Source organism: Roseibium sp. JB4-4 (genome assembly GCF_055693425.1).
In genome coordinates, this window is record NZ_CM146333.1 from 4,945,146 (window position 1) to 5,059,268 (window position 114,123).

Sequence of the window (114,123 nt, forward strand, 5' to 3'; positions counted from 1 at the left end):
GGGATTTGTCAGCCGGTGGTAGCGATAGAACGAAAGCTGGAGTTTGTCACGAAGACCAGCGTGCAGCGTCGTCCTCATCTCCCGATTTTGCTTCGACCCAGGAACCGCTGTCTCCGTCCACCAGGTGTTCCTTTTTCCAGAAAGGCGCGCGGGTCTTCAGATAATCCATCAGGAAGTCGGCAGCCTCGAACGCGGCGCGTCGATGTGCCGAAGCCGAGACGACCAGAACAATGTTTTCACCTGGCGGTATCTTGCCAAAGCGGTGAACCACAGTCAGTCCCGTCAGCGGCCAGCGTTGCACTGCCTGCTCAGCGATCCGCGTGAGCTCCGCTTCGGCCATCCCGGGATAATGTTCCAGTTCAAGAGCGCTCAGGGTGCCTGCTTCATCGCGGCACAAACCGGTAAACGTCACCAGCGCTCCAACATCCTTGCGGCCCTCGGCAAGAGTACGGGACTCCAATTGAACATCGAAATCTTCTGATTGAACGCGAACAACCGGCGTGACCTTCATTGTTCAGCCGCCTGTCATCGGCGGAAAAAATGCGGCTTCCCGTGCGTTGCCGAGTTCTGCATCGACCTCCACATGAAGCTGATCGAGGGCGACCCGGATCGCGTCCTCTTCTTCAAACGCCGCAGCATGATTTTCGTCCAGCGATTTCAGGTGCCCGATCAGGTCTGCCACTGTCTTGACGGAGGCTGGCACTTCGATGGTTTCTTCTTCAAGGCCGACCCGTTCGCGAACCCATGCGAAATAGCGGATGTTCATTAGTTCCTCGATAAAGTGGCTGTTTTCAAAATTCCGGACCTGACCTGCCAGTCACTCCGTAATGAGATGGCCGATGCCGGCCCGAAAATAGTCATAGCCGGTATATAGGGTCAGTGTGGCAGCCAGCCAAAGTGCAATCAAGCCGACAAACGTAGTTCCCGGCAATACAGAATCGCCTGCCGGTCCGGCCAACAAGAATGCAATTGCGACCAATTGGACCGTGGTTTTCCATTTAGCTAGCTGCGTGACGGGAACGCTGACTTGCAGTTCGGCAAGAAACTCCCGCAACCCGGAAACCAGAATTTCGCGGCACAAAATAATGATGGCCGCAACCAGTGACCAGCCACCGATTGTACCGTCCGCCGCAAGCATCAGCAGGCAAACGGACACGAGCAATTTGTCGGCGATCGGGTCGAGCATGCGGCCGAGCGCGGATTGCTGTTGCCAGGCCCTTGCTAGATAGCCGTCAAAAAAATCGGTAATTGCCGCAACCACAAAAAGAGCCAAGGCGATCCAGCGGGACGTGTTGCCTTCAAAATAGAAACAGGCCACGACTGCCGGAACCGCCAGAATGCGACCATAGGTCAATAGATTGGGCAGGCTCAGAACAACGTTTCGTTTCATATCGGCTTTCAGATGCGGGCGCTTGAAGCCAGGATCGGAAGACGCGTGTCGTCTTTCTTCTCCGGACATTCAGCTCAGCGCCCCAATAATTACTCTAACGCGAGTGCCTCGGGGAACCTTCTACCGGTTTCAATCGAATATGCTATCGCCTTGTTGGTCAATCATCATTTTGGCTTTGCGCACCATCTCTCTGGCAGCGCCTTCCTCGTCGGGCATCGTGTCTGCCCGGATAAAGGTATGCACTTTGGTGGTCTCGCCGAAGTCTTTTTCAATTCGGCCGGACACCTGCCATTGACCGTTGTTCGATTGCGGCGTAGCGACGATCCGAAAGGCATCGTGCTGCACAGTGGTGGCTTTCGAACTGCTTTTCGCCTTACCTTCGCCGGACGACGAGAACAGCGATTTGAACATCTTGCCAAGCATCTTGGGCCCACTCCTGACTTGCTTTCTTCCCTTTTACGAGGGGCTGGAATGGGGTGCAAGGGCTCTATTGGTTGTTGGGCCCGGTTCGATGACTGCGTAGCTTCATGAGGCTTAATCTAAACTAGCCAAGTGCCCTTTGCGTCCAGTGGTGCCGGCAAAGGGAGACATAGGTTTCGTTTCCGCCAATGACGACCTGATCACCTTCTTCGAGAATTTTGCCGTTTTCATCAAGCCGCGCGACCATCGTCGCCTTGCGGCCGCACCAGCAGATTGTCTTGATTTCCTTCAGATTGTCCGCGAGCGCCAAAAGCGCTGCGCTTCCTGGAAAGAGTTTGCCCTGAAAATCCGTGCGCAGACCGAAACACATGACCGGAACGCGGAGCTGATCTGCGACCCTGGCCAGTTGCCAGACCTGTTCTTCGGTCAGAAACTGGGCTTCATCTACCAGAACCGCATCCAGCTTGCCTGCCTCACGCGCCTTGGAAATATGGAGGAAAACATCGTCAGCCGAAGAGAAAACGTCAGCCTCTGCCGCAAGTCCGATACGCGAGGCAATCTTGCCCTTGCCGCCACGATCGTCGAAGGCAGCTATCAGTAGGAGAGTGTTCATGCCGCGTTCCTCGTAATTGTAGGCAGCCTGCAGCAGCACTGTCGACTTGCCAGCATTCATCGAGGAATAGTTGAAATAGAGTTTTGCCATGAGCCAAAGATCGGGAATCGGGTTGATTGTCGTTCGCAGTGTTCCCAATCGGAGGCAAAGCCTCAAATACTTTCAGGATTAGGTCACAGCTTATCGCTCAATCAGGGCCTGGTTCGACAAGGCCGAGTTCGACAATCAGCGGAAGGTGGTCGGATCCGATGTCAGGCCCAAGCGTTACGTCGACGACCTGGAGATCAGAAGATGCGCCAAACTGATCAACCGGGGCTCCCAGGATCTTGTGAAGGCGATAGTCGAAAAAGAAACGCGTATTTCGTGGCCAACCGCCTGGATAGGCTGTCGCCAATTTGTTGGCGATGAGCGTTTCCTGGAAACGGCCCGACCAGGGCGAACTGTTCCAGTCTCCGATTGCCAGGATGTGTCCGGAGTTTTCATTGCGTAGGCGTTCTATGACCTCGTCCAACTCATCGAGATAGTCCCGCTTGTTCTGCCACCGGGGTTCGGTCCGCGGGCTATCAGGATGAATGACCACCAGCTGCAGGGGGGTGTCGCCTGTATCCAGCGTCAATGAAAGCAATTCACGATCCGCGTCGTAGTAGACGTTTGCGCCTGCCGGCAGTTTTCCTTGTATGACTTTCGTTTCGGCCTTCAGGATCGGGAAACGCGAGTAGACTGCCAATCCGCCAAGCTCTCCGATTTGCAAGTGTTCCGGAAATCCGTTTTGGCCTGTGCTGCCTACCGGAAGACCGAGCCGCTCCCATCTGCGCTCCTGCAGCCACCAGAGAACTTCCTGCATGACGACGATGTCGGCTTTTTCCCTTTCGAGAAATGAAGTGAGAACCTCATCGCCCAAAAAGAGATGCTCGATGTTGATGGAGATTATCTTGAGCGGCTGTCTGCCATCTGCCAATGGCGTTGGTGAGACCGTGTTTGCCTGAGTGCGAGAGGAGGTCAGTGCTACAAGTGCTGCGAAAGCGGCCAATGATAAGAGCCAGAAAAACCGATAGAGCAGCTTGAAGCGATGGCTGACAAACAATCCAAGCAGCCCGCCGATCACGCCGGCGAGACCTGCCATGAGGTATTGCGTGAGGAAAAAGCTCATGTTGTCGGCAAACCAGAAATCAGGCGCGACGAATGTGGACAGTCCCATGAAGCAGACGGTCAAGGCTCCAAGCAGGCCGCACCAACCGATCAGCGATATGGCCGCTCGAGTCAGCGATCTGCGCGTTTCTGGTTCTTGTTGCTGCATCAGGGTAAATGTCCGGCGTTCATCCGGCGATACTAGAGACCGCACGGCATCTGTCTATGGATTGCTGATTGTCACCCTTCAAGCTGAAAAACGCTCAAGCGCTTTCAACAATGGCTGAATTTGAGACTTATAGTCTTCCCATTTGCCTGGCGTCGGCAGCTTGTTCTCGCTGGTTTTCACGGACCCCTCACGACCGTCTTTGCCAAAAGGTGCGAGGCAGTCGGCATGCCATGTCAGGCCCAGGTGACCGATAAGGGCCTGGCCTTCGGATTTTGGATCGGCCAAAAGAGCCTCAAAAGACTGTTCAAGAAGCTTAACTGGCAGCACGTTCTGCCAATGATCCATCAAGTCATGTTGTTGACCGTGGTAGTGCCCGAGTGACGTCTGATCGGTATTGTAGGTGTGCTCTGCAGGTAGGGGCGTTCTATACAGATCAAGGCAGGTGTCGGCTGCCGATCTTGTTGTGTGAACGAAGGAAGCATTGGGAAAGAGCAGGGCAAGCAGCCAAAGATACTCAAAGCTGAGCGGTGTGGCATCGACCATCAGACGGGACCTTCTGTCGAGCTTGCCCAGGCTAGCTAGATACTTTCGGCCAATGCGCTGCACGGTTCGCTTGTCGAGTGCGAGAGCATGATCGAACAGGGCAGGTCCGTGAGGTTGTCCCTTGGTAAATTCTCCAATGGCTTGCAGAAATACGGGAACCTCGCCGGCAGCTGCTGCATCAGGATGGCTGGAAACCATCTTCTCTATCAAAGGCGCGCCGGATTGCGGCATGCCGACGACAAAGACAGGTAGCGCACTGGAAAGAGCAAAGTCTTCGCGGCTTTTGAAGAAATCGCCGGTGAAAACCGTTTTGCAGGTTTGGACGAACCATTCGTAGCGTTCCGGCTGATAGCCTCGGTAAAGACCCGCACGGTATTTGTCGAAATAGTGAAATGCTTTTTCGAGGTCCTGGCGGTCGTCCAAGATTTTGCCGACAGCGAATGAGAGTTTTGCTATCTCGGGATGAGCGGCACCTTCCGGCACAGTGCTCAAGATGCGTTCGATCCCTGTCAGGGCATTTTCTCTAAGGGTTTCGTCAGACGAATTGGCTGCAGACACAAGCACAAGCGGGTCGTCTGGGGACAGACCGAAAGCAGCATGGAGACAGTCTTCGGCCGTTTCCGAGTGGCCGAGGCTTTTTTCAACTTCGTAGAGGCCGAGTTGTGATCTGGCGGATTTTGGTTCCGCGCTCAAAGCCCGCTCAAATGCCTGCTTGGCCATGACCGGCTTGCGCAGGTCAGCGTAGACCTGTCCAAGGACCCGTTGCGTGTATTCAGACTTGCCGTCGAGCGCGACACCCTTGCGGGCTGGAGCCAGCGCTTCCTCACTTTGCGCATTCAGGTTCAGCGCACTGGCTAGGGTCGTATGAACGGCAGCTTCTTTTTTGGCGGCCTTGGCAGCGGACGCAAGGTGTGGCACGGCGCGTCCTGGTTGCCCGAAGAACAGGTAAGCCAGGCCAAGGCCATAATTGACCCTGGCATTTGTTGGATCCTGATCATGAAGATCGATCAACAAGGGCATCGCTTCGGCAAATTTTTGGCTGTCTATCAGCTTGAAAGCGCGGTCGATCGTATATTGAGACATCTTCGTTTCTGGGCTTGGCGCGTATAGCTGCGCAGTTACGGGAATGTTGGGGGCCGGATTTCCCGGGTTTGGAAGTCAGCCGCTTCTAGCAGCTGAGTTTACGGAATAAAATGCCCGAAACGCGCCGGGCGAAGAAGGCGGCAAGACGAGAGCGGTGGCTTAAGACACCGCTATTCGTGAAAATGGTCATAGACCAAACGGGCCATAGCTTCGGAAATTCCTGGAACGGCTGACAGATCATCAAGTCCGGCTTTGGAGACGGCCTTTGCGGTTCCAAAGTGGGTCAGAAGGGCCTTCTTTCGGGTTGGGCCGATACCGGCGATCTCATCAAGCGGGTTCTTCACGATATCTTTCTTGCGCCGTGCCCGGTGACTGCCGATCGCAAAGCGGTGCGCTTCGTCACGCAAACGCTGAACGAAATAAAGCACCGGATCCCTTTCTGGCAGCATGAAGGACTGCCTGCCGGGGATGAAAAACTTCTCGCGTCCCGCGTCCCGGTCGGGACCCTTTGCGATGCCAACAAGCGGAACGTCGCTAATACCGAGTTCTTCCAGCGTTTCCCTGGCGGCCGTCAGTTGACCCTGACCACCATCAATCAACACCAGGTCAGGCCAGGCGGGCATTTCGGAAGCGGCGGGAGCATCGATGTCGTCGTCGTTGGTATCGCCATTCTGCACCGTGTCGTGCACGTCTTTGGCACTTTCGCGGGCATGTTCCTTGAGAAGACGCGAGAAGCGGCGCATCAGAACCTCACGCATCATGCCGTAGTCATCGCCTGGAACCAGGTCTTCGGACTTGATGTTGAATTTGCGGTATTGGCCTTTTGTGAAACCTTCAAGACCGGCAACGATCATGCCACCAACCGCGTTTGTGCCCATGATGTGAGAATTGTCATAGACTTCGATGCGACGTGGTGGTGCTTTCAGGTCGAACGCTTCCGCCACGCCCTTCAAAAGCCGCGCCTGGCTTGAGGTTTCCGCGAGGCGACGCCCGAGCGCTTCGCGTGCATTGGTCAACGCATGATCCACAAGTTCCCTTTTTTCGCCGCGCTGGGGCGTTGCGACATCAACCTTGCGACCGGTGCGCTCCGACAGAGCTTCAGACAGGAGTTCCTGTTCCGTCAGCCTGTGTGACAGCAGGATCTGTTTCGGTGCCGGCTTGTCGTCGTAAAACTGGGCAAGAAAGCTCTCCAGGATGTCGGCTTCTTCTAGAGACTTGTCTGCTTTTGGGAAATAGGCCCTGTTGCCCCAGTTCTGTCCGGTGCGAAAGAAGAAAACCTGAACGCAGTTCTGGCCGCCTTCCTGGTGGATGGCGAAGACATCAGCTTCCTCCACGGATTGCGGATTGATGCCCTGATGCGCCTGGATATGGGACAGCGCCGACAGGCGGTCCCGATAGATGGCAGCTCTTTCGAATTCCAGTTCCGCCGACGCGGTTTCCATCTGTTCCGCGAGCTGTTTCTTGATCAGCTGGCTGCGTCCGGACAGGAAGGCCTTGGCTTCAGAAACCAGACCCGCATAGTCTTCCCGATCGATTTCGCCAGTGCAGGGTCCAGCGCAGCGCTTGATCTGATACTGCAGGCAGGGCCTGGTCCGGTTCTCATAGTAACTGTCGGAACAGGTCCGGATTAGAAAGGCCTTCTGCAGCGCATTGATGGTTCGGTCGACGGCACCGGCGGAGGCGAACGGACCGAAATAGTCGCCCTTGCGTTTGCGTGCACCGCGGTGCTTGACGATTGCCGCGGATTCGTGATCACCGGTCACAAGGATATAGGGAAAGGACTTGTCGTCGCGCAGCAGCACGTTGAAGCGCGGCCGAAGCCGCTTGATGAGATTGGCTTCCAGCAGAAGGGCTTCTGGCTCTGTCTCCGTGACGACAAATTCCATCGACGCGGTCGACAAGATCATGCGCATGATCCGGTTGGATTGACCTTGTAGGCGTGTGTAGCTGGTGACACGCTTCTTCAGGCTGCGTGCCTTGCCGACATAAAGAACCTCACCATCTTCATCCAGCATGCGGTAAACACCTGGGCCATTGGGCAGGCGCTTTACCTCATCTGCGATGACGTCGACCCCCTTCTTCACGGGTTCGGCTTTCTCATCCGGCAATTGAGAATCAGGTTTTTGCTGCATGTCAGATATTTATGCGTCTTGCCGCCCCGGGGAAAGGGGCGCAGCGCTGTGCTCGGTTGGAAAACTTGCCGTGCAAAGATCAGGCGGTGTGGCCCAGCATATAGACGGTCGCAATGTAGAAGACATAGGCAGCCGTCATGGCGAGGCCGGAGATTCTCCCGAGGCAAATCCGAAATCCGGCAAGAGCGGTCAGGAGAAGCGCACAGGCCAGCATGACCCAGATATCGAGCTTGAGCACTTCAGGTGGAACGTCAATCGGCACGACAACGGCTGTGATGCCTATGATGGCCAGTAGATTGAAGATGTTCGAGCCGATGACATTGCCGATGGCGACTGCGCCGTGCTGCCGGATCGCGGCCATGACGGTTGTTGCCAGTTCCGGCAGTGAGGTCCCAAGTGCGATGATCGTAAGACCGATCACGGCTTCGCTGACGCCCCAGGCGCTTGCAATACTGGTGGCACCGCCGATGGTGAAATGCGCTCCCAAGGGCAATCCAACCAGGCCAAGGACAATGTAGATAACGGCGATCCAGACCGAGTCCGGCACATCGTCGACATCGTCCAGAGCATCGTCTTCTTCGTCGGGTTGACCCGTTGCAACGGCAGCGCCGGCCGCGGCGGCGGCAATGGCTTTCTGCTCTTTGCGATGTCGCTGGGCGACCATCGTCGAGGCAGCCAGAAAGGCACCCAGCAAGATGAGGAGAATGAAACCTTCTGGCAAACCGATCGGTGTGAAGAAGCAAAATGTGATGAACACGATGGTCACAGCGACCATGAAGAGCGCGTTTCTCGTTGCTCCTGCCTCGCCGCATGGGGTTGCCGCAATCAGGGCAGGCATGCCGAGCACCAGCAGCACGTTGGCGATGTTTGACCCGACGACGTTACCAATGGAAATACCGCCGGCTCCTTCGAGTGCCGCCTTGAGCGAAATTACCAATTCAGGAGCAGAGGTGCCGAACGCCACAATCGTCAAGCCGATGACCAGATTTGGGATGCCAAGCCGCTGGGCAATACCTACGGACCCCCTGACCAGGACATCGCCGGCGATAATCAGCACAACAAGTCCGCCTGCAAGGCTTATGTAGTCAAACAGCATCTAAAGGTTCCGGTTCGGGTCGGTCGTGCCATCGGAGAGCGGCAAATGGGAAGGAGCGCTCAATTACAGTTGAGCGCCTTATACGCAATAGATTGGGGCGGGGAAAGCCGTGGACAAGGATCTTTGAACAGACTGATAGGTCATTTTTACCGGCACCCTCTTGCAATTTGCGAGTCGGTTAACCGCACTTTCATTGTGCCAGATTGTTGCCTCCATTTGTCATCAAAACTCCCAATTCTCAATCCTGATCCGCCACAAACGCTCTCCATATCTCACCGCAGGGGGCGAGTATGGACGCGGTAATACCTCGTTCTGTTCCGTGTGGTCGACTGTTTTTGACCACCAAATATGAATATGTGGATCTGGAGTACCATCAATGAAACGTCTTGCAATTGCAGGCTTGGCCCTGACTGCCGCAACGGCTGGAACCGCCCCGGTCTGGGCTGCGGATCTGCCGCAATCGCCGGCACCAGCCTACGAGGCGGTTCCTGCCCCACAGCAGAGCATCGACTGGACCGGGCTTTACGTCGGTGGCAATCTCGGCTGGGCTTTCGGAAACTTCGACAACAACACCAGCGGTAGCGCCAGCCTGGACACCAGTGCGAATGGCATCAGCGGTGGTCTTTACACCGGTTACAACTATCAGATCACGCCAAATGTGGTCGTCGGTGCAGAAGCTGACTTCAGTCTCACAAGTCTTGAAGATTCACGCACGAATGGCGGCCTGACCCTGGAATCCAAGTCCAGCTGGAATTCCAACATCCGCGGTCGTGTCGGTTATGCCTTCGACCGTTATCTGGTTTACGGCGCCGGTGGTCTGGCAATTGCCGATCTGGAACTCTCCGGAAATGGTGACAGCGATAACAAGACGGCTCTCGGCTGGACCTTGGGCGCGGGTGGTGAAGCAGCCATTACCAACAATGTTAGCGCACGCCTTGACTATTCCTATCAGGATTTCGGCAGCCAGGATTTCAACCTGAACGGCACCGGCGTGAGCTCGGATTTCAGCAATTCACAGGTTCGCCTCGGACTGGGCTACAAGTTCTAAGCCCCGTTTCAGAATTGACAGCATTCAACCCGGTGCCGGAAGGTGCCGGGTTCTTTGTTACAAGCGGTTACAAGTGGTTACAAGCTTTTCAGAATTTAGCCCCACAACCATGGTATTAGACTGATATTGTACTAAATGCTGCGGCAATGTCCGTGCCTGCAATCATGGCAGGGGCGATGTTTTTGGTGGAGAGGTGAATGCGGTTTTTGATGCGCGGACTATTGGGTCTGGCATTGATGGCGATCATGGTCGGGTTTGCCGGATACGGCGCCTATCAGTTTTATGATGCCCTGACGGCAGAAGAAACCACGCGTCAGAGACCTGCTCGAGAGCGCACCTACTCCGTCAATGTAAGTGAGCTTGCACCACAAACCGTCACGCCGTTGACAACTGCATTTGGCCAGGTTGAAAGCTGGCGCAGTCTGCAACTCAGGGCAAGTTCTGAAGGCCGTCTGGTAAACGTTGCGAGCAAGTTCCGGGATGGCGCTGCTGTCGCCGAAGGTGAGTTGCTTCTCAAGATTGATCCGGCAAATGCCGAATTTCTATTCCTGGACGCAGAGGCCGCGCTGGCTGACGCAGAGGCGCAGAAGGCCGAGGCCGAGGAAGCAATTGTCGGTGCTGAACAGGAGCTGGAAGCAGCTCGCCGCCAGCTCGCACTGCGCAGACAGGCACTGGAGCGTCAACAGCAACTCAAGGACAAGGGCTATTCGACGGCCGTTCAAGTTGAGACAGAAGAGCTGGGTGTTGCCTCTCTTGAACAGTCTCTGAGCAACCGTCTGCAGTCCGTTATTACCGCGCGCAAACGTATCGAACGCATGGACTTGACTGTGAAGCGGGCTCAGATCGCGCTCAATGATGCGCAGCGTGTTCTGGATGAAACGACGCTCACAGCGCCCTTCTATGGCTATTTGTCGGAAGTCGACGCGACCCTGGGGCGCCGAGTCAGCCAGTCGGAAACCCTTGCTGTTTTGATCGATCCAACTGCTTTGGAAGTGAAATTTTCCCTTTCCACCAGCGAATTTGCCAGACTTCTGGATGATCGCGGCAAGCTGATCAAAGCGCCTGTCTCCGTGACGTTGCAACTCGGCGGGCGCTCAATCGTCGTTCCGGGCAATATCGACCGCGCGGCGGCAGTCGTCGCGGAAGGGGAAGCCGGACGGACGTTGTTTGCAACGCTTGAAATTGAACCAGGCGCCGTGCTGCGTCCGGGCGATTTTGTGAAAGTCGAGATCCAGGAACCAGAACTGAACCTTGTCGCAGTAGTGCCGGCTGGTGCGGTGACCGAAGACGGTAGACTGTTGATTATCGGTGAGGGCGACAGGATTGAAGAAATCCAGGCCAAGGTCCTTCGTCGCATGCGCGAGGATGTTGTGCTGGCAAATGTTCCATTTGGCGAAAAGTACGTAACGGAGCGGCTTCCGCAATTGGGGACCGGATTGAAGGTCTCGCCGAGGGACACGGATGGCAGCACAGACCAGCCTGAAGGCCCTGCTGTTGCCAATGCGTCGCCGGCAAATGATGAGCGAAACTCGGGAGATCTGGTTGCCCTGGATCCGGAGCGGCGCGCAGCGCTGATTGCTCAGCTGAACGACTCCAACATGCCGGAGAACCGCAAGGCCCGTCTGTTGGCGCTTTTGAATAAACCGATGGTGCCAAAAGATCTTGTCGACCGGTTGGAGCAAAGGCGTGGGCGCAGCGGATAGAGGCGTGGCTTCGGAGCTGATGACTTGAGTGGAGTGATCTGAAATGCGTTCACCCGGTGGACCTAGATTTGCGTCGTTTCTGGATTACATGGTGCGCCACCGGACGGCAGCAAACCTGTTGCTGCTCCTCATGCTTTTGGCCGGAATAGCAGCCAGTACGCAGATCAGAACCCAGTTCTTTCCCGATTTTGTACGCGAAGAAGTCGACGTGGAGATCAACTGGCCTGGTGCCGGGCCGGAAGATCTCGATCAATCCGTCGTGGAAATACTCGGCCCTCAGCTTCTCGCCATCAATGGCGTGGATGAGGCAACGTCCGTTGCCCGTGAAGGTACTGTCAGCATCGAGTTGGAATTCGAAGACGACTGGAACATGGGGCAGGCGACCGACGATGTTAAGGCCGCCGTCGACCAGGCCCGTTCCAGCTTGCCTGAGGGTATCGAGGAGCCGGTGGTCACACGTGGCGTTTATCGCGACAGGGTGACAGACGTCGTGATTTTCGGGCCGGTGGATATCGACCAGCTGGCCCGGTTCGCGGAAGACTTGCAGACCACCCTTTTCCGCCAGGGCGTAACGCGGGTGTCCATTCAGGGACTGGCCAATCCGATTATCAGGGTGAATGTCGGCGAGGACATGCTGGTCCGCCACGATATGACCCTGCGCGAGATCGCCGATGTCGTTGAAGCGGAAATGGAAACCACGCCTGCAGGTGACGTGAGCGGAGGCGGTGCGCGGCTCCGGACGGGCCAGACGCGGCGAAGCGAGCAGGACCTTGGCGAAATTGTCCTCAAGGCACCTTCTCAGGGTGAAAAGCTGCAACTGCGTTCCGTTGCGGAAATCGTGACGGAAGGCGTGGAAAGCGGCCGTGCCTACTATCACAAAGGCATGCCGGCAGCTGTGCTGCGGGTCGACAGAAGCGCTCAGGGCGACACCATCTCCATTCAGCGGGATGTTGAACGGATCACCGCAGAATTTCAGGAAACCCTGCCGGAAGGCGTCAAGGTTCAACTGACCCGGACCCGTTCGCAAAACATTATCGACAGGATGAATATCCTGATCGAGAACGGTGCTTTCGGCTTGTCGCTGGTGCTTGCGTTTCTGTTTCTTTTCCTGTCTTCGCGAACGGCGTTCTGGGTCGCTGCTGGCATACCGGTTGCCATGGCAGCAACCATCGGGTTGATGTATGCGTTTGGCCTGACGCTCAATATGGTTTCTGTCTTTGCGCTGATCATCTGTCTCGGCATTGTCGTGGATGATGCGATCGTGGTTGGTGAACACGCAGATTCCCTGCACAGGCGCGGGTACCCGCCCGCAGAAGCTGCCAGTCTTGCAGCGCGCCGGATGACTGCTCCGGTCTTCAGTGCGTCAATCACCACCCTGATTGCTTTTGTCGGACTGATCGCGATCGGCGGCAGGTTCGGGACGCTGATTGCGGACATCCCGTTTACCGTCGCAGTTGTACTGGTTGCCAGTCTCGTCGAGAGCTTCCTGATCCTGCCTGCTCATATGAACCACGCCTTGTCAGCGAGCAAAAAGACTCATTGGTACGATCTGCCGAACCGGTTGTTCAACCGCGGCTTTGTCTGGTTTCGCGAGAACCTGTTCCGACGGTTTGTCGATTGGTTGATTACGGTTCGCTACCCCGTCATCGGTTTTGCAGTGATGGTTCTGTTGCTGTCGCTGACGCTGTTTGTCGATGGCAGTGTCAGGTGGCGCTTCTTCAACGCGCCGGAAAGGGCAGTTGTGTCTGCAAGCATCGCCATGATGCCTGGGTCGGAACGCGAAGACACCAAAGCGATGATTGCTGAATTGGAGCGAGCACTTGATGTCGTGAATACGCGGTATCAAGAGGAGTATGGTACGGAGCCGGTTAGCTTCGCACTTTCGACGGTGGGAGGAACTGCGGGGCGCGGTTTGAGCGGTGCCGATTCCAAGGACGTCGACCAGCTCGGTGGCATTTCCATCGAACTTCTGGATCCGGACCTGCGGCCATACTCCGCGTTTCAGTTCATTGGAGACTGGCGTGAAGAAATCCGGCGGCCGCCGCTTCTTGAAACCCTGGCCCTGCGAGGGGAGCGGTCCGGACCCGGCGGGGACGCCATTGACGTCAAGCTTTATGGATCTTCCACTGAAAACCTCAAAGCGGCGGCTGAGTTCCTGAAACAGGCGCTTGCCCCGATGGAAGGGGTGAGTGCACTTGAAGATACGCTCGCCTATGACAAGCCCGAACTTAGCCTGACGCTGACGCCACGTGGGGAAGCACTGGGTTTCACCACCGATGACGTTGCTCAGATGCTTCGCAACAGGCTGGAAGGTATTGAAGTTGCGGAATTCCCCGTCGGTCGCCGGACTGCCAAGGTCAAGGTCCTGATGCCCGATGACGAAACCGACGCATCGTTTCTTTCCAGCACTCGCATTCGCACCAATTCGGGCACTTATGTCTCACTCAGTGAAATCGTCAATGTGGAGAGCAGTTACGGATTTGCGTCTGTCCGGCGCAGCGATGGTCTTCGTACTTTGAGGGTGACCGGCGATGTTTCGGAAGACGATCCGGAGGCAGCGGCGCGGGTCACAAGCATTCTGGAAAGCGAATTGTTGCCGCAACTCTCATCGGATTTCGATGTGGAAAGCGAGATGAGCGGTCTGGCGGAACAGGAACGGTCCTTCCTGTCGGATGCCATGCTGGGATTTGCGCTCTGCCTGGCAGGAATTTATCTGACGCTTTGCTGGATTTTTGAAAGCTGGACACGTCCGCTGATGATCATGATCATCATCCCGTTCGGTGCGATCGGTATGCTCTGGGGTCACTACCTGCACGGACTGCCGCTGTCGATGTTCTCCGTGGTTGGCTTCATCGGCATGTCCGGTATCATCATCAACGACAGTATCGTGCTTGTCACGACAATCGACGAGTACGCCAAAAACCATCCGTTCCGTCAGGCTTTGGTGCAAGGGGTCTGTGATCGTTTGCGGGCAGTCGTGTTGACGACGGCAACGACCGTTTTCGGACTTGCGCCGCTGCTGTTTGAAACGAGTCGTCAGGCGCTCTTCCTGAAGCCGACCGTTATTACCCTGGCTTATGGGCTTGGGGTCGGCCTTTTCCTCGTGATCCTGCTGGTGCCCACACTTCTGGCGTTGCAAAGCGATTTCGGACAATCTGTTTCAAGCGGACGCCGGCTTTTGAAAATCCGGGGCCGGCGCCCTTTGTCCGGCAGAGGAACATAGTTCCGTCGGTGCGTTGGTGGGCAGCGTTCGATCTACCCGCCGACCTCCGGTCCGTTGTGCCGATTTGCATCAGGCACCGAACCTGGTTTGCTTCCAGTCTGACAGCCTTTTATTGCAGAAGGGCCGGAGCGTTGTCGGGAACCGGCGAAGCGGGTTGCTTCGTATCAGCGAATGCGGGGACAGCGTTTTCAAAGGCGCTTAGCCAGGCAACCAGGTTCGGATAATTTGACCGCCAATCGCCATTAAAGCGCATGTCGAGATATCCAAGCGCGCAGGCGAGCGTCAAGGACGCAACAGTGACATCGTTTGCAGCAGATGGGGCAGGGGGCGTTTTGGCTTCAAAATGCGCCAGGCCACGCTCGACCTTTGCCCCCTGATAGGCGTCCCAGGCAGGATCCCGGTACTTTGGATCCTTGAAGCGCTTTTCATAAACCCTGAGCAGGGCTGCATCCATAATGCCGTCAGCCAGTGTCTGGTCGCGAAGAACGGTGAAACGGGTATCGCCCTGGGGCAGCAGTTTACCGCCACCAGCCAGATGGTCCAGATACTCCACGATAACGGCGCTGTCATAGAGAACATCGCCATTGTCCAGGATCAGTGCCGGGATCTTGCCGAGCGGGTTTTGGCTGCGAAGACTGTCGGATGGGTCTGCGGTGTTCGCGTCTTCCATCTCGATCCTGTCCTTCAATCCTAGGATTGCCGCAGCCAGTTTCACCTTCCGGCCAAACGGTGAAGGCGGTGAAGAACGCAATTTCATGACGATGTTTCCTTAGAATTGGACAGGTGGCGCGTTTTCGGGTGCGGTTAGCGCGGCGCCGGAACAGAGAGGTTACCGGAGCGACAACCTCTGCGGTCGACAGCGGCGCAGGACCTGAATGCGAGATCTTTGGTCAGGCATATGCGGATTTCTTCAAACTCGCCCCTTGAGCAGGTGACGGCCATGCCGTCTTCCTTGAGGCCCGGGTTGGCAAGTCTGAAAGCCTTCTCAACCGTTGCCGGTGCTGCCTTGCCGCGCTTGTTCAGCTTCTCAAATGCGCCCGGAATAGTGATTTTTTCATAGGCTTCACGGGTCAGGCCGAAATAGTCCTCTGGCTCCAGACCCGAGCATGTGCCGTGCTTGCGCCACTGGTGGAAAACAAGCCCATGGCTGGGCATGATATCTTCCATTTCAACAGCGATTTGCCGATCTATCCTTTGGCGTACGCCCGGGCAGGAGGACGGATAACCGTTTTCGTATTGAGGCCATAGGCCATGCACGACGAAACGGAAGGGGTTGCGGACATCACATTGATGAGGGTTCGCGTCTTCACCTTCCTGTTTGCAGTAGGTGGGCGACCAGGACAGCGCAAGGACATAGAAGTCGAAGTCGCCCGGCTGATCGGCGAGCGAAGAGACCGACTGTAGGCTCGCTGCCATCAGACATGCACAAAAGCTCAATGCGCGGCTGATCAGCGCCATGGATTGTCCTTTGCCGCGGGATTTTGCGTCAGTGTGGACGCGCGGTGCTGCAATATGCTCCGTAGACGCGCCATTTGTCCAATGGTGCGAGGCAAGCTTCCACGTTCCAGCTTACGCCGACGAAGCCGGCATGCTCTTCGACCATGTAATGGACGGACTGATAGCTGCCGTCAGATAGGCTTGCCTTGCCGCGGCAGAAACGGCGTGCAAGAGGGCTGACATCGTTGGCCCGGTAGGCCACTTCCGTGATTTCCTCGATGCTGAGAATGGTGCGGCCGCCATAATAGTCTTTCCGTGCCTTTGCAACGGAACCGGCAACTGCGCTTTGAACGGAACCAGCCGTGCAATCCGGCAGGCGAGGTTCACCGCCAAAGGAAAAGTAGGCGCGGTGTTCGTCGGCAATCACAGGCGTGGCCAGGCTTGCACAGGCGGTCAGGACGGACAGGATCAAACGGGCGGAACGGGCAATACGCACGGCAATAACTCCGAAGGCAAACTGAGTGGAGACGATGGGCGAGCAGACGTTCAACGTCAAGCGTCGATCGGAGCAAAAGTGCCCTGCGGTGCAATTATTCGGCGATCAACTGATTGACCTGCCAACTTGTGCCGGGCCCCTGATGCAGAATGTCACACAGCCACGGCAGCACAGTGCGCATTTCATCCGCAAGAGTGAATGGCGGGTTGATCAAAGTCATTCCGGATCCGAGCATCCGGGTATCAGGGCCACTTTTCCCGACATTCAGTTCAATTGCGAGCACATCCCTGATACCGGACAATTCAAAAGCTTCGTGCATTCGGTTGATCGCCTTTGCATCCTTCATTGGATACCAGAGCGCATAGGTCCCACTGGCCCATTTCCGATAGGCCTTGCTAACCGCTTGGGTCATACGATCGAATTCATCGGTCTCTTCATATGCCGGGTCGACCAGCACAAAGCCCCGTTTTTCTTTTGGCGGAAGAAAACTGCCCATGGCCATCCAGCCGTCCAGGTGAATGGTCTTGACCTGATAGTCCCCTTCAAAGTGCGCAGAAAGTGTTTTGAAATCGGCCGGATGCAGCTCGGTCAGGCTTAGCCGGTCAGTCTTTCGCAACATTTGCCGCGTGAGGCTGGGTGACCCGGGATAGACCGTCAGGTCGCCACTTGGGTTGAGGTGGCGGATTGCGTCGAGCCAGGGAGCGATAAGGGGTGCGACCGAAGCAGGAGCATCGGCCGCGAGAACTTTCCCGATCCCTTGCTGCCACTCGCCTGTTTTGAGAGTTTCTGTAGATTTCAGGTCGTATTGGCCAATGCCGGCATGCGTGTCCAGAACCCGGAAAGGTTTGTCCTTGCGCTGGAAATAGACGATCAACCTGGTCAAAACGATGTGTTTGAGCACATCTCCGATGTTGCCGGCGTGATAGGCGTGACGGTAGTTCATTGAGCACCTTCCCCGGGAGAAGGCTCCGGATCTCGTTTCATGTAGATAACAGCAGTGCCTCCGTGATCTGCCTTCCCGACTTCCTGAAAACCGAGGCGTCCGTGAAACCTCAGGGAACCGGGGTTCGGTGGGCGTTCATTGACTTCGCACAGGAACGAACGGCCCGTCCCGGCGAAGTGGCGGAGAAGCTCCGCGTAAAGCGCGTCTCCGATTCTTCGGCCTCGCAGCGTCTCGTCAACAAAGATGCGGTCTACATAAGCAAAATTGGAATAGCGTTCGCTTACCCAGATATAGTTTGGGCTGCCGTAGTCAGCACCATCCCCCAGGCATAAAAGCAGGCCGACTGGCACGTTGTCGATTTCCGCGACGATATTGATCAATGCGTTGTTGATCAGGTCCAGCATCGCTTCTGCGCTCAGCGCGCTGACACCCGGCGCCGCAGCATTGTTCAGTGGCAGCAGAGTTGCCAGATCTCCGGGCAGAAATGGACGAACCCGGACCGTATTGTTCTCATTGTTCATTATTGGTTCTTGTCACATGAGTTGCCAGGGGTGCGCTTTCGAGGAGTGGCACCTGCAATCATTGAAGACGCGCATCTTGATGCAGGAAAACGATAAGGGCGCAGCAAGGCTGCGCCCTAGAAACCGTTCTCACCAGTGCAGTCACACCGTGATTGGAGGCTTACTCCTCGACAGGTGTGCTGTCTTCTTCCGAGGGACCGCCGTCTTCTTCCACGACCTGCAAGTCCACCGCTTTCGGTCCCTTGCCGCGCCGGTCGGGCTCGGTTTCAAAGGAAATCCGTTGCCCGCTGTCCAGCGAGGCCATACCGGAACGCTCCACAGCTGAAATATGGACGAACACATCCGCGTCGCCTTCATCAGGTGTGATGAAACCGAAACCCTTGTCCGTCTTGAAGAACTTCACCGTACCGGATTGGCGTGGACCGCGTTCAACAGGGGCGTCGTCCCTGCGAGGACGCTGTTGACGGAAGCCGTCGCCGTCACCACCTTCGCGATTGCCGTATCCGCCGCGACCACCGCCATAGCCGCCGTCCCGGCCGCCGCCGTAACCGCCGCCTTCACGACCACCACCGCCGTAACCGCCGCCTTCGCGACCGCCACCGCCACCGCCATAACCACCACGGCCGCCGCCGCCATATCCGCCGCGGCCACCGCCAGCGCCGCCGCCGTAGCCACCACGACCACCGCCGCCGTCACGGTCGCCAAAACCGCCACGTCCGCCGCCGTAACCGCCGCCTTCGCGTTCTCCGCCACCGCCGCCGTAGCCACCTCGGCCTCCGCCGCCATAACCACCGTCCCGGTCGCCGCCGCCGTATCCGCCGCGGCCGCCGCCATATCCGCCATCCCTGTTGTCGCGGCCGTAGCCGCCACCTGAATCATTGTCGCGTCCGCCCCGGTAACCTCCACTGCGGCCACCGCCATAGTCGCCACCGAAGTCGCTTCCGCCAAAATCACTGCCGAAGTCTTGCGGACCGCCAAACTCGCGCTTGCCGCCGCGTCGACCACGCGACCGCCGGTCCGAATCGCCATCGTGCATTACTAAATCACCTTAATCTCTGTGCCGCACTGACACATCACACCCAATCTCACCCGCCTTCACAGTCGAGTCACTTCGCCAAGACGCACCCGGTACGTCTGTTCAACATTCTGGGATAGGGCTGAAACACACCTGCCACATCCCTCTCCAGCCGCTGCGTCATCATAATAAGGGCGAGAGAGGCAAAATCGCAAGAAATTCCTTGGTCCACGGCCTAATTTGGGGCGTTTTTGGCCGGCCAGGTGTTTGACCAATTGGACAAGTCCGGGGGTTCCGTCGCAGGTTTTTCGTGTCGCTTCTTCCAGCAGCACCAGCCCTGTTCCATTCCAGCTCCACCGATTCCAGAGCCCGCATTCGCCGACACCGGAGCCTTTAAAGTAGCTCACAAGTTGCTGATCTGCCGGGATCCACCTGGCATTGTAAATCAGATCCGACGCAATAGGCCCCTTTTCAGACATGCGGGCAACATGTACCTGGCGCGCGGCTCCGTCCTTGCCGGAAAGGACGGCAACATAGGGACTGTTGATGGCGGTGGGTGCGCCGCAGGGAATGATGTAAAGCGATGCCGTGTCTTCAAGAGGCACACGAACGGCGTTTAGGCTGGCGAAGATTGTCGGGTCAATTTCAGAGCAGAGCCTGTTGGCAGACCAAACGGCGGCGACTTCCGGCGGCAATTGATCCGCGCTGACGACAGGGACAGCATGCGGTGCGTCCTTGGCGGGTTCATCGCCCTTTGAGATGATTGCGGCAACGGTACCGGTACGGTCCTGCCGATTGTCGAGCCAGAGCAAGCTTGCCTTCAGGCCTTGCAGGGGAACTGGAACGGCAACCGGCTCTGCATCTCCCACGGGGGGTAACTGAATTTTCAATTCGCGGCCGGAACGCATGGCCTCCAGCAAGGTCACCGTGGCAGGGCCTGTCGGATACCAGAAGCCTTCACCGCCTAGCGGGCGGAAGCCCGCAGGTGGGGTCACCGCGGTTTGCATCTCGCGCAGTTGCTCGATCGGCAGAGCCTCGATAACGCCGCCATCAACTTCAAACTGCAATGTTCCGTCCTGAGGAAGCTCGGTATTGGTTGTCAGACGCACCAATGGCTGTGCCTCGGCCTGCCAATCGCGAACGATCCGAACATCCACCCAGACGGACTGAGACCTGGTAAAGGAAGACGCAAAACACACACCGGTATTGCCGCAGTCAACGGTCCAGCCTTCAAAGCTGGGGGCGTTCTGCCGGGCTGCGCCATTCCCGCCGAGGCGGGGACAAGGGCTGCCGCCGTTGTTATCAGCAGTGTTAATAGTCTTCGCTTCATATGGTTCGGATACCCGATTGTGGCTGCCGTCTTCTCAGCGGTCTTGTCTTCTTGTACGAAATGCTTGCGGCAAGGTGAAGCCGCTTGTGATCATATTCCTAATAACGGCCTGTGTTGTCCCGTATTAGTTATAATGCCGGAGCTTGGGTTTCACGAGAGGAGGCGGTTTTGTCGCAAGAAGAAAATGGACCCGACGGCCAGGACGGTGATGAGATGCCGCCGATCCAGGTCATGGTAATCGTCGTTACACAGTTTCAGCAGAACTGCTCGCTGATCTGGGATCCGGCGACAATGAAGGGTGCTGTGGTGGACCCTGGTGGCGATGTCGAGCGCATTCAGGCTGCAATTGAAAAGCAGGGTGTCAGCGTCGAAAAAATTGTGCTCACGCACGGCCACATCGATCATGTGGGTGGCGCAGCCGATCTTGCTGCTGCGTTGAAAGTGCCCGTTGAAGGCCCTCACAAAGCTGACCAGCCACTGATCGACAGGATCTCCGATCAGGCCGTGCAATTCGGTGTGGATGGCGTCAAACCGGTTATGCCGGATCGATGGATGGTCGAAGGGGATCAGATCGACATTGCCGGGCGAACATTCGATGTACTGCATTGTCCGGGTCATTCGCCCGGTCACTTGGTTTTCTTTGACAAGGAACTGCGGTTTGCCATCTCCGGTGACGTGCTGTTTGCAGGATCGATCGGCAGAACCGATCTGCCTGGAGGCGATCACGCGACTTTGATCAAATCCATTCAGGAAAAACTGCTGCCGCTTGGTGACGATGTCTCGTTCTTGCCCGGTCACGGCCAAGCCTCGACACTGGGACAGGAACGGGAAACAAATCCGTTTCTGACCTAATGGGCTGCGCTGCCCAAAACCGGGTTGTCAGAGCAAAGCCCGAAGGTCATCGATGCGATCGTTGACCAGCCAGCCATAATAGTTCTCGCGGGGCCAGGATCTACCGGTTCTGCGGAACTTGGCAGCTCGACTCCAGGGGTCGCCGAGATTGTAGAGAGTTGCCGTCAGACCCGGATTGTTTGAGATGTCGACTTTGCCTACGGACTTATAAGCTGCAATCGCGTCCTGAATGATCGCCGCCATGTAGTGGAGCGAGATATTCGGATCCATGGTTGCCTTATAGACTTCTTTCGGCTTGGAAGCCTCGAGCTTGCGATAATTGCTTTGACGGGCAACTCGGTCGGTCATCTTGAGAACGGTGAGCGGGCTCAATTGACCCAGTCCGAAACTCTGACCTGAGAACAGCGGCTGAAAAAATGCTTCATTGAAGTTCTTCTTCGGATACCGAACGCCATCAACCCTGCGGCCACGAAACTTGCTGTTCCAGACATTCTCATAGCAGGACCAGCGCCGGTCGCTGCTCTTTTGAATGTGGTCTTTGTTGCAGCGCTCAAACTGTGGCCGTTCAACGAAAGTGTCGACATGCTCGCCATTCAATTCGAACTCGAACCTGATGCCGGCATAGGCAAGCGCCTTGACGTAGTACGACTGAGCGCTGTCGAGTGTGTCGTAATTGTAGGTGTGTTCGCCGACAATCGCGCCGATGAGGTGGATCGGGTCGATACCGTAGCGCTTGGACACCCGCTTTATGGAGCCTAGCAGCCGGCGGTCACGCTTGAGAACCGACAAAACCTTGTTGAACTTGGCATCGTAGCTGGATTTGGACGCATTGGTGCGGCGGGAGGAAGCAAATGGGATCTTGGGTTGGGACTTGTATCTGTTGCCTTCAGGGACCGCGCGCACGGACTGCGCCTGCGCTTCGGCAATTGGCATCAGGTGTGTCGACACCGGGTTGATTAGCAACGCCAATGCAAGGCATCCTGTCGCCAGTCTGGATGAGAACCTAAGCGGGCCGGTCTTCCTGCACATTGTGATCGCTCTGCGATTGACGTTGTTGTTAATGTTTCGCCGAACAGAACCCGGCAGCGCCTCGAACCATAACGGTTTCACATAGTTCGCTGAGCGCGACTGTAAATAACTCATTTTTCAGATTGCCCCCAGAAAAAAGCACCGCCACATACAAGATGCAAGCGGTACGCTTTTCTAAGTCGGGGACATCAACAAAGAAGTGATGACTATCACAGGGTTTCGGAATCCTGTGATCAACCATATTAGTGTACCTCGCCGGAGAGGTGGCATCACAGGTGAGTTACGAACACGCTTCTTTGAAGAATTGACGTACTCGTGCCAAAATCTGTTCTTGGTCGAGGCCATTGCTGGATCGGCCGATGAATTCTCTTTCTTTCGGTTCGTCACGAGGGATGATCTGAATTCATGCCCACATAGGCTGTCGCCACCTCGATGGATCATCTGCATTCGTTGACATTTCAGTCGAAAATATAGCCGACACCTCGAACGGTTCGAATGATTTCCGGCTTATCCGGATTAGGTTCGACTTTTCGCCGGATGCGGGAAATGCGTAGGTCGATGGATCTGTCAAAGGGCTCCCAAGCCTTGTCATGCGCCTGTTCAAGCAGTTGGTCCCGATTGAGTATCCGTCCGCGGTTGGCCGCAAATACGCGTAGTAGACGGAACTCCATGGCTGTAATGGTAACTTCATTGCCATCAGGCCCAAAGAGCCGACCGCTATCAACGTCAAGTCGACTGGGTCCGAATTGCACCGCACCTTCCGGTGCTTTGGCCCTGTCCCTCGTTCCCTGGCCAATTTCATTTCGCCGGATCGTCGCCTTGATCCGCGCTTGAAGCTCTCGAAGATCGACCGGCTTTACAAGATAGTCATCTGCGCCAAATTCCAAGCCGAGAATCTTGTCGACCAATTCACCCGCTGCCGTCAGCATGAGAACGGGCACAACAGACGTTTTTCTCAATTCCCGCAGAGCTGTCAGGCCGTCTTTTCCTGGCATTCTGACATCGAGCAACACGAGATCCGGTTCCCGCTCATTCATCAAAACAAACAAGGACGTAGCGTCTTCAGCTTCCCGGATCAGATAGCCACACTCACTCAGATGATCACTCAACATTCTTCTCAGTGGCGCTTCGTCATCACAGATTATGATTTCGTGACAGTCCTCGCTCATGCAGTTTTCTCACTTTGTTCAACAATCTGTTTTAACAGCAGAAGAAGCTCATCTTTTGCGATGGGCTTTTCGATATGTGGACATCCGGTCGAGCTGAAAAAGCGTTGAATTTTGTCACTCAAAGTGTCTCCTGTGACAAAACCCACCCGTTGGGCTGCTTCCGGTGCGATGACTTCCAGCGCGTAGAAGAATTCTGCGCCATTGATGCCAGGCATTTTGTAATCGCACAGGATGGCATCGTAAGATTGAGCTTCTACCTTTCGTAGCGCCTCTCTTGGGGAGACGCCCTTCGTTGCGTTGTATCCTGCTTCATTCAGAATATCGTAGAGAAGCTGAGCAACGCCAACATCGTCATCAACAATGAGAACCGAGATATTTCCAGGAGCAACTTCCTCATTGACGCGCGTCTTGATGATTTCCGCTTTGTCCGCCGCAGCGGGCAATTTGACGGAAAAACGGGTTCCTTTTCCCGGAGCTGATTTCAATACAAGTTTTCCGTCATGGTTGGCGACGATGCGATGACTGAATGCAAGGCCGACGCCCGTGCCCTTGCCGACATCCTTGGTCGTGAAGAAGGGCTCGAAAATTCGTTTTTGCAGATGCAATGGAATACCCGGCCCATTGTCCTCCACGTCAACAACCACCCGCCGAGACCCACCCTCGAATCGTGTCCGAACGGAAAGCTTGCCCGCTTGTCCAAGAGGTTGAACGGCTTGCTTTGCGTTCGTGATGAGATTGCTGAAAACCTGCGTCAGTTGATCGAAGTCGCCAGAAACCAGCGGCACGCTTTTGTCGAGTGTGCTGGTAAGGATAGTGCCGCTGGACGTTAGTCCGTAGTTAGAGACTTCGAGGACGGTCGCCAGCACGTCGTTGACGGAACAGAGCTCCACCCTCGCTGGTCTGCGACGCGCCATGGACAAGAACGTTCGAACGATTTTTGTTGCCCGTTCTGAGGACTGGCAGATCAAGTCGACGCGTCCCGCCTGAACCGGGTCGGAGATTTTGCCCTGAAGCATCTGGGCGTAGCCAGAAATTACAGAAAGCGGATTGTTGAGTTCATGTGCGACACCTGCAAGAAGTTCACCGAGTGCGGAGAGTTTTTCGTTTTGGTGGACTAGCTCGCGTTGACGCTCCAGCTCTGCCTGCATGGCAAGTTGATCGGAAATATCCCGGGTGGAGGAGACGATGACATCTTCGCCCTTGTAGTCGGTGACCCTGGCTGCTGTCAGACCTTCCATGATAGAACCGTCGGCTCTGCGGAATTGCACGCGATAGTCGTCAAGCTGACCTGTCGGCAAAAGCGCCTCCAGGTATGCCTCGCGATCTTCCGGCTTCATAAAGAAACTGAGTGTCGTCTCGATACTGCCGAAGCGTTCCCTGGATGCAGGTGGACAATAGATAATTTTCCCGTCGTCGACCCGTGAGACCAGAAAATTCGCCGGACAGGCTTCCACAATCTTTCGCAGCAGCATGTCGGCTTCGCGTTGCTCTTCCTCCGCACGAAGCTGCTCGGTGACATCCATAAAGGAGACCAGATAGCCGTTCAGTTCGGTCTTGTGCGCCGAGGCAAGCAGTGTTGCTCCGTTTGCGAGTTTCAGGGTTATCTTTTTCTCATAGGTGCGGATGGTGTTTTCGAGCTCTTCCACATAAGCAGCCTCTTCGAGGCCTTCTGGAATACACATCACATCGGCATTGAAAAGCCGCCGTATTATTGAGACGACATTCTCGCCAATTTCGGGTGCGGGAATGTTGCTGAAAAACATGCGGTGCCATTCGCGGTTTGCCATCGAGAAGTTGAGGTTTGCGTCGTAGAGCACCAAGCCCTCATCCAGAGACTGGATGGCATCATTTAGAACAGAGAGACTGAGCTCCTCCGCTTCAATCAAGGCAGTCGTGTCGGTAACCACGATCACTCTGCCGTCGTCCTGAGTGACGGCCCGTTCTACAAAAAAGTGGCGGCCGTCTTTAAAACTGACTTCCATGGACGCGAGCGTTTGACGCTGTTCCTGAGCGGCCCTGCTGAAGTCGGCAGCAGCATCGTTTCCAACTGGCTGTCCCTTCACGGTGGCGATGTGGCGGGCGAGGATTTCGATCCGTTGCTCATCCGACAGCGCGAGAATTTCGTCGACACTTAGTTGGAAAGGGGCCGCGAAGGCCTCATTGCAATGTGTGAAACGACCGTCTGCGCTTTCAATGGCAACCCCCACCGGCAGGCGAGCGACCACGTCCGTAAACAGACGTTCGGCTTTGAAGCGCTCAGTGATGTCGAGCACGGTTGCGACGACTCCTCCGCCCTTGAGGCGGGTAAGCGTGATAACTCTGTACGTGCCGTCAGCTACCTTAATGTCGATTTTGAGGGTGCCGAGTTCGTCGAGGGTCCGGAAAATTTCCTTTGGTCCGCCGGCTGGCCCTCGAATGATGGTGACGTGGCCGTCGCTCATAGCGCGCTGGATGACTTCTGTCATCGGAGTGCCCGGCTTCAAGACATCCTTATGTGGTCCAAGCATATTCGCATACTGGTTGTTTGCGTATACCAAGCGCCGGTCCCTATCATAAAGCACAAAGCCTTCACCGAAAGCCTCAATTGCTTCGAGCAAAACATGTTCGCCTATCTTGTCCTGCGAGTGAGGTCGGGCAACTTCCCGCAATTCGGTCAGGAAATTGCCCTGCTTGGTTTTACTGGAGGTTGCCCGCAAAACGCGGCCGTCTCGGTGATGCAGGTAGGCATTTCCATGGCTTGCCATTTTTTCTTGCAGATCATTGGCAAACTGACCTGGATCAGCGTCGGCTAGGATGTCGAAGCAATTATGATCGACCAGGTCTGCGAAAATCTCTTGGAAACCTCTGTGGACCGAAAACAGTCTTGTGTCGTTTTCAAAGACGAGTTCGCGAAAAACTGCGTTGGAGGAAATCAGACGCCAGGTGTGGTCCCAGAGCGCGGCACCTTCTGAAAGGGCCTCGAAACCGTCCAAAAGAATGCTGGACGAGGGCTGGTCGCTGCCCGTCTCCTCAATGGAAGGTGTGTGTGACCCCAGATCCGAAACAGGCTCACTTTCAACGATATCGCTTGAACTGTCTGCAACCATGTGCGGCACCTCGTTTGATTTCGTCTGGCATTTGATGCAGCCGTCATGGTGCTGCTCGAAGCTTCGGATCACTCTAGGACATTGTTTTTGTTTGCATAGGTTTAACCCCGATAAAGCAAGAAAGGCGGCGGATTTTCCCGCCGCCTGATATCTCGCAGTACCGAAAGTTAAATGATGAACACGTCCGACTGGGCATCGAGATCAAGATGCCCAAGCAAGATGACGGAGACATCTGCGTTTTGACCGGCATTGTCACGAATGTGAACCACCGTTGCATCTCCGATACCGTCAACGTCGAAAAACGTGTGCTCGAAATAGGCTTCAGCACCCAGGCCGTTTGAGAAGCTCGACTGTTCTCCGAGAAAGTTCGCACCGCCAAAACCCTCGAAAAAGAGCATGTCACCGCCATCACCGAAATCGAAGATGATGTCCATCGGATTGCCGCCAGCACCACCGCTGTCACCTGACTGGAAATGGAATGTGTCCCAGCCCGCGCCTCCGAAAAGGCCATCGCCAAAGTTGAACCCCTGGCTGTTGGTTCCACCACTGATGAAGTCGTTGCCTTCACCGCCATTTATGAGGTCAATCCCGGCTCCACCGTAAAGACTGTCAGCTCCATCCTCGCCATAAACCAGGTCGTTGCCGTCGCCGCCATATTGCGTATCGTTGCCGATCCCGCCATACAATTTGTCCCGGTCTTCACCGCCGAACATCTGATCGGCTCCTGACCCGCCATTTATTGTATCTTCTCCTTGTTGCCCATACAGGAAGTCGTTGCCGCCGTCGCCATTGACTTCGTCGTCGCCTTCGCCACCGTAGAGGGAGTCATTGCCCCAGCCGCCGTTCAGGACGTCGGCGCCATTCTGACCCCACAGGATGTCGTTGCCGTTGGCGCCCGACATCACGTCATCGCCATTCCCGCCCTGCATGGCATCAGCGCCAATTCCGCCATACATGGTGTCGGCGCCGTCGCCGCCCCACATCAGATCATTGCCGGAACCACCGTTCAGATTGTCATCGCCGTCTTCACCATAAAGCCGGTCGATGCCGCTGCCGCCGAAAAGGGTGTCGTTTCCTTCTTCGCCGAAAAGGGTATCGTTTCCGGATTCGCCATAGAGGGTGTCGTCGTCCCGGCCACCGTGGATGGTGTCGTTGTCACTACCACCGTAGAGAATGTCGTCTCCAAAGTCGCCATAGATCAGATCTTCGCCGTTGCCGCCGTAAAGCCTGTCGTCACCCGTGCCACCGCTGATTAAGTCATCGCCGTCCTGACCATAGACGCGGTCATTGTGCCGGTTTCCATAGAGGCGATCGTTCCCATGACCGCCATAAAGGAGATCATCTTCGTTTCCGCCATAGAGATAATCGTCACCGTGGCCACCGCTCAGAAGGTCGTTTCCGCCGTCGCCTTCCAGAGTGTCGTTGCCGGTTCCGCCGAGAAGTTCATCATCGCCGCGCCAACCTGACAGGTAGTCATCACCGGTGCCGCCATTGAGGATGTCGTTGCCATCATGGCCGTAGAGTTTGTCGTCGCCGCTATCGCCGTTAAGTCGGTCTGCGCCGTTTCCGCCATAGATGTAGTCGTTGTCGCTGCCACCATAGGCAACATCATTGCCGCCGTTGAGCCAGAGATTGTCGACGCCACCGAGACCATAGGCAATGTCGATGCCATTGCCACCGGCATAAAAATCGTCATCATACCAGTCGATCCAAATGGTTTGATCCAACGGTTGGAAATTTCCGGCTTCAAAACTGGGGTTCGATGGAAAAGGCTCAAACCGGTTGGCAGCGCCCAATTTTTTAAGATTTGAACTTAGATTTGACTGGAGGCGAGACACTGCGCTGGCAAAATCCGATTCTAGTTCGGCAATGACGTTCCAGTTTGCAGACGCCTGGTCATCAGCTTCAGCATTGGCCAACCCAATCTGTTTGAGATTGTTGAGCGAACGGCCACGCATTGCGATTGGTTCTAGACCACCTTCGCTCTCGAACTCGATGCCGAGGCTTGGGCCTTCACGCTCTGCGCGTATGCCATTGTAATCACTGAAAATAATCTCGCGTCCTTGTGTTCCTGAGATGATTTCCTCAGTGTCGCCCTTTCTGAGGGGCTCGGAAGGTCGCAGTTGTTCAAATTTACCGGTGTTGGCAGGAGAAGTGTTTGTTCGGCCAGTTAGCCTGGTAGACATTTCAATATTCCTTCAAGTGTATGCAGCCCTGTCGCTACTTTGGGTTCAAACTGTCCTGCCCAGTTCCGCGTTGAATTCGATAGCGGAGCAGCTATCTTCAGCGCCGGATGTATCTGCTGGATGTTTGGATGAAGGAAGAAACGTCTTAATTGTAAGCCACGTATCAGCAGCTGTTTTACATTTGATACAAATGATACTTTTCGACAGGCGCGAATTTGGGAGGAAATCACTGGCTCAAATCGACGGCCAAATTGTATCCAGATGACGCTAGCGTGTTGGCAGCTATATAAAGCAGGTCTAGTTTATCACTCTGCTTTCAATGCTCTGACGCTGCTGGCCGGCCCCATGTGTAGCCGCACCGCCTTAGGAACGCCGAGAAAATCATAGAAAGCGCGGTGCTGCCGAAGGCCACAGAGTTCTCTTTGAATGGTGACGTGCCAGAGCGCTTCGCTTGCGTCGGCAAGTCTTGCGTGCCTTTCTTCTGGCGAACGATCCAGATCTGCATCAGCCTTCTTCAACCTATCGAGAGCCGACTCCAGCTTCTTGTTCAGGCGGGAGAGTGTTGATGCCTTTTCGTTTAGGATCTCCTGCTCAAGTGCAGCTGCCAATGGGTCCTTGTCGGACATTGATATCTGTCTCGGCGGTCGAACACTCATCTTGCTTGTTCCATCTGCAAGTCTTCTTTCGCGAAGGTCACACGGGGGATTTGTTCAGGGCAAGATCTTTTTCGAACCAGAGAAGTCCGATGAGGGCAAGAAGTTTCAAAACGCAAGGAATGCCGGCATAGGTGATGCTGAGCAGAAAGCCGAGTTCAGGTGTCATCGTACCGCCCGGCTGGTATCCCGCCAGGCCCAGCAGGGGCAGCGCCAGACCGGTCGCGACCGCAAGCGCGCCCTTTGATTGAAAGGCCATGACAGAGAACAGCCTGGAGGCATCAGCCTGCCGGTGGTCTTCATCGATGTGGTCTGCAAGAATTGCTGGTGGAAGAGCCAGATCAGCGCCGAGCGCCAGTCCCGACAACGCGCATACCAGTGCGTAGGCCGTAATGTCCCCTGGCTGCAAAAGTGCGGCCCAGCAGAAGGTCAGGATTGCAGCCCCGAGTGAACATTGCCAGGCGCGCATTTTCCCTAGGCGGGCTGCAAACCATGTCCAAATTGGCATGGAAAGCGCACCGGCAAGAAAGTAAATAAGCAGAAACAAACCGGTCAATGATTCCGCTTCCAGACGATCCCGGATGAAAAACAGCACCAGAACAGCCGGAATAGCACTGGCGAACGTGTTCAGGAAGACCATGCCAAAGAATAGCGCCCGCCAGCGATCACCGATCAACTTCAACCATCCGGTTCCACGAACATTTGCCGGTGGCTCGTTGACGGGGGTCTGCCGCATCCAACGCAACAGTAACCAAAGGGCTATTGCCAGGAACGGCAGGTAAACCAGCGACAGCCAGTGAAAGGCAGCTTCCTTGCCACTAAGACCGGCCAAAAGCGGAGGAGCTACGGACGCGGCCAGCAAGCCGAGCAGACCGACCGCTTCACGGCTCGCGGTTATTCGTGTGCGGTCCCGGCTATGGGTTCGCCATAGGCCGCCAAGCGTCTGGAAATTTATCGACACGACGGAGAAGCCGGTGGTGCAAAGCAATACTGAAATGGCAAACCACAGCAAAGGAATCTGTTCCATCGGATGAAACAGCATCCAGAAACCCGCACCCAGAAGGACGGCGCCCGCTCCAAGGATCATTCCGCGCCGATGATGAAACCTGTCGCTGAGGCTGCCGATCAAAGGGTCCTGGACGGCATCGAACAAACGCAGACCGAGCAGGACAGCCCCTAGAGCTGCCAGAGGTTGCCCGAGCGTTACAGCATAAAAATCAGGAGCATGAAGGTAGATTGGCAGCCCGGCGAAGGCCAGGGGAAAGGCCATTGCGCTATAGGCAGCCAGTCCTGAGATTGAAACAGGGACAGTTCTGGATTGAAAGGAAGATGTTGGTGTGCCTCGCGCCCCTTTGGGCTGAGGGGCGGGTTCAGGCGAAATTGCAGATTTCATCGGCGAAGTGTGTGGGTCGTCGGTGTCTGATGTCACGAACCGCCGCCGACAAGCTTGGCGCGCAATTGTGGATTGCGTGTGCTGTTACCGAGCCAAATCGAGAAGAACTTGTTTGTGAAGGCTGCGTCGTTGATCGAGCCCAGTTTGCGATTGCCGAGGTAAAAGATGGTGCTTCCCTTCGCAGTGCGGACACCAATGATCGATTGGCCGGAGGAGACATTCGGGAAAATGGACTGCATCTGCTTGGTCCAGCTGTCCAATTGCTGTTGGGACACACCGCCCTGACGTTTGATTTCCTTCACGGAGCTTGATGTGATGTCTTTGCCCTTGAAATTCCGGAGATATGTGAGTTTCAGGGCGAAGGGGGTAGAAGGGCGATAACTGCCGCCGGGGGCGTAAAGTTCTGCATCAAAGACCTTGAAACCCAGATATGTCATTCGACCCTTGCCCACCAGCTCGGCGGATGGAACGGATCTTGCGGCCGCTCCGAGGTCGGCCCGAGCAGTATCTGGCATGACCAGGGCAAACGTGAGCAGCAGGCTGAACAGCGCCGTTGCGGGCCAGCGGGGAACTTTTGTGATGAGGCGCTGGATCATGTTCTTTCCTCCGAACGGCAGTTCTGTCTTGAACGACTGCTCTGCCTACGAGCGAGAACGGCTGCTAGATTTTCAAAAAATGAACCGCGGACTTCACGCGTTCGTGAAATCGGTGCTCAACGGCCGGTTTTGGCGTTCCGCATTCTGCGGATTTGGTACAAATATTCGCCTGTCATGTTTTCTTCGATTTCGCGATGCACTATACTGTCTTTTAGAGACAGTCTGCTTCCTTTAGGGAAGCTGCGGTGAATGCTGGGGTTGTCGGCAAGGAAATATTAGCAAGTCGACGATACGCCGACATGAATATTTCGGCGGTACTTCCAAAGAGACAGTCAAAACAATGCGTCCGGAGATGACGGCGGCAGCTTAGGCCAGTGCGATGAGTGAGATTGACCTAAAACCGAAACAAAAGACCAAAGTTCAGCGGCCAAAGCTTTATAAGGTCGTGCTGGTGAATGACGACTACACACCGCGTGAATTTGTGGTTCTGATTTTGAAGGCCGAATTTCGGCTGGACATGGCGCAGGCTGAGGTGGTCATGATCACGGCCCATCAAAAAGGGGCCTGTGTTGTTTCGGTCTATCCGAAAGATGTGGCTGAGACGAAGGCGACGCGCGCGATTGATGCAGCAGGGCAACTTGGCTATCCGCTGCAGTTCACGGTCGAACCCGAATAATTTTTAGCTTTCTCAGCCTCTGGTCTCTCATGACCCAAAACGCGATTTCTGCCGAACCGACTGGAATGCGAGTGAGATCGCCGGAGACAGGTCTGGTCGTCAATCGCCCGACGCCGGCGGATCAAGCATGTCCTCAAAGAACCAGGCTGTGAGTTCGTTTCGGCTGGAAACACCCGCCTTCCGGTAAACAGATGAGGCCTGTTGGCGAACGGTCTTTTCTCGCGCCTGACGAAGTCCTGCTATTTCCCGGAAGGGCAATCCCTTCAACATGCCGATGACAACATCCTGTTCGCTGCCGGTCAGGTTCCAGGCGTCAAACTGTTTCTGCATTACGGCGCGGTATTGCCCTGCAAGTTCAGGGGGTCTGGAATCAATCTGGGCAAGTTGACCGCCAAGATCCTTCAGAGCGTTTTGCTGAGCGCGGCGTTCAAAAACAAATTCCGCCAGCACCAGTGCGCTCAGGGCCAGCCTTGCAACATCGTCGGCCATTGAGTGCAAGGTTTCTCCACTCATGAATTCTGAGCGATTTCAACAAGGCTGGTGCCAAAAACAATGACCACGAATACAGCAAACAGTGTTTGCCGGTGGCGAAATGGCCCTGACGGGGCGACGATGTATCGTTGCTTTTTCGTTTCCCGAAAAGCCATTCACCAGTCGGTCGAAGCGTCAAATTGACCATATGCCGGATGTTTCAAACTGAAAATCGGGCATTTGTCCGATGGATCTTGGCTCGCTTGTCAATCAGAGATCTGAAAAGCTGCTTCCGGGATTGCGAACATCTGAAATGTCGACTGGGCGGCAATCAACGAAGTCCTATGTGATTTGAGGACAAGCATGCCATTTTCCCTGTCTCGGCGACTTTTTCTTGCCGGAAGCTTTTACGCATTCAGCGTCGGTTTTACTTGCACCGCTTGGTCGAACATGCTGCCGAAGCGATTGCCGATACCTGAACTTGCTGACGGCACCAACGGCGAACCTGTCGATCTACAAATTCGCACTGGCAAGCAAGCTTTTGTGCCGGGGGTGGAGACCTCAACGCTCGGGATCAACCAGGACTATCTGGGTCCGACAATTCGAACACGCCGGAACAGTGAACTCAATTTGAGTTACACCAATTCCTTGAGCGAAGGCGTCGCCATTCATGGCCACGGATTGCATGTGCCGGGGAATGTCGATGGAGGCCACAGCTTGAAATCGCGCCGGGAGATCAGTGGCAGCCTCGGTTGTCGATCTTGCAGCCGGCAGCGACCTGCTGGTACCACTCCCATACGCACGGCAAGTCCGGAGAGCCGGTTTATCGTGGCCTGGACGGCATGATTATCATCGATGACGAAGACAGCGATGCAATCGATTTGCCCTCTCATTGTGGCGTCGATGATTTGCCCGCCATTATCCAGGATCGAACCTTCTTCAAGATCAGCAGCGACGGTGGTCTGTTGGTGGAACCGGTCTCCATGACAATGATGGAAATGTCGCCGGGCGAGCGCTGCGAGATTGTTGTCGATCTGTCGGACGGGGCTTCGGATGAGTTGCTTGTCATTTTCGAAGACGAGATTGACGCCGAAGAAGAAGGGCTGATCAGCGGTTTGCAAAGCATTTTCAATGAAACCAATGTGCCTGCAACAAAATGGTCTTTGAAGCTGAATGCCGATGAGGATGGGTGCGAAACAGCTTTCGGCCAAACGGTGAGCGGACAGGCCTGGTTTCTGGCATGAAATCTGCTGTTCCAAGCGAATAGACAAGGCTAGGAACAGGATCCGTCCCACTATGAAACGCGATGCGAAACCGTTTGCACCGGAACAGAACACTTCCTTTCGCAAAGTTGTTGTCACAGGGGGATTAGGCTTTGTCGGAGCCCGGGTAGCTTCCCGGTTGGCATCGATGGAAAATGTTGAAGAACTCGTGATTTTCGACCGTGTTACCTATGCAGCGGACTTCCGACGGCTCGGATATCCGTTTTCGGGGAAAAGTCTGCCGATTCTGCGTGGTGATATACGCTCGGTGTCGGACGTTTCAAGAGCACTTGAGGGAAGTGATGCAGTCATTCATCTGGCAGCGGAAACGCATGTGCCACGATCGATTGTCAATCCCGAACTCTTTTTCGACGTCAACGTGGTCGGAACGGAGACCCTTTTGAATGCCGCCTGCGATCTCGGCGTCAAGAAATTCATCCATGTCAGCACACATCAGGTTTATGGTTCGGGTAGGGGCGCGCTCAAGGAAACCGCACCATTGCGGCCTGAAACGCCCTATGCAACGTCGAAGGCAATGGCCGAAGAAGCCGTAATACAGGCAGCACAGACCGGGCTGAATGCAACGATCCTGCGTCCGGTGACAACGGTTGGGGCAGGTCAGCATGCGGAAAAGAGGATCCCGCGACTGGTCATCGAGGCACTCAGACGGCAACGACTTTCGCTTGAAGCAGATGGCCGGACCGAACGTTCCTACCTGCCTGTCGGTGATCTGTCGGCTGCCATCTGCCAATTGCTTTGTCTGCCGTCCTCCGAAAATCTTTCGGTCTATAACCTTGGCGGTGAAGAGCGCTTATCCGATCTGCGGGTGGCAAAGAGGATTTATGACCTGGCGGGAGCTCGAACCGGCTTGCGTTTTGTGAAGGAACAGGGCGGCGGTGAACCGGCCGCTTGTCTGAATGACAAAGCCATCCGAGCGCTTGGATATCGGCAAAACGGTTTTTTCGATGAAGAACTCAGGGCTCTTTACGGCGCTTACCTATCACGGGCAGATCGATTGTTGCAGGTAAGTTGATGCCCGCCCGCCCGTCCTCTCGCGAGTGCTCGAGCCAAGGGGACGAGGGGCGCCCAACCGGGTCAAACGAAAGCGGCCTTGAATGAAATTCAAGACCGCTTAGATTTTCATGTATTCACGTTCTTCCAGCCGATGGCCTAGTCGCGGAGCTTAACGATCTTGTCGTTGCCACCACCTGGCCTGTCGTCATCGGGGTTGGTCAGATCGTCGGCGGCGTCACTCGTCGTATCCAAATCCATTGGTTTCAAATCGCCTGAGGCGGGCTCGGTGATGCCGAGTTCGGCTGCAGGATCAAAACCCTCTGTGATGCCGAGTTCTTCTGCCGGGCCTTTGCCCTCCATCGCCATCTGATAGTTGGTGATCACGGACTTGAGCTGAACAATCTGTTCGTTGGCCGTATCCACCTGGATCTTGTAGCGCTGCAGGCGTTTGTTTTCTTCGACGAGGTCTTCCAGATTGTCTGCGAATTTCTGGTTCTGATTCCGCTGGTGGTTCAGGTCTGTCAGCGCAGAATTATAACGCAGATTGAGTTCACGCAGCTTGGCGGTGGTTGCCATCAGCTCGTTGCGGTCCTTCTCGTGATTCTTCTGCGCACTGTCGAGGAGGTGTTCGATTTCCTGCATGCGTTTCAGGAGATCACGGCTGCGGTCTTTCAACTGAGTGTTCTCGCGCGCCATTTCCTGCAGGGACTGGGCGCCGATCCGACGTTGAGAGGACAGGTTCTCGATTTCTGCGTTGAGCGCGTAAACCTCGTTGTCGTGCTTGCGCTGTTCTTCCTCTAGCCGGGACTTGGCATAGACCAGTTCCTGATTGGCAACATCGAGATGCGACTTCAGGTCGATGTTGTTGTTGCGGAACTCCACAAGCTCGCGCTTGGCGGATTCCAGTTCACTCGAGGCCTGATTGTTCTTGCGGATCTCGTCTTCAAGCAGCTTCGCGCTTTCCGACAGGTTCTGCTGAAGTTCCTTTTCACGCAGTTTGAACGCCTCAAGGTCGCTTCCAAGGCTCTCGGAATGCTTTTCAAGCGTGTCATGCTTGGCGTGTAGATCGTTCAGCTGACCGGACAGGTCTGCGACTTGCGCGTTGGCATCCACCAGCTTTGCGCTTTGCTGGCGGTAGTTTTCATTGACCTTTTTGTTGTTGTCGCGAATGGAGACGATGTCATTGCGCGCGGTTTCCAGGGCCGTGCGGGTTTCAGTTGAACGCTTCCTGAGAGAGTGCACTTCTGCCTGAGCGTCTTCCAATTGCGTTGTCAGGGTCTTGATTTTGTGCTCGGCGTCCAGGAGATCGGTCGAAATCTTGGCGTTTTCGGATTTCAAACGAACTTCAGTTTCGACGCTTGTGCGCGAGGCTTCCAGATAATCCGCCATCATGCGGATGGATGTCTGGCTTTCCGCCGCGAAGGCGGCCATCTGATCGAAAGTCTGGTTAAGGCCGCCAACCCGTGTTTTCAGGCCATCAAGCAGGTTCATTTTCTCCTGCATCTTGAGCGCAAAAGGTGAGAGCTGCTCAACGTTGCCGCTTTGACCCGGAGCCGGTGTTGCCTCTTCTACCTGCTGGCTCGTGCTTGATGTCTCGACCCGCTGCTCCTGGTCACTACCAGGGCGCGTGGTTTTCGAGAAAATGCCCATTCCTGTCTCCTGACTTCCGCGCCGGCGCCGCACCGGCGAGATACGCATACCTTAACTCTTTATTAACTCATTTGTCGTGGGCGTTTCAACGACTCACGAGGTCTGAACGCCACAATACATTGCAAAGTGTTACCCCTAAAAGACAGATATCCCCGGCATTTTAACGGAGTTTACCTTTTGGTTAACAAACAGATTGCTGGCTGCACTGTCGAACCTGTCATGTTTACCAGTCGTCGATCCTCACCGGCTTGCCGCCGCCGAAGGCAATATTGTTGACGCGGCGCTGTGTGCGTGGCGTCCTGTGAGGGATGTTTTTTTGGGGGGACACCGAATGATACGATTGCTGAACCGGGTTTTCCTTGCTGTTGCTTTTGTGAGTGTAGTGGCGTTGCCGCTCGTGCCCGCTGCTGCATATCAGCAACTTCTCACATACCGTATCGCGGGGCAGGACATTCTGGCGATTACGGAAGGCGACCATGTCGATGAAGATCCTTGGGCACTCACGCTGACTGTCGTTCCTTCCGGAGGCATGGGCAATGAAATCCTCATCAGAATCCGATGGCGGCCTCGACGAATGCAAGCAGCAGCTTGAGTATGTGAAAGGGTCAACGAGCGATTACATCGAGATTGTCATCGACATGAACGCTCCGACCATGAACGGGGTTCTTGTGATCCAGTGCGCGACCTTTCAGGGTCTTTTCACTTCAGCGCAATGAGGCCGCAGTCCGAATGCGGCCCCTGGAAGGTTCCTGAAACCTGATGTTCAGGCCTCTTTTCAGCCCCCCATTTCGTCGATCGTCCAGCTCAGTGGCCAGCCTTCCGGCGGTCCCGAGACACCGTCGCAGTTGGATTTTTCCTGATATTCCATCAGCGTGTAGTTGCCCGACTCGGCTTCTATCTCATGGCGCTCGAAGGCACCGCAGTCATAGTTCGGAGAGTAATATGTGGTGCCTGTCACCTGACCGGTGCCGGGGTCGAAGAACAGGTTGTTGACGAGCGCATGGTTGGGCTGGTTGAAGTCCGGCGGTGTCTCGAATTCTTTCAGCTCGTCAAGTGACGGGTTAAAGGGAATATGAACCATCATGTAAAAAGGCACATTGGCATCGGCCATCGTGCAGGGGACAACCCAGGTTTCTACGTCGCCCTCGGCGTAATACTGCGCGCCGAAGGCGGGAACGGTTTCTTCAAGAGCGCAGTCAAGCACTCGATAACCGGTCATCTGAACCGAATCCGGCACTTCATTCAGGTTATAGACCTGGCCGACGGGTCCGCTGAGGCCCGCAGTCTGATCTTGCGAGGGCATCACGGGAGGCGGCAGATCCTCGGCAGGGGCAGCGGATGCCGCGTTCGATGCTGCCGAGGCCGTGTCTGTTGCTGCGGCAGCATTGTCACGGGCAGCAGATTGGCTCGTGGTTGAAGGCGCTGCAGCGATGCCCGTCGCTTTGTCCGACGGCAGGCCGCCCCAGGCGACAATGGCGTCCAGTCGGCCGACACGGCCCTGCACCTCGTCCATTTTCAGGAGGGAATGGGTGATGCCGTTCATCGACACCCAGTAGGTGAGTGTTCCGGTGGAGCCTCCGAATTCGATCTGGATGGCGGCATCTTCACCCAAGCGCAGCTTCTCGATGAGGTCACGATCAGATGCGCCGCCAAAGGTCATTTCATTGCCCTTGTAGACTTTGTCGACCTTGCCGAAATAGCCGTAATTGTCTTCTTCAAGGCTTTCGATCTCGATGCGGGCCGGCAGGCCAACCTGCAGCTCCGTTGTCGGATCGAAGGTGACATAGACTTGGCTGGCAGGTTTGGCGCCGCGCTCAACCTTCATGCGGAAAGCTTCGCCATTCGAACCTTCACCGCTGGTCACAGCAATACAGTAGTTGTTTTCATCGCAGGATACCGACCATTTGCCGTAGCCGGTTTTGGCCAACTCCGCGAAGGCACCGCCCGTGCCCAAGAGCAATACGCTCAGAGAAAGAAAAAATCTAAACGCCATGTCAGCCCCCTCTGACCAGATCATGCTTTGAAGATGACGAGGTTGCGTGCGTTGTCAATCGATCATTCGGGCAGCAACGTGTGGGAAACAAGCTCGACAACCGGCACGGACGCTGGATCACAACGACTTGCTGTCATCGCCCGTCGGGTTCTTGTCGACGGCAATGCACCTGGATCAGAAGCCTTACAATTTCAGTGTGCGGTCCTATGTCTTCGCCGATGGAGCGCGCAAAATGAGCCAAACCCCTGCCGGTAGTTTGCCAGACACTTCCCGTCTTTTGCGGGCCGAGCAGCGTGGTCTGAGGCTTGCCATCATCTGCCGGACGCTTGTGGTCGGCGCAGCGTTCCTGTGGGTCGGCTCCTCATGGGTTGCCTTCGGCTTTTATCCCAATCCGCTGGTCTTCGGTGTGCTTGGTGCATTCACCGCCGTCGGCATCGCGCATGCCGCAGTGATTGGAACGCGCTTCGACCGCTGGTGGATGAAATACGCGATCTATACGGTCGACATTTCGGGCATCTGTGCGCTCTTTGCATTTCTGCCGCTTGTCCAGGGTGAAACGGTGCCGCAGATCCTCGCATTCAGGGCCTATGGCATCTACTACCTGTTTCCGCTGATTGCCATGGCGGCGCTGTCCTTGTCACCGAAACTGGTGCTCTGGGCCGGCGGTGTCGCTGTGGCGGGTTGGTTCGCAGCTTTTTTTATCGCGATCTCAGACCTGGAGACCACGCTTTCCTGGTCGGACCTGACGCCCGGAGCCACCAGGGCAGACTATGAGGCGCTGTTTCTGTCGGCCAATTTCATCGGGCGGGGCAACCGGATCGAAGAGACCGGTTTTTTGATGATAGCAACACTCATCCTGGCGCTTGCCGTGCTGCGTGCCCGCCGGGTTTTCATGGCTCAGGTCGCTGCCCAGGCGGAGCGCGAGCAGATTGCGGCGACACTCGGCCGTTATGTACCTGAAGCCATTGCCCGGCGCTTGATCGACGATCCGTCCGCTCTTGTCCCGCAAGAACGTCATGCGGCAATCCTTGTCATGGATATAGCCGGTTTCACGGCTTACTCGGCCGGTCGGCCTCCAACAGAAGTGATTGAAAACCTGAACGACTTCCTGTCCGGATGTGCCGAAGAGGTCAGCCGGCACGACGGGGTCGTCATTCAGTTCACCGGCGACGGTCTGATGGCCTCTTTCGGCGCGCCGATTGACAGCGATCATCCTGAGCAGGATGCGGTTGCCGCAGGCCGCGATTTGCTGCTGTGCGCTAAACAGGCCGGTTTCTCGATCCGTATCGGACTTGCGGCTGGACCGGTTGCGGCGGGCAGCATCGGTTCATCAGATCGGCAGGCCTTCACCGTTTATGGTGACACGGTCAACCGCGCGGCCCGACTGGAAGCGCATGCCAAGGTTCTCGGGCAGTCCGTTCTGATGGATGCCGGCGTTTCCGGGAAACTTGCGGGGGAAACACCCCAGCTGCTTGGACTGCAGCAGCTGCGTGGACTTGCCGATCCTGTCCCGGTTTTCACGCTGCCCTTGAAGGTTTGAGATTGAATTCCGCTGCGTCAATATGTGCAGCGAACCGGCCAAGGCTGGTATAGTCTGCAAGTGTGGGTGCGTTCGGAGATTGATGAGCCAGCGGGCAACATGCGGTTCAGTCCATACCGAGGGGGAAGTCGATGATCAGAAAAGCCGCCGCGGCGATTGCCGGAACTGTCCTGTGCTTGGTGCCACTTACTGCTGCGGCAGAGGGCAAACTGGCTCTGATCATCGGCAACGCCGCCTATGACAATGTCTTGCCGCTGGACAACCCGCCGCGTGATGCGGATCTTGCATCCAGAACCTTCACCGCGCTCGGGTTCGAGACCCGGCTGGTGCTGAATGCGGATGCTTCGGAGATGCGCACTGCGCTTGCCGCATTCCGGCAAGATGCCGTTGATGCCGAGGTGGCGGCGATCTTCTTTGCCGGTCACGGCGTCCAGGCTGACAACGTCAATTACCTGCTTGCGACCGATACGGGCGCTGCCACGCGGGCTGTCTTTGAAGAAACCGCGGTCCGGATGGAAGAATTCCTGGAGGCACTTGCGGCATCTTCCGGTGTCAAGCTGCTGATCGTGGACGCCTGTCGGGACAATCCCTTTGCCACAACACGGTCCCTGGAAAAACTCTTCAATCCGGACGCTGCCGGTCTTTCCCGGGTCAATCATCAGCTCTCCGATCTGATGGTGATCTATTCCGCCCAGCCCAATCATCTGGCCTATGACGGCGATGGGCAGAACAGCCCGTTCATGGAAGCCTTTTCTTCTGTTCTGACTGCTCAGGAAGAAGTGAAACTGACCGAAGCCCTGATCGACATCACCAATTTTGTGCGCACCCGGACGGGTGACAAGCAGCTGCCCTATACCGAAGGCACACTGTCGGTTCATCTCCGCTTGACACTCGAGCATCCACTTCAGGCAGCGACGCATTTGGACGAAGGCACCTGCCCCGCAGGCGGCGAGACCATCTCGCTTGAGGCGCCGGAGCGCTACCTGGAAACTGACGATGATCTGCAAAGCCTGGTGCTGACCGACCGAGGCAACACGTTTCTGGAGGTCTGTGTTCTGAACGGAGCGCTTCTGGTATCCGGAGGCTTCGGCCAGACATACTCTCCCGCAGACCTTCGAAATCCCGATGACGGTGGTGCCGGTTATTATTTCAAGACCGGAGACGGCCACGACGCACATCTTTGGTTCTACGCCGATCCGGCAAACGCCGATGCGACGGTCGAGATCGGTCTCTACGTTGACGGCAAGGAACGGTCATGGATTACGACCGGGTGGGTGCTGTAAGAGGTTTGTAGAATAACTGTGTCTCATGACTGACCGCGCCTGGTCACGAGAGGTGACTTGGATCCCCGATCAAGTCGGGGATGACGCTGAAGGCAGGGCGAACTTATGCGTCAGACAATGGGTGTCGCCTAAGGCGCGATCCTTGGTTCAATCATTTCCAGAACAGTTGGTAGAGGCAACGTGTTGCCGAACTATTGCCGTCTAGCTGACGATCAAGTTCTCGCAAGATTTAAAGCGTGTACCGGTTCAGCAACGTGCCACCGCTAAATCATAAGCTCGTTAGTCCCTCAGACAAAATCAGGTCATCCCCGACTTGATCGGGGATCCAATCCACTTATCAGCCAGCCCGGTTCCTAACGGTTTAGCTCCTCATAGAGGTCTCGCCAGTCTGGATTGAATTCCTCGATTGCCTGGATTTTCCATTCACGTGGCCAGCGCTTGAGACGTTTCTCCCGCGTGATCGCCGTGTTCGGATCTTCAAAGACTTCGTAATAAACCAGCCGCGTCACACCATATCGCCGTGTGAACTTGCTTCCGGTCTTCTGCAGGTGCTCATGGACCCGCCTCCCAAGGTCGTTTGTAATGCCAGTGTAAAGTGTTCCGCGCTGTCGGCTTGCCAGAACATAGACGAAGAAGGCCATGTTGTTTTGTTGCGTGGATCGGATCCCCGATCAAGTCGGGGATGACATTTGAGGGAGGGCAAGGCATTGCATCGAATAAAGTGTCACCCCGAACATTATCCATGGTCCAACTAAATCCCAAGCGTTGGCCGAGACTTACTGCCCCGGCCGCCCGCTCTTCTTCGGTCGCCCGCGCCTTTTCTTTTCCTCCACCGGGTCTTCGTAAGACCCGGCGCCGATCTTGCCGCGTACCACAGGTTTCGGGTCATCGGAGCCGAGCGGCACTTCGGTGCGGCCGACCGTCATTTCGTCGAGATCGATCACCGGCTCGGCCTGCGGCATTGGTCTTTTGAGCCGCAGCACAAAAACTGAGAAAGGGGTCATCTATACGATGGCCGCCTGAGGGTCCACCTAACAGGCGACACTCTCCGCAACACCGCAGGTATTCATGTTTCAGTTCTCGCTCGCGCTCAGGATCGGACAGGTCCAAAAACGCCCTAAGACAGCCAACCGCAGCGATGAAGCTGGAGCCATGAAAACAATCTGTATTTGTTTCCAAACAACAATGAAAAATTCATTCGAATATCGAATATTTCAAGAATTTTACTTACAATTCGACAGCAAGATTATTTTTGGCGTAACTCAATACCGCGACAAAAATACTCTTGATCGAATTGCTTTGCGATAATACATCTTATGGTGGTAGCTATATGTGAATTGATGGAGCTTCTACATTTCATGGCGAAATCCTCCAACCACTCCCCCTTGCAATTGGCGCAGCGCTCGCTGGATTTCTTTGCGGTTTTATTGTGTTCGTCTTTCTGTTTGCTGGGTATTTTTCTTACGGAGATGCAAATGAATTCAGTTTTGAATTCAACTCTGCGACTACTATCACGATAGTACTTGCTGCGCTTTCTGTAATGCTGACGGCGTTAGGCATTATTATTGCTGTTGTTGGTGCTCTCGGCTTTAGTATTTTAAAAACGGAAGCATTCAAGGCTGCTGAGGAGCACGCTAGTGAACAACTAGGGGAGGACGGTGACTTAAGAAAAATCATAGAGCGGAGAGTAAATGAAATTGTTGCCGGTACGCAGTCCGGTAGGTCTTCTAAGAAAAAGTTTCCGAACCCAGAGTCGGAGTATGGAGAATGAAAAGAGTTTCTAAAGAGTGGAATTCATTGACTCCTGAAATCAAGAGGAAAATACAAGATTTTCAAGAAGAAATTCCTGTCAAAGTAGGGCGTATAGCTAAAGCTCTTGGATTGACCGTAAAAGTAGCCACCTTAGACGTGGGAGTTTCAGGCATGATCGTGCCGAATTCTACTGGCGGGTTCAAGATAGTAATAAATAAGCATGAGCCCTCGTATAGGCAGAGATTTACATTAGCTCATGAAGTTGCGCATTTCTTGTTGCATGAAGAATACATCGGGGATGGGATCACCGATAACATACTATATAGATCAAGCTTAAGCGATTCGATTGAAGCGGAGGCAAATAGGCTCGCTTCAGATATTTTGATGCCTGTAGAAAAAATCAAAACGTGGAAGTCAGAGCGTCGTGAGCAAAAGGACGCCGACATTGTATCCCCACTCGCTACTTTGTTTGATGTATCCGAAGATGCAATGCGCATAAAACTTGGTATGAAATGATGCCGTTGACGACAAATTACACACCAATTCTTTCAATTCGACCTGCAGAGGTCACGGCATTGTCAGAGTTGCCGGATGTAGCGAAAGACAAATTAACTCCGCTTATTCTAATTAAACCTTGGCTTGGAAGAGGCCCCCTATCTCGAGCTGTCGATAAGATTTCGCACGGTTTTTCACCGCGGCGATGGTATGCGGAACTCGACCCCGAATTTGTTCCAAGCAATTCCTCAGACGTGTTCGATGAAATTGCTGATCTAAGAGATCCGACCAATGGTTTTGTCAATTGGATTAAGTTTGTTGAAAGTTATGAGAACGCAATTCCAGTCTTGCAACTAAGTCAGCTTTCCCAAGAGATTCTCACTCAGCAGCTAAGTCACGCCAAAAACCTTGATCGAGGCATTGGCATCAGGTTGCCAAGGCACTACACGTTCAATATCGAACCAATACTTGACAGGCTGGTCGATTTTTCTGGCGACGGTTGTACAATAATATTGGACTATGGTCAGCAAGACTATCGCCTCTTGGTCAATGTCCTTTCAGCTATTTCAGATGTGAAACTTGTTTTAAACAAAGTTCCGAAAGCAAATGTGGCCATTTCTGCTACGACATTTCCATCCAGTTTTACTGATATCAGAGATCAAGACATCTACGAACGAGAGTTTTTTAATTTGATCGTCAATGAAGTTGGTTTTGACGGAATTGTTTTTAGTGATCGCGGGAGCACCAGAGCTGAAGACCAAGGAGGAGGGGGCGGTTTCCCAAGACCTCGCATTGACTTGCCTGGCAACGAGAATTGGTGGTTCTTTCGTAGTGATTGTGTTCGCGACGAATTTGAAAGCGATGATGAGTTTCGGGCAAGGAGGATAGAAGCCTACCAAGACATGGCCGAAAAGGCAGTTCGAAGCTCGCATTGGGATCCGAACTTAAATATTTGGGGAACTCAACTAATAAAAATAACTCAACTAGGAAGTGAGTTCGGAATAACTTCTCCAGCTAAGGCTACCTCGTGTAGAATCAATATTCACTTGACCAGACAGGCTCTCTACGGAGCCGAGTTTTCAAGTGACGAATTTGAAGAAGACTGGGTAGATTGAAGTGTTTTTACGCTTTGTCTTAATTCATCTCGGTACATCGCTTTGAATTGCATCTTTTCTGCTCTTTGCAGGTGATTAGGATTTAAGTTCTTGACTGTTTCTGGAGATAATCTCTCGGGCGAGTTTTTGATTTCTTCAAGTATAAATCGTGATTTTGAGTATTTTTTTATTAGATAAGCTCGGTAATTTTCTTCGGTAGGTGAGAAGCTGGAATGCTTTCTTTCATTGATAGGGAAAAGACGTCGCAAGAGGTATGTTTCATCAAGGCGACGCTGGCGGCCTTTCAAAATCCTCTTGAACCCATCGGGAGTTTCAACCAATAAGCCTACCCCAAATTCCTTTGCAATCTTACGAGATTGATTTGCGTGATTTGGTGACACGACTACTTCAACTTTATTGTAAATCTTCTTCAGGTGTTTAACTTGATTTTCCAAACGGGCAAGCTTGTCATTTTGACTTTTAAACTCCAACGCGACGATTTTATCGTCAATTACCGCAGCCAAGTCTGCGCGAGAGTTTGAATTATTCGCGGTAAACTCGTTTATTATCAAACTAATTTTTTCTTTGGGGATGCTTTTCAAAAGCCATTGTATAAATGCAGTTTTGATCTTCATTTCATGGTGATTTTTCATAACTTGATAATTTTCGCAAAATGATTTCGATTTGCTTACTGCCCTGGTCGTCCGCTCTTTTTCGGTCGCCCGCGTCTTTTCTTCTCCTCCACCGGGTCTTCGTAAGACCCGGCGCCGATTTTGCCGCGTACCACAGGTTTCGGGTCATCGGAGCCGAGCGGCACTTCGGTGCGGCCGACCGTCATTTCGTCGAGTGTGTTTTTGCGGACTTTGGAGCTTGGGGAGGGCAGGGCGTTCTTTGCTTTCGCAGCTCTTGCCTTGTCGCGGGCCGTTTCCTTTTTCTTGCCGCTGGCACCTTCCTTGGTTCCACCGGCACCGAATTTCTTGTTGCCCTTGTAACCGCCGGTCTTGTCATTGACGTCGGACTGGCGGGCCATGGCGTCGTCGGCGACAGCGAGTTCGGTTTCCTGTAGCCGTTTGATCTCGTCGCGCAGGCGGGCGGCCGTTTCGAAGTCGAGATCGGCGGCGGCGTCGCGCATCTGTTTTTCCAGATCCTCGATATGGGCCGCCAGATTGTGGCCGACGAGAGAGCCTTCCTCGGCGAAGCCAGCGTCGACCGTGACGTGGTCCTGCTCATAAACGCTGTCGAGAATGTCGGCGATGTTGCGCTTGACGCTCTCCGGCGTGATGTTGTGTTCTTCGTTATAGGCGAGCTGCTTTTCCCGGCGGCGATTGGTTTCGGCAATGGCCCGGTCCATGGAGCCGGTCATGTGATCGGCATAAAGAATGACCTTGCCGTCGACGTTACGGGCCGCGCGTCCAATGGTCTGGATCAGGGAGGTTTCAGAGCGCAGGAAGCCTTCCTTGTCGGCGTCTAGAATGGCAACCAAGGCACATTCCGGAATGTCGAGGCCTTCGCGCAGAAGGTTGATGCCCACCAGAACATCGAACGCGCCGAGGCGCAGGTCGCGCAGGATCTCAATGCGCTCCAACGTGTCGATGTCAGAATGCATGTAGCGCACGCGCACGCCGTTCTCGTGCAGATATTCCGTCAGGTCCTCTGCCATGCGCTTGGTCAGCGTCGTCACCAGCGTGCGGTAACCCTTTTGAGCGACCTCGCGCACCTCGCCAAGGAGGTCATCGACCTGGCTGGTGGCCGGGCGGATCTCCACCGGCGGATCAATCAGGCCGGTTGGCCGGATCACCTGTTCGGCGAAGACACCGCCGGCCTGTTCCATCTCCCAGGACCCGGGCGTCGCGGATACTGCGATGGATTGGGGTCGCATGGCATCCCATTCCTCAAACCGCAAGGGGCGGTTGTCCATGCAGGAGGGCAGGCGGAAGCCATATTCGGCAAGGGTAGCCTTGCGGCGGAAGTCGCCCCGGTACATGGCGCCGATCTGCGGAATGGTGACGTGGCTTTCGTCGGTGAAGACGATGGCATCGTCCGGCAGATATTCGAATAGGGTCGGAGGCGGTTCACCGGGCTTGCGGCCGGTCAGGTAGCGCGAATAGTTTTCGATGCCCTGGCATGAGCCGGTTGCTTCCAGCATTTCCAGGTCGAACATGGTGCGCTGTTCCAGACGCTGCGCTTCCAGAAGCCGGCCATGGGCATTCAGCTCCTCCAGCCGGTGCTTCAGTTCCGCCTTGATCGACTTTACCGCCTGGTTCAGCGTCGGCTTGGGCGTAACATAGTGCGAGTTGGCGTAGATCTTGACGCTTTTCAATTCGCCCGACTTCTTGCCCGTGAGGGGGTCGAACTCAACGATCGATTCAATCTCGTCTCCGAAGAGCGAAATCCGCCAGGCCCGATCTTCATAGTGAGCCGGGAACAGCTCGATCGTGTCGCCGCGTACACGGAAGGTGCCGCGCTGGAAGGCGGCATCGTTGCGCTTGTATTGCAGGGCCACCAGGTCGGCGATCAGCTGGCGCTGATCAAGACGTTCGCCGACCTCGATGGCGAAGGTCATGGCCGTATAGGTTTCTACCGAACCGATACCGTAAATGCAGGAGACCGAGGCGACGATGATAACGTCGTCGCGCTCCAGCAAGGCGCGCGTTGCGGAGTGGCGCATCCGGTCGATCTGCTCGTTGATCGAGCTTTCCTTCTCGATATATGTATCGGTGCGCGGCACATAGGCTTCGGGCTGATAATAATCATAGTAGGAAACGAAATACTCGACGGCATTGTCGGGAAAGAAAGACTTGAACTCGCCGTAAAGCTGAGCGGCAAGCGTCTTGTTCGGTGCCAGGATCAGGGCGGGACGCTGGGTGCGGGAAATCACCTGGGCCATCGTATAAGTCTTGCCCGATCCGGTGACGCCCAGCAGAACCTGGGTCTGGTCGCCGCCATCCATGCCGCCGACCAATTCTGCAATCGCGGTTGGCTGGTCGCCTTTCGGCTCATAGTCCGACTTCAGGACAATGGGAACACCGCCTTCAGATTTCGCCGGGCGGTCGGGCCGGTGCGGCACCCACATTTCGCCATTCTTGTGCAGCGGATTCCCGCTTTCGATCAGTGCGGACAGAGCCTCCACAGTTGCGGTGGCGCCCTGGTTGCCGGTCAGTTCCCCGAACTTGCTTTCTTTCTTTTTCTTCTTGTTGTCTTTCTGATGGTCCTTGAGCTTTTGCTCAAGCTTTTCGGCCTCTTCCAGCGTCATGTCGAGGCCGGCCACCGGGTTCAGGCCACCAGCCGCGCGTTCTCTGACACTGTCGGCCTTGCCGATGGACGTGCCGCGTGCCGACTTGGTCGGTTTTTCGATCTTTCCCTTGGCCTTGGCGCCTTTCGGGGACAGCTTTGCTTTGCGTCCTTCCGCAACATTGCTTGCAACAGCACCGTCACCGCCGGCTCTTTCCCGCTCCCGCGAAGAGGTCCGCGCCGTGCGGCTGATGGTGCCTGGAGCGCCGGGTGCGAGATCCTCAAGATCAGATGGCTTCTTTATCTTCGACTTTGCGCTCGGAGCTGGCTTTGCGGCCTCCGCGGCGACTTCCGCCGCCCAGCTTTCGATTGAGCCGCTGAGGGGTGCACCGCTCAATGGCTTCTGCGGCGCTTCGCCGAAGCCTTCCGGTGTCGCATTTTCGTCTGAGGCGGATTTGGTGGGGCGCTTGCTCATACCGGCCAATATGGTCCGGTTGCGCGTGCGAGGGAAGAGGGCCGTTGCGGTTTTGTTCCGCAAATTCAAACTTCCTGCCACTCTCCTGACAGAATGGTGTCAGGAGGCTTTCAAAGTTGCCCTTGGAGCATCTGTCGTTTTTGCGGCAAGCGCAGATCCAAGAAGGTTTGCTGGCTCCACAACCTCGTTACTACAGGTGGTTGCATAGTTCCAACACTTCTTAAGGTTGCTAACTTTATCTGCCTGTAGTTTACTTTTCTTGCGGATAGGTGCCGTAGGTGCAATCCGGTTTGGGGGAGTTTTTGGTCATTTTCAGTGAAGTGAAACCACTGCTTCAGGTAAAGCAGTCCTTGCAAGGGCTTTGGGCAACACTTTTTCTTTTGCTGACAGGATGTGCAGGAATACCTGTCGAGACTCTGACAACCTACGCGGACGCCTTCGCGCAGGCGAGAGATGCAGGAGATCTGCTTCTGGACGAGATTTCGCCTATCGTCTCGGCCAAAACGTCGACAGCAGGCGATGCCAGATGTGGAACATCCCGTCTCGGATACCCTTTGTGTTTCGATCCGGACACCGCCCGCAGTCAGGACAATGCACGCATCAACGAGGATCCGTCCATCGTTGCCCGCCGTGATGCCCTGGAGGCAATCACACTCTATAACAACATGCTCGTTGATATCGCCGAGGGCAAACGCTCCGAAGAATTCGGCAACCGGATCGACGAGTTGGTGCGGCTGGCAAATTCGGTCGCGGCGATCGGCGTGGTGCCAAGCGGCGGCATGTCGGCCTTGATCCCGCCTTCTGCTTCTTACGCCAAGGATCTTGCCAACCGGCTTGGACAGGCACGCGCGAATGCGACCGTCCGGCAATCGATCCTCAGAAGCAAAGATGACATTCAGGAGCTGATCCAGGCGCTCGCGGACGACACAACGCCGATCTACAACATTTTTCGCAAGGCACGAGAGATCGATCTTTTCAATATACGGGCGGACCGAAGGATCGCGGAACTGTCCGGCGATACAAAAGCTGTCGCCGCGGCCAACAAACGCTTCAGTGCCATCTCGCTCAGTATCAAACGCTTTCATGAAAGCCTGACAGCTTACGTGAACCTGCTTGACCAGACTTCGGAGGCACTGGACGTCCTGGTCGTGGCCGCTGAAACACCCCAGGTAACCGTCGCCAACCTCACCGAGGTCGCGGTTGAGGCCGAGGAAATCCGGCGCCGGTCAAACGCATTCTGGGTGTCTATCCGAAAAGTCCGTCTCGCAGCTGCCGGGAGCCAATAAGGCGTCTGGCTTCAAGGAGGGTGTTGTGGATTCGTCTGAAGAAGTACTCGCTAAACTCAACGACGATCTGTCTTTGGCCAATCTGTTCGACCTGCTCGACAAGGCGCAAACGATTGAAGAAGTGAATGCGATCCGCGCCTTCGGCAATGAGCTGCTTGAGCGTCGTCTTCTGGAAAGCGTGGAAGGCTTTCGGTCCGGCACACGGCGCTTTTTGAATGTCACCGAGAAAATGCTGGAAGCCATGACCGATCTGGACCGGACGTTTGTTGCAATTTCTCCGGTTCGCAATCCTATTCAGGCTCCGGCACTGTCATCGATTATCGGGCGTCTGGGTGAAGCGCTTCGCCTTTTTCATGATGACGAAGGCATGCGCAAGACACACAATTCCGACCAGGAGGTCGAGGATCTGAACAACGACGAGGACATGATCGCACCGGTCCTTGATCCCGTGAAGATACCCGATGATATCGCCAACTCCGGAATTCTGACCGGACCCAAGACATCGACAAGCCGCAAGTATGAGGAAATTGCGGACGAATATATCCGTTTCTTTGTTTCTTCCGGTTTCAAGAACGACCGTGAAGCGCTGGTCAAAAAATACGCTCTCAAGGCAGTGGCCGAGAAATCGCGCTATGATGCTGTCGGGAACCCGCTTGGGATCCCCTGGTGGTTCGTCGCAGCGATCCACCTGCTGGAATCGTCCTATAATTTTTCAACACATCTTCACAATGGCGACCCCTTGTCGAACCGTACCTTTCGTGTGCCGTCCGGACGTCCTGCCGCCTGGCTGCCGCCAAACTCCTGGGAGGAGAGCGCAAGGGACGCACTTACGCACCAGAAGCTTGCGGGTCTCTCCGACTGGTCATTGCCAAGAGCACTGTGGCGATGGGAGCGGTACAATGGCTGGGGCTATCGCAAGAAGAGGCTGCCGTCGCCCTATCTCTGGAGCTTTTCGTCCATCTATACGAAAGGCAAATATGTCGGAGACGGGGTCTTCAACAAATCGGCGGTTTCCAAACAATGCGGTTGTGCGACTTTCCTGAAATTTCTCCATGACCACGGGCATGTGGACCTGAAGCTGGATGTGGTCGGAGAAAACGAGCAAGGACAACCGGATTCCGATGCCAATGCAGATGCTGTCGTTGCAGACAACAAGCCCAACATCGATGGTGTCGTGCCACCGGCACACCCCTTTCAGGCATTTTTTGAAGAACGTTTGCCCGAGGTCCGTCATTTCAAATGGCATGAATTTCTGATCAAAGGCGGCTTCCACGGCGCCAACGGCCTCAACACCGACCCACCCCGTGAACTCTGGGAAAATGTTCTGCCTCTTGCCAGAGCTTTAGACGCGTTTCGCGAACAGGTTGGCGTTCCGGTGGTACTGACCAGCGTCTACCGAAGCCCGAAATACAATTCCAGCATTGGCGGGGCCACACGCAGCCAGCACATGGCCTTTACCGCGGCAGACTTTAAGGTTGTCGGCGGCGGTGCCGGCGTCACCGGCGACTGGGCCAGCCGCATGAAATCACTTCGCTCAAATGGGCTGTTTGAAGGTGGGGTTGGAATTTACCGAAGCTTTGTGCACATCGATGTGCGCGGGACGCGCGCCAATTGGGACCAGCGCTGATCCAGCCATCCGATAGACGAAGCATCGAAAGCAGACTTTCTTGAGAATTTGTAATGGAGCTGGATCTGGCCAAAACTCTTTCTGTACGTATTCTGAGGACAAGTGTGTGGCCTGGCAAAATGGATCAGGCAGTCAAAAGAGTGTTTCAAGGTAGACCCGGCGAGAGCGATTGAGCGAAATGACGAAAAGCAAGACCAAGCAGATTTCCCGTAGAACCGTTCTGGAGCTGTCGCTTGCCGGAGCTGCCGGCCTGACGGCAGGAACCGGATTGGCGTTCGGTGCCACGGAAGCGGCTGTCTCGCTTGAAACGGAGTTTCGGTCACATTTCGGCCAGTTGGGCTACAAAACGAAAGAACCACTCGGACTGCTGACAGGCGATCGCTTCAATGGCGGTCTGCGATATGATGAAACTTTGGAAATTCCTGTTTCCGGCAACAGCCTGGTCGTCCAGCCAGCTGCCAGAATTGACGATGCTGCGCGTCACCAAGAAGCCGGAGTTCTGGCCCTTTTCACGATTTGCGGTCTCCGGCAATCCGAGCCGATTGAGCAGCGCAGCCTCTTTGCCAACATGCTGAACTTCCTGGTTGAAAAGGCCAAGCTTGATCCGGCGCGCCTGGTGTTCGTGTCCACTGAGGCTTTCTCTCCATATGCGGAGACAAATGACATGGTTCGGGCTGGTCGTACCCTTTTGCGACCGATGAACGAGGCGAAAGCAGCCGGAGACGGTTCCGGTTTTTTCGCGCCTAAGGATCATCCGGCGGGACCCGGATATCACTCCGTGAGCATTCACTATCCCCTGGCTGCGAGCACAAGCGATGAACTTGCCTATCCTCTCGCAGGGCATCTTGAAATCGCAGATATCGGGATCACGCCGCCCGAGCCGCCGGAAAGCGCACTGGAACTCGGCGGCATCGGTCTGGAACGTCTGGCTTTTGCTGCAACCAGTGTCATGCCCAGTTTTGAGGACAGCCGGCAGAGCCTGCTCGACCGCCTGAAAGCGGAAGCCGAACGCGACGGTAAGCCATTACCCAAAGGCTATGAGATTTTTGCTAAGATATGAAAGGCGTGACGAGTTTGACCTCACCTTTTTGAGAGAATTTTGAAAAACCTTCCTAGGGATGCTTATCGTCTAACGCTTGAAACACTCATTACGATGCCATGCTAGGTATCGCGGATGAGGGCGCTTAGACGGGTCGTCGGGAACCGTTGCCTTCATATTCCGGTTGAGTAGATGCGAAACGTCGTAGTTGAGTTGACGCGATGTAAGAATGTCGTAATTGTCAGAAATGCTAAGTAAGCCTCGGTCAAACATCCAATGAACCGTACCAGACAAGGCAATCCCATTTTGTATTGAATCATTCCCACCGCGCTCAACCGGAATAATATGGGCCGCTTCTACTTCAGGTCGCCCTTTTCCATTGATGAGCCTTAACCCTGTGAATGCACAAGTTCGATCGTAAATTCGGCGGATATGCTGTCGAAACTTCGCCTCTCTGAAAGGGCGGTTGACAATCTGGCTTACTATTGTTTTTTCGCTGAACAGTCCTTCGAAGGGAGCTTGGTCTTCTTCGAAACCAATCCCGTGTTCCAAGCTGTCTGTCTCGCCGTTTCGAGCTGGCCATTCTTCCTTTTCTGAAAGGCCAGCCTCAATTATGGCTTTAAATTCATCAATTTCAAGAATTCTGACAGCTTGTTGAGTGTACCCACCGTTCGGAAGCCCGTCAGTTTTGAAGAGTTTTCGTTCGAAGCCACCGTTTTCTTTGTAGGGAAGTGGCCGATCAAAATCGATATAGTCTTCTAAGTAGACATAGAAGAGTTCGGAATTGCTTGTATCTTGCTCAATTCGATGCGCGCGCGCAGTCGCAGTGTAATACCGACCCTTCTTGTTCAATAGTGGGCCATAGTAAACGATCCAATCACCCAGAGTTTGCTGCACTCTTGAAAGGTATGACTTTGGGAAATGATACTTTTGTGCTGGATGGTCATCATAGATACTGTCGGGTTTATGATAGAAAATCGCATTCGACATGAAGCAAGCTAATTTGAGAATGACTAAGGAGAAGCACCAACTCTACCCAGTTTTGGTCTAATTGCAATTTGTGGTTTTGCAGTATCCATCACTCGCCGCGCGGATATCTCTGGGTGTCTTCAACGTCGTTGAGATCCATGTGGTTGCGCATGTAGCGCTCTGAGGCTTTTTGAAGGGGCTGGTAGTCCCAAGGGAAATAGGCGCCGTTCCGCAGAGCTTCGTAGACGATCCAGCGTCTGGCCTGGGATTGGCGAATTTCAGCATCGAAGGTTGCCATGTTCCAACCCGTTCTGATGGATTGAGCGAAGCGGGCACTGATATCCGCATGGTCCGGATCCGCGGCGAGATTTTCGAGTTCGTGCGGATCGTTCGACAGGTTGAAAAGCAGCGGCGGATCGAGTTCGCAATGGATGTATTTCCAGTCGCCTTCACGAATGCCGACAAGCGGCGCATAGGAGGCTTCCGCCGCGTATTCCATCAACACCGGTGATGTGCGCTCTGTGCCGCTTGTCAGTGGTACCAGGCTCTCGCCGTCGGTCCAGGGCATGATTTCGGCCATGTCGATGCCGCCGAGGTCACAGACTGTTGGCAGCACGTCAAGTGTGCTGACGGGTGTCTTGATATAGGCGGCAGCAAGGTCCTTGTCGGCGATCATCAGCGGAACGCGTGATGACCCTTCAAAGAAGGACATCTTGAACCAGAGGCCCCGCTCGCCAAGCATGTCGCCGTGGTCGGAGACGAAAAGGATGGTAGTGTCTTGTGCAAGATCCATCGCTTCCAGTGCATGCAGGATTTCGCCGATCTTGTCGTCCAGATAGGAAATATTTGCGAAATAAGCGCGCCGCGATCTACGGATATCGTCTTCGGTGATGGTGAAGCTGCGCCAGTCATTGGCGTCGAAAATGCGTTTGGAATGCGGGTCGTGATCCTCGTAGTTCATCGCAGGAACCGGTGGCAGGAGATGCTCACAGTCTTCGTAAAGGTCCCAGTATTTTTTGCGGGCGACATAAGGATCGTGTGGATGGGTGAAGCTGGCCGTCAGGCAGAAGGGCCGGTCATATTTTCCCCGGCCATAGTCGTAGATCTTGCGAACTGCCTGAAACGCGACGTCATCGTCGTATTCCATCTGGTTCGAGATTTCCGCGATCCCTGCACCGGTGACCGAGCCCATATTGTGGTACCACCAGTCGATGCGTTCTCCCGGTTTGCGATAGTCCGGCGTCCAGCCGAAATCCGCCGGATAGATGTCGGTGGTCAGACGTTCTTCAAAACCATGCATCTGATCCGGACCGACAAAGTGCATTTTACCCGAAAGGCAGGTGGTGTATCCGGCCCTGCGCAGGTGATGGGCGTAAGTTGGAATGTCGGATGCGAATTCGGCTGCATTGTCATAAACCCTGGTTCGGCGCGGCAACTGACCGGACATGAAACTTGCGCGTCCCGGCGCGCATAGCGGCGAAGCAGTATAAGCGTTTTCGAACCGGACGGATCTTTCTGCCAGCTTTTTAAGATTTGGAGCATGAAGGAAATCGGCAGGCCCGTCCGGGAAAAGCGTCCCATTCAGTTGGTCAACCATCAGGATCAGGATGTTCTTGCCGCTCATGCCCATTTTCTCTTCTTTCGCCGCTGCCAGGGAGTGTTTCGAACAAATTGATGATGCGCTTTTTTTGATTGATCGATCAATTAAAATCGACACAAAACCTCATGGGGCCGACGCTGCAATGCTGGACGAAAGAACAAGAGTTCAAAAACAGCTTGACCTGGAGTGCACTCCAACCGGTAGGTGAAGGAAATCGTTCTGTTCGGAGATAGATATGCGGATTGGTGACTTGGCAGAAAAGTCGGGACTTTCGACTGATACTCTGCGCTATTACGAAAAGATCGGTTTACTACCGCGCGCTCTCAGGGATGCCGGAGGCCGGAGGGTGTATGACGAAACCATCCTCAGATGGATCGACTTTCTGGATCGGCTGAAAGCGACGGGCATGGGGATCAGGGACCGATTGCGTTATGCGGAGTTGCGCACGAAAGGCGGAGCTTCGTTGACCGAGCGCCGTGAAATGCTGGAAGCACATCGCCGCAAAGTGGCCGGCGATATCGCCAAGTTGACCGACATGCTGGATGTTCTGGACGATAAAGTTGAACTCTACCGAAAGATGGAAGCGGGTGAGACCGTCGATCCGGCTTTCGAAAGCTGTGCCCGGACCGAACACGGCTCGCAGCCAGTAGTGAAGGACCAGTCATTTGACCACAGCACTTCAACGCGGGCGCCAGCTGACGCAAAATCTCAACCCTGATCTGGAAGAGGTTCTGCGCGATCGGTATGACGACCTCTTGCCCGACTTTGCAGAAAGTCTGATCGAGTGGGCTTATGGACGTCACTATGCGCGCCCCGGACTTGACCTGAAAACCCGCCAGCTATGTACAATAGCTGCGTTGACAGCTCTCGGTGGACAGACAGGGCCACAGTTGAAAGTCAATATCGAACACACTTTGGCCGCCGGCGCGGAGCGTCGTGAAATCGTGGAAGCGATTTGGCAGATGGCTGTCTATGGCGGTCTGCCGGCTGCAATCAACGGTCTGAATGCCGCCCGTGAGGTGTTCGACGCGCAAGACAGGATCAGCGCCCCTCAGCCTTAGTAACCTCCTGAAACACTCCTGCCACTTGAACGCCATTGGACCCCCGGGTCGTGGTTTTCGGCAACTTCCTGGCAGAGGCGGCTCCATCTGGAGCCGTCAATCGACCGAAGCGATGATGATTGTCGACAGCTCTGCTGATTGCAATTTGAAGCGAAAGGACCAAGTTGAGCGACTAATTCTCTCTAGGTGTGGTTGCTGAAACCGCTTAATGCCCAAGAATTGTCGCCGGATATCACATTGTAGCATTGCAAGCGGCCAGTATCTGTCTATGTAGAATGAGAAATCATAAGAAGCAGGTATATGTTCGAAAAACCCGATGCTGCTGGCGCTGAGCCGGAAATGCGAGCGCCAAAGGATTGGGTGACCATTCTTGCGCGTTACCGTGAACCCAGCACGTTGCGCAGTTCCTTTGAAATTGCCGTCACGTTTGGTGCCTTTGTGCTCCTGTGGGGGGTGGCCTGGTGGGCCATGGGGGTCAGTTACTGGCTCACTGTGGCGATCGCCCTTGTCAACGCGGCTTTTCTTGTGCGCCTCTTCGCGATCCAGCACGACTGTGGGCACGGATCGTTCTTCAAAAGCCGTTTCATCAGCGATTGGCTTGGCAGGGTCCTTGGTGTCTTGACGCTGACGCCTTACGACGTCTGGCGGCGGGCACACGCCATTCACCATAGTGCATCAGGCAATCTCGGCCGGCGCGGTATGGGTGATATTCACACGCTGACCGTGGCCGAATACAAAGCAATGACGCCGGGCAATCAGCTGAAATACAAGATCTATCGGTCGCCCCTGGTGTTGTTCGGCCTCGGGCCCGCCTATACGTTTTACCTGGAAAACCGGTTGCCCTTCGGCTTCATGACGAATACCAAGTTCTGGCTTAGTGCAATGGCGACAAATGCCGCCATTTTGGCAAGTCTTGCGATTGTTTTTGCGATTGGCGGTTGGGCGCCGCTCCTTTTGATCTTTCTTCCAACCACTTTGCTTGCCGCAACTGTTGGTGTCTGGTTGTTCTATGTTCAGCACCAGTTTGAAACAACTCATTGGGACACCGAGACAGACTGGCAGCTGCACGAGGCCGCGCTTTACGGCAGTTCTTATTATGTGCTGCCGTCCGTTCTGCAATGGGCGGTCGCCAATCTGGGCATTCATCATGTCCATCACCTCAACAGCCGGATCCCCTTTTACCGGTTGCCGGAAGTGCTTCGAGATCACGACTATTTTGCTGAGGGAAATCGCATGACTATCCGGCAAAGCCTCAGCAGCTTGCGGCTTCGTCTTTGGGACGAGGACTCCAGGCGCCTTTTGTCATTTTCTCAGGCACGTGCTCTGCCGTGAAAGGCTTGAAATAGGCCCTTTTCCGCTCCGGTGAGTCTACGATCCTCTTTGTTTGAGGTCTGGCCATCGGAAGCCTTGGTCGTATTTCCAACTCTTTGATTGCGGAGCGACCGGCGACGCGTATTGCGCAAGGTTTGCCAATTGGGAAACGGTGCCTTTAAACGTCCTTGGATTTCTGTGCACTGACCAGCTTGACCAAGAGCGCGCGCAGTGTTTCGAGGTCTTCTGTCCCCATGACTTCTTCAAGTTCGATTTCCATCTGCTTCAACAATCCCACCACTTTTACACGAGCTTCCTGACCGAGTTCGGTCGGTACAGGCAGCTTGTCGCGCTTGCTGCCCGGGACGGGCTCCAGTCTGAGCGCACCCAGGTCCACCAGTCTGGATACTGCTGAATGGACGGCCTGGCGGCTGATGCCTTTGTCCCGCGCCAATTCAGAGATTGTCCGAGGGTTGCGGCAGATCATCATGAACAGATTTGCATCCGCGGGACGGGCGGCATCCAATCCTGTTCCCTGACGCAACTCAATCATGCGTTTGTCCAGCTGTTCGGCCAGGTCGAAGACCAGGCCGCGGATGCTGGCAAACGGAGGTTGAGTCGGCTTTTTGTCATTCATGCTTGACAGCTTCTGCAGCCGTCCCCACATTGTCAATTGTCAACCAAGATTGACAATAAGGAGGCGATGATGCGTTTTGGCTATGAAATTTGTGGTGCGCTCTTTTGTGCGGCGGTGTTTTTGGGCAGTGGTCAGGTTGGGGCACAGGAGATTGACGGCACACGATTTCGAGCGCCCGAGGAAGGCAGCTGGTATCATCCGGTTGAGCCAGACAGCTGGGTGCACATCGGCGGAGACAGAGCGGAAATCGAAACAGTACTGAGCCGCATCGCGGCAGCCGGTGCCGACCGGGAGCTTCCGGATGATCCGGCCTATCAGGGTGAAGGAAGCTGGCTTGCAGAGTGGCGCTCGGCCGGTGAGCAGGCAATGCGCGAGGGCGAGGTTTTTGCGAAAAATGGCAAATCAGCCGATGCGGTCGCAAGGTACAGAGCTGCTGTTACCTATTTCTTGAGAGCCTCTTCACCTCATACAGATGATCCACTGCAGCGTGCAGCGTTAGATCTTGCGCATGAAAGCTACGGAGCGCTTGCAGAAAACCACGAGCTTCGCATTCGGGAAATCGACGTTCCATTCGAAGAAAGCTCCTTCAAAGCCTGGTTGCACTTGCCTGCGACCAATGAGCCGGCGCCCGCAGTGGTGGTCTCCATGGGATCGGATGTCGCCAAGGAAGAGTTGCTACCATATTTTGAAAAACAGCTTTCCATTCGTGGCATCGCCATGCTGTCCCTGGACTTGCCGGGCATGGGGGAATCTGCGGCATGGCGGTTCAGCCCGGACCTCGACAAATTGCATGTCGCTGCCGTCGAGCATTTGAAGACCATGCCGGAAATCGACGCCAGGAACCTCTTCGTTCAGGGAGCGTCTTTTGGCGGTCATCCGGTCGCACGTGCGTGGATCGCCCGTCCCGAACTGGATCTGGCCGGCGTCGTCTATATGTGCGGTCCGATACACAGCTCTCTCATGGCGCCGCCTCAGGCCTATGCGCATTTTCCGGAATACAACATGGATGGAGTGCGCGCCCGCTTCGGACTGGAACCAGAGGCAGGATTTGAAGACATTTCAGCAATTGCGAGAACGCTGTCCTTGAAGCAGCAAGGGCTCTACGACGTGACAAAAGTGGAGACGCCAATCTTTGCGATTTTGACAAACGATGATCCGGTCGCACCGCTCTCCGATGTAGATGAACTTCTGTCACGCGGGACGCAGGTCAAACGAGTTGTCTATGATACGCCCGGCCATTGCCCTGAGCGAGATTCCGGGAAGCGATGGCAGCAAGCTGGATCCAGGACAATTTGCGCTGAGCCAGCATATCAAGCAGGTGCCTGGCATGGGACTATCTATGCCGGGCATGACCGGTCTGCCACCGATCAATCTGTTCTTGTCTGTTTATCGGAATGACCAAGATCTCTTTCGGGCCAGAGTTGGTCACGTAATCGCTGTTTCAGGATCTTGGCCTCCGGAAATCCGCCATCAGACGCTCGATCCCAAATGGTTTGTTCCTCACAGGTTATCGTAAAGGTTCCCCCGGTGCCCGGTACCAGCGAGACCGTTCCCGTTTCTTCGGAGAATGTTGTCAGAATTTCCTGCGCCATCCAGGCTGAGCGCAACAGCCAATTGCATTGGCGGCAATAGGTGATGATGATATGGGGCGAAGGGACGTTGGCCATAGCGTCCTGATACCTTTCTCTCAGGATGATCTTTTTAGAGCTTGTGCCACAGTCCTCCGTTCAAACACCAGACACCATTGCATCCGACCTCCTTCTGCTTTCGGCCCGGGATGCGGAACTGCGTGCAGTGCTGGGCGAGATCATCTCATCTGTGCCTGCAGCAGGGCTGACCAACAGGGTTTTTCGGACAGAGACTTCAAAGGGGCGGTTCTTTGTAAGAGTGCCTGGGCCGTCATTGGCCGGAACCTTGGACCGGATCGCAGAAGCTCACAACATGGGGCTTGCGGCAAAGATCAACCTCGCCTTGCCTGCCATTTATTGCAATCCTGAAAACGGCGTGCTTGTCACTCGCGCACAGGAACAAGAAAGTCTCGCCCCGTCAGCGTTTGCAAAAGAGCTGGGAACGCAACTTGCCGCACTGCACGGCTCGAAGCTCGCCTTTCAGGGCCATCTGGACCCCGATCGAGTTCTTGCTGCGCAAATCAAGGGCCTTGGAAGCATCGGTGATATTGTGGCGAAAGTTCCCGATCTTTCTGAAGTGCTCAGGTTTGTGGAAAACACAATGGGTCCAGTGAACACTGACACTTTGGTACCCAGTCATGGAGATGTCTCACCGGGAAACTGTCTCACGAACTCCGAGACCCTCCTTTTTATTGATTGGGAGTTTTCTGCAATGGCGCATCCGCTTTGGGATGTTGCCTATGCCGCATTGGAAATGAGTTTCACGCGGTCCCAGGAGCAGATCTTTCTGACGTCATATCGGGACGCCACATCTCAGCCAGCATCTTGGACACAGCAAGACCTTCTCTTCATGAAAGTCCGCTGCGACGCCATTTCGGCACTTTGGGCGCTCGAAAGCGCGCGAGACCTTTATACTTACGCAAGCGAACGATGTTCACGTGCCGTGCGGCACATAGGTCAGTTAAGCCGACCGTTTGCCTGACACCGGTGGATTGCCCAGCACAGAGATGATGTTACCATTCCGGTGCCACAGACTTGCCGGGGGCCGGAGGAAAATGGTCGATGCAAATCCTAGATCTGCCCAAACAGATGACAGATACGCACACCGACGTCGTCATTGTTGGGTCCGGCCCGATAGGCGTCTCTTGTGCTATCCGTTTCGCAAGAAAAGGGCTGACCGTCGCCGTGCTTGAGCAGGGGGAAGCGATTACGGATCCCTCCGGTTCTCATCTTCGCAATCAACCCGGGTTCCAACACGATCCTGATGCCTTTTTTGGGGCCGTAGAACCCTTTTTGCAGCCGGTCATGGCGTCGGGTCAAGATGCTGTCCTGCCTGGAATTGCCGACACGGCGGCAATCGGCGGCCAAGGTGTCTTGTGGACCAATAATTGTCCACGAGCATCGGTGTTTGAGCGCTTTGATGCCCTTGGAGACGCTCAATGGAACGACTATTACGGTGAAGCGGAAACAGCCCTTCAGGTTACGACCAATGCTGCTACTGGATCCAGGGTTGGCGCAAACATCAAGGAACGGCTTTTGCCCGGACTTCGAGGGGAGGGGCGCACACTGCAAAGCCTGCCGTTCTCGGGCAGCAGAGCAAAAGGGGACGGGTTGCATTTCGCTGGAACTGCAGATCTGCTGACCGCAGTCGATCGCGACGTTCGCGAACGGATCAGGATTTATGCTCCGGCTCTTGCGCACAAGATACTGTACAAAAACGGCAAGGTAACCGGTGTGGCAGCAGTCCAGAGCGGCGACACCAACGATCAGGTCTTGAGCGCAGGTATCTTCCTCATTGCAGGTGGTGCACTTGGAACTCCGCGCTTGCTCCACAAGTCAGGCATCAGACCCGAAGCCCTTGGGCGCGGATTTTCTTTCCACGCGCTCTATTTCGCGCAACTTGTCTTGTCTCCCGAGCTGGCATCCACACCCGCCCGCGATGATGTCCCGCCCAGATATTGGATTGCCCCGACGCAGAACGTGCCCTGGCACATTCAGGTTTTGCGGGATACGTGTCCGCTTCCCGTGGTGGAAGCGGTCGACAATCCGAACCGCTTGTTGGAATTCCAAGCCTTTTTGCCTGTCGAGTTCAATCAAGCGAATTCCCTTTCTTTCAATGATGACGGCAAAATCTCGGTGACGTATTCCTTTTCGGAGAGAGATCGCGAAGGGATGCAGCGTTTGGAAGACGATATTCGCCATCTTGGTGAAAAGCTTGGTCCGTGGCGGAGGGGAGGAGAACCCGTCTGGGTGCCTGCCGGCACATCGCATCTGGTCGGGACGTGTCGAATGGACTGCGAAGGAACGTCAGGGGTCTCCGATTGCAACGCGAAGGTCCACGGTTTCGACAATCTCTATCTGGCGGGCGCCGGCGTCATTCCGGCACCTGTTGCGGTGAACCCAACATTGACCGCTCTCGCGCTTGCCTTTAAGTCGTGCGATCACGCGCTTCAGTCGGCCTGAGGCGCAAGCTCTGCGTCTGCAAGGCATTGGGCGTAGCTGGTGTTCATCCGGCTGCGCAAAGACTGGTTCTGCGGCTCCTCCTGGAGAGCCTCCCAGGTGTTGTCCGCTTTCAGTTGCTCAAGAGTACAGGTGCATGCGGACCGGCAGATGCCGGGCGTTCCAAGACTGTCCTCGCAGGCCAGCGAGCAATTGCGGACGAACGCTTTGCCAGAGCGATCCAAATCGGGCCCGACTGCAGCTGCTGTCCATACGAGCCCGTAAAGCACCGGTTGGTGCAGCAGGTAAATTGCCATTGAATGGCGTCCCATGGCACGAATGAAACTTGCAGAAGCACTGCGCAGGCGAAACTCCGACAATCTGGTCCAGAGTTTCAAGTTGCGAAAGGTTCGTGAAACGGCGAGGCCTGCGAGTGTGACCCCAGCCCACGGTGCCATGGGAACGTAATCCACGCTCGGATAACCAACGGTTCCGAGTCCGGTCCACAGCCAGAGCGGACCATCCAAAATCTGCGATTTTGCCCAAAATGGAAGTGTCAGAAACACTATGGATGCGGCAGCGCTGAGGGCGAGAGGCGCTCTGGCGAAAGGCAAGGCGATGAGGCTGGCCAGTGCGATCGAATGCAAGATCCCGAAACGCACAAAACTATCGCCAAATGTGAAATAGGTAACAAGTGACACAGCTGCGGCGGCTGCCGCGATCATCGCAAACCGCCGCCAGAATGGCCGCCAGCGAATGCCGTCATTATGCGCGAGATCGAGACTGACGCCCGCAAGGAACAGAAAGCTGCCAGCAATGGAAGCTGCGAACACTCGCCAGCCGGTTCCCTGAGACACAGGCCAGTCGACGAACGCGAACCAGGATAGATCCCAGGAAAAATGATAGATCGCCATGGCGACCACTGCGAGGCCACGGGCGAGATCAAGCACGGCCAATCGCTTCGTGGTCATATGTACTTTCCGGACAGAAACCTGATCAACCGGTTCGCAAAACCGGGAACGCCTGACAATTCAGTTCGGATTTCGTGGGGTCGTTTAGCTGCTGAAAGCGATGACCAGTGTCGTGATCAAAGCGGTCGCTGCCATCATGCCTCCGACATACGGCCACGGAGACGGTCGATGAACTGTCAAAGCATCACGGTTCGTCGGGTCTTGTAGCATTTCACTCAGCTCCCTGCTCCCATCACCATCAATGAGACTGCGACAATCGAACGCTCGGGGAAAGACAAGAAACACTCCTCAAACCGGTTTTCCCAAGGAAACCGTTTAATTGTGGAGTAGAGGGCGAAATCACAGCTCCGCTATTGACCTTAGGGAAGTATTTCGGGGTCGATGAAAAATTCAAAAATCAAGTGCGTCCAAGCCTGCTTCCAGATAGTCAGCAAGAAGTGGCATGCCTAGGAGATACGTCGCTGTGGATCCGACTGCCCTGTCTTTGGCTTCAGTGACGGCCTGGTCAAAATCCTCGGCTTCAAAGTCACCGCGGCCAATCCATGTGATGGCCACAAGGTTCGCTGCCTCGTCGACGTTGAGATCTTCTATCAGTTCACGGAGTTCCTCGTCCGAAAGGTCTTCGCTTTCTTCCTCGGCAAGGCCATCGTGGCTATGGCTTTCTTCCAGCGTGTCAGCGTCGAATTCTACATCGCCTTCATGCCCGTCTTCAAACGTATCCTGTATTGAGGAAGCGACTGCGCGCGCTTTCTGGGCGAACAGGCGGACCGTATCCGCGGAAATGGTGAGGTCGATATCCATGGTTGCCTCCGACAAACCCGATGTTTCTTTATCGATCCACTTTTCATCGTTGGCAATGGTCATGTTTCGAATTCCTGTTTTGCCGTCACCCGGTCTGAAATGGATTTTTCCGGGGTTATCCCCGGCAACCAGATCCTCTGAACGGGACTTGAGTTGATTTTTGTTTCCTCCACGCCAGCAAACCCAATCCGTCTTGCAGACACTTTGGCCTATTGGTTTACTTGCACGACAAACAAAATCCTGTCCTTGACCGGGATCAACGCCAAAGCGGTGAGGTGCGTTTCCTGCTTGGAATTGGCGCCAAGCTTGTTAAGCTGGACAGATTGTTTTTCCGGGGGCGGACCGGGCGCTCGGGGTCCGGCATTCATGCTGAGGGGTGCATGCGTGTCGGACCCCAGCTTTTCTGACAGAAGAAACATTTCAGCCGGGGCTGAGGCAGCCTGACAAGCTGCGTGCTTGCTCACGGGAGTGTGAAGTGGGTTGTATAGGTTTTGTCAGGATTCGCCGGTAACCTCCTGTCATGTTTCGGATTCTGCTCATTGTCGGCCTTCTTTTGGCAGGCGCGCAACAAAGCCTTGCGCGCGGCAATGTAGATCTTTATCAGGCAGCGCCTGAAGCAATCTCGGTTTATGTCGTCGGTGAAGCTGCTCAGCTTGAAGACGAATGCTGCGAAGACAAGGCTGTCGCGGACACCAAACCGACCTATTGCAAGTCTTCGGACTGCAAGGCGGTCATGGGCTCAGGCCTTTTGGAGACCTTTGAAACGCGTGAGCGGCTCGATACGACGCGGCCGCTCAGACGCAGTTCCGTTTCTGGCCGTCTCGAGCCCCGTCCGCCCAATACCTGAAAGTTTGATTTGATCACCTGACCGGTTTTCCGGTCGGCATTTTCAGATTTTCAGGAGACTTCAGATGTTCAACCGAAGAGAGCTGCTGCTCGGCGGTGCTGCAGCACTGGTCGTTGCAAACGCAGATATGGCCAGTGCCCATCATACGGCCAAATTCAAAAAAACATTCAAACTCAATCCGGAATATGCGCCCCAAAGGGTTTTTATTCCCTGAACTACACACCTGGCACCATTGTCGTGGATCCGCGAAACCATTTTCTATACCTGATGGAACGCTGGGGCCGGGCACGCCGTTACGGCGTCGGCGTTGGCAAGGCCGGCCTGGCCTTCCAGGGATCGGCAATCATCCAGCGCAAAGCTGAATGGCCGAGCTGGACGCCGACCCGGAACATGATCCGCCGTGAGCCGCAAAAATATGCGCGTTACGCCAATGGTGTACCCGGCGGTGTCAACAATCCGCTCGGTGCCCGAGCGCTGTATCTTTACAAGAACGGCCGGGATACCTACTACCGGATCCACGGAACCACCCAGCCGTCCTCAATCGGCAGGTCCGTCTCGAACGGCTGTATTCGCATGATCAATGATCATGTGGTCGACCTCTACAACCGGGTCCCTGTGGGAACTCGTGTTGTGGTTCTTTAAGAGGCGTTCGGACCAAAATACATGAATAAATATGTGACACGGCGTCAGGTGTTATCGGGCGGGCTGGGTCTCGCCGGACTGTCGTTGGCAGCTTGCGCACCGACGGCCAAGGCTCCCTTGCCAGCGCCCGTTCAACCGCGCGTCGATCCTGAATTCGTCTTGAATTACGGATCGCGTCCCAATGAGGAATTTCCGCTCCCTGCTGTGGATCCGAAGGTCTTGAAGCCTCAGTACAGGCGACAAAGAGTGCCTTACCAGACACAGGAAAAGCCCGGCACGGTGGTGGTCGATACCAGCCGCTTCTACCTTTATCTTGTCGAGCCGGAAGGGACTGCCATGCGGTACGGCGTCGGACTTGGCCGGCAAGGCTTTGAATGGTCGGGCCGGGCAAGGATCGCGTGGAAACGGCCGTGGCCGACCTGGACACCGCCGGACGAGATGATCGCACGCCAGCCAGAACTTGCAAAATATAGTGCCAGGAACGGTGGAATGGCGCCAAGTCTGGAAAATCCGCTGGGGGCCAGAGCGCTCTACATTTTCCAGGGCAATGTCGACACGCTTTATCGATTGCACGGCACGAATGAAACGGCCTCGATTGGCCGTGCTGTGTCATCGGGCTGCGTGAGGCTGGTCAATCAGGATGTGATCGATCTTTACGATCGCGTGCGCTCAGGTGCCGGGATCCTCGTGACCTGAGACAGAAGACATTTTCAAACAGGTGACCGATGAAGAAACAACGGAAAAACACCAATCACAAGGCCAAACGCACGTCAGCTATGGTCTCCCATCAACCAGCTTCAGAAACCGGCGTGGACAGACGCGGTATGCTTCGGCTGGTCCGAAACGTTGCCATAGGCGCGGCGGTCCTGGGTGGTACGGGCTACGTTTTCGCCCAGAACGTGATGACAACCATGCATGAGCATGATCTTGACCGTGTCGGCAACGGGGTCTCGACCATCGTGCAGATACATGATCCGCAGTGTTCCATGTGTCTTGCGCTTCAGCGCGAGACACGCAAAGCGCTCGACATGCTTGAGGGGCGGCAAATTGACTATGTGGTCGCCAATATCAGAACCCAGAAGGGCCGGGAATTTGCCAATCGATACGGAGCGCAGCATGTCACTCTTCTGCTCTTTAACGAGGCCGGTGAACTGCAGGACATCGTTCAGGGCCAGCAAGGTTCCTATCAGCTGAAAGACGCCTTTGAGAGGCTACTGGCGGGCTAGGCGGGGCGTTGTAGCCACAAATCATTCTGTTCAACGTTTGCTTTGCAGTCGGGGGATGTGCCGGGCTATTCTGGTCGTTCAAATTTGTTTCATCTGAATCGGTTTCTACCAGTCCATGCCCGGCCCGTCTTCCAGCAAGAATGTCACCTTAAAGATGATTGCCGAACGGCTGGGTGTGTCCGTGACGACCGTTGCGCGTGCTGTGAATGGGTCGCCTAAAACCAGCGTTGAAATGACCGAGAAGGTTAACCGCGTCGCGGAAGAGCTCGGTTATGTCCGCAACATGGAAGGTGTGAAGCTTCGTACCGGCCGAACCTTCGTGCTGACCGCGCTGCTCAACTTTCCAACCGATACGGAAATCGGCGATCCAACGCTCCTCGGAATATTGCAGGGCATTCATCAGCGATGCGCAAACTCGGACTATTCCGTGCAAACCATCATCGCGCCGAATGGCGGTGAGGATATCCGGGAACTGGAAAAACTCGTCAGAGGCCGCGCCACTGACGGGGTCATCATGGATCATACGACGCCGCAGGACATACGCGCCAAATATCTTTTGGAAATGGAGTTGCCTTTCGTCACCTTCGGGCGAACCGAGCTCTTCTCGCAGCATGCCTATTTCGACGTCGACAATGAGTTTGCTGCCTGGCAGGGAACGAAGGAACTGGTCCGGCTCGGTCACAAGAACATTGCGCTGCTCGACGGTCCGTCCGAATTCACATACGTTCTGCAGCGCATGGCTGGCTACAAGAAAGCTCTTGCCGAAGAGGGACTTTCCTATCGGGAGGCACTTGTGCGCAATCTTGACCCACAGGCGAATGTTGCCCGGGAGGCAGCTGCCGAACTGGTCAGGACAACCGATACGGACAGTTTTGTCTGCGTCAACGATATTGTGCTGATGGGCGCACGCAGAGGCGTTCGCGACGCTGCGGCAGACCGAATTCAGGATTTCAACTTTTCCGTACGCAGTGGCACCAATCTCGGAGACTATCTCGCCAAGCGGCCAATCACCTCGTATTTTTCAAGGCTCGACGCCGGCTGGAACCTGGCGGATATGTTGATCCGCCAGATTGAGGGTGAGGCTCCGAACGTCTTGCAGCAACTCGTGAAAACGGAGTTGCTTTAGGACGCCAGCAATGTGTTGGCGGTTCGGATTACACCTGGAGGTGTGAGATCCTCAAGCGAAAGGTCTGTCGCGTTCTCCAATTCAAGGGTCAGCGTTTCACCCGGCAAAAGCGTGTCGAGCATCCGATCGACAGTAACGTCCGGACCAATGCGATCGGCAAAGAGGCAAAGATCCTTCAGGAACGTTTCCGCTGTCACGATGACCCTGGTGATGGATGCGCCAGCCTCGATGTCGAGCCTGAGACGCGGTTCCGGCAGCTTGAGGTTGATGTCTTCCTGGAAATAATGATGTGTCTTGCAGCCATCCGCGGTGACGACAATCAGTTCGTTTGATTTGTCGTTTGGCGTTATGATGCTCTCCGGCAGCTGCACGCTGATTGGTTTGTTTCTTTCCACACAAACGCGCCAGATTGTGTGCTCGGCAAGTTCCCTTCCATCGAGGCTGACGCGCTTGATTGAAACCGGGGTGCGCCATTCCAGGTTTGCGTCGTTGACGATGTGGAGTGCAAGACCGCCTTCGGATGGCTGGACCGTGAGGAAATGCGGTTCATAGGCTTTCTTGAGTGCGTACCACAGCGGCTTCTTTCGGCCATACCCATCGATGGCAGCCCAGGAAGTGACCGGCCAGCAGTCGTTCAACTGCCAGACAATCGACCCCATGCAGTGCGGCTGAAGTGCGCGGAAATGGGAGATGCCGAAATGTATCGCGCGTGCCTGATTAAGCTGTGTCGTGAAGTGCCAGTCTTCGAAATTGCCCGGTTCCGGCAAATGGCCCTTCAAGCCGCGCAGAAGCTTTTCGTTTCCCTCGCTCGCCTTCTGGTGATGCATGACCCCGGGTGATGTCGGTGTCAGTGGGTCATCGGAGATCGATTGCGTGAGCGTTGCCATGGTCGGAGGGGCCTGCCAGCCGAACTCGGAAACGAAGCGCGGCGCATAATTGGCGTAAACTTCATAGCCGACCTCGTTCCAGACATCCCAGATGTGACGGCACCCATGTTCGTCCGCGTTCGCGAAGCGTTCCATTGAACCGGAATAGGGACTGCCCGGATAGTAGGTGCCGCTTGGATGCAATTCCCCGACAAGACGCGGAAGCAGATCCAGATAGTAGCCTTCGCCCCAGGTTCTTCCGGCCAGAGGTTTCTGCCAGCCCCAGGCCTGAAAGCCCCATATGTTTTCGTTGTTGCCGTTCCAGATCGCCAGCGAGGCATGCGACATCAAGCGTGAAATGTTATCTTTGGCCTCAGCTTCAACTTCTGCCGGAAGCGTGCCTTCTTCCGGATAAGCGGCACAGGCAAACAGAAAATCCTGCCAGACCATGATGCCTGCTTCGTCACACAGGTCGTAAAAATCGTCGCTTTCGTAGATGCCGCCACCCCAGATGCGCAACATGTTCATGTTGGCGTCTTTTGCCTGCGCGATCCGTTCGGCCAGTCTTTCGCGTGTGATGCGCGCGGGGAAACAGTCATCGGGTATCCAGTTCGCACCGAAGACAAAGACAGGCTTGCCGTTGACGATAAATGTAAACGAAGATTGGTCGTCGTCGCCGGACAGGTCCAGCTTGATAGTCCGGAACCCAATGCGTCTGGTTTGCCGCTCCAGCAATTCGCCGTCTTTTTTCAACGAAATTTCGAGATCGTAGAGAGGTTGACCACCCATTCCATGCGGCCACCAGAGGTGTGGAGCAGGGTAGTTGAGTTCAAGGTAGCCATCACTGTCCGACAGGAAGGTCGATGCGGACTGGTCACCGATGCGGGCCTCCAGTTCGAGGCTTTCGGACACCCCGTCGATACCGGCATGAATGCAGACCCGGCCATCGGCTCCGGTCATCGACACATCTGTTCGAAGACTGTCGATTTTGGCCGTCGACCAACTGACCAGGTCCACATTCCGCCAGATCCCGGCCGTGACGAGTGTGGGACCCCAGTCCCAGCCGAAATTGCAGGCCATTTTGCGCATCAGATTGCCCGGCCCAGGATAACAATTGGGGCGCGGTTCCAATTCTTCTCGCAGTTTCTTTTCGTGCTGATAGGGCGACAGGAAACCCACCTTCAGTGAGTTGCCTTCAGCTTTCAGCTTGTCCGTGACATCGACCCGATAGATCCGATGCATGTTTTCGCTTTCAAGGATGACGTTGCCGTTGAGGGAGACCGTCGCAACAGTATCCAGTCCGTGAAATACGAGTGTGTGCCGGGTGCCGGCTTCAAGATCCGCATTAAACTCGGTTTCGTAGGTCCAGTCGCATTCGCCGACCCATTGGACCGCCAGTTCATTGCAGTCCAGATATGGATCGGGAATGGTACGAGCCGCCATAAGGTCGGTATGAACGCAGCCCGGAACGGTTGCTTCCCAGCTCATGTCCGGCGTAACCGGGGCAGCGGCAACGGTTCGTGCACAGCGTAACGTCCAGCCTTCGTTCAAGGATTGAGTTGCAGTTTTTTGCGGGGATGGGCTGTCTGCCGATTGTGCGTTGGCGTGATAGTTCACTTTTGAAACTCCGAGCGGCTCAGATTCTGATTTCGTTATTTTTGCTGAATATGTTTGCGCGCATTGGATCGAAGCCGATGTCGATTCTGTCGCCTGTTTTGATGTTTGCCTGTCCGTCGAGTCTGACCCAAAGGGTATGGTTCTGTGCATTGACGCGTGCGAGGGTGTCGGATCCGAGGGGTTCGACGAGTTCGACGGATGCTGTCATGCGGACTGTGGCGTTTTGTGCTGCCTCGCCTGAGGTCATGTGTTCGGGGCGGATGCCGAACCAGGCTGGTTCCGGTTCTGGGCTTGTTTCCTTGAACTGATAGTCGCTCAAGGGGACGGTGAGTGTGCCGTTTGTGAAGCTGTAGGTTCCGCCGTCGGCTTTGAGCTCGCCCTCGAAGAAGTTCATGGTGGGGGATCCGATGAACTCGGCGACATATTTGCTGGCCGGCCGGTTGTAGATTTCGTTGGGCGATGCCAGCTGCAGAATGCGCCCGCCGCGCATGATGGCGATCCGGTCGGCCAGGGTCATGGCTTCGATCTGGTCATGGGTGACGTAGATCATGGTGTTCGTCAGCTTCTGGTGCAGCTGCTTGATCTCGACCCTGAGGTCGGCTCTGAGTTTTGCGTCGAGATTTGAGAGCGGCTCGTCGAAGAGGAAGACATCGGCATCGCGCACCAGGGCCCGTCCGATGGCCGCGCGCTGGCGCTGGCCTCCTGACAGGGCGGCGGGTTTGCGATCGAGAAGGGGTTCGATCTGCAGCACCTTGGCGGCGCGGTTGACCCGTTCCTCGATTTCCGCCTTTGGCAGGCCCGCATTCTTCAGGCCGAAGCTGAGATTGCCGGCAACGGTCATCTGCGGGTAAAGGGCATAGGACTGGAACACCATGCCGATGCCGCGCTTTGAGGGTTCTTCCCAGGTGACGTTCTTGCCGCCGATGAAGATCTGGCCGCCGGTGACATCGAGCAGGCCTGCGATGCAGTTGAGCAAGGTGGACTTGCCGCAGCCCGAGGATCCGAGCAGGACCAGGAATTCGCCCTTGCCGATCTCCAGGTTGAGATCCTTCAGCACGTCCAGGTGTCCGAAGCTTAAGGCGAGGTTCTTGACGGAGATACTTGTTTCCATTGTTTTCTCGTTAGCCTTTGACCGCTCCGGCGGCGATGCCGCGGACGAAGAGTTTGCCGGAGATGAAGTAGATGGTGAGGGGAACAAGGCCGGTGAGAATGGTGGCGGCCATGTTGACGTTGTATTCCTTCACCCCCTGGGTCGAGTTGACGATGTTGTTGAGCTGCACCGTCATCGGATAAAGGTCCGGCTTTGTGTAGATGACGCCGAACAGGAAGTCGTTCCAGATGCCGGTGACCTGCAGGATCATGGCGACGACGAAGATGGGCAGGCTCATGGGCACCATGATGCGGAAATAGATGCCCCAGAAGCCAGCGCCGTCGACGCGGGCGGCCTTGAAGAGTTCCTGCGGCACGGAGGCAAAATAGTTGCGGAAGAGCAGGGTCAGGATCGGCATGCCGAAGATGGTGTGCACGATGACCAGGCCTGTGAGGCTGCCGTAAAGGCCGATCTCGCGCAGCATGATGACGATCGGATAGATCATGACCTGATAGGGAATGAAGGCGCCGACGATCAGGATGGTGAAGAAGGTCTCCGAGCCCCTGAAGCGCCAGTTGGCGAGCGCATAGCCGTTGATCGAGGCGATGATGATCGACAGGATCACGGAAGGAATGAGGATGCGCACGGAGTTGAAGAAGCCGCGCGACAGGCCGTCGCAATTGAGGCCGGTGCAGGCTTCCGCCCAGGCCTTGACCCAGGGCTGGAAGGTGACCTCGACCGGGGGCGAGAAGATGTTGCCGAGACGGATCTCGGGCATGCCCTTGAGGGAGGTGACGACCATCACGTAAAGGGGCAGCAGATAGTAGAGCGAGACGACGATCAGCGTGCCGTAGATCATGATGTTGCGGCGGGACAGGATGTGCCGGGGTTTTGGACCTGAGGGGCCGGAAAGATATGCAGTATCAGCCACGACGCTTGCCTCCGAATTCGAGATAGGCCCAGGGAATGACGATGACGGCGACGGTGAGCAGCATCATGGTGGAGGCGGCAAAGCCCTGTCCGAGGTTCTGGGACAGGAACATGGCGTCATAGACGTATTTGGCCGGCACTTCCGAGGAGATGCCGGGCCCGCCGCCGGTCTGGGCAACGACCAGGTCATAGACCTTGATGATGCCGGAGGCGACAAGAACGATGGCGGTGATGAAGATGCCGCGCATCATGGGGATGACGATGAAGATGTAGGTCTTCCACATGGGGATGCCGTCGATCTTGGCAGCCTTCCAGATGTCCTCGTCAATGCCGCGCAACCCGGCCAGCATGAGGCACATGATGAGGCCGGTTCCCTGCCACAGGCCGGCAATCAGAATGCCGTAGATGACGATGTCGGGATTGTAGAGGGGGTCGAAGGCAAAGCTCTCCCAGCCCAGGCTGCGCACGACATGCTGGATGCCGAAATCCGGATTGAGGATCCATTGCCAGGCAAGGCCCGTGACGATGAAGCTGAGCGCGAAGGGATAGAGCAGGATGGTGCGGAAGGTGTCCTCAAAGCGGATCTTCTGATCGAGCAGGGCGGCCAGAATGAAGCCGATGAGGAGGGAGAAGACGAGGGAGAACCCGCCATAGATGGCCAGGTTCTCGATCGAGATCAGCCACTTGTTGCTGCTCCACAGGCGTTCGTACTGGCCAAAGCCGATGAACTTCTCCCGCGGCAGAAGCTTGGAGTTGGTGAAGGAGTAGAGAACCGTCCAGGCGGTTCCGCCGATAAAGACCACCAGGGCGGTGACGATCATCGGAATTGCCGCCACCTTGGCACTCAGGTTGCGGTGCCATCTGGCTGGGGCTGAGGTTGCGGCCATGCCTGTCTTCCTTGTCCCGTAAAAGCCTGCTTGCAGTGTCCCGGAAGTCCCTGCGCGCAGAAACTGCGCGCAGGGCTGGAGGACGCCGGTGCCCTCAAGTCCCCTTGACGGAACCGGCGGAGCCCGTTGTGCGGATCAGTCGGCGTTGGCGACGATCGAGGCGAACAGCTTCTGAGCGTCTTCAGCCGACATGGACGGGTTGTTGAAGAACTCGACGAACAGGTCGTTGACCTGCTGGTTGCTGTCAGCAGACATCAGCTGGTCGGTGCCCGGAATGATGTTGCCCTTGGCCAGGATCTCCAGACCCTTGCGCATGCAGTCATTGGCCGCCGACAGGTCGACATCGCCGCGCACCGGCAGAGACCCCTTCTTCAGGTTGAAGGCAACCTGTGTCTCCGGGGAAATCATGACCTTGGCGAGCTCGGCCTGGGCCGCGGAGATCTCCGGATCGTCCACTTGCGGGAAGTAGAAGGCGTCGCCGCCGGTCTGGATCACTTCGTTGACGCCAAGACCCGGCAGGCAGGTGTAATCCTTGCCGGCGACCTGATTGGCCACCTGGAACTCACCCTGGGCCCAGTCGCCCATGATCTGGCCGCCGGCCTTGCCGGTGATGACCATGTTTGTGGCATCGTTCCAGTTCTGAACGTTGGAATCCTTGGCCATGTCGCGGGCCGTTGCCGCAGCCTCAAAGACCTTGGCCAGTTCCGGACCACCTGCCAGATCGGCATCCTTGTCGCCGAACACCTTGGTGTAGGTCTCAGGACCTGCGAGCGCGGTCAGAAGGGTCTGGAAGGCAAGCGTGGTCTGCCAGGGCTGCTGGCCCATGGCGAGCGGCACGACACCGGCTTCCTGCAGCTTGGGCGCTGCGGCGACAAACTCGTCCCAGTTGGTCGGCACGGCCAGGCCGTTGTCTTCAAAAACGGCATTGTTGATCCACAGCCATTGCGGGGAATGAATGTTGACCGGCACGCAGTAGATCTTGCCGTCAAGCGTGCAGCTGTCGAGCAGGCTGGAGGGACGCACGAGCTCCGCCCAGTTGCCTTCCGCCGCCACGTCGCTGAGGTCGCGCATCAGGCCGGCTTCAACAAGCTCTTCTGCCTGACGGCCGTGGTTGAACTGGGTGGCGCCCATCGGATCGCCGCCCGTGATGCGGCTGATCATGATCGGACGCGCCGTGCCGCCAGAACCGGCAATCGCACCGTCAACCCACTTGTTGCCAGTCGCGTCAAACGCCTTCGCAAACTCAGCAACAGCCGCAGCCTCTCCACCAGACGTCCACCAATGCGTAACTTCCAAATCCGTCGCATGGGCAAAAGAAAGAGCAGCTGCGCTCACCGCAGTGGCCAGGAAAAGTCGTTTCATATTATCCTCCCAGATTTCTGATTGTTTATCGATAAACCTAAAGTCAATTGTGAGTCAAACTTTGAAGAGAAAATCTTCTAAGAGTAAGAAAAAAATAGAGAAAATGGAAGCGTCTTATTTTCTATTGTCAATGAATACAAAAGTGATATGACAAGAAGGGAAAACGTTATCATTCGGAGCTTCGGCTGAGTGAGTCCGTCAAAACAAGTCCGGCAAGTGAGGTCGTCGCTAAGGGTGTCCAAACAGTGTTGTCATCCAAGCGCTCATTTAGGCCTTCCAGCCTCCCAAAATCCAAAGTTCAATTTCAACTAGAAAGATCAAGCAATGCAATATCTGCATACGATGCTCAGGGTCAGCGACCTTGAACAATCCATGGCTTTTTTCGAGCTTCTTGGCTTCAAGGAAACTGCCCGATACGACGAACCTGAAGCACGCTTCACAATTGTCATGATGGCGCCTCCGGGAGGGGAGGATACGCCTGTTGAACTGACCTGGAACTATGATCCTGAGGAATTGGGGGAGGCAAGGTTCTTCGGTCATCTGGCTTATGAGGTCGATGACATTTATCGACTTTGTGAGGAACTGCAGGAGGCAGGTGTCACCATCAACCGTCCGCCGCGCGATGGCCGAATGGCCTTTGTGCGCACACCGGACAATCAGTCCATCGAGTTCCTGCAAAAGGGTGACCCGCTCGATGCAAGAGAACCGTGGGTGTCTATGGAAAATTCGGGGAAGTGGTAATATCCGGCAAATCAAGCCAGGTTCGCAGCATCGAGGCTACTTCTTGCCAGTAGCCTCGAGCAGGACCACGATCAGCCATGCGTTGTTGGTTTTTTGCAACCTTGTCTTGATCGGTTTGTTATTCCGATCTTGCTGGATAAGAAACCGAAGTCTGGTGAATTTGACCCAGTTCCTGCTCCGGATTATTGCCGCCCTGGCCATCCGTCCGGTCGTCCGGATTTGCCATTGCGGCCGCTGCAATCAATGCTGTCGCCAGGACGATGCCCAGAAGGATAGCCTGTAAGAGTGGACGGGCGTCACTCAATTCGTGTTTTTGGGAAGCAACTCTGCGTTTGCTCTGGTTTTGAACTCGAGACATGATCAACCAGTTTTCTCGGTGATGGGATATTTTGGGTTTTAGTGATTTTGCTCTGTCTGGTTCGAGGCCTGTGTCAATTCATCGAAAACGCGTCTGCCAAGCAGTTGCGTTAAAGCGACCATGGCGAGAAACGCTGCAAACGGAAGACCGATACCAGGCTCTAGCAGCAAGGTTGTTCCGAGCAAAAGGACCGTTGCCAAGAGGAACAGCAAGGCGAGTGGAAAGCCTGCTCCCATCAGTCTTTTCATTTGTGTTTGTGTTTTTTGAACCGACATCACGGCCTCCATCACTTTGGATGGTCGCAATCTGATTGAAAATTGCGCCGCCACGCAGACCTGAATCGGACTGAGGCTGTATGATTTCGTGACGATTTTGCGGCAAATTCGAATTGTGTGAAGACGCCGTTCAACGGCTCATTGTGCAGCGCGGCTGGACTATCGGTTTCGTTGCAATTCTTTGCTTGCTGCCCGCCCTGATCGTATTGGGTTTTGCCACCAAATGCCTGTAACGCGGTTCTGGCGTTTCCTGTGACCAGACGTGCTTGCTCTCTCAAACTATTCTCAGGCGATCAACCCGATTTGCCAATCGAGATATGCGCGGGTCTTATCGATGGCGTACGTCTCATGTATGCCACCAACCAAGGCTCGAAACCGTCCAGAGAGCAAGGAGCCTCCATATTTCGCATGGTGCTGGGCGAGAGCTGAATTTCTGCGCGACCAAAGACCAGTCTGATTTCAATTGCCGGACATTTCTTTATCCATGAAGTGTCAACAGTCGAGCTGTTTAAGTTGGTAAACAACTCATTTCATTTATTTTTGGAAGTGAATATATTTATAAATAATGTTGCTATTTCTACTTATCTTTTTGGATTTTACGGCAAGGTTTTAGTCTTTGTTTGCATTTGTCACACATAGTGTCTGTCACGGGAGAGCTTGCTAAAGACAGGTCAAGAGCGAAATGACGATGAATGCCGCACAAAGCGCACTCGCTGAGACTTCAACAGCTTCGAAAGCTGAACCGGTAAAGGCACCGGCGCTTGATGCAGACGGTCCGGCCCTCGCGCTTGCAGGCCTTCAGTTTTTCATTGCAGACATCAGCAAAAAGACCCTGATTTGGCATGAAATCGGTTCCCAGAGCTTCAATAGTGAAGTGACGGACCTCCAGGAAGCACCATCAAACCAAGCCTTGCGGCATTTGTCGCCAGAGGACCGGAAGACCATTTTGCATCTCGTGCAAGGTGCGATCAGAGACGGGCAGGCAGGACCGTTTGATGTGGGCGGTGGTCCCGATCATCGCATTCCCGGTATTCCAATCGTTGCATATCGGTACGAGTTACCGGATGGAAAAATCCTGGCAATCTGCTTTCCATCAATCGGACAAAGCGACGACAATCCCGGCCGGATCGCGCTCGGGTTGGCGCCTATCCTCCAGCACTTCGTTGCCTCATCAACGCGCGTCGTGTTGCTGGTCGATAATTTCGGTTACGTGCGATTTGCAAGCGACGGATTTCTGAAGAGTTTTCAAATTGAGGATGCCCGATTGATCCTCGGACGCAATATTGCCCACATACAAAACAGGGTCGGCCGGACGATCGTTTCCCTGTCGCTCGCATCGCTGACGCGACGCGCGAGCGCTACAGGCCGGGGCAAGTTTCTGCTGGCCAGCAATGAGAGCCTGGAGCTGAAATACGATGCCATGTATTTTCGGGTTGGCGGGACTGTGGGCGGCGTGCTTTTTTCAGCCGGTCATGCCGGTGGTGACGTCGACTTCACCAAGGTCTTTGAAGTCTGCAGTGCTCCAATGCTGGTGATCAACACCAAAACGCGCATGATCATTGCTGCGAATAACGCGGCCATGAAGACCTACCATCTGACATCCGACGCCATCGACAACCGGCCGATTACCGAAACTCTGCTTCATGCCAATGATTATCAGGCATTGATCGGATCCGCCAAGCAAAGCTCGGACGTCCCCTTGTCGGTTTCCGTGAGCAGCCTCAACGGTCAAACCAAGAAAAAACGTTTCAAGTGTGCGCTGATAGATGAAACCACAAATGAACCCAAGCTGATCCTGGAAACGAGAAGCTGAGGATCGCTCAATTCGTTTTCTTGGGCGGTATCCGCTTCAATTCGATCCGGACCCACATTTCATCCTTGGGCCCATTGCGTTCAAGGCGCGGGCCGGTGAACCCTAACGTGGAACCATAAGCGACAAAGTCTGGCAGTGTCCCCAGGATCTCCACGGATCTGACTTTTCTTTTTCCGAACAGATAGTCTGCTTCCAGCCGTAAGGTGAGCTTCTTGTCTTGCGAGACGACGCCTCGAAAATTGGCAAAGGGATTGCGGTCGTCCTGCCGCGAGGCGCCTGCGAGATTTGCCCAGTCCAACAGAAAAAACTGGCCATCGCGAAACCGAAGATCTGCCGATGATAAATGGGTTCTCGCATTCACCTGGTGGGGATCTTCCGGGTGCGGGTTGAAGCGATGCACCTGGAGCTGCCAGAGGCCATCCAGTACCTTTGGTGTTTCCTCAAATACCTTGATCAGTTGCAAGAGCGCTTTCTGGTCAACGTAACCGGTGTCCTCGATTTTGGTGGCAATCTGAAACTCGCGCAGGGCTGATCGCGACTTAGCGCCAAAGACGCCGTCTTCGGTCCCGGCGTCGTGGCCAAGCATATTCAGTGCCGTCTGAATTTTCCTGTAGCCCTCAATACCCAAACCCAGGCTTTGTTCGATAACGTCCGGCGCTGTACTGGCAACTGTCAGAGGTGCTCCCGTGCGGCTCGCTTCGCTCATGCGATCCAAAAGCGTCTGTGCTGATACGGTCAGTTCCGTCTGCTCTTGTGAGGCTCTGCTCGTGCCGGATGTCTTCTCCTGCTGCAGCTCTTTTAGAAGACTGTCAGCGACATCTGAGGCTGCGGTTTTCGGAAACTGCTCAAGGATAGTCCGGTAACCGATAACCGTATTGTTTCTGACAGCTTCCTTGAGTGCGAGTGTGGCAGCAGCTTCTCGTTCGACATCATTGTCATAGGTTACCACAGGGGCGACCAATGCGCTGTTGTGAAAGAAATAGAACTCTGAGGACATGGAAGCGACGACTTCCGGGCGCTGTTGATGTCCGGTTGCCTCCAGCACATCGCGAGTGACCCGTTTCAGCATGGTCGAGACTTCTATATTCGGAGTGACAATGTGCTTTGCAAGCGCAGTCGTGAAGGGTGAATTGTGGGTGTCGCCATCCAGCGCGACTTCATTCGGTTTCGTCGCGAATGCGACGAGGGAGTTGGCCGTTTGCTCAGGGATTGCCAGACCGCGGCTCAGACCCAGCGCACGCGCCCGGCCGGCCAGCTTTTGTCTCAGATTGTCGGCAAACGGATTGTTTCTGCAGGCATCAATGAAAACCAGGCTCAAAGGCACGTGCGTTTCCATCATTCCAATGATCTCGTTTAGGTTTTTGCCACTCGTGACAACATCCTGCTGATCAATGATGGCCGCGTCCGTTGCAAGCAGAAAGTTCTCTTCCCGAAACTGCATCCCATGCCCTGCATAATAGAACATGCCAGTTGATGCTGATTTCAGATCCGTTTCGAATTTTCTCAAGGCGGCGGTGAATTTTTCAAAGCTCGCGTCTCTGACCAGATGTACGCGAAAGCCGAGATCCGTCAGTTTGTCAGCGATCAGGGTCGCATCGTTGATGGGGTTGCTCAATTGCGTTGCATGGCGGTAGCTGGCATTTCCAACCACGAGCGCAACACGGTCGCTTTCGGCCATAGCAGCGACGGGCTGCCAGAGAAGGCACAGAACCAATAGACCAAGCAGTGTTGGTTTTTGCATTGAGCCCCCGATCGATGCACTGGACTTGAAGATGCCGTTTCTTCTTCCCTGGAACGATCATGGGACGGTGCAGCGTGACCCGTCAAGGCTTGGCGAACGCGACGTCATCATCAGAGTTGCGTCATAAGGCTTGCGCTAACCCGGGCTGCCGAAAACCGCAGCTGCAATGGGCTTGGCATTTTCTAAGTCATCGTAAGAGAAATGGCTCATGGGTCTTGTCATACTCGATCAGCGGTTTTAGGGTCCGCGCGCTGTTATTCCCGTTTCCCCCTGGAGGACATTATGGGCTTTCTTGCTGACGCATTGGCGCGTGTTCAACCTTCTGCGACCATCGCCGTCACCAACAAGGCGCGCGAGCTTAAAGCCGCAGGCCGCGATGTGATCGGTCTCGGTGCTGGCGAGCCGGATTTCGACACACCGGAAAACATCAAGGCGGCGGCCGTTAAGGCAATCAACGAAGGCAAGACCAAGTACACGGCTGTGGACGGTATCCCGGAGTTGAAGGCGGCTATTGTCGACAAGTTCAAGCGGGAAAACGGCCTTGACTATGAGACCAACCAGATCACCGTCGGAACCGGCGGCAAGCAGGTGCTTTATAATGCCCTGATTGCCACCTTGAACCCTGGTGACGAGGTCATCATCCCGACGCCGTACTGGGTCAGTTATCCTGATATGGTTCTTTTGGCTGGTGGTGAGCCGGTCATCGTGGAGGCTGACAAATCAACCTTCAAGATCACGCCTGAAGCTCTGGATGCGGCGATTACCTCGCGCACCAAGTGGCTTATCTTCAACTCGCCGTCCAACCCGTCGGGCGCGGCCTACACGAAGGCCGAGTTGCAGGCGCTTTGCGATGTGCTGGTCAAGCATCCTCAAGTCTGGATCATGACCGACGACATGTATGAGCACCTCGTCTACGACGATTTCCAGTTCACCACACCGGCGCAGGTGGAACCATCCCTTTATGATCGCACGTTGACGGTCAACGGTGTATCCAAGGCCTATGCCATGACCGGTTGGCGGATCGGCTATGCCGGCGGCCCCGCCGATCTCATCAAGGCAATGGCAAAGGTGCAGTCCCAATCGACATCAAACCCCTGTTCGATCGCCCAGTGGGCTGCGGTGGAAGCACTGAATGGAACACAGGATTTCATTCCGAAAAACAATGAAGTGTTCAAGGCGCGGCGTGATCTCGTTGTGTCCATGCTCAATCAGGCCAACGGCATCAGCTGTCCGGTTCCAGAAGGCGCGTTTTACGTGTTCCCGTCTTGTGCGGGAACGATTGGGCGCACTGCTCCTTCCGGAAAAGTGATCGAAACGGATGCGGACTTCGTCACTGAACTCCTTGAGACCGAGGGTGTTGCAGTTGTTCACGGTTCGGCATTTGGTCTTGGTCCGAACTTCCGAATTTCCTATGCGACGTCCACGGAAGCGCTTGAAGAGGCCTGCATGCGCATTCAGCGGTTCTGCGGTAACCTGAAATAGGTCATGTTGCCGATCGACAATTGACGGATAAAAGAGCGGCTTTTGCCGCTCTTTTTTGGATCAGATCTTGCTTTTGTTTGTGTTCCGGAACAGGAACCAGCCGGCCAGAAAAGCAATGAGATCGCCCAAAACAGTAACAAGTCGAAACAGGGCTGCTGCCAAAAGTGCGGCGTCCTGCATCTGCAGGCTGCTGAGCAATGCGAAGAGTGTCGCTTCGCGCGTTCCCAGCCCCCCGGCGAGCCAGGTGTCAGATAGCCAACGAGCCAGGAGAGAATTGCGCTGCCGGCGAGCGTTGCCACTGGCGCTGAGGAAAGCATCAGAAAAATCGCGGCAAATACTGCGCCAAGAAGTGCCATGAACAGAACGGACAGACAGAGGCTGAAGGACAGATCCAACAGGAAGGGCCGCAAATTCAAGCCAAGCCGGCTTGAGAAGACTATGCCGACCGCGCTGGAGGCCAGAACTGCAGCACTCCCCAACCACCACAGCCAAACTGGAATGAAGGGGAGGACGGAACTGAGCTGACCCGCACACCCCAGAATCAGGATTGCCACAATGGCTCCCAAGGGAATGATTGCGAGTTCAAGCAATGTTGCCTGAACGATCTGACCGTCTTTCAAACCGTTGCCGCGAACATAGAGCCCGCGACCGATCAGATGGGCTACATTGCCCGGAAGATATTTGGCAACCTGGGTGATCAGAAATGAAGCGTAGGCAAGCTTCCTTTGAAGGTTGCCGAAAAGTTTCAGGATCCAATGCCAACATTCTGCCAGGAGGAGCAGGGCAAGCGCATAAATGAGAGCGAGGCCAAAAAGGAACGCAACGTCTTGTCCTGTCGGGCGCCATTCGGAAATTCCGGACCAATGCTTGCGCAACTCGAATGCAAGAAAAATCAGTGCCGCCAAAAGCAAGCAGCGCCCCAGCCAAACGGCAAGCTTCTTCAGGCTTGCACGTTTGGCCAACGCTGTCATTTCTTGGTCCGGCGGGGTCCCCACGGTTTCAGCACCTTTATGTCTTTGCTGCGCTCTTCAGCGGAAATGTCAACAAGGTGGTCTCGTCCGGATAAGGGAGCGAAGGCGTCAAACCTGCAAGATGCCGGACAACCAGACCGGAGCCGGCGATAGACTGGCGGTAACGTTTGCGCCGGGAATTGTCGAAGACGATCAAACCGTCCGGCTTCAGGCGAGTGACGGCGTGTTCCAGACATGCAGCGCGTGCGCGGCCGTCAATGACGATGAGGTCAAAGGCTTCGTCCTGGTCGAGGATAGATTTGGAGTAGTTCTCGAAAGACAGTCCAATGTTACCGGGTTTGACCGAAAGATACTGTGGGTCGGTTTCCGCTTGCGCCTTTGAGGGTTCGATGAGGGCGTGCGAGAGGCTTGTTGCGCCATTGGCCTTTGCAAGCCTTGTGTGGACAAGAGAATGCCAGCCGGCGTCATGTTCTACGCTGACAACGGTTCCCGCACGCTTGGCCAGCCAAACGGTACTGGCACCCGACCCGTATTCAAAAACCCTTGCATTTGGCCTCGAAGCGAGGAAAGCCTCGGTTTCGTCGATTGCTCCATAAGTCCACCAAGGGACATCGAGGTCGATCAGGCCATCGATATCGTGAATGGCAAACAGACTTCTGAGCCAATGTGCCAACCGGTGTTTTTTTGCGGAAGACTGCAGCCAGGACAGCAGCCCTGTGGCTCGCGCAACGGGGTGAACGGCGCGGACTGCGCCGACATAGAGTTGTTTGGCACTAGGCATTGGTGTGATGGCCTTGGATAACGTCATTGTCCGATCCTTGGCGGACGGCAGATCCGCTCAATGTCAGCGTCTGAAAAGTCTTTCAGACCAGCCAGGTGCCGGCATTCTTCCATGCTCCAGAAAGGCTTGCTCTGAGGTGCCATCTGGAAGCCGCGAAGTTGAGCGACGGTGCTGGCGGACACGGCAATTCCCATCAGGAATGCGGCGATCAGCGTCGCCTTCAACAACAGTCCGGGCTTGTCTTCGGCGAACAGTTTTGCAATCGCAGATGCGCCCAAGAGCGCCAGCAGCGCGAGCAATGGCCAAAGATCGACCCGGTAACGCAGCGTTATTGTTCCGTAGGCAAGGGTCAAGCCCGCGATTGCGAACCCGCCTGCCAACGGTATGGCCATGCGACGCCAGAACTGTCTGCCTGCAGCCGGTGCACTGACGGCAAACAGTATCCAGAGGGGCCACAGGAACACCATGCCGACATAGGGACTTTCAACGCGGATAAAGCCGAGGTTTTCTGCCAGAGCCGATCTGACCGATCTGTGAAACGCTTCGCTGGCCTCCTGGAGAGAACCGGTCACGGCGGGAAGGTCGAACAGGTAGATCGCCGCGTTGTGCGGAATACGCTTCACATTGAACTTGCCGTGGTCCTTGAACGCCTGGGCTCTTTCGCTGTTTGTGTCTTCTGCACCCCAGTAGACAAATCCGTATTGAACGTCACTTTTGGAGAAACTGCCGTGGGTTTCGGTCGGGGACCCGAAGCGGGCTGCATTGAGACCGAGGTAGCCTGCGCCGCCAACGCCCAAAATGGCCAGGGCGAGTGCGATCCGCAGAAAATGCGCGCGCATCGACATCCAGGCGAGCGACCCAAGGACAAGCAGTGTTGCGAAATAGAGCCCGATCGCAACATTTGGCCTGGCGTGAAGCGCCAGCGCTGCAAGTGCGGCGCAGGGAAGGGCTGTCTTCCACAAAGGCCAGTCGCCAAAGACGACGTTGGCCCAGATCAATATGAACAGGCTTGTCGCTGCAAATGCCAGAGCGATGGGTTCGTGATAGAAGGATGTGCTTGCGCACAGCAAAAATCCCGGTGACCCGAACCAGATAGCAATGCCGAGCATTCGGCTGAGCGTGAGACCCCGACTGCCGAGCTGTTCAAGCGACCTTGATGTCGCCTTGTGGAACGCGGCGTGAAGACAGAGTGTCCCAAGGCAAGACCATAACCAGATTGCCAGCGGCGCAAGTGAATAGTTTTCAAAGGGCCAGATCCAGCCGAACAGGAAACGGGGTATCAGCGGCCCGATGCCGTGATAGAGATAGGCAACCCCGTCAGCAGTGTAATGACCTTCAAACTGCGCCACACGCGCAGGCAGGTCCATTCGCCCGTCCAAAAGGGCGAGGAAGTATTCGTCGTAGAGATTTTGCCCGAGTGGGAAGCCGTCCACGCTTTTCAGGAGACCGGTTGCCAGCAAAGCGTAAAGGACCATGCCGATTGCGATCAGGTCCCATGACTTTTTTAGCGGCATTGGACCGACTGACCCGGTGACCTCACTGGACATCGTCATTGCGCTGGCCACTGGATTGAAGTTGCGGGTTTGCCGAAGGCGGCAAAGTGTCTTGTTCCAGACGGCGAAGGCGCTGAAGCACAGATTCCGTCAATCGACGATTTGTTGCCAAAGCATCGCTCAGAAACGCTATGACGACTGTGATGTAGCCCGCCAGAAGAAACATGCTGCCCAGAACGAGCGACTGAATTCTGCCGTCACCATCGCCAATCGCATAAAAATAGAGAAATCTCAGAACCGGCAGAAGGCCGATTGTGATCATCAAGATGCCTGCCCATAGGAAAGCGCTGAGCGAACGATACATGAAATAGCTGCGCAGGATTGTTACGAGCTGTTTTTGCAAGAAACGAATAGTGGATTTTGCCAACCGAGAAGGGCGGGTTGTCGGGTTCGTCGACACAGGAACGGACACCACCTTCAGTCCGTGCTGGCCTGCGTGGATCAAGGTTTCGGTGGTATAGCTGAACCTGGTCATAACGTTGATGGTCAGAGCAGCGTCGCGGGAATAGGCCCTGAATCCGGAGACGGCGTCGCTTACATCGACTTGGGCGAGGCTGCGCACCACATGCGTCCCGAATTTTTGCAGCTGTCGTTTCGCCCAGGAAAATTCCCGATTTTCACCGGGATTGCGGTCACCAATTGCTATGTCAGCGCGGTTTTCGACGATGGGCCTGACAAGGTCTGGGATGGATGCACCTGAATACTGATTGTCCCCGTCCGTGTTGACGATGATGTCCGCTCCCAGATTGAGTGCGGATTCAATGCCGGACTGGAAGCTTCTCGCCAGACCCTTGTTGTGACCGTTTCGTATGATGTGGTCGACGCCGCAGGCGATCGCTGTTTCGACCGTGCTGTCGGTGGAGCCATCGTCAATGACCTGGATTTCAACTTTGTCGATACCTGGAATGGACCTGGGTATCTCCGCGACAACAAGCGGTAGCGTTTTTTCTTCGTTGAAACATGGAATTTGAACGATCAGTTTCATGAACGACACTATGCAATAATCTGACAAACGGGGCTTGAGTTTCCCTGCTGATGCACCAAACCGGGAAACTCATGCTCAAGCATCGTTACAATTAGATATTACAGTTTAAGAAATGGATAACTTCGTTGTTTTCGAATAGTTGATATTTTGCTGTTATTTATATTTGTGAATTTTAAGTATAACACTGAATTATATTATATATGTTCTTTCTGTCTTCCCGGTTCGACGATGTCCGAGATCGCCCTTCAAGCTTCTATCAAGTGAAGGTCAAGAATTGAAGGCTAAGGAGCAGGCAGGATTTGAAAGACCAAGCATCCAAGTTCGACTAATCGCGTCCTCTAAAACGCTGGGGTTCAGTGCACCAATCTGTATTTGTTTTGCTGTCGAATGGCTAGCAATCAGACTTTTCCGCCCGGCAGGTGTGCACGACTTATGCGTGTTTAATATTCTGCCGCGATTTTGACTTGATGCCGACCCATATGGTGACGATGGTCAGGTTTCTCTTCCTGAAAGCCTGCCAGCATTCAATACCAGGAGTTTCAGAATGTGTTTTTCAAGATTTGGTTTTGCGGTGGCTGCCGTTCTGTTTGCAGGAACGGCGCTCGCCTCTGAGAGTACACCAACGGTCGAAATCGGAACACTTAATTGTCTGGTCGAGGGAGAGCACAGTTTCATAGTTGGTTCTTCTGCTACGCTCGGCTGCAGTTTCAAACCTGTCGATGGAGGAGCGGTCGAGTACTACAAAGGAAAAGTACGCGATTATGGTCTTGATATCGGCACCACCAAGGAAGCCAACCTTGTTTGGGGCGTTCTGGCACCTTCCGCTGATCGCAAGCCGGGCCTATTGGCCGGAACGTATGGCGGCTTGACCGCAGGCGCGAGTTTGGGAGCAGGTATCAAAGCCAATGCCCTTATCGGAGGGCTGGACCGTTCTATTGCGCTGAACCCTTTCAGCCTGGAAAGTCAAACGGGCACCAACTTGACCATTGGCGTCAGTAAGCTGACGCTCGAGCCTATTAACTGAACCGAATTACAAAGCCCGTTCCTGGCCGGGAACGGGCTTTGCGATCAGTTTTCGTTTCAAATTCCGTTTGGCCGGCTACTTGTTCTGGCAGCTCTCATTTGCCCCCGCGCAAGGGGTTGATGAGATATCCGGACGAGTGTTGGCCCGATTGATCTGATCGGTTCTGTTCAGCCGGTTTGCCCCTTCAATCTGTTGACGGGTCGAAAACCCCGACTGTTGTCTGTTCCGGTTCTGGTTCAGCTGTTGCTGGGCTGAAGGAAGCAGCGACGAACCGGACTGCGGCAAGCCACGAAGCTGGTTGTTTTGTGCGCTCGCTGTTCCCGCGAGAACCGTAGAAAGAAGAAATACTGTTGCTGCAGTCATCCGGGTCATGGTGTTTGTTCCTGGTAGTAACCAAGGCGAGGGGCTCACCAAGTATCATGCGTATCAGCTCACGCCTGCAGAATGTAGACGTTCTCGCTCGCCAGCCCTGACGGCGATTTCTGTCGACCTGGCAGAGGTGACGGGCAGAGTATGCACACACCTTTGCTGATCGTCATCTTTGTATCCGCGTCAGACTGATGCATATGTGGGAAACTGATTGCCCGTATTCCAGCGGAAACGCGGACCAGGCATCAATCGAATTGTTGCGCTGCGTCATCAATTCTCCTTGCGTTCTGCTCACTTTCGGCGCGACCATGAAGAACCGCCCCCGGTCGATGTGCCTTTCAGTTGGGGCTTGGTGCTTCAGAGTACCGGGTTTTTGGGCCTTCGATCCCATCCGGGCGAGACGCGGCGGGCCCGCGTCCAACCGAACCGGCCTTGCCGCGTAGTTTTAGGGCTCCCCCTCAAACACGAGAGGCAAATTATGGCAATCGGAACAAACGGAAAAGGAAACGCCGCCGGCACTACGCCGCGCTGTATTGCACTCGTCGGTCCGTTCGGCAGTGGCAAAACCAGCTTGCTGGAAGCTCTTCTCGCGCGAACCGAGAAGGTTGCGCGTCAGGGCTCAATCTCGGATGGCAACACGGTAGGCGACGCTTCACCGGAGGCGCGCGCGCATGGGATGAGCGTTGAAATAAATGTCGCCAATGCAGACTATCTGGGCGACCACTTCGTCTTTGTCGACTGTCCGGGATCAGTCGAATTCCTGAGCGAGATGGACGGAGCCCTTAGCGGCGCTGACATGGCCATTGTCGTCGCGGAGGATGACGAACGCAAGGTTCCCGCCTTGCAAGTGATCCTGAAAGCCCTTGAAGCCCGCGCCATTCCGCGGGTTTTGTTTTTGAACAAGATCGACAAAAGCACCCGCCGGGTGAGAGACGTGCTCAGCGTGTTGCAGCCAGCCTCAGCGGTTCCGTTGGTGCTTCGACAAATACCCATCTGGGAAGACGGCCATGCGACCGGGTTTATCGACCTGGCGCTTGAAAGGGCTCATGTCTATCACGAGAAGGAACCAAGCACGCAGATTGACATGTCTGATGAAGATCTGGCGCGTGAACATGAAGCGCGTTTCACCATGCTGGAGCACCTTGCGGACCACGATGACGACCTGATGGAAGCCCTTTTGGAAGACATTGCACCGGATCGCGATCAGATTTTTGCCGATCTCGTCAATGAAATGCAGGATGGTCTTATCTGTCCGGTCTTTTTCGGGTCGGCCGAACACGGAAACGGTGTCAGCAAGCTGTTGAAAGCACTTCGTCATGAAGTTCCGGGTGTCGATCGACTGAGAGAACGTTTACTGGACGGCGACAAGAGGGCAGCCCTGCAGGTGATCAAAACGCTGCACACACAACATGGCGGGAAACTATCCATTGCGCGCCTTCTGGACGGGCAGCTTTCCGACGGTGACAGCCTGTTTCTCAATGGAGATACCGAAGTCAAGGTATCTGGTCTTTTCAACGTTTTCGGCCAGCACGCTGCCAAAATCGCAACGGCAAATAAAGGAGATCTGGTCGCCCTTGGTCGGCTCGAACATGTTCAGACGGGTGACCTGATTGCCTTTGAGGCAGGTAAAATCGCAGCCAAGCCGGCAGACGAGAGGCGAAGTCCGGTGCTAGCAACAGCAATTGCCGCTGCGCAGCGCAAAGATGAGGTTCGACTGTCGACCGCACTGACAAAGCTTGCCGAGGAAGATCCGTCACTTACGATCAGTCAGAACCAGACAACGGCGGAAACGTTGTTGGCGGGGCAGGGTGAAATGCATCTGCGAGTTGCCCAGGAAAGGCTTGCCGGCAAATACGGGCTGGACATAGCTGCCCATGCGCCGCATGTGCCTTATGCCGAGACGATCCGGACCAGCACAAAGGTGCGCGGCCGGCACAAGAAGCAATCTGGCGGGCACGGTCAGTTTGGCGATGTCGTGCTTCAGATCTCACCCCTGCCCAGGGGAGAAGGTCTTCAATTCAGCGACACGATCACCGGTGGTGTGGTTCCCAAACAGTACATTCCATCGGTGCGGGACGGCGTGATGGACGCGCTTGGACAAGGTCCGCTTGGTTTCCCGGTGGTCGATGTTTCCATCTGCCTGACGGACGGTTCTTATCATTCTGTCGACAGCTCCGATCAGGCATTCAAGATGGCAGGTATCCTTGCCATTCGTGAAGGACTTAAGGATTGCAAACCGGTGCTGCTCGAGCCGATCCATAAAGTGACGATAGCCTGTCCCAATGACGCAACTGCCCGGGTGAATGCGATAGTCTCGGCCAGACGGGGGCAGCTGCTCGGGTTCGACGCCAGACCGAACTGGCCTGGTTGGGACGAGGTTCAGGCCCTGATGCCTGAATCGGAGATCAGTGATCTGATCGTCGAGCTGCGTTCTGCAACGGCAGGCGTCGCCAGCTATATGTCGGCGTTCGACCATCTGGCGGAGCTTTCCGGAAAGGCGGCTGATCAGGCTTTGCAAAGGTCAGGCAAGCAGGCGGCCTGATGCTGGATTCGTGACTTAATGAGAGGGGCCTTTCCCCTCTCATTCTCCTCTTATTGCTGCCCGTCTTTTGCAGCTGCAACCCTGCTTTCGATTGGCTGTCATCCGGATCAGCAGGTTTTCATTGGCAAACAGTCCGAATTGAATTGCCGCAAGCATGGGATTGTTCTGGAAAACTGCGTCATTCACTTTCGTATTGCTAATGGTCACCAGGGCGTTATTTGCCATTGAACACCGATTTCGGTTCTCTTCTGGGCAAACAGGAGCCTGAGAATGAATATTTTGAAAAAGCGCAGCTGGGCGATGCCCGAGCGTGACGCGACGCCGGAACATGTCTTCCTGAACCGTCGGCAGATCCTTGCAGGTCTGGCCGGTGGCGGCGCTCTGCTGGGCACCGGTCTCGGTCTACGCCCGGCCTTTGCCGAAGAAGATCCAAGCGCCGGCCTCTATCCGGTGAAGCGCAATCCGACCTTCACACTTGATCGCGACCTAACTGACGAGGAAGACGCGTCCACATATAACAACTTTTATGAGTTCGGCTCGCACAAGCAGATCTGGCAAGCCGCACAGGAGCTCCAGATTCGGCCGTGGACCGTCACGCTAGACGGACTTGTCGACAATCCGCAGATCGTGGATATCGACAAGCTGCTGAGCCAAATGCCGCTCGAAGAGAGGCTCTATCGTCATCGCTGCGTGGAAGCCTGGTCGATGGCGGTTCCATGGTCGGGTTTCGAGCTTTCGGAGCTGGTGAAACTGGCGAGCCCCAAATCAAATGCGAAGTACCTTCGATTTGAAACCTTCCATGACCCGTCAGTCGCAAGCGGACAGAAACAGTCATGGTACCCGTGGCCATATGTTGAGGGACTGACGCTGGAAGAAGCCACCAACGAATTGACCTTCATGGCGACAGGCGTTTACGGCAAACCGCTCGCAAAGCAGTTTGGGGCGCCGATCCGTCTGGTCACACCGTGGAAATACGGTTTCAAGTCCATCAAATCTATCGTACGCATCACCTTCACCGAGGAGCGGCCTGTCAGTTTCTGGGAAGAAATTCAGCCCAAGGAATACGGCTTCTGGGCAAATGTGAACCCTTCGGTTCCGCACCGCCGCTGGCCACAGGACTCCGAGCGCCTGCTTGGGACGGATCAACGCCGACAGACACTTCTTTATAACGGCTATGAAGAACAGGTTGCCGGGATCTACAAAAACATGAAGGGCGAATTGCTGTTCATGTAAATGCCGATTGGCGCATTGTGCGCTGCAATAGAGTATTGGCAAAAAAAGAGCCGGGTCTTTAAGGACCCGGCAGTTTGTTTTGATTCACTGATAACAGTAGAATCACCTTCCAGAGGGGAACAGCTGGTCTAGACATCACTGGGAGGAGGACGTGATGCCCGCGTGACCAACAGTAGTGCTTATATGCAGTGCACAAGCTGCATAAACAAGAGGCAGCCGCGCAGACCTGCTATGCGTTTTTCGCAAGGCTGGTGTTCAGAAAATCTGGCGACAATTTAAGCTCAGTAAATTCAATGTTTTAGAGGGTGTGCTTTGAGGCGGCAGATCGCTTTCAAGCACCAATTTTGTATAAAATTATTTTTGGACAACGCGAAATATGATGTTCAATTCCGCAGATGCTCCTGGACCAATTGCTCAAATTCTGCCCCCCGGGAGCCTGAAATACGGGCATTTCAGGGGTGAGTGGACGGAGGTTTGAGGACACTTTGGGAAGGTTGCCAGGTCAATAAACCCAATTCTCTGCATTGGTCAGCAAGAACTCACGAAAGGCAGTGACCCGCGCTGTGTTCTTGAGTTCCGAAGGGTAGACGAAATAGGTGTCGAAAGACGGCACCTTGTCTTCCTCTTCCGTGATCACCGGTACCATGTTGGACGCATGATCGATGATATAATCCGGCAGCATCGCAATGCCGACACCTGATTGAACAGCCCGCTTTATGGCAACCAGATTGTTCACCTTGAGTGCAGAACGACGTGGGTCGGTCGCGTTTCGTCCGGCGGTCTCCAGCCAATTCATGGAACGCAAATAGGCAGGTGCCTGTTCACCAAATGTGATGATGCGGTGGTTGTCGATGTCTTCGATCGTTGACGGTGCTCCAAAGCGGTGGAGATATTCGGGTGCCGCAAACACGTGAAAATGCACGGTGAAGAGTTTGCGCTGAATCAGGTCCGGTTGGGTGGGCTGGCGCAACCGAATGGCCACATCAGCTTCGCGCATGCCGAGATCAAGCTCGTCATCGTCGAAAATCAGATGAAGGTCGACGTCTGGATAGAGATCGATGAAGTTCTTGATGCGGGACGTGAGCCAGGTGGACCCCAGACCAACCGTAGTAGTGACGCGCAGCGCTCCGGAAGGTTTTTCCTTACTGTCGGTCAGGCTGGTCTGAACCGCTTCGAGTTTCATTAAAACATCCGAAGCGGTGCGATAGAGCAGCTCGCCTTGTTCCGTCAGCAAAAGACCGCGTGCGTGGCGATGAAAGAGCGGGACACCAAGATCCTGCTCCAGCGCACTGACCTGCCGGCTGACGGCGGACTGGCTCATATGCAGGCTATCGCCAGCGTGGGTGAAGCTGCCTGCTTGAGCGGCCGCATGAAAAATTCGCAGTTTGTCCCAATCCATGCGTGCCCCTCCACAGGACGTAATGGGCCCGGCACATTCGGGCCCGGTGGCGGACTATTCAGCCGCCTGTTGGGTGGATTCGGCCTCGTGTTCGGCCAAAAATTTCTCCGCTTCAAGCGCTGCCATACAGCCCATACCGGCGGCGGTGACAGCCTGGCGATAGATGTCATCTGTTACATCGCCAGCTGCATAAACGCCCGGAATGGAGGTCTTTGTCGAATCTGGAGCCGTTTCCAGGTAACCGTTGGGCTTTAACCCAAGCTGGTCCTTGAAGAGTTCCACGGAAGGCGCGTGACCGATGGCAATGAAAACGCCGTCCGCGGAGATATCCTGAGTGCCGCCGGTCTGGGTGTTCTTGAGGCGCACGCCAGTCACAGCTTTCGGTTCGCCTCCACCAAGAATTTCATCAACCTGATGATCCCAGATCACTTCAATTTTCGGGTTCTTGAACAGACGATCCTGCAGGATCTTTTCTGCACGCAGATTGTCTCTGCGGTGGACCAGGGTAACCTTGGACGCAAGATTTGCCAGGTAAAGCGCTTCTTCAACTGCCGTGTTGCCGCCGCCGACAACCACGACTTCCTTGTTGCGGTAAAAGAAGCCGTCGCATGTCGCACAAGCCGAAACGCCTGCGCCCATATAGTCCTGTTCCGAAGGCAGTCCGAGCCAGCGTGCTTGTGCTCCGGTGGCGACAACAAGTGTATCGGCTGTGAAGACAGTACCGCTGTCGGCCTCCAGGCGGAATGGACGCTGCGAAAGGTCGGCCTTTGTGATTGTGTCGTAGACAATCTTCGTGCCGACGTTTTCAGCTTGCTTTTGCATCTGCTCCATCAGCCATGGACCCATCACGGGATCAGCGAATCCGGGGTAGTTTTCAACGTCCGTCGTGATGGTCAGCTGTCCGCCAGGCTGAATGCCAGCGACAAGCGTCGGCTCGATCATTGCGCGCGCAGCATAAATGGCAGCCGTGTATCCGGCCGGCCCGGAGCCGATGATCAGAAGTTTGCTGTGTTCAGTGCTCATGGTCGCCCCTAAGTCCTGTTCAAGTGTTCTTGCCTGGCGGCGAAAGGTTAGTCTGCCGGCTCGTGTTTGTCGTTCCGCCGCAGCGCCGCGTAATCGGCGAGAATGCGTTCGGCAATCACGGGCGTGGCGTCTATCGGCTCGTAGGTAGTGGTTTTCAGCGGACCTGGAAAGGGGTGAATCGCACCAAGACGCTGCAAAGTCCCCAAAAACCGGGTGATCTTTGCGTGACCACCACCTGGATGAAAGACATGGATGGGTCTGCCGGTGGCAGTCGCCTCGCCGATCATGTTGGTAGAGTCCGCCGTGGCAACGATGGCATCGGCTTTGGCGAGAAAAGTCCCATAGGGGTTGGGAAGTTCACCCGTCCAATAGATATGTCCGCCGGACTTGGCGAGACTGGCAAGACCATACGCCAGCCCTGGTGGCGTGCGCCGGGAAGCGGTGATCATCAGACCGGCGCCTTGGTGGGCAATTTCCCTCAAACCGCTTAGGAGGAGGTTCTGGTCGTCTTCGCTGTAAGTGTGATGCCGGCTGTCACCGCCGATCAGCACCGCGACGCGCGGTCTCGCCAGTTTGTCTATTTCCGGTGACTTTTGTGCTCTCAGGCCATCCAGTTTTGATACCGAGAAGCGATGTGGAGAGGTCGGTGTTACAAGAACATTGCGACCACGCAATGCGTCGTGCTCCGGAACCCAGATCAAATCTGCGCTGTCAGGCCCTGTCCGTGGGTCCTTCAGGAAAACCGTAAATGTGTGTCCATTGGAGCGTCGCTTGATACGCCTAAGATAGGCTGCTGCCCGGCGACCGGACGCGATTGCCAAGTCCGGGTAGGGAGGGGCGATCGGGCTATTGGGCCTGTTCTCCCACTCACGAGGGTCAGTTGGGCCAAAAGGTAGCCACCAGGAAAAGGGAGCGCGTGGAGAGATTGTGCGGATTTCGAAGGGAACGCAAAGAGCTTCGGCAACGCCGGTACATTGCGCAAGATCACCGGCCTTGCCGTCTGTGAGAACCCAAATCGAGGATGGGGAAATCTCCGGCATGGTTCGCATTGTCGGGAGGGGTTCCCCTATCGTAATCTTTCGAAATCGTGCGCAATTTTGTTATAGTCTTGCACAAACGCGCAAAAAATCATACTCCGGCACAAGAATTGACACGTTAGCGCGAGACGGTTCGCGCCTGCAAGACGCCAATGCGTTCCGGGTGGAACATCCACATCTTGGTCTACCCCGGACGACGCAAGGTGGAGCTAAAAGGAGACGGATTTGAAAGCGCGGCTCGATGCCATTGACTGGCAGATCCTGAAAGAATTGCAAGCAGACGGGCGAATGACCAACGTGGAGTTGGCGCGGCGCGTCGGCATATCCGCCCCACCCTGTCTGCGCCGGGTCAGGGCGCTCGAAGAGGCCGGACTGATTCACGGATACAGGACGCTGCTGGATGAAAAACAGCTGGGTTACGACGTCACCGCCTTTGCCATGGTTGGGCTGCATAGCCAGACCGAAGCGGATCTGATCGCATTTGAGGAAACGGTCCAGAAGTGGCCGCTCGTGCGTGAAAGCTATATGTTGTCCGGCGAGGTTGATTTCCTGTTGAAATGCGTCGCACCGGACCTGCAGACATTCCAGAATTTCGTTATCCGGGAGCTTACTGCAGCGCCCAATGTCGACAGCGTGCGCACGGCCCTGACAATCCGTCGGACCAAAGATGAACCCGTCGTACCAATCGATTGAATTTTACCGGAGGCCGGTCAGTCTTGCCGGTCACCGATTTTGCTGAGGCGTTTGCGCAGGCGCCCCATGACCGAGATGTCCCTGAGCGCGGTTGCGACCAGCGTGAAGGCGACGCTGAGGAGCGCGCAGGTGGTCAGAATTGCGATCGGCAGCCACTGGTCGTAGTGGAACGTGTTCAATGCCTGATCAATCGGTTCCAGACCGGAATAAAGACGTCCGCGCATCGTATCGCGGAAGGTGCCGAGTTCCAGTGATCCTTGCTTGAAATAGCGTAGTCCGAGGACCAGCAGAATCACCGACGCGGCCAGTGCCACCAGAAAGCCGAAAACACGCAGGGCAAATCCGAGAGGATTCTCGTGCCGACGCTTGATAAGGCGTTTGAATGCCAGTCTTTCGCGACCATTCAGTTTGGAGAACGCAAACCAGCGGTAGGCCCACAATGGAACCGAGATCACCAGCAACCAGACGCCAATTGCATGAAAGACCATCACTTGCTCTCCGACACGTGCCGGTTGCTACCTTAGCGATAGACCGGCAGGCGTCAAAGGGTAAAGCGATAGAAAAGTTGCTTGAAAATGAGCTGCTTGCGAAGCGCCGGTTTACATGAACCTGACTTCGACGATCTCATACGAGCGAGCACCGCCTGGAGCTGCGACTTCAACACTGTCTCCAACCGATTTGCCGATCAGAGCGCGCGCAATCGGAGAAGAAATGGAAACCTTGTTGTGCTTAACGTCGGATTCGACATCGCCAACGATCATGTATTTCTTTTCTTCTTCCGTGTCCTCGTCGATCAGGGAAACGGTCGCGCCGAATTTGACGATCTCGCCGTCAAGTTTGGTCACATCGATGACCTCGGCACGGGACAGCTTGTCTTCCAGTTCCGCAATGCGGCCTTCGTTCAGGCTCTGTGCTTCTTTGGCTGCATGGTATTCTGCGTTTTCCGACAGGTCGCCATGCGCGCGTGCTTCAGCAATGGCATCAACGATGCGCGGACGCTCAACCGTGGTACGTTTCTTCAGCTCATCCTGAAGCATTTTGTAACCGGCAGAGGTCATCGGAACTTTTTCCATGGGTCTCAGACCTTCAGCTTATTGGGTCCTCTTCTCACTCTTCATAAAGGACCGCGCATTTACAAAAACAAACCAAGCCGGGAAAGGCGCGCTTTCCCGGCCGGTCACGAGTATAATAGCCTTAGCCGAAGTAGGATTGTAAAGGTCTTACTTCAAGGCTGCCCGCCTTGTGGGCGGTTATTCCTTTGGCGGCAGCAACGGAACCTGACAGCGTCGTGTAATACGGCACTTTGTTCAGCAGAGCTGCGCGGCGCATCGACCGGCTGTCGGCAATCGCCTGCGCACCTTCTGTGGTGTTGAAGACGAGTTGTACTTCACCGTTCTTGATAGCATCGACGATATGCGGTCGGCCTTCAAGCACCTTGTTGATCTTCTTCACTGCAATGCCGTTTGCCTCAAGAAATTTCTGCGTGCCGCCTGTGGCAATGATATCGAAGCCTGCAGCTTCCAGGCTGCGCACGGCATCCACGACGCCAGCCTTGTCATCATCGCGCATGGAGATGAAGACAGTGCCTTTACCCGGCACGCCGGTGCCGCTGCCTAGCTGTGCTTTGGCAAACGCCTTTCCGAAGGCCGTGTCGAGGCCCATGACCTCGCCCGTGGAGCGCATTTCCGGACCCAGAATAGTATCGACACCCGGGAAGCGCGCGAACGGGAAGACAGCTTCCTTGACCGCGATGTGGTCCAGTTTTGCCTCACTAAGGCCGAAAGATGCCAGGCTCTCGCCGGCCATGACCCGGCTGGCGATCTTGGCAATGGGCTCTCCGATCGTTTTGGCAACAAAGGGCACGGTTCGCGAGGCGCGAGGGTTCACTTCAAGGACAAAGATTTCGTCGCCTTTGATCGCGAATTGCACATTCATCAATCCACCGACTTCAAGCGCCAGGGCCAAGGCCGTTGTCTGGCGTTTCAGTTCGTCGATGAGTTCTTCCTTCAAGGAAAAGGCCGGAAGAGAGCAAGCGCTGTCACCGGAGTGAATTCCGGCCTCCTCGATGTGTTCCATGATGCCGCAAACAAACACGTCCTTGCCATCACACAACGCATCTACATCAACCTCGATCGCTCCATCCAGGTAGCGGTCGAACAAGAGGGGGTTGGTGCCCAGCACCGTATTGATCTGACCAGTTTTGTCGTTCGGATACTTGGCCCTGACTTCGGCCGGTACCAGTTCGGGCAAGGTGCCGAGAAGGTATGAATTGAGCGCTTCTTCATCACGAATGATCTGCATGGCACGGCCGCCGAGAACATAGGACGGGCGCACCACCAATGGCAGGCCAAGCTGGCCGGCAATCAAACGGCCCTGCTCAACGGAATATGCGATGCCGTTTTCCGGCTGCTTCAGGTCCAGTTTGACCAAGAGCTTCTGGAAGCGATCCCGGTCTTCCGCCAGATCGATCATATCGGGAGAGGTGCCGAGGATCGGCACATTGGCCTTGACCAGAGCCTGAGCCAACTTGAGAGGAGTTTGCCCACCGAATTGAACAATAACGCCGTGTAGCGTGCCGTTATCCTGTTCGCGGCGTATGATCTCCAAAACGTCTTCCGACGTCAGCGGCTCGAAATAGAGCCGGTCGGACGTATCATAGTCGGTGGACACGGTTTCCGGGTTACAATTGACCATGATGGTCTCATACCCGGCATCTTCAAGCGCAAAGGCGGCATGACAACAGCAATAGTCAAATTCAATGCCCTGGCCGATCCGGTTCGGCCCGCCACCCAAAATGACGACTTTCTTCCGTTCTGACGGGTCGGATTCGCATGCTGGGTTGCCCATGAAAGGCGTTTCATAAGTCGAATACATATAGGCGGTCGGCGAAGCGAATTCGGCGGCGCACGTATCGATGCGTTTATAGACCGGGTGCACGTTCAATTCCTGCCGCAATTTAACGACATCGTCTGCTTCGAGCCCTGCAAGGCTTGCCAGTCTTGCATCCGAAAAGCCCATTGACTTGAGCTTGCGCAGGTTTGCCGCGTCTTGCGGCAGGCCGATGTTGCGCACCTTTGCTTCCATCGCAAGGATGTCAGCCATCTGGTCCAGGAACCAGGTGCTGATCCCGCTTGCCTGATGTGCTTCTTCCACGCTCATCCCAAGACGCATGGCTTGAGCAACGTTCAAAAGACGTGTCGGGGTCGCGGTTGAAACCGCTGCCCGAAGTGCATTGCGGTCATCACCCTGATCTAGGCCCAGTATTTCAGTCTCATCGAGACCATTCAGGCCGGTTTCCAGACCACGGAGAGCCTTCTGGAGACTTTCATTGAATGTCCGGCCGATGGCCATCACCTCACCGACCGATTTCATGGCGGTGGTCAATGTCGGGACTGAGCCTGGGAATTTCTCGAAAGCGAATCGAGGGATCTTGGTGACGACATAGTCGATTGTCGGCTCGAAAGATGCAGGCGTGGCACCGCCCGTAATGTCGTTTTCAAGTTCGTCCAGTGTATAGCCGACAGCCAGTTTGGCAGCGATCTTCGCGATCGGGAAACCGGTTGCCTTAGAGGCAAGTGCGGACGAGCGGGATACCCTCGGGTTCATCTCGATCACCACCAGGCGGCCGGTCTCGGGATCGACGGCAAACTGCACGTTCGAGCCGCCCGTTTCCACACCGATCTCGCGCAGTACTGCGATCGAGGCGTCGCGCATGATCTGGTATTCTTTGTCCGTCAGCGTCAGTGCCGGGGCAACGGTGATGGAGTCTCCGGTGTGAACGCCCATCGGATCGACATTTTCGATCGAGCAAATGATAATGCAGTTGTCCGCTTTGTCGCGGACCACTTCCATCTCATATTCCTTCCAGCCGAGCAGGCTTTCATCGATAAGGACCTGACCAACAGGTGAGGCGTCGATACCCGAGCGAACGATCGTCTCGTATTCTTCCCGATTGTAGGCAACGCCGCCACCGGTGCCACCGAGTGTGAATGCCGGACGAATGATGGCCGGCAGGCCGATCTCGTCCAGTGCGCGCATGGCTTCCAGATATCCGGCGTTGCGGTCATATCCGGTGATCCTGCCGTCTTCTCCTCGAATGGCTGGTGACGAGGCAATGGCTGCGCGAGGGTTTTCAAGGCCGATCACATCCATGGCTGCCCGGAACTTTTCCCGGTCTTCGGCCTTTTCGATGACATCGGCACGGGCGCCAATCATCTCCACACCGAATTTTTCAAGGACCCCCATTTCCTCAAGATCCAACGCGCAGTTAAGTGCTGTCTGCCCTCCCATGGTTGGCAGCAGTGCGTCCGGACGCTCCTTTTCGATGATCTTGGCCACAAGGTCCGGCGTGATCGGCTCAATATATGTGGCGTCGGCAAGATCGGGATCTGTCATGATCGTCGCCGGGTTCGAGTTCACCAGGATAATGCGATATCCTTCCTCTCGCAGCGCCTTGCAGGCCTGGGTGCCGGAATAATCGAATTCGCAGGCCTGGCCGATAACAATCGGCCCGGCACCTATGATCAGGATGGAAGAGATATCTGTGCGTTTGGGCATCTCGGCTCGCAGCTCGCAGCGGCCAGTCCGGATAACGTCGCCGTTATTCGGTCGGGCTCTATCATGAGGTGAATGACAATGTTGGCTGAGCGCGTCTTATAGGGAAAAGCGCAGCGGTAGGAAACCCCGGCTGCGTATCATTCAGACGTTTTCTGCGTCCAAATTGCCGGATTAATCGGTCTCTTTGCTTTCAGCGGGTAGGGGAGCGGTGCTCTGACCGTCAAAGTCGCCAATTCCTTCGGACAAGGCATAGCAAGCGAGTCGGATTGATTTCGGGATTTCCACCGGGCGGCCGTCCCGGTTGCCTTTTTCATAATACTGGATCATGCGTTTCTTCAGACCGAGCCTGTCGGCAGCGTCCTTTTGCTTCAGTCCCAGGGTGCGACGCCAAATGCGAAACTGCTGCGGGGTCATGCCTTGCACAGGATTTTTTGATTTTGATTCGGCCATATTACCAATGTTCCGGAATATCTTCGTTCCGTACGGACTTCACCAGCAGCCAGCGTGCTGACAAATAAGACAAAAATAACCTGGACGCGGTCTTGTCAATCGGGAAGTGCACAATGTGCTCCTTTTTGTGCGACGAATGCGCTTTCGCGTCTTGAAATTTGAACAGACGGACAAATATTAGCGATGCGAAAGATGACATGCATGCACTCAACAGGAACGTTTTCCCGTTCAGTTTGTGCGTATGGTTTTCATTTTCGACAAGATATGCACGTTAAGCGTGCGGCGTGGGTGCAGGCGATTGCCTTGCGGCAGCCGGTTAGGGTGCAGATCGATAGCAAGTTCTCTAGATAATATTTAGAGCGTGGCGTCAGCATGTAATAAATGTCAGTGATAAGGTAAAGAAAACAAAGTATTTTTTGAGCTCAATCTGCCGTGGGGTTAGGAAAAATCGTTGTGGATATCGCGACGGAAGATCACTCTATTTATTAGTGCTAGATTATCGATAATTAATATTTATACCTAGAAATCAAATTTCATCAGGAACTATTTATTCAAAGTTGTATGTCCTTTCTGCATTTATTGTAGTTTTAGTTTTCGAAAAGCTGAAACTTGCGCGGAAAGTAGTCAATAATTCCAATTTTACTGTAGATTTTATCTATCATTCTGTTGTATTAGACTGGTGCTTAGTCTCCTAGGAGTCTGATGTTGGGAGCTTCTGAACCGGCAAGCCACGCTTTCCGGCAACAGGAGCTTTAAGTGTAGTGTCAGTGGGACCTGGCGGACCGATGGTGGGATCGGAAAACCAGGGGCGTTGCACGACCCAATCAGCCCTGGAACAAAAAGGACAAGATCGGGCTTAATAGAATGAACAATGTAGCTACCAAGATGGTCGTTGTTCCGGACATCGCTGGTCCGGGGCAAGACGTGGTAATTGAAGATCGCTCGCTTGCGATCTCTGAAATGTCAGAACGTTTCAACGTCACGCTGCGCACACTGCGTTTTTACGAAGAAAAAGGTCTGCTGAACCCCGTGCGCAAAGGCGCAAGACGGTTTTATGGACCGCGTGATGTGTCACGCATGCGTGTCATTATTCAGGCGAAGAAAATCGGTTTGACCCTCGCTGAAATCCGCAGGGTGATCAAGCTGGTTGAAGGAAATTCCAAACGCGAAGATCAGTTCAGGGAACTTCAAGAGATCTGTAAGGGTCAGCAGGAAATCCTGCTGGAACAAAAACAGATGCTTGATGATCAGATCGCCGAGGTTGACCAGATCCTCACGGTGTTCGGCGAACTCGTTCACTAACTTGTTTTCAATTCAGAAAAGCCCGGCAAGCTTGCTTGCCGGGCTTTTCGTTTTCTATGCCGGGTCGGTTTCGATTATGGAGATGGAACCTATGCCGGTTCTGTTTCTCTTGCCTTCATCAAATCCGTAAACCGCTTGAACAGATAGTGACTGTCACGCGGCCCCGGGGAAGCCTCCGGGTGATATTGCACGGAAAAGACCGGCTTGTCCTTCATTGCCAAACCACAGTTTGAGCCATCGAACAGCGAAATATGCGTTTGCTCAACGTTGTCAGGCAAGCTTTCAGCGTCCACTGCGAACCCGTGGTTCATTGATGTGATTTCGACTTTTCCGGTCGTGTGATCAAAGACCGGATGGTTGGCGCCGTGATGGCCCTGGTGCATTTTCAGTGTTTGCCCGCCAAGCGCTAGCGCAAGCATCTGGTGGCCCAGGCAAATGCCAAAAGTCGGGATGCCCTTGTCGACGATTTCCTTGATGGTACTAACGGCATAAATACCCGTTGCGGCCGGGTCACCCGGGCCATTTGAAAGGAATACGCCATCTGGACGATGTGCGAGCACATCGTCTGCCGTCGCGGTTGCCGGCAATACGGTCACTTCGCAACCGGCATCGGTCAGCAAGCGTAAGATGTTGCGCTTGATACCAAAATCGATCGCAACGACCTTGAACTTACCTCCGGTTGCTTCGCCAAATCCTTCGTCCCATTGCCAGGTCGTTTGCGACCAGGGGTGCGATTGGGTCGTCGAAGCGTCTTTTGCCAGATCCATTCCAACCAGGCCGGGCCAGTTCGACGCGGCTGTTACGAGCGCGTCGCGGTCGAATTTGCCATCCGGAGCGTGAGCGATAACCCCGTTGGGCACACCCTTTTCCCGAATGAGAGCGGTCAGTGCACGCGTGTCCACACCGCAGATTCCGATCATGTTGCGGCTTTTCAGCCAGGCATCCAGATGGCGTGCGGCTCGATAGTTGTTTGGATCGGTGACCTCTGCTGCAAGCACCACGCCACGAATGCCGCTGTCGGCCGCCATGTTAACGGTCTCGATATCCTCGTCATTCGTCCCAACGTTACCTATATGGGGAAATGTGAAGGTTATGATCTGTCCGGAATAGGACGGGTCGGTCAGGATTTCCTGGTAACCGGTCATGGCGGTGTTGAAGCAGATTTCACCAACGGCCTGTCCCGTCGCGCCAAGGCCTACACCCTCGATGATGCTGCCGTCGGCGAGCACAAGAAGGGCGGTCGCCGGGGTCTCGGACCATGCGTCTGCAGTCGTCATGTCTTGTTTCCAGGTCTTGTTGGTGACATCATGCGCTGCAGGAAAGGCGTCTGAAGCGGGAAAAAGGACCCGCATTAGGCCGTCTGCATTAAGCGCGGGACTCTATGGGAAGCGGCTTGGATCGTCAATATTGATCCGTTGAAAAAAGATCTTTAAAATTCAATGACTTGGCTGAGTGGTTCGCGTGGGCGTCGAACGACGTCGAGCCTCAGCACGGCAGGGGTAGAGTAATCCATGGGCGAAGCGATGCGTGACAGAATCAACGCGGCCCTTAAAGCTGCGCAAGATGACGGCAACAAGCGCAGATGTGCGACCTTGCGTCTGGTTCAGACAGCGGTGAAGGACCGCGAAGCTGCGGCACGAGAGAACGGCAAGGACGGCGTCAGCGAGCATGACGTTGTTGAAATCCTTCAGAAAATGATCCACCAGCGGGAGAGCTCCGCGGTCGAATTTGAAAGCAGTGGGCAGCTTGATCTGGCCGAACAGGAGCGCGTTGAGCAGGAAATCATTCGTGAATTCCTGCCTGCTCAATTGAGCGACGAGGAAGTGAGGGCGATCTGTGAAGAGACCGTCAAGGACATCGATGCCCATGGACTCAGGGACATCGGCCGTTGCATGAGTGAACTCAAGACCCGATATCCGGGTAAGATGGACTTTGTCCAAGCGTCATGCGTCGTCAAGGATATGTTGCGTACCAACGGAAACGGCGCAACCGCAGCTGAAGCCAGCGGTACGGAAGCAGAGTGACGGCAGTCAGAAATCTCACCGTGCCCTAGCTTCATTCGCATTTACCCACTATTTTTGTCAGCTCGATTGGCAGTCCGTGTGGCGGCCATGGATTGATTGATATTTCTGAACTCCAGGCAGCCATAACCCCATGCGCTTTGATCAGCGTCTTCTTGATGAAATTCGTGCCCGGCTGACGCTGTCAGATCTGGTCGGACGACGGGTCACCTGGGACCGGCGCAAGACCCAGCCCGGCAAGGGCGACTATTGGGCGTGCTGTCCGTTTCATCAGGAAAAGAGCCCCAGCTTCCACGTCGATGACCGGCGTAATCGATACAAGTGTTTCGGCTGTGGCGCGTCAGGCGATCACTTCACCTTTGTCTGTGAAACTGAAGGCCTCAGCTTTCCAGAGACGGTCGAGCGGCTTGCTGAACAGGCAGGTGTTGCCTTGCCTGCTCCTGACCCGCAGGCTGCAAAACGGGAAAAGAGGCGTGCTGGACTTGCAGATGTCTGTGAGATGGCAGCCCAGTTTTTCCAAGCCGAGTTTGCAGGCGGACGTGGCGAGACTGCACGCAAATACGCTCTTGGACGCGGCTTAAGCCGTGAAACGCTCGCCGAATTCAGATTCGGTTTTGCTCCGGACAGCCGGGACGCCCTGAAAGGCTATCTGGCGGCAAGGGACGTTCCGGAAGCGGTCATGGTGGAAGCGGGCCTGGTGATCAAGCCGGAGGACGGCCGGCCGGGATACGACCGCTTTCGCGGACGACTGATGATACCGATCCAGGATGACCGCGGGCGTGTGGTCGCATTCGGCGGAAGAACGCTTTTACCCGATGGGCAGCCGAAATACCTGAATTCTCCGGAAACGCCGCTCTTTCACAAGGGTGTCATGCTTTTCAATGCGCACAGGGCGCGTGAACCTGCATTCAAGTCGGGTGAAGCTGTGGTGGTGGAGGGCTATCTTGATGCAATTGCATTGTCGCAAGCAGGTGTTCGGCACGTGGTTGCTTCCTTGGGTACGGCCTTTACCGAAGATCAGGTTGTTCGGCTTTGGAAATTCGCCCCGGAACCTGTGATCTGCTTTGACGGGGACGTTGCCGGTGTTTCGGCAGCCCATCGCGCGATCGACAGGATCTTTCCAGTTCTCAAAAGCGGCTTTTCATTCCAGTTCTGCTTCCTTCCGGACGGTATGGACCCGGATGATCTTGTCAAAAAACGGGGGCTGGAAGGGTTCCATGCCGAGGTCGCCCGGGCCCAGTCACTTTTCGACGTCGTTTGGGACAGGGAGATTTCGGTCTCGCGACTGGATACCCCGGAGCGCAAGGCAGCTCTTGAGAAACGGTTTGACGATCTGATTGGCACGATCAAGGACGAACGTGTTCGTCGGCGCTATCAGCTCGATCTGAAGTTCAAGCTTTCCAATCTGTTTTTCGAACAGGCCCGGCAAAATCGAGGCAACGGAAAGAAACCCGCCGACATTCCTTCACTCGGCAGGGTACGTGAAAGCGTGGCCGCAAGTGATGATTTTGGCACCGAACGCCTGTTGTTGGGACTTTGCATGCGGTTCCCGCACTTGCTGGACCGAAATTTTGAACGGTTTTCCAGACTGCCGTTTGTCAACGAACTTCATGTGCAACTGCGCGATATTCTCTGCCGTATTGTCGACGACCTGGAAGAGACACCGATTGCGGACCTGACGAGTGCCTTTGACGAGCCGCTCAAGGACATCATGTATGAGATGATGTTGGAGACCATTGGACTTCAGCAGCAAAAACGCGCGGAATTTTCAGCACTCAATCATCGTTTCCCGCTATTGAAATCAAATCCACCCGAGGATTTTGTCGAAGCGGCCTACCTCCACTTCATCGACGTGTTGGAACTGAATGCATTGGAAGACGAGCTGACAACGGAACTCAAAAGTGCCGATGAAGAACTCGATGAACATTCCTGGGCGCGCATCCAGGCGTTGACCCAGGATCTCAGCCGGCGGCGCGAAGAGTGCGCCCGCGAGGAGCAGGATCTTGCTGAACGAGCCAAAAAAATCAGATTGGCCGGACCGCAAGCACCTGCCGAAACAGTTGCAGCAGGGTAGGTGTGTTCGGCGCTGTCGAAAGTTTCTTTGAGTGATTGCCGATAAGTGTCGGCGCTGATGTTGAGCCTGCTTTCTTAAATGGCAAATGCCGCGCAGGCTTGAAAGATGCCAGAAAAGCCTCTTGTTGCCCCGCAAAAGGCTAAAAAATGCATTTTCCCATTGACCTGTGACGAGATCACACTTGCAGAATCGTGAGCGTCGAGCTAAATAGGAGTTTTGCAGCCATTGCGCGCCGCAGCCAGCAAGCCAGCTCGCGGCAATAGTCTGAAGAAACGCTGCAACCCGTTTGAACACCACACCCGCGCTCGATCTTCGAGTGTGAGACAAAAAGGTCGTGCGCTTAATCGATGCTGATTTTTCACAATGTCGAAAAGTGTACGGTTAATTGGGACTTAAGGGACACGGCTTACAAACAACCCACACTGATTCTTTGGATCGCCGCCGCAAATAAAAGCAGGCGCGCCGAAACCGGATTGGGTTGAAGCTAAACAAAGGGCGCTGCGTGGCCGCATCGGCCACGAACTGGAGCACGATATGGTAGCCAAAGCGACACAGGCAGACGAAAATCAGGAGCAGAGCGCGGACGGCACGGACGGCCCGTTGCTGGACCTGTCGGATGCCGCCGTCAAGAAGATGATCAAAGCCGCCAAGAAACGCGGCTATGTCACTTACGATGAGCTGAACGAAGTCCTGCCTTCAGAGCAGGTGTCCTCCGAGAAGATCGAAGACACCATGTCCATGCTTTCCGACATGGGCATCAACGTGATCGATTCCGAAGAAGCTGACGACGGCCCGGACGAAGTCGATGGCGGTGAGTTGGTGACGGCCACTACAACGGCTGTAACCAAGACAACCACGACCAAGGAACCGGCCGACCGTACCGATGACCCTGTGCGCATGTATTTGCGTGAAATGGGGTCGGTGGAACTGCTTTCCCGCGAAGGTGAAATCGCCATCGCAAAGCGCATCGAGGCCGGCCGCGAGGCCATGATCGCAGGCTTGTGTGAAAGCCCGCTGACGTTCCAGGCCATCATCATCTGGCGCGACGAGCTGAATGAAGCCCAGGTTTTGCTGCGCGATATTATCGATCTTGAAGCAACCTATGCAGGCCCGGACGCCAAAGCCGGTCCGGCTGTTGCAAACGACGATGTTGCGCCCGGCGAAAAGCCGGCTGAAACCGCTGGCGGCGTTTCGGAAGAGACCGAGGGTGAAGAGGGTGAAGGCGACAACGACGAGGACGATGACGACGAGTTTGAATCCAACGTCTCGCTTTCGGCCATGGAAGCAGAGCTGAAGCCAGGCGTTCTGGAAACTTTCGACAACATCGCGGACAACTACAAGAAGCTGCGCCGTCTTCAGGACCAACTGGTTGAAAACAAGCTGGCCAACAAGACATTGTCGCCCAGCCAGGAACGTCGCTACAAGAAGCTGAAAGAAGACATCATCGTCGATGTGAAGAGCCTGTCGCTCAACCAGAACCGTATCGACGCGCTGGTTGCTCAGCTCTATGACATCAACAAGCGTTTGATGGGCTATGAAGGCCGGCTTCTGCGTCTTGCAGACAGCTACAACGTTGATCGTACCGATTTCCTGAAACAGTATCAGGGTGCCGAACTCGATCCGAACTGGCTGCGCAAGGTGGCAAATCTTTCCACGCGGGGCTGGAAGAACTTCATCGCCAAAGAAAAGGAAACCGTTCGCGAGCTGCGTCAGGAAATCCAGACGCTGGCAACCGAAACAGGCCTTGAGATCACCGAATTCCGCCGGATCGTTGCAATGGTTCAGAAAGGCGAGCGTGAAGCCCGTATCGCCAAGAAGGAAATGGTCGAAGCCAACCTGCGCCTCGTGATCTCCATTGCAAAGAAATACACAAACCGCGGCCTTCAGTTCCTGGACCTCATCCAGGAAGGCAACATCGGTCTCATGAAGGCGGTCGACAAGTTCGAATACCGGCGCGGATACAAGTTCTCCACCTATGCAACGTGGTGGATCCGTCAGGCGATAACCCGGTCGATTGCGGACCAGGCGCGGACGATCCGAATTCCGGTGCATATGATCGAGACGATCAACAAGATCGTGAGAACATCTCGCCAGATGCTGCATGAGATCGGACGCGAGCCAACACCTGAAGAGCTGGCCGAAAAGCTGCAGATGCCGCTGGAAAAGGTTCGCAAGGTCCTCAAGATCGCCAAGGAACCGATCTCGCTTGAAACGCCGATTGGGGATGAAGAGGATTCTCACCTGGGCGATTTCATCGAAGACAAGAACGCCGTTCTGCCGATCGATGCAGCCATCCAGTCGAACCTGCGTGAAACCACCACACGTGTTCTGGCTTCACTCACACCGCGTGAAGAGCGCGTCCTCAGAATGCGCTTCGGCATCGGCATGAACACCGACCATACGCTTGAAGAAGTTGGTCAGCAGTTCTCCGTAACGCGTGAACGTATTCGCCAGATCGAAGCAAAGGCTCTGCGCAAGCTGAAACACCCCAGCCGGTCTCGCAAGCTGCGCTCGTTCCTCGACAGCTAAGGCTGCAGACAAAACACTATTGCGGAAACCCGGCAGCGATGCCGGGTTTTTGTTTGCTCATTGGCATGGTGTGACAGAACATCGACACCATTTTCAGAAAATGTGAAACTGGATTGACGGCGGGTTTTCGCTCAGGAGCGCTTTTTTGGCCCTAATCGCAGATACAGACAGACCTATGGAGGACGTAAACTCCGAGGAAAAACGGTATCTTGCACTCGGCCTGACGGCGTCCTTGCTGTTGCATGGGCTGGCAGCTCTTCTGTTGACCGGTGTGATATCCGGATATGAGCCGACACCCGTTCAAACGCCCATTGAAGTTGAACTGATCACGCCGCCGGAGCCGGAAGTCGCGGAGGTTCCGGAAGAGCCTGAGGCAGAAGAGCCGCCTCCGGAATCGGAAGAGCCTGAGGCCGAAGAACTCGAACAATCCGCACCTGCGCCACAAGAACTCGCTGAGGCAGAACAGCCGCAGGAGACGCCAGTGCTGCCGTCGGTTGAAGAGTTTAGCGACGAAGATGAAGAAGGCACCGCTGAACCGAACACTGAAGAAACCGAGACGGACGAGGTTTCAGAAGAGCTTCCTGAAGACGTGCCTGAAGACACTTCTGAAACGGTGGAAGAAGATACCGACTTGCCGCAGGAAGTGATTGAAGAGACCGATACGGCAGACAACTCTGCTTCAGAGCCAGAGCCAGAGCCAGAGCCAGAGCCAGAGCCAGAGCCAGAGCCAGAGCCAGAGCCAGAGCCAGAGCCAGAGCCAGATGTGGAAACGGATGTTGTTGAGGAGCCAGGAGTTGAACAGCTTCTCGGCGACGACGAGGCGGCGCCTGTTGACGACTTCGGAACAGTTGGCCGGATCGCGACATCTCAAACGCCAACACCCAAGCCCGACCGGCCCCAGGCAAGCGCGCGCCCTGCGGCATCAGCAGCTCCTCAGCGTCAGGACCTGTTGCAGGCACGCGAACTCTATTCTGAGCGGATCCTGGACGATACTCGCAGCCGGACGGCCATGCGGGGAATGCCGGCCGGGCAACGGCTGAACCTTTTGTGTATGACGGAGCTGCGTGCCCAACTGACGATTGCCAGCCCGGTTCCACCTGAACTTTTGCCCAGCTTCAGACCGCAACCCGGCACGGTGCTGGAACCCCGGCGGGCCGCGTTTCGAAGTCTGGGGCGATGGTTCGACGTCGCTTTCCGGTGCGAGACGGATGGCGATGTTACGCGGGTCGAAAAGTTCGCTTTCAAGATCGGACCGGAAATTCCCCAAAGCCAATGGGCCGAGCGGGGGCTGACAGGTTTTTAGGAGGCAGTGATTGCCTCAGCCAAGGTCATAGACCCGGACTGTACCAAGTGGTCCAGTCATGAGGTACTTCTGGGACTCTATGGGAAATGGGTCGAAGTACGGGTGCGACCCGTTGTCAGTCTCCGCCACACGAGCGAGTTCGCTCGTTCCTTGTGCTTCCATAAAGTAGCCGATACGAAAATAGGCGTTCATGTCGAGAACACCTTGTGCAGGCGGGAAGTCATCCCGGTCGATATAGGGGGTCCAAGGGTAGACAGGCTGTGGCTGCAAGACGGTTTTTTCAATTGTGCGACCTGGCCTGACAGGTGTGACAAAGGGAATGTTGAACCCTTCAAGCAGCATGCCCTCCGGCACGTCGACAATCTGGCGGCTGAACACAAGTTGTCCCTGCTCGATTGATGCGTAACAAGCCTCTACCAGTGGAAAGACAGAACCATTGAACTCGTCATGAAGGACATCGAAAAGATAGGCGGTTCGATCGCTCAGATTTCTTACCTGATAGCTGAGACGGAGCGTCGGACCGTCCTGCTGGATTTGAACCGCCAAGGATATGTCATTGTTTTGATTGCTGGACGATGACATTGCGGATGCCTTTTTCTGGAAACTGAAATTGAAGCCTGAGGACAACAGCCCGAGCAGCAGGAAGCGTCGATCAATAGAATAGCCGTTCGGGTTGTTTGGGGTCCCATTCCTCACGGAGTTTGTTTTCACTGTAGGGTTCGTTGTCATGTGGCGGTATTCCAACGGTCCTGGCTTCTTCCTTGATGACCTTGGCATTTTTGGTCGGATCTGCAGGATCTGGTTTGCTGTCATTGTCCACTTTCGAGAAATCGAGCTCACCATCGGCGGCATGTTGAGCGTGGATCAACTCATGGCCAAGGCCGATTTCGGGTGGACGTGTCTGCCACGGCTGTGCGGTTCCATAACTCGTCCGATTGGGATTGTAGTGCACAGTCGTATCGCATCCTGACCCTGGATTGCCGCTGGAATCCAGTTTGCCGTCATTTGTAAAACCAGTGACCTTATTCCCGCCAGTTGTCTCTTTTATCGTTATCGTTTTGCCTGAATTGTGCAGATCGGTCAAAAGCTTGGCACCGGATGGTGTCTGCGCGAGTTTGGCCAGTGCCTGAACTGTTTGCTCTCGGAACTTTTCGGTTCCCTCAATTTCGATTGACGGCCCAACTTTGGTGGTGCCGACCGGGCCCGGGCCAGCTGCTCCGCCACCACCAGCTCCGCCGCCGCCTCCTGCGCCCGCAGTTCCGATCAGAACAGTGGGATATCCGGTAACGATCGAACCCGCTTTCAGGGTCAGGTCGGTCATACGCGCCGCAGGTAGGCCCTCAACCAGAACCGTCCAGGCTCCTGTTACGATGGGATCGCCGCCGATGGGCGGGGGCGGGCCAACGCATATGCAAAGATCAGTGACGCGCGCCTGGGGCATCATGCCGGTAAGCACGGTCCAGGCGCACTTCCAGACAATCGGCAACGGCACACCAAAGCACATCGGACAAATATGCTGGTCAACAAGGAGCCGGGCGGCGGGAAATTTCATGTAACTACCGTTTTTCGAGCAATAATGATGAAATTTTCCGCCTTGAGCCCTTTTTAGTCAATGCCGCTACGTCACACTTTTCATCTTTCAGCACCTTCAGGTTTTGCGTTTTCGGAAAAAGGGTCAGAGCATCTTGCATTGTCTGCATGATCGAGAATTGCGCTCAATCAGCTTTAACTTCTCCGCTTTCCGCGTGGATCAGACGCCGCCGCAAAACCAGCATTGCACTTGCCGGCACCAACATTAAGAACGCGTTTGTGTAAAAAACCGAGGGACCGGACTGAGCGATGACGGCCTTGGTCAGCAAGCTTTCGGCACCTGGCGTGATCAGTCCAGTCTGTATTGCTATCAGGCCGGTAAGGCCACCACCGATCGCAATGCCGGCAGAGGAGATGGTTGGCAGAATGCTGGACACAAGGTTCTGCTCCTGTCCCTTTGCCGTATACATCAGCGAGCGCATCAGGATCTGACTGGACAGCCCGTGCCCGGCACCCGCAACAATAGCGGCCAGGGCAAAAAGAGTGAGCGAACGCGTTTCCAGAGAATAAGCTGTCATCGCCAGCCCAATGGCGATCAGTACGGGGCCTGTGACCAGATAGGTCATCTCCCGTTTCCGAGATGGTGCGCGTGCAGACACCCAGGAAAAGACTGTCCACGAAAAGGCAAGACCGGCAGCAACATAACTCGCTTCGGTCACGCTCATGTCCCAATAGACCTGTCCGAAGGTGGTGACAAAAATGGCGCGCACTGCGGCAACCACGGATGTAAGAAAGACGATCCAGGTGCCCAGCCCGATCAGTGTTTCGAGCCGGAAGGCTTCTTTCGGAAAGAGGCTGCGGACGCTGTTTGCATCGATTTTCAACAATATGGTGGCTGCTATTAGACCGGCCAGAATGGTCAGGGTTAACCGGACCGGCGTATGTGCTTCGCCGATTACGGTCAGGAAATAGATGCTTGCGACCAGGAGAAGGAGGCGCAGGACAAATCGGTTGCTTCCTGTCGACTGTGTGGGATTGTGGCCAGAGCGTGCCGCAGCAGACGCTGCGGGCAGCGCCGTGTTCATCAGGACAAAGAGCAACAGGACCAGCGGGATATTCACCAGAAATGCAGCCCGCCAGGACCAGAGCTCTGACAAAAGACCGGCAGAAACGGGGCCAATCCCAGCCGCCAGGGCCCAAACGCCTGATAACAAAGCGAAAACACGTGGTGCGGCATGGTTTGGAAACAGATCAGGGATAAGCCCATAGCAAAGGGCGATGATCATGCCTTCTCCGAAACCCTGAAACGCGCGCCCGGCAATAAGGCCTTCCAGGGAACCGCTGAGACCTGCCAACGTGGAGCCGAATGCAAGCAGGCTGGTCGCCAGAAGAAAGGGAAGCCGCGCGCCGAAACGCACTTTGACCGCGCCAGTAAGGCAGCCTGCCAGAATTGCCATCATTTCAAAGGAACTGAAAACCCAGAAAGCCCGGTCTTGCCCACCGAGATCGCGAATAATGTCCGGGAGAACCGCTGTTGTAACAAAGCCGTTGATGGCATGAGACCCAACCCCGAGCATCAAAGCCAGTGTTCCTGCAGCGCGGTCGCGGGAAAACAAATGCGGGGGCAATCCTGTACAGGCGAGCTGACGGCCATTGGAACCTCAATAAAAAAACATTTCCCTTTCTATATGGGATGGAAATCAATAAAAAAAGAAAAAACTTTTTTATTATGTGATTGAGCTTGACCCCTCTGTGAAATGGCAATCAGTTTGAGACTGGGAGACCGTTATGAAAGAGGCGAGTTCAGCGCTCAAACTTGTGAGGAACTCACTTTGAAACAACCGCGCGAGAAAAACGGCGCGGGTTTCCCCGCGCCGTTCATTGTCGTCATCAAGCCGTGGTGTCGTCACGCAGCTTGACGAGATCGTTCATCAGGCCTTCCGTCCCGTTGTGAACCGTCAAACGATCCACTTTTCCGGCAATCGCCTCGAGAGCTTCCAGCTCTTTCAGGCGCAACATGACCGGATTTTCGGCCATGACCTTCGCGGTGTTCAGAAGCGAACGTGTTGCGTTCGTTTCCTCCCTACGGCGGATGACATTGGCTTCAGCTTCTTTTTCAGCCGTCACCACCTTGTTGAGGATCTCACGCATTTCGCCTGGCAGGATGACATCCTTCAGAACAATATCGGAAACCTCGATACCGATCTTTGCCATGTCAGTCTTGATCTGCGCCTCGGCTTCTTCGTTCACCTCTCCCTTGCGTTCAAGGATCTGGTCAAGCTTCAACGCACCAAGCTGCTTACGAAACACCAGCTGAAGCGCCCTATAGAGCGTATCCGAGAAGTCCTTCACGTCCTGCGTGGCTTTCACCGGGTCGACCACACGGTACTCCGCAGACAGGTTGATCCGGATCGTGACACGATCAAGTGTCAAGACTTCCTGACCGGTGACATCGAGGCTCTGACGCTTCAGGTCGATCAGCTTCTGCGTCACTTTTCGACCAGTGCTCCAGTAGGCATGCAAGCCTGACTGCAGAACTTTGGTGAGAACCCCATCGACGAACAAAAGCGCTACGCTACCGTCGGTCACCGGGATCACGACGTGATGCTGGGCCTTTTGGGCTTCGCTCAGACGACGCTGCAACTCTGCAGGCAACTCAGGTTCTGCAACCGTGTCGACTACCTGCCAGGTCCAGGGACCGGCTTCGTTCCAGAGAACCAGCTTATCATTCGGACCGACCACGGTATGAATGAGCTTGTCGCGCTCGACAATCGCGATTTCACCAGGTCCGGTTCGAACAACGGTCAGCAGCTTTTCGACAACTTCAGGAAATTTATCGAAAAGTGCCTTCTCGTAGACGGAACGAAACTGAGGTATCGCCAGATTGTGTCGCTCGATCACGAGTGATCCACGGCCGCTTTTCAGGCTGTGGTCCCCTGGTCCGAGGATACCCTTGAGTTTACCCTGCAGAAGGTGAAGAGCACGTTCGTTTTCAGAAATCAGTACGCGGGTACGTCCGCGGATCTTGTTGAGAAAGTTCATCATTTCGATATTCCTTCCGTGGCACTAAGGCACGTGGTTGTCCTTTCTTCGGGTTGAAGTTGGTTAGAGTTGGTTGAAATCCGGCAGACTGACTGGCAGCCTCCCGAGGCGAAAATCTGAGACCTGAAGAAAGCGGGGGCGCTTTCGGCGGGGCGCGGAACAGCGGATCTTGCGGCAACAGCACAGGGTACGCCCGTTCGAAAACCAGTGTTCCCGGCAAGGCTGCGGCGCGATCATGAAACGCGACCGGACGAAGGCCCCCGGCATCTGCACTTTGCACACTTAGGCCAAAGGCCAGGCGCACAAACCGCGTCCGCAAGCTTTCTTCAGGTCCCGCAATGTAAACAGCTTGACGAGCTGCTGGCTTGGAAAGCCAGTCCGGTTTTCAAGACCGGGTTTTGGAGCGGGAGTTGAACCCGCGACATTCGGAGTCTGGATCCGATGCTCTACCAACTGAGCTATCCATGGAGCACAAGACAGGAGTTGAACCTGTTGCCTCCGGGTCACATTCCCGGCGTTCTACCGTTGAACTACTTGCGCAGGTACCGAAATGTTCAGAACAACGTCCGTACGTGAGTGCGACAGCGTCGGATCACGCGGGTGACAAAAACAGCCAAACCGCTGACGTTTGTTCCGAAGCCCTGATCGGTAAAAGGGTGATAATACAAAACAGACGATGAGCTCAAGTGTGAAAAAGACTGTTGTTTCAAGGTGACGCAAAAATACAACACTCTGTAGCATTTTAGCAACTATTCCGCTTGGCGGTGTTGTTCTTCTTTTTGAGAGCAGTCGATGACGTGTCTCATTGATGGGTTTGTATCTCGGTGATCGTTAGCAGCCGCACTGTGGTGTGCAACAGGCACGCACTGTCTCATGATTGTTGCAGCAATCTTCAAGGAGATATCGGATCAAGGCTCCCATTGCAGCAAAGTCCACCTTGTAGCAAATCTGCCGTGATCGCCGGTTTGCCGTGATCAGGCCTGCATCTGCCATGTTCGACAGATGAAATGAAGTTCGCGACGGTGTTCCGTCAGAAGCCTCGGCTATGTCTCCGGCGGTCATCCCGTCTGGACCTGCTGCAACCAGTCTTTTCAAGATCCTCAACCGTGTTGCGCTGGAAATTGCGGAAAGAGCGGCAAGTGC

100 protein-coding genes, 2 tRNA genes and 3 pseudogenes (1 of these 105 cut by a window edge) are annotated in these 114,123 nt (G+C 55.2%); 40 read left to right on the forward strand and 65 right to left on the reverse strand.

Annotation, left to right across the window (positions count from 1 at the left end; translation table 11 throughout):
* Positions 1-46 precede the first annotated feature (46 nt).
* The 9 genes from ACZ1HV_RS23185 to ACZ1HV_RS23225 form a co-directional block, all read right to left on the reverse strand.
* A complete protein-coding gene (locus ACZ1HV_RS23185; protein WP_472716451.1) occupies positions 47-511 on the reverse strand; it encodes a molybdenum cofactor biosynthesis protein MoaE in 465 nt (154 codons plus the stop codon).
* Between the two features lie 3 nt (positions 512-514).
* Entirely contained in the window at positions 515-766 is a 252-nt protein-coding gene (gene moaD / locus ACZ1HV_RS23190; protein ID WP_298812437.1) for a molybdopterin converting factor subunit 1, read from the reverse strand.
* 51 nt (positions 767-817) lie between these two features.
* Positions 818-1,390 (reverse strand): CDP-diacylglycerol--glycerol-3-phosphate 3-phosphatidyltransferase, encoded by a 573-nt coding sequence (gene pgsA / locus ACZ1HV_RS23195; RefSeq protein WP_298813190.1) that lies wholly within the window; start codon positions 1,388-1,390, stop codon positions 818-820.
* 129 nt (positions 1,391-1,519) lie between these two features.
* Complete coding sequence (locus tag ACZ1HV_RS23200; RefSeq protein ID WP_298812434.1) at positions 1,520-1,813, reverse strand: HlyU family transcriptional regulator; 294 nt, start codon at positions 1,811-1,813, stop codon at positions 1,520-1,522.
* Between the two features lie 121 nt (positions 1,814-1,934).
* Positions 1,935-2,513, reverse strand: a complete 579-nt coding sequence (locus ACZ1HV_RS23205) for a thymidine kinase (RefSeq protein ID WP_298985424.1) — start codon at positions 2,511-2,513, stop codon at positions 1,935-1,937.
* 97 nt (positions 2,514-2,610) lie between these two features.
* Positions 2,611-3,720, reverse strand: coding sequence for an endonuclease/exonuclease/phosphatase family protein (locus tag ACZ1HV_RS23210; protein ID WP_472716452.1), 1,110 nt, complete (start codon positions 3,718-3,720; stop codon positions 2,611-2,613).
* Between the two features lie 78 nt (positions 3,721-3,798).
* Positions 3,799-5,346, reverse strand: coding sequence for a tetratricopeptide repeat-containing sulfotransferase family protein (locus tag ACZ1HV_RS23215; RefSeq protein ID WP_472716453.1), 1,548 nt, complete (start codon positions 5,344-5,346; stop codon positions 3,799-3,801).
* Between the two features lie 170 nt (positions 5,347-5,516).
* Positions 5,517-7,478, reverse strand: a complete 1,962-nt coding sequence (gene uvrC / locus ACZ1HV_RS23220) for an excinuclease ABC subunit UvrC (protein ID WP_298985421.1) — start codon at positions 7,476-7,478, stop codon at positions 5,517-5,519.
* A gap of 79 nt (positions 7,479-7,557) precedes the next feature.
* A complete protein-coding gene (locus tag ACZ1HV_RS23225; protein ID WP_298985420.1) occupies positions 7,558-8,574 on the reverse strand; it encodes a calcium/sodium antiporter in 1,017 nt (338 codons plus the stop codon).
* A 376-nt stretch (positions 8,575-8,950) separates the two neighbouring features.
* On the opposite strand from ACZ1HV_RS23225, the gene ACZ1HV_RS23230 reads away from it, so the two are divergent.
* The 3 genes from ACZ1HV_RS23230 to ACZ1HV_RS23240 all read left to right on the forward strand — a co-directional run bounded on the left by ACZ1HV_RS23230 (position 8,951) and on the right by ACZ1HV_RS23240 (position 14,548).
* Positions 8,951-9,622 (forward strand): outer membrane protein, encoded by a 672-nt coding sequence (locus ACZ1HV_RS23230; protein WP_298812419.1) that lies wholly within the window; start codon positions 8,951-8,953, stop codon positions 9,620-9,622.
* A 197-nt stretch (positions 9,623-9,819) separates the two neighbouring features.
* Positions 9,820-11,325: an efflux RND transporter periplasmic adaptor subunit gene (locus ACZ1HV_RS23235; protein WP_298962616.1), complete on the forward strand. Its 1,506-nt coding sequence runs from the start codon at positions 9,820-9,822 to the stop codon at positions 11,323-11,325.
* A 43-nt stretch (positions 11,326-11,368) separates the two neighbouring features.
* Positions 11,369-14,548, forward strand: a complete 3,180-nt coding sequence (locus tag ACZ1HV_RS23240) for an efflux RND transporter permease subunit (RefSeq protein WP_298985419.1) — start codon at positions 11,369-11,371, stop codon at positions 14,546-14,548.
* 109 nt (positions 14,549-14,657) lie between these two features.
* Here the strand turns inward: ACZ1HV_RS23240 and ACZ1HV_RS23245 are convergent, their stop codons facing one another.
* The 7 genes from ACZ1HV_RS23245 to ACZ1HV_RS23275 form a co-directional block, all read right to left on the reverse strand.
* Positions 14,658-15,305, reverse strand: a complete 648-nt coding sequence (locus ACZ1HV_RS23245; RefSeq protein WP_298962610.1) for a glutathione S-transferase family protein — start codon at positions 15,303-15,305, stop codon at positions 14,658-14,660.
* A 47-nt stretch (positions 15,306-15,352) separates the two neighbouring features.
* On the reverse strand, positions 15,353-16,006 hold the full coding sequence (locus ACZ1HV_RS23250) for a ribonuclease T2 family protein (RefSeq protein WP_298985418.1): 654 nt from the start codon (positions 16,004-16,006) through the stop codon (positions 15,353-15,355).
* A 28-nt stretch (positions 16,007-16,034) separates the two neighbouring features.
* Positions 16,035-16,481: a cytoplasmic protein gene (locus ACZ1HV_RS23255; protein WP_298812407.1), complete on the reverse strand. Its 447-nt coding sequence runs from the start codon at positions 16,479-16,481 to the stop codon at positions 16,035-16,037.
* A 94-nt stretch (positions 16,482-16,575) separates the two neighbouring features.
* Positions 16,576-17,424, reverse strand: coding sequence for a 23S rRNA (adenine(2030)-N(6))-methyltransferase RlmJ (locus ACZ1HV_RS23260; RefSeq protein ID WP_472716454.1), 849 nt, complete (start codon positions 17,422-17,424; stop codon positions 16,576-16,578).
* On the reverse strand, positions 17,421-17,945 hold the full coding sequence (locus tag ACZ1HV_RS23265; protein ID WP_472716455.1) for a GNAT family N-acetyltransferase: 525 nt from the start codon (positions 17,943-17,945) through the stop codon (positions 17,421-17,423). The genes ACZ1HV_RS23260 and ACZ1HV_RS23265 overlap by 4 nt, the downstream gene beginning before the upstream one ends.
* A 160-nt stretch (positions 17,946-18,105) precedes the next feature.
* Positions 18,106-18,348: a cold-shock protein gene (locus tag ACZ1HV_RS23270; RefSeq protein ID WP_472718494.1), complete on the reverse strand. Its 243-nt coding sequence runs from the start codon at positions 18,346-18,348 to the stop codon at positions 18,106-18,108.
* 692 nt (positions 18,349-19,040) lie between these two features.
* Positions 19,041-20,159, reverse strand: coding sequence for a DUF1176 domain-containing protein (locus ACZ1HV_RS23275; protein WP_472716456.1), 1,119 nt, complete (start codon positions 20,157-20,159; stop codon positions 19,041-19,043).
* A gap of 344 nt (positions 20,160-20,503) precedes the next feature.
* Between ACZ1HV_RS23275 and ACZ1HV_RS23280 the strand changes: the two genes are divergently transcribed.
* Positions 20,504-21,142, forward strand: coding sequence for an MBL fold metallo-hydrolase (locus ACZ1HV_RS23280; protein ID WP_472718495.1), 639 nt, complete (start codon positions 20,504-20,506; stop codon positions 21,140-21,142).
* Positions 21,143-21,169: 27 nt separating this feature from the next.
* Here the strand turns inward: ACZ1HV_RS23280 and ACZ1HV_RS23285 are convergent, their stop codons facing one another.
* The 7 genes from ACZ1HV_RS23285 to ACZ1HV_RS23315 form a co-directional block, all read right to left on the reverse strand.
* A complete protein-coding gene (locus ACZ1HV_RS23285; protein ID WP_472716457.1) occupies positions 21,170-22,171 on the reverse strand; it encodes a DUF1402 family protein in 1,002 nt (333 codons plus the stop codon).
* A gap of 458 nt (positions 22,172-22,629) precedes the next feature.
* On the reverse strand, positions 22,630-23,340 hold the full coding sequence (locus ACZ1HV_RS23290) for a response regulator (RefSeq protein ID WP_472716458.1): 711 nt from the start codon (positions 23,338-23,340) through the stop codon (positions 22,630-22,632).
* Positions 23,337-26,426, reverse strand: a complete 3,090-nt coding sequence (locus ACZ1HV_RS23295) for a PAS domain-containing hybrid sensor histidine kinase/response regulator (RefSeq protein ID WP_472716459.1) — start codon at positions 26,424-26,426, stop codon at positions 23,337-23,339. The genes ACZ1HV_RS23290 and ACZ1HV_RS23295 overlap by 4 nt, the downstream gene beginning before the upstream one ends.
* Positions 26,427-26,593: 167 nt before the next feature.
* The gene (locus ACZ1HV_RS23300; protein WP_472716460.1) at positions 26,594-28,612 is read right to left on the reverse strand and encodes a calcium-binding protein; all 2,019 of its coding nucleotides are present in this window, start codon (positions 28,610-28,612) and stop codon (positions 26,594-26,596) included.
* Positions 28,613-28,917: 305 nt separating this feature from the next.
* Complete coding sequence (locus tag ACZ1HV_RS23305) at positions 28,918-29,268, reverse strand: DUF6665 family protein (RefSeq protein ID WP_472716461.1); 351 nt, start codon at positions 29,266-29,268, stop codon at positions 28,918-28,920.
* 37 nt (positions 29,269-29,305) lie between these two features.
* Entirely contained in the window at positions 29,306-30,694 is a 1,389-nt protein-coding gene (locus ACZ1HV_RS23310) for an MFS transporter (RefSeq protein WP_472716462.1), read from the reverse strand.
* A complete protein-coding gene (locus ACZ1HV_RS23315) occupies positions 30,691-31,254 on the reverse strand; it encodes a chalcone isomerase family protein (protein WP_298812380.1) in 564 nt (187 codons plus the stop codon). The genes ACZ1HV_RS23310 and ACZ1HV_RS23315 overlap by 4 nt, the downstream gene beginning before the upstream one ends.
* A 379-nt stretch (positions 31,255-31,633) precedes the next feature.
* On the opposite strand from ACZ1HV_RS23315, the gene clpS reads away from it, so the two are divergent.
* The gene (gene clpS, locus ACZ1HV_RS23320; protein ID WP_298812378.1) at positions 31,634-31,930 is read left to right on the forward strand and encodes an ATP-dependent Clp protease adapter ClpS; all 297 of its coding nucleotides are present in this window, start codon (positions 31,634-31,636) and stop codon (positions 31,928-31,930) included.
* 99 nt (positions 31,931-32,029) lie between these two features.
* Here the strand turns inward: clpS and ACZ1HV_RS23325 are convergent, their stop codons facing one another.
* On the reverse strand, positions 32,030-32,419 hold the full coding sequence (locus ACZ1HV_RS23325) for a helix-turn-helix transcriptional regulator (protein ID WP_472716463.1): 390 nt from the start codon (positions 32,417-32,419) through the stop codon (positions 32,030-32,032).
* Positions 32,420-32,851: 432 nt separating this feature from the next.
* Here ACZ1HV_RS23325 and ACZ1HV_RS23330 point away from each other — a divergent pair.
* The 3 genes and pseudogenes from ACZ1HV_RS23330 to ACZ1HV_RS23340 form a co-directional block, all read left to right on the forward strand.
* Positions 32,852-33,207: pseudogene (locus ACZ1HV_RS23330) on the forward strand (multicopper oxidase domain-containing protein); the annotation flags it as partial.
* Positions 33,208-33,243: 36 nt separating this feature from the next.
* A complete protein-coding gene (locus ACZ1HV_RS23335; protein WP_472718509.1) occupies positions 33,244-33,645 on the forward strand; it encodes a hypothetical protein in 402 nt (133 codons plus the stop codon).
* A gap of 52 nt (positions 33,646-33,697) precedes the next feature.
* Entirely contained in the window at positions 33,698-34,696 is a 999-nt protein-coding gene (locus ACZ1HV_RS23340) for an NAD-dependent epimerase/dehydratase family protein (RefSeq protein ID WP_472716464.1), read from the forward strand.
* A 137-nt stretch (positions 34,697-34,833) separates the two neighbouring features.
* On the opposite strand, the gene ACZ1HV_RS23345 is transcribed toward ACZ1HV_RS23340, so the two are convergent.
* Positions 34,834-36,327: a hypothetical protein gene (locus ACZ1HV_RS23345; protein WP_472716465.1), complete on the reverse strand. Its 1,494-nt coding sequence runs from the start codon at positions 36,325-36,327 to the stop codon at positions 34,834-34,836.
* A 223-nt stretch (positions 36,328-36,550) separates the two neighbouring features.
* A complete protein-coding gene (locus tag ACZ1HV_RS23350; RefSeq protein WP_472716466.1) occupies positions 36,551-36,805 on the reverse strand; it encodes a hypothetical protein in 255 nt (84 codons plus the stop codon).
* A 58-nt stretch (positions 36,806-36,863) separates the two neighbouring features.
* On the opposite strand from ACZ1HV_RS23350, the gene ACZ1HV_RS23355 reads away from it, so the two are divergent.
* A complete protein-coding gene (locus tag ACZ1HV_RS23355; protein WP_472716467.1) occupies positions 36,864-37,043 on the forward strand; it encodes a hypothetical protein in 180 nt (59 codons plus the stop codon).
* A 59-nt stretch (positions 37,044-37,102) separates the two neighbouring features.
* Here ACZ1HV_RS23355 and ACZ1HV_RS23360 read toward each other — a convergent pair whose 3' ends face one another.
* Positions 37,103-38,320: a DUF1176 domain-containing protein gene (locus ACZ1HV_RS23360; protein WP_472716468.1), complete on the reverse strand. Its 1,218-nt coding sequence runs from the start codon at positions 38,318-38,320 to the stop codon at positions 37,103-37,105.
* A gap of 232 nt (positions 38,321-38,552) precedes the next feature.
* Here ACZ1HV_RS23360 and ACZ1HV_RS23365 point away from each other — a divergent pair, with 232 nt between their 5' ends.
* Complete coding sequence (locus ACZ1HV_RS23365) at positions 38,553-39,860, forward strand: adenylate/guanylate cyclase domain-containing protein (RefSeq protein WP_472716469.1); 1,308 nt, start codon at positions 38,553-38,555, stop codon at positions 39,858-39,860.
* A 131-nt stretch (positions 39,861-39,991) separates the two neighbouring features.
* Positions 39,992-41,143, forward strand: coding sequence for a caspase family protein (locus ACZ1HV_RS23370; protein WP_472716470.1), 1,152 nt, complete (start codon positions 39,992-39,994; stop codon positions 41,141-41,143).
* Positions 41,144-41,496: 353 nt separating this feature from the next.
* Here ACZ1HV_RS23370 and ACZ1HV_RS23375 read toward each other — a convergent pair whose 3' ends face one another.
* Positions 41,497-41,784: a GIY-YIG nuclease family protein gene (locus ACZ1HV_RS23375; protein ID WP_298962564.1), complete on the reverse strand. Its 288-nt coding sequence runs from the start codon at positions 41,782-41,784 to the stop codon at positions 41,497-41,499.
* Between the two features lie 135 nt (positions 41,785-41,919).
* Positions 41,920-42,147, reverse strand: coding sequence for a hypothetical protein (locus tag ACZ1HV_RS23380; RefSeq protein ID WP_472718510.1), 228 nt, complete (start codon positions 42,145-42,147; stop codon positions 41,920-41,922).
* 425 nt (positions 42,148-42,572) lie between these two features.
* On the opposite strand from ACZ1HV_RS23380, the gene ACZ1HV_RS23385 reads away from it, so the two are divergent.
* Genes ACZ1HV_RS23385 through ACZ1HV_RS23395 form a run of 3 tightly spaced genes read left to right on the forward strand, consistent with a single transcriptional unit; the run spans position 42,573 to position 44,505 of the window.
* Positions 42,573-42,914 carry a hypothetical protein gene (locus tag ACZ1HV_RS23385; protein ID WP_472716471.1) on the forward strand — a complete coding sequence of 114 codons (342 nt, stop codon included), beginning with the start codon at positions 42,573-42,575 and terminating at the stop codon, positions 42,912-42,914.
* Entirely contained in the window at positions 42,911-43,411 is a 501-nt protein-coding gene (locus ACZ1HV_RS23390) for an ImmA/IrrE family metallo-endopeptidase (protein WP_472716472.1), read from the forward strand. The genes ACZ1HV_RS23385 and ACZ1HV_RS23390 overlap by 4 nt, the downstream gene beginning before the upstream one ends.
* Entirely contained in the window at positions 43,411-44,505 is a 1,095-nt protein-coding gene (locus tag ACZ1HV_RS23395) for a beta family protein (protein ID WP_472716473.1), read from the forward strand. The genes ACZ1HV_RS23390 and ACZ1HV_RS23395 overlap by 1 nt, the downstream gene beginning before the upstream one ends.
* Here the strand turns inward: ACZ1HV_RS23395 and ACZ1HV_RS23400 are convergent.
* Both ACZ1HV_RS23400 and uvrB read right to left on the reverse strand, forming a co-directional pair.
* Positions 44,454-45,119 (reverse strand): sce7726 family protein, encoded by a 666-nt coding sequence (locus ACZ1HV_RS23400; RefSeq protein ID WP_472716474.1) that lies wholly within the window; start codon positions 45,117-45,119, stop codon positions 44,454-44,456. The genes ACZ1HV_RS23395 and ACZ1HV_RS23400 overlap by 52 nt on opposite strands.
* A gap of 382 nt (positions 45,120-45,501) precedes the next feature.
* Positions 45,502-47,632, reverse strand: a pseudogene (gene uvrB / locus ACZ1HV_RS23405) (excinuclease ABC subunit UvrB); the annotation flags it as partial.
* 836 nt (positions 47,633-48,468) lie between these two features.
* Here uvrB and ACZ1HV_RS23410 point away from each other — a divergent pair.
* From ACZ1HV_RS23410 to ACZ1HV_RS23420, 3 genes are all read left to right on the forward strand, one after another.
* On the forward strand, positions 48,469-49,476 hold the full coding sequence (locus tag ACZ1HV_RS23410) for a hypothetical protein (protein ID WP_472716475.1): 1,008 nt from the start codon (positions 48,469-48,471) through the stop codon (positions 49,474-49,476).
* A 25-nt stretch (positions 49,477-49,501) separates the two neighbouring features.
* The gene (locus tag ACZ1HV_RS23415) at positions 49,502-51,103 is read left to right on the forward strand and encodes a D-Ala-D-Ala carboxypeptidase family metallohydrolase (RefSeq protein ID WP_472716476.1); all 1,602 of its coding nucleotides are present in this window, start codon (positions 49,502-49,504) and stop codon (positions 51,101-51,103) included.
* Between the two features lie 178 nt (positions 51,104-51,281).
* Positions 51,282-52,163: a hypothetical protein gene (locus tag ACZ1HV_RS23420; RefSeq protein ID WP_472716477.1), complete on the forward strand. Its 882-nt coding sequence runs from the start codon at positions 51,282-51,284 to the stop codon at positions 52,161-52,163.
* 69 nt (positions 52,164-52,232) lie between these two features.
* On the opposite strand, the gene ACZ1HV_RS23425 is transcribed toward ACZ1HV_RS23420, so the two are convergent.
* Both ACZ1HV_RS23425 and betC read right to left on the reverse strand, forming a co-directional pair.
* A complete protein-coding gene (locus ACZ1HV_RS23425; RefSeq protein WP_472716478.1) occupies positions 52,233-53,132 on the reverse strand; it encodes an HNH endonuclease in 900 nt (299 codons plus the stop codon).
* Positions 53,133-53,220: 88 nt separating this feature from the next.
* Positions 53,221-54,735, reverse strand: coding sequence for a choline-sulfatase (gene betC / locus ACZ1HV_RS23430; RefSeq protein WP_472716479.1), 1,515 nt, complete (start codon positions 54,733-54,735; stop codon positions 53,221-53,223).
* Between the two features lie 211 nt (positions 54,736-54,946).
* On the opposite strand from betC, the gene ACZ1HV_RS23435 reads away from it, so the two are divergent.
* The 3 genes from ACZ1HV_RS23435 (at position 54,947) to ACZ1HV_RS23445 (ending at position 57,104) form a co-directional block, all read left to right on the forward strand.
* Positions 54,947-55,429, forward strand: coding sequence for a MerR family transcriptional regulator (locus tag ACZ1HV_RS23435; RefSeq protein WP_298962551.1), 483 nt, complete (start codon positions 54,947-54,949; stop codon positions 55,427-55,429).
* Positions 55,377-55,772, forward strand: coding sequence for a carboxymuconolactone decarboxylase family protein (locus ACZ1HV_RS23440; RefSeq protein ID WP_298822875.1), 396 nt, complete (start codon positions 55,377-55,379; stop codon positions 55,770-55,772). Before ACZ1HV_RS23435 ends, ACZ1HV_RS23440 begins: the two co-directional genes overlap by 53 nt.
* A gap of 300 nt (positions 55,773-56,072) precedes the next feature.
* Positions 56,073-57,104: a fatty acid desaturase gene (locus ACZ1HV_RS23445; RefSeq protein ID WP_298962545.1), complete on the forward strand. Its 1,032-nt coding sequence runs from the start codon at positions 56,073-56,075 to the stop codon at positions 57,102-57,104.
* A gap of 157 nt (positions 57,105-57,261) precedes the next feature.
* On the opposite strand, the gene ACZ1HV_RS23450 is transcribed toward ACZ1HV_RS23445, so the two are convergent.
* Positions 57,262-57,720 (reverse strand): MarR family winged helix-turn-helix transcriptional regulator, encoded by a 459-nt coding sequence (locus ACZ1HV_RS23450; RefSeq protein ID WP_298822871.1) that lies wholly within the window; start codon positions 57,718-57,720, stop codon positions 57,262-57,264.
* Positions 57,721-57,789: 69 nt separating this feature from the next.
* Here ACZ1HV_RS23450 and ACZ1HV_RS23455 point away from each other — a divergent pair, with 69 nt between their 5' ends.
* A complete protein-coding gene (locus ACZ1HV_RS23455) occupies positions 57,790-59,118 on the forward strand; it encodes an alpha/beta hydrolase (RefSeq protein WP_472716480.1) in 1,329 nt (442 codons plus the stop codon).
* Here the strand turns inward: ACZ1HV_RS23455 and ACZ1HV_RS23460 are convergent.
* Complete coding sequence (locus ACZ1HV_RS23460) at positions 59,088-59,387, reverse strand: Rdx family protein (protein WP_298822867.1); 300 nt, start codon at positions 59,385-59,387, stop codon at positions 59,088-59,090. The two genes, ACZ1HV_RS23455 and ACZ1HV_RS23460, sit on opposite strands and share 31 nt — an antisense overlap.
* A 43-nt stretch (positions 59,388-59,430) precedes the next feature.
* Here ACZ1HV_RS23460 and ACZ1HV_RS23465 point away from each other — a divergent pair, with 43 nt between their 5' ends.
* Together ACZ1HV_RS23465 and ACZ1HV_RS23470 are read left to right on the forward strand one after the other, a co-directional pair.
* Positions 59,431-60,330 carry a phosphotransferase gene (locus ACZ1HV_RS23465; RefSeq protein ID WP_472716481.1) on the forward strand — a complete coding sequence of 300 codons (900 nt, stop codon included), beginning with the start codon at positions 59,431-59,433 and terminating at the stop codon, positions 60,328-60,330.
* An 80-nt stretch (positions 60,331-60,410) separates the two neighbouring features.
* Positions 60,411-61,811, forward strand: coding sequence for a GMC oxidoreductase (locus ACZ1HV_RS23470; RefSeq protein WP_472716482.1), 1,401 nt, complete (start codon positions 60,411-60,413; stop codon positions 61,809-61,811).
* On the opposite strand, the gene ACZ1HV_RS23475 is transcribed toward ACZ1HV_RS23470, so the two are convergent.
* The gene (locus tag ACZ1HV_RS23475) at positions 61,799-62,758 is read right to left on the reverse strand and encodes an acetyltransferase domain-containing protein (RefSeq protein ID WP_472716483.1); all 960 of its coding nucleotides are present in this window, start codon (positions 62,756-62,758) and stop codon (positions 61,799-61,801) included. The genes ACZ1HV_RS23470 and ACZ1HV_RS23475 overlap by 13 nt on opposite strands.
* Before the next feature lie 390 nt (positions 62,759-63,148).
* Positions 63,149-63,622, reverse strand: coding sequence for a DUF3775 domain-containing protein (locus ACZ1HV_RS23480; protein ID WP_472716484.1), 474 nt, complete (start codon positions 63,620-63,622; stop codon positions 63,149-63,151).
* A 457-nt stretch (positions 63,623-64,079) separates the two neighbouring features.
* On the opposite strand from ACZ1HV_RS23480, the gene ACZ1HV_RS23485 reads away from it, so the two are divergent.
* The 5 genes and pseudogenes from ACZ1HV_RS23485 (at position 64,080) to ACZ1HV_RS23505 (ending at position 67,400) form a co-directional block, all read left to right on the forward strand.
* Positions 64,080-64,406 carry a hypothetical protein gene (locus ACZ1HV_RS23485; RefSeq protein ID WP_298822861.1) on the forward strand — a complete coding sequence of 109 codons (327 nt, stop codon included), beginning with the start codon at positions 64,080-64,082 and terminating at the stop codon, positions 64,404-64,406.
* Positions 64,407-64,533: 127 nt separating this feature from the next.
* Positions 64,534-65,048, forward strand: a pseudogene (locus ACZ1HV_RS23490) (L,D-transpeptidase).
* A gap of 21 nt (positions 65,049-65,069) precedes the next feature.
* On the forward strand, positions 65,070-65,744 hold the full coding sequence (locus ACZ1HV_RS23495; RefSeq protein WP_298962523.1) for a L,D-transpeptidase: 675 nt from the start codon (positions 65,070-65,072) through the stop codon (positions 65,742-65,744).
* Between the two features lie 29 nt (positions 65,745-65,773).
* A complete protein-coding gene (locus tag ACZ1HV_RS23500) occupies positions 65,774-66,274 on the forward strand; it encodes a thioredoxin domain-containing protein (protein WP_298822859.1) in 501 nt (166 codons plus the stop codon).
* A gap of 115 nt (positions 66,275-66,389) precedes the next feature.
* The gene (locus tag ACZ1HV_RS23505) at positions 66,390-67,400 is read left to right on the forward strand and encodes a LacI family DNA-binding transcriptional regulator (RefSeq protein ID WP_472716485.1); all 1,011 of its coding nucleotides are present in this window, start codon (positions 66,390-66,392) and stop codon (positions 67,398-67,400) included.
* Here ACZ1HV_RS23505 and ACZ1HV_RS23510 read toward each other — a convergent pair.
* The 5 genes from ACZ1HV_RS23510 to ACZ1HV_RS23530 all read right to left on the reverse strand — a co-directional run bounded on the left by ACZ1HV_RS23510 (position 67,397) and on the right by ACZ1HV_RS23530 (position 74,152).
* Positions 67,397-69,817, reverse strand: coding sequence for a glycoside hydrolase family 2 protein (locus tag ACZ1HV_RS23510; RefSeq protein WP_472718496.1), 2,421 nt, complete (start codon positions 69,815-69,817; stop codon positions 67,397-67,399). The two genes, ACZ1HV_RS23505 and ACZ1HV_RS23510, sit on opposite strands and share 4 nt — an antisense overlap.
* Before the next feature lie 85 nt (positions 69,818-69,902).
* Positions 69,903-70,994, reverse strand: a complete 1,092-nt coding sequence (locus ACZ1HV_RS23515) for an ABC transporter ATP-binding protein (protein ID WP_472716486.1) — start codon at positions 70,992-70,994, stop codon at positions 69,903-69,905.
* 10 nt (positions 70,995-71,004) lie between these two features.
* The gene (locus tag ACZ1HV_RS23520) at positions 71,005-71,904 is read right to left on the reverse strand and encodes a carbohydrate ABC transporter permease (protein ID WP_472715607.1); all 900 of its coding nucleotides are present in this window, start codon (positions 71,902-71,904) and stop codon (positions 71,005-71,007) included.
* Positions 71,897-72,790 (reverse strand): carbohydrate ABC transporter permease, encoded by an 894-nt coding sequence (locus ACZ1HV_RS23525; protein WP_298967020.1) that lies wholly within the window; start codon positions 72,788-72,790, stop codon positions 71,897-71,899. The genes ACZ1HV_RS23520 and ACZ1HV_RS23525 overlap by 8 nt, the downstream gene beginning before the upstream one ends.
* A 135-nt stretch (positions 72,791-72,925) precedes the next feature.
* Positions 72,926-74,152: an ABC transporter substrate-binding protein gene (locus ACZ1HV_RS23530; RefSeq protein ID WP_472716487.1), complete on the reverse strand. Its 1,227-nt coding sequence runs from the start codon at positions 74,150-74,152 to the stop codon at positions 72,926-72,928.
* 324 nt (positions 74,153-74,476) lie between these two features.
* On the opposite strand from ACZ1HV_RS23530, the gene ACZ1HV_RS23535 reads away from it, so the two are divergent.
* Positions 74,477-74,893 carry a VOC family protein gene (locus tag ACZ1HV_RS23535; protein WP_472716488.1) on the forward strand — a complete coding sequence of 139 codons (417 nt, stop codon included), beginning with the start codon at positions 74,477-74,479 and terminating at the stop codon, positions 74,891-74,893.
* Positions 74,894-75,011: 118 nt separating this feature from the next.
* On the opposite strand, the gene ACZ1HV_RS23540 is transcribed toward ACZ1HV_RS23535, so the two are convergent.
* Together ACZ1HV_RS23540 and ACZ1HV_RS23545 are read right to left on the reverse strand one after the other, a co-directional pair.
* A complete protein-coding gene (locus ACZ1HV_RS23540) occupies positions 75,012-75,251 on the reverse strand; it encodes a hypothetical protein (protein ID WP_298821692.1) in 240 nt (79 codons plus the stop codon).
* A gap of 38 nt (positions 75,252-75,289) precedes the next feature.
* On the reverse strand, positions 75,290-75,526 hold the full coding sequence (locus tag ACZ1HV_RS23545; protein WP_298821694.1) for a hypothetical protein: 237 nt from the start codon (positions 75,524-75,526) through the stop codon (positions 75,290-75,292).
* 682 nt (positions 75,527-76,208) lie between these two features.
* Here ACZ1HV_RS23545 and ACZ1HV_RS23550 point away from each other — a divergent pair.
* Positions 76,209-77,339 carry a hypothetical protein gene (locus ACZ1HV_RS23550; RefSeq protein WP_298821696.1) on the forward strand — a complete coding sequence of 377 codons (1,131 nt, stop codon included), beginning with the start codon at positions 76,209-76,211 and terminating at the stop codon, positions 77,337-77,339.
* A 7-nt stretch (positions 77,340-77,346) separates the two neighbouring features.
* Here the strand turns inward: ACZ1HV_RS23550 and ACZ1HV_RS23555 are convergent, their stop codons facing one another.
* Positions 77,347-79,080: a caspase family protein gene (locus tag ACZ1HV_RS23555; RefSeq protein ID WP_472716489.1), complete on the reverse strand. Its 1,734-nt coding sequence runs from the start codon at positions 79,078-79,080 to the stop codon at positions 77,347-77,349.
* 282 nt (positions 79,081-79,362) lie between these two features.
* Between ACZ1HV_RS23555 and ACZ1HV_RS23560 the strand changes: the two genes are divergently transcribed.
* On the forward strand, positions 79,363-80,562 hold the full coding sequence (locus ACZ1HV_RS23560; protein WP_298963739.1) for a pyridoxal phosphate-dependent aminotransferase: 1,200 nt from the start codon (positions 79,363-79,365) through the stop codon (positions 80,560-80,562).
* Here ACZ1HV_RS23560 and ACZ1HV_RS23565 read toward each other — a convergent pair.
* The 4 genes from ACZ1HV_RS23565 to ACZ1HV_RS23580 are packed head-to-tail and all read right to left on the reverse strand — an operon-like array spanning position 80,535 to position 84,852.
* Positions 80,535-81,533, reverse strand: coding sequence for a hypothetical protein (locus tag ACZ1HV_RS23565; RefSeq protein WP_472716490.1), 999 nt, complete (start codon positions 81,531-81,533; stop codon positions 80,535-80,537). The genes ACZ1HV_RS23560 and ACZ1HV_RS23565 overlap by 28 nt on opposite strands.
* Before the next feature lie 37 nt (positions 81,534-81,570).
* Positions 81,571-82,341 carry a class I SAM-dependent methyltransferase gene (locus ACZ1HV_RS23570; RefSeq protein WP_472716491.1) on the reverse strand — a complete coding sequence of 257 codons (771 nt, stop codon included), beginning with the start codon at positions 82,339-82,341 and terminating at the stop codon, positions 81,571-81,573.
* On the reverse strand, positions 82,338-83,867 hold the full coding sequence (locus ACZ1HV_RS23575; protein WP_472716492.1) for a hypothetical protein: 1,530 nt from the start codon (positions 83,865-83,867) through the stop codon (positions 82,338-82,340). The genes ACZ1HV_RS23570 and ACZ1HV_RS23575 overlap by 4 nt, the downstream gene beginning before the upstream one ends.
* Positions 83,851-84,852: a glycosyltransferase family 2 protein gene (locus ACZ1HV_RS23580; RefSeq protein WP_298963743.1), complete on the reverse strand. Its 1,002-nt coding sequence runs from the start codon at positions 84,850-84,852 to the stop codon at positions 83,851-83,853. The genes ACZ1HV_RS23575 and ACZ1HV_RS23580 overlap by 17 nt, the downstream gene beginning before the upstream one ends.
* Before the next feature lie 544 nt (positions 84,853-85,396).
* Between ACZ1HV_RS23580 and ACZ1HV_RS23585 the strand changes: the two genes are divergently transcribed.
* On the forward strand, positions 85,397-85,876 hold the full coding sequence (locus tag ACZ1HV_RS23585) for a DUF992 domain-containing protein (protein ID WP_298821713.1): 480 nt from the start codon (positions 85,397-85,399) through the stop codon (positions 85,874-85,876).
* Between the two features lie 75 nt (positions 85,877-85,951).
* Here ACZ1HV_RS23585 and ACZ1HV_RS23590 read toward each other — a convergent pair whose 3' ends face one another.
* Complete coding sequence (locus tag ACZ1HV_RS23590; protein WP_298963745.1) at positions 85,952-86,248, reverse strand: hypothetical protein; 297 nt, start codon at positions 86,246-86,248, stop codon at positions 85,952-85,954.
* A 475-nt stretch (positions 86,249-86,723) separates the two neighbouring features.
* Here ACZ1HV_RS23590 and ACZ1HV_RS23595 point away from each other — a divergent pair, with 475 nt between their 5' ends.
* Positions 86,724-88,787: an elongation factor G gene (locus ACZ1HV_RS23595; protein ID WP_472716493.1), complete on the forward strand. Its 2,064-nt coding sequence runs from the start codon at positions 86,724-86,726 to the stop codon at positions 88,785-88,787.
* Between the two features lie 270 nt (positions 88,788-89,057).
* Positions 89,058-90,020 (forward strand): protein-methionine-sulfoxide reductase catalytic subunit MsrP, encoded by a 963-nt coding sequence (msrP, locus tag ACZ1HV_RS23600; RefSeq protein ID WP_298821720.1) that lies wholly within the window; start codon positions 89,058-89,060, stop codon positions 90,018-90,020.
* A gap of 502 nt (positions 90,021-90,522) precedes the next feature.
* On the opposite strand, the gene ACZ1HV_RS23605 is transcribed toward msrP, so the two are convergent.
* Genes ACZ1HV_RS23605 through ACZ1HV_RS23615 form a run of 3 tightly spaced genes read right to left on the reverse strand, consistent with a single transcriptional unit; the run spans position 90,523 to position 93,491 of the window.
* Positions 90,523-91,419 (reverse strand): LysR family transcriptional regulator, encoded by an 897-nt coding sequence (locus tag ACZ1HV_RS23605; RefSeq protein WP_298821722.1) that lies wholly within the window; start codon positions 91,417-91,419, stop codon positions 90,523-90,525.
* Positions 91,420-91,473: 54 nt separating this feature from the next.
* On the reverse strand, positions 91,474-92,442 hold the full coding sequence (gene trxB, locus ACZ1HV_RS23610) for a thioredoxin-disulfide reductase (protein WP_472716494.1): 969 nt from the start codon (positions 92,440-92,442) through the stop codon (positions 91,474-91,476).
* Positions 92,443-92,489: 47 nt separating this feature from the next.
* On the reverse strand, positions 92,490-93,491 hold the full coding sequence (locus tag ACZ1HV_RS23615) for a mitochondrial fission ELM1 family protein (protein ID WP_472716495.1): 1,002 nt from the start codon (positions 93,489-93,491) through the stop codon (positions 92,490-92,492).
* Between the two features lie 213 nt (positions 93,492-93,704).
* Between ACZ1HV_RS23615 and ACZ1HV_RS23620 the strand changes: the two genes are divergently transcribed.
* Positions 93,705-94,172 carry an Lrp/AsnC family transcriptional regulator gene (locus tag ACZ1HV_RS23620; protein WP_298821728.1) on the forward strand — a complete coding sequence of 156 codons (468 nt, stop codon included), beginning with the start codon at positions 93,705-93,707 and terminating at the stop codon, positions 94,170-94,172.
* 17 nt (positions 94,173-94,189) lie between these two features.
* On the opposite strand, the gene ACZ1HV_RS23625 is transcribed toward ACZ1HV_RS23620, so the two are convergent.
* The 4 genes from ACZ1HV_RS23625 to ACZ1HV_RS23640 all read right to left on the reverse strand — a co-directional run bounded on the left by ACZ1HV_RS23625 (position 94,190) and on the right by ACZ1HV_RS23640 (position 99,179).
* Complete coding sequence (locus ACZ1HV_RS23625; protein WP_298821730.1) at positions 94,190-94,660, reverse strand: hypothetical protein; 471 nt, start codon at positions 94,658-94,660, stop codon at positions 94,190-94,192.
* A gap of 111 nt (positions 94,661-94,771) precedes the next feature.
* Positions 94,772-95,245, reverse strand: a complete 474-nt coding sequence (gene greA, locus ACZ1HV_RS23630; RefSeq protein ID WP_298821732.1) for a transcription elongation factor GreA — start codon at positions 95,243-95,245, stop codon at positions 94,772-94,774.
* Between the two features lie 121 nt (positions 95,246-95,366).
* Positions 95,367-98,729, reverse strand: a complete 3,363-nt coding sequence (carB, locus tag ACZ1HV_RS23635) for a carbamoyl-phosphate synthase large subunit (RefSeq protein ID WP_472716496.1) — start codon at positions 98,727-98,729, stop codon at positions 95,367-95,369.
* Between the two features lie 171 nt (positions 98,730-98,900).
* Positions 98,901-99,179, reverse strand: a complete 279-nt coding sequence (locus ACZ1HV_RS23640) for a helix-turn-helix domain-containing protein (RefSeq protein ID WP_152500641.1) — start codon at positions 99,177-99,179, stop codon at positions 98,901-98,903.
* Between the two features lie 864 nt (positions 99,180-100,043).
* Here ACZ1HV_RS23640 and ACZ1HV_RS23645 point away from each other — a divergent pair.
* Entirely contained in the window at positions 100,044-100,481 is a 438-nt protein-coding gene (locus ACZ1HV_RS23645) for a MerR family transcriptional regulator (RefSeq protein WP_298821738.1), read from the forward strand.
* Between the two features lie 89 nt (positions 100,482-100,570).
* On the opposite strand, the gene carA is transcribed toward ACZ1HV_RS23645, so the two are convergent.
* Positions 100,571-101,758 carry a glutamine-hydrolyzing carbamoyl-phosphate synthase small subunit gene (carA, locus tag ACZ1HV_RS23650; RefSeq protein ID WP_298963753.1) on the reverse strand — a complete coding sequence of 396 codons (1,188 nt, stop codon included), beginning with the start codon at positions 101,756-101,758 and terminating at the stop codon, positions 100,571-100,573.
* 246 nt (positions 101,759-102,004) lie between these two features.
* Here carA and ACZ1HV_RS23655 point away from each other — a divergent pair, with 246 nt between their 5' ends.
* From ACZ1HV_RS23655 to ACZ1HV_RS23670, 4 genes are all read left to right on the forward strand, one after another.
* Complete coding sequence (locus tag ACZ1HV_RS23655) at positions 102,005-102,505, forward strand: GatB/YqeY domain-containing protein (RefSeq protein WP_472716497.1); 501 nt, start codon at positions 102,005-102,007, stop codon at positions 102,503-102,505.
* Positions 102,506-102,635: 130 nt separating this feature from the next.
* A complete protein-coding gene (gene dnaG, locus ACZ1HV_RS23660; RefSeq protein ID WP_472716498.1) occupies positions 102,636-104,576 on the forward strand; it encodes a DNA primase in 1,941 nt (646 codons plus the stop codon).
* A gap of 534 nt (positions 104,577-105,110) precedes the next feature.
* Positions 105,111-107,105, forward strand: a complete 1,995-nt coding sequence (gene rpoD, locus ACZ1HV_RS23665) for an RNA polymerase sigma factor RpoD (RefSeq protein WP_298821745.1) — start codon at positions 105,111-105,113, stop codon at positions 107,103-107,105.
* 145 nt (positions 107,106-107,250) lie between these two features.
* Entirely contained in the window at positions 107,251-108,408 is a 1,158-nt protein-coding gene (locus ACZ1HV_RS23670) for a DUF930 domain-containing protein (protein WP_472716499.1), read from the forward strand.
* A 15-nt stretch (positions 108,409-108,423) separates the two neighbouring features.
* Here ACZ1HV_RS23670 and ACZ1HV_RS23675 read toward each other — a convergent pair whose 3' ends face one another.
* The 7 genes from ACZ1HV_RS23675 to ACZ1HV_RS23705 form a co-directional block, all read right to left on the reverse strand.
* Complete coding sequence (locus tag ACZ1HV_RS23675) at positions 108,424-108,954, reverse strand: hypothetical protein (RefSeq protein WP_472716500.1); 531 nt, start codon at positions 108,952-108,954, stop codon at positions 108,424-108,426.
* 106 nt (positions 108,955-109,060) lie between these two features.
* Positions 109,061-109,960 (reverse strand): M91 family zinc metallopeptidase, encoded by a 900-nt coding sequence (locus tag ACZ1HV_RS23680; RefSeq protein ID WP_472716501.1) that lies wholly within the window; start codon positions 109,958-109,960, stop codon positions 109,061-109,063.
* 163 nt (positions 109,961-110,123) lie between these two features.
* Entirely contained in the window at positions 110,124-111,554 is a 1,431-nt protein-coding gene (locus ACZ1HV_RS23685; protein WP_472716502.1) for an MFS transporter, read from the reverse strand.
* A gap of 274 nt (positions 111,555-111,828) precedes the next feature.
* Positions 111,829-112,983, reverse strand: a complete 1,155-nt coding sequence (locus tag ACZ1HV_RS23690; RefSeq protein WP_366142364.1) for a slipin family protein — start codon at positions 112,981-112,983, stop codon at positions 111,829-111,831.
* Between the two features lie 396 nt (positions 112,984-113,379).
* Positions 113,380-113,444, reverse strand: a tRNA-Leu gene (locus ACZ1HV_RS23695).
* A gap of 1 nt (position 113,445) precedes the next feature.
* Positions 113,446-113,520, reverse strand: a tRNA-Thr gene (locus ACZ1HV_RS23700).
* 291 nt (positions 113,521-113,811) lie between these two features.
* Positions 113,812-114,123, reverse strand: partial view of an ArsR/SmtB family transcription factor gene (locus tag ACZ1HV_RS23705; RefSeq protein ID WP_298821758.1) — the 3' portion only. The gene runs 15 nt beyond the window's last position; the window shows 312 of its 327 coding nt (coding positions 16-327); its start codon lies beyond the right edge, outside the window; the stop codon is at positions 113,812-113,814.

What these genes read in the sequence shown, in the direction of transcription:
- ACZ1HV_RS23235 (WP_298962616.1), top strand. Translation starts at nt 9,820, where the DNA reads ATGCGGTTTTTGATGCGCGGACTATTGGGTCTGGCATTGATGGCGATC.
- ACZ1HV_RS23590 (WP_298963745.1), bottom strand. Translation starts at nt 86,248, where the DNA reads ATGACCCGGATGACTGCAGCAACAGTATTTCTTCTTTCTACGGTTCTC.
- ACZ1HV_RS23340 (WP_472716464.1), top strand. Translation starts at nt 33,698, where the DNA reads ATGAAACGCGATGCGAAACCGTTTGCACCGGAACAGAACACTTCCTTT.
- ACZ1HV_RS23515 (WP_472716486.1), bottom strand. Translation starts at nt 70,994, where the DNA reads ATGGAAACAAGTATCTCCGTCAAGAACCTCGCCTTAAGCTTCGGACAC.
- ACZ1HV_RS23395 (WP_472716473.1), top strand. Translation starts at nt 43,411, where the DNA reads ATGCCGTTGACGACAAATTACACACCAATTCTTTCAATTCGACCTGCA.
- ACZ1HV_RS23550 (WP_298821696.1), top strand. Translation starts at nt 76,209, where the DNA reads ATGACGATGAATGCCGCACAAAGCGCACTCGCTGAGACTTCAACAGCT.
- ACZ1HV_RS23200 (WP_298812434.1), bottom strand. Translation starts at nt 1,813, where the DNA reads ATGCTTGGCAAGATGTTCAAATCGCTGTTCTCGTCGTCCGGCGAAGGT.
- ACZ1HV_RS23555 (WP_472716489.1), bottom strand. Translation starts at nt 79,080, where the DNA reads ATGCAAAAACCAACACTGCTTGGTCTATTGGTTCTGTGCCTTCTCTGG.
- ACZ1HV_RS23420 (WP_472716477.1), top strand. Translation starts at nt 51,282, where the DNA reads ATGACGAAAAGCAAGACCAAGCAGATTTCCCGTAGAACCGTTCTGGAG.
- ACZ1HV_RS23475 (WP_472716483.1), bottom strand. Translation starts at nt 62,758, where the DNA reads ATGACCACGAAGCGATTGGCCGTGCTTGATCTCGCCCGTGGCCTCGCA.
- ACZ1HV_RS23445 (WP_298962545.1), top strand. Translation starts at nt 56,073, where the DNA reads ATGTTCGAAAAACCCGATGCTGCTGGCGCTGAGCCGGAAATGCGAGCG.
- ACZ1HV_RS23570 (WP_472716491.1), bottom strand. Translation starts at nt 82,341, where the DNA reads ATGACGTTATCCAAGGCCATCACACCAATGCCTAGTGCCAAACAACTC.
- ACZ1HV_RS23485 (WP_298822861.1), top strand. Translation starts at nt 64,080, where the DNA reads ATGTTTCGGATTCTGCTCATTGTCGGCCTTCTTTTGGCAGGCGCGCAA.
- ACZ1HV_RS23300 (WP_472716460.1), bottom strand. Translation starts at nt 28,612, where the DNA reads ATGTCTACCAGGCTAACTGGCCGAACAAACACTTCTCCTGCCAACACC.
- dnaG (WP_472716498.1), top strand. Translation starts at nt 102,636, where the DNA reads ATGCGCTTTGATCAGCGTCTTCTTGATGAAATTCGTGCCCGGCTGACG.
- ACZ1HV_RS23210 (WP_472716452.1), bottom strand. Translation starts at nt 3,720, where the DNA reads ATGCAGCAACAAGAACCAGAAACGCGCAGATCGCTGACTCGAGCGGCC.
- ACZ1HV_RS23545 (WP_298821694.1), bottom strand. Translation starts at nt 75,526, where the DNA reads ATGTCGGTTCAAAAAACACAAACACAAATGAAAAGACTGATGGGAGCA.
- carB (WP_472716496.1), bottom strand. Translation starts at nt 98,729, where the DNA reads ATGCCCAAACGCACAGATATCTCTTCCATCCTGATCATAGGTGCCGGG.
- ACZ1HV_RS23375 (WP_298962564.1), bottom strand. Translation starts at nt 41,784, where the DNA reads ATGGCCTTCTTCGTCTATGTTCTGGCAAGCCGACAGCGCGGAACACTT.
- moaD (WP_298812437.1), bottom strand. Translation starts at nt 766, where the DNA reads ATGAACATCCGCTATTTCGCATGGGTTCGCGAACGGGTCGGCCTTGAA.
- ACZ1HV_RS23595 (WP_472716493.1), top strand. Translation starts at nt 86,724, where the DNA reads ATGGCAATCGGAACAAACGGAAAAGGAAACGCCGCCGGCACTACGCCG.
- ACZ1HV_RS23525 (WP_298967020.1), bottom strand. Translation starts at nt 72,790, where the DNA reads ATGGCCGCAACCTCAGCCCCAGCCAGATGGCACCGCAACCTGAGTGCC.
- ACZ1HV_RS23690 (WP_366142364.1), bottom strand. Translation starts at nt 112,983, where the DNA reads ATGATGAACTTTCTCAACAAGATCCGCGGACGTACCCGCGTACTGATT.
- ACZ1HV_RS23360 (WP_472716468.1), bottom strand. Translation starts at nt 38,320, where the DNA reads ATGGCGTTTAGATTTTTTCTTTCTCTGAGCGTATTGCTCTTGGGCACG.
- ACZ1HV_RS23280 (WP_472718495.1), top strand. Translation starts at nt 20,504, where the DNA reads ATGCCGCCGATCCAGGTCATGGTAATCGTCGTTACACAGTTTCAGCAG.
- ACZ1HV_RS23240 (WP_298985419.1), top strand. Translation starts at nt 11,369, where the DNA reads ATGCGTTCACCCGGTGGACCTAGATTTGCGTCGTTTCTGGATTACATG.
- ACZ1HV_RS23230 (WP_298812419.1), top strand. Translation starts at nt 8,951, where the DNA reads ATGAAACGTCTTGCAATTGCAGGCTTGGCCCTGACTGCCGCAACGGCT.
- ACZ1HV_RS23450 (WP_298822871.1), bottom strand. Translation starts at nt 57,720, where the DNA reads ATGAATGACAAAAAGCCGACTCAACCTCCGTTTGCCAGCATCCGCGGC.
- ACZ1HV_RS23585 (WP_298821713.1), top strand. Translation starts at nt 85,397, where the DNA reads ATGTGTTTTTCAAGATTTGGTTTTGCGGTGGCTGCCGTTCTGTTTGCA.
- ACZ1HV_RS23365 (WP_472716469.1), top strand. Translation starts at nt 38,553, where the DNA reads ATGAGCCAAACCCCTGCCGGTAGTTTGCCAGACACTTCCCGTCTTTTG.
- ACZ1HV_RS23390 (WP_472716472.1), top strand. Translation starts at nt 42,911, where the DNA reads ATGAAAAGAGTTTCTAAAGAGTGGAATTCATTGACTCCTGAAATCAAG.
- ACZ1HV_RS23455 (WP_472716480.1), top strand. Translation starts at nt 57,790, where the DNA reads ATGCGTTTTGGCTATGAAATTTGTGGTGCGCTCTTTTGTGCGGCGGTG.
- msrP (WP_298821720.1), top strand. Translation starts at nt 89,058, where the DNA reads ATGAATATTTTGAAAAAGCGCAGCTGGGCGATGCCCGAGCGTGACGCG.
- ACZ1HV_RS23425 (WP_472716478.1), bottom strand. Translation starts at nt 53,132, where the DNA reads ATGTCGAATGCGATTTTCTATCATAAACCCGACAGTATCTATGATGAC.
- ACZ1HV_RS23605 (WP_298821722.1), bottom strand. Translation starts at nt 91,419, where the DNA reads ATGGATTGGGACAAACTGCGAATTTTTCATGCGGCCGCTCAAGCAGGC.
- ACZ1HV_RS23225 (WP_298985420.1), bottom strand. Translation starts at nt 8,574, where the DNA reads ATGCTGTTTGACTACATAAGCCTTGCAGGCGGACTTGTTGTGCTGATT.
- ACZ1HV_RS23345 (WP_472716465.1), bottom strand. Translation starts at nt 36,327, where the DNA reads ATGGGCATTTTCTCGAAAACCACGCGCCCTGGTAGTGACCAGGAGCAG.
- ACZ1HV_RS23185 (WP_472716451.1), bottom strand. Translation starts at nt 511, where the DNA reads ATGAAGGTCACGCCGGTTGTTCGCGTTCAATCAGAAGATTTCGATGTT.
- ACZ1HV_RS23245 (WP_298962610.1), bottom strand. Translation starts at nt 15,305, where the DNA reads ATGAAATTGCGTTCTTCACCGCCTTCACCGTTTGGCCGGAAGGTGAAA.
- ACZ1HV_RS23325 (WP_472716463.1), bottom strand. Translation starts at nt 32,419, where the DNA reads ATGGCCGACGATGTTGCAAGGCTGGCCCTGAGCGCACTGGTGCTGGCG.
- ACZ1HV_RS23480 (WP_472716484.1), bottom strand. Translation starts at nt 63,622, where the DNA reads ATGACCATTGCCAACGATGAAAAGTGGATCGATAAAGAAACATCGGGT.
- ACZ1HV_RS23295 (WP_472716459.1), bottom strand. Translation starts at nt 26,426, where the DNA reads ATGGTTGCAGACAGTTCAAGCGATATCGTTGAAAGTGAGCCTGTTTCG.
- ACZ1HV_RS23505 (WP_472716485.1), top strand. Translation starts at nt 66,390, where the DNA reads ATGCCCGGCCCGTCTTCCAGCAAGAATGTCACCTTAAAGATGATTGCC.
- ACZ1HV_RS23305 (WP_472716461.1), bottom strand. Translation starts at nt 29,268, where the DNA reads ATGAGTGTTCGACCGCCGAGACAGATATCAATGTCCGACAAGGACCCA.
- ACZ1HV_RS23355 (WP_472716467.1), top strand. Translation starts at nt 36,864, where the DNA reads ATGAAATCCTCATCAGAATCCGATGGCGGCCTCGACGAATGCAAGCAG.
- ACZ1HV_RS23400 (WP_472716474.1), bottom strand. Translation starts at nt 45,119, where the DNA reads ATGAAGATCAAAACTGCATTTATACAATGGCTTTTGAAAAGCATCCCC.
- ACZ1HV_RS23580 (WP_298963743.1), bottom strand. Translation starts at nt 84,852, where the DNA reads ATGAAACTGATCGTTCAAATTCCATGTTTCAACGAAGAAAAAACGCTA.
- ACZ1HV_RS23215 (WP_472716453.1), bottom strand. Translation starts at nt 5,346, where the DNA reads ATGTCTCAATATACGATCGACCGCGCTTTCAAGCTGATAGACAGCCAA.
- pgsA (WP_298813190.1), bottom strand. Translation starts at nt 1,390, where the DNA reads ATGAAACGAAACGTTGTTCTGAGCCTGCCCAATCTATTGACCTATGGT.
- ACZ1HV_RS23540 (WP_298821692.1), bottom strand. Translation starts at nt 75,251, where the DNA reads ATGTCTCGAGTTCAAAACCAGAGCAAACGCAGAGTTGCTTCCCAAAAA.
- ACZ1HV_RS23335 (WP_472718509.1), top strand. Translation starts at nt 33,244, where the DNA reads ATGATTATCATCGATGACGAAGACAGCGATGCAATCGATTTGCCCTCT.
- ACZ1HV_RS23530 (WP_472716487.1), bottom strand. Translation starts at nt 74,152, where the DNA reads ATGAAACGACTTTTCCTGGCCACTGCGGTGAGCGCAGCTGCTCTTTCT.
- uvrC (WP_298985421.1), bottom strand. Translation starts at nt 7,478, where the DNA reads ATGCAGCAAAAACCTGATTCTCAATTGCCGGATGAGAAAGCCGAACCC.
- ACZ1HV_RS23565 (WP_472716490.1), bottom strand. Translation starts at nt 81,533, where the DNA reads ATGACAGCGTTGGCCAAACGTGCAAGCCTGAAGAAGCTTGCCGTTTGG.
- ACZ1HV_RS23260 (WP_472716454.1), bottom strand. Translation starts at nt 17,424, where the DNA reads ATGAACTACCGTCACGCCTATCACGCCGGCAACATCGGAGATGTGCTC.
- rpoD (WP_298821745.1), top strand. Translation starts at nt 105,111, where the DNA reads ATGGTAGCCAAAGCGACACAGGCAGACGAAAATCAGGAGCAGAGCGCG.
- ACZ1HV_RS23680 (WP_472716501.1), bottom strand. Translation starts at nt 109,960, where the DNA reads ATGAAATTTCCCGCCGCCCGGCTCCTTGTTGACCAGCATATTTGTCCG.
- betC (WP_472716479.1), bottom strand. Translation starts at nt 54,735, where the DNA reads ATGAGCGGCAAGAACATCCTGATCCTGATGGTTGACCAACTGAATGGG.
- clpS (WP_298812378.1), top strand. Translation starts at nt 31,634, where the DNA reads ATGAGTGAGATTGACCTAAAACCGAAACAAAAGACCAAAGTTCAGCGG.
- ACZ1HV_RS23370 (WP_472716470.1), top strand. Translation starts at nt 39,992, where the DNA reads ATGATCAGAAAAGCCGCCGCGGCGATTGCCGGAACTGTCCTGTGCTTG.
- ACZ1HV_RS23380 (WP_472718510.1), bottom strand. Translation starts at nt 42,147, where the DNA reads ATGACCCCTTTCTCAGTTTTTGTGCTGCGGCTCAAAAGACCAATGCCG.
- ACZ1HV_RS23535 (WP_472716488.1), top strand. Translation starts at nt 74,477, where the DNA reads ATGCAATATCTGCATACGATGCTCAGGGTCAGCGACCTTGAACAATCC.
- trxB (WP_472716494.1), bottom strand. Translation starts at nt 92,442, where the DNA reads ATGAGCACTGAACACAGCAAACTTCTGATCATCGGCTCCGGGCCGGCC.
- ACZ1HV_RS23205 (WP_298985424.1), bottom strand. Translation starts at nt 2,513, where the DNA reads ATGGCAAAACTCTATTTCAACTATTCCTCGATGAATGCTGGCAAGTCG.
- ACZ1HV_RS23615 (WP_472716495.1), bottom strand. Translation starts at nt 93,491, where the DNA reads ATGCGAACCATGCCGGAGATTTCCCCATCCTCGATTTGGGTTCTCACA.
- ACZ1HV_RS23265 (WP_472716455.1), bottom strand. Translation starts at nt 17,945, where the DNA reads ATGAACAATGAGAACAATACGGTCCGGGTTCGTCCATTTCTGCCCGGA.
- ACZ1HV_RS23625 (WP_298821730.1), bottom strand. Translation starts at nt 94,660, where the DNA reads ATGGTCTTTCATGCAATTGGCGTCTGGTTGCTGGTGATCTCGGTTCCA.
- ACZ1HV_RS23655 (WP_472716497.1), top strand. Translation starts at nt 102,005, where the DNA reads ATGCGTGACAGAATCAACGCGGCCCTTAAAGCTGCGCAAGATGACGGC.
- ACZ1HV_RS23290 (WP_472716458.1), bottom strand. Translation starts at nt 23,340, where the DNA reads ATGAGCGAGGACTGTCACGAAATCATAATCTGTGATGACGAAGCGCCA.
- ACZ1HV_RS23250 (WP_298985418.1), bottom strand. Translation starts at nt 16,006, where the DNA reads ATGGCGCTGATCAGCCGCGCATTGAGCTTTTGTGCATGTCTGATGGCA.
- greA (WP_298821732.1), bottom strand. Translation starts at nt 95,245, where the DNA reads ATGGAAAAAGTTCCGATGACCTCTGCCGGTTACAAAATGCTTCAGGAT.
- ACZ1HV_RS23575 (WP_472716492.1), bottom strand. Translation starts at nt 83,867, where the DNA reads ATGACGATGTCCAGTGAGGTCACCGGGTCAGTCGGTCCAATGCCGCTA.
- ACZ1HV_RS23435 (WP_298962551.1), top strand. Translation starts at nt 54,947, where the DNA reads ATGCGGATTGGTGACTTGGCAGAAAAGTCGGGACTTTCGACTGATACT.
- ACZ1HV_RS23470 (WP_472716482.1), top strand. Translation starts at nt 60,411, where the DNA reads ATGCAAATCCTAGATCTGCCCAAACAGATGACAGATACGCACACCGAC.
- ACZ1HV_RS23500 (WP_298822859.1), top strand. Translation starts at nt 65,774, where the DNA reads ATGAAGAAACAACGGAAAAACACCAATCACAAGGCCAAACGCACGTCA.
- ACZ1HV_RS23315 (WP_298812380.1), bottom strand. Translation starts at nt 31,254, where the DNA reads ATGATCCAGCGCCTCATCACAAAAGTTCCCCGCTGGCCCGCAACGGCG.
- ACZ1HV_RS23285 (WP_472716457.1), bottom strand. Translation starts at nt 22,171, where the DNA reads ATGTGCAGGAAGACCGGCCCGCTTAGGTTCTCATCCAGACTGGCGACA.
- ACZ1HV_RS23640 (WP_152500641.1), bottom strand. Translation starts at nt 99,179, where the DNA reads ATGGCCGAATCAAAATCAAAAAATCCTGTGCAAGGCATGACCCCGCAG.
- ACZ1HV_RS23645 (WP_298821738.1), top strand. Translation starts at nt 100,044, where the DNA reads ATGAACAATGTAGCTACCAAGATGGTCGTTGTTCCGGACATCGCTGGT.
- ACZ1HV_RS23495 (WP_298962523.1), top strand. Translation starts at nt 65,070, where the DNA reads ATGAATAAATATGTGACACGGCGTCAGGTGTTATCGGGCGGGCTGGGT.
- ACZ1HV_RS23560 (WP_298963739.1), top strand. Translation starts at nt 79,363, where the DNA reads ATGGGCTTTCTTGCTGACGCATTGGCGCGTGTTCAACCTTCTGCGACC.
- carA (WP_298963753.1), bottom strand. Translation starts at nt 101,758, where the DNA reads ATGACGACTGCAGACGCATGGTCCGAGACCCCGGCGACCGCCCTTCTT.
- ACZ1HV_RS23350 (WP_472716466.1), bottom strand. Translation starts at nt 36,805, where the DNA reads ATGGTCGCCTTCCGTAATCGCCAGAATGTCCTGCCCCGCGATACGGTA.
- ACZ1HV_RS23460 (WP_298822867.1), bottom strand. Translation starts at nt 59,387, where the DNA reads ATGGCCAACGTCCCTTCGCCCCATATCATCATCACCTATTGCCGCCAA.